At 64.0% G+C, this 112,713-nt stretch carries 99 protein-coding genes, 1 tRNA gene, 1 other RNA gene and 2 pseudogenes (2 of these 103 running past the window's edge); 51 read left to right on the top strand and 52 right to left on the bottom strand.

Annotated features, from left to right (window positions below; genetic code table 11):
• On the top strand, positions 1 to 669 hold the 3' portion of the coding sequence (locus tag XaFJ1_RS08580; protein WP_045756890.1) for a GNAT family N-acetyltransferase. It extends 399 nt beyond the left edge of the window; 669 of the gene's 1,068 nt are visible here — the last part of the coding sequence; its start codon lies beyond the left edge, outside the window; its stop codon occupies positions 667 to 669.
• 1 nt (position 670) lies between these two features.
• On the top strand, positions 671 to 1,558 hold the full coding sequence (locus tag XaFJ1_RS08575; RefSeq protein ID WP_012916274.1) for an arginase family protein: 888 nt from the start codon (positions 671 to 673) through the stop codon (positions 1,556 to 1,558).
• 104 nt (positions 1,559 to 1,662) lie between these two features.
• Here the strand turns inward: XaFJ1_RS08575 and XaFJ1_RS08570 are convergent, their stop codons facing one another.
• The 13 genes from XaFJ1_RS08570 to XaFJ1_RS08510 form a co-directional block, all read right to left on the bottom strand.
• Complete coding sequence (locus XaFJ1_RS08570; RefSeq protein ID WP_012916273.1) at positions 1,663 to 2,925, bottom strand: DegT/DnrJ/EryC1/StrS family aminotransferase; 1,263 nt, start codon at positions 2,923 to 2,925, stop codon at positions 1,663 to 1,665.
• Positions 2,915 to 3,313, bottom strand: a complete 399-nt coding sequence (locus XaFJ1_RS08565) for a DMT family transporter (protein ID WP_012916272.1) — start codon at positions 3,311 to 3,313, stop codon at positions 2,915 to 2,917. The genes XaFJ1_RS08570 and XaFJ1_RS08565 overlap by 11 nt, the downstream gene beginning before the upstream one ends.
• The gene (locus XaFJ1_RS08560) at positions 3,310 to 3,672 is read right to left on the bottom strand and encodes an EamA family transporter (protein WP_012916271.1); all 363 of its coding nucleotides are present in this window, start codon (positions 3,670 to 3,672) and stop codon (positions 3,310 to 3,312) included. Before XaFJ1_RS08560 ends, XaFJ1_RS08565 begins: the two co-directional genes overlap by 4 nt.
• Positions 3,672 to 4,502 (bottom strand): alpha/beta hydrolase, encoded by an 831-nt coding sequence (locus XaFJ1_RS08555; RefSeq protein WP_012916270.1) that lies wholly within the window; start codon positions 4,500 to 4,502, stop codon positions 3,672 to 3,674. Before XaFJ1_RS08555 ends, XaFJ1_RS08560 begins: the two co-directional genes overlap by 1 nt.
• A gap of 208 nt (positions 4,503 to 4,710) precedes the next feature.
• Entirely contained in the window at positions 4,711 to 5,619 is a 909-nt protein-coding gene (locus tag XaFJ1_RS08550) for an HlyD family secretion protein (protein ID WP_012916269.1), read from the bottom strand.
• Positions 5,616 to 6,380, bottom strand: a complete 765-nt coding sequence (locus tag XaFJ1_RS08545; RefSeq protein ID WP_045756889.1) for an ABC transporter ATP-binding protein — start codon at positions 6,378 to 6,380, stop codon at positions 5,616 to 5,618. The genes XaFJ1_RS08550 and XaFJ1_RS08545 overlap by 4 nt, the downstream gene beginning before the upstream one ends.
• Positions 6,377 to 7,510, bottom strand: coding sequence for an ABC transporter permease (locus tag XaFJ1_RS08540; protein ID WP_012916267.1), 1,134 nt, complete (start codon positions 7,508 to 7,510; stop codon positions 6,377 to 6,379). Before XaFJ1_RS08540 ends, XaFJ1_RS08545 begins: the two co-directional genes overlap by 4 nt.
• A complete protein-coding gene (locus XaFJ1_RS08535; protein WP_012916266.1) occupies positions 7,510 to 8,931 on the bottom strand; it encodes an efflux transporter outer membrane subunit in 1,422 nt (473 codons plus the stop codon). Before XaFJ1_RS08535 ends, XaFJ1_RS08540 begins: the two co-directional genes overlap by 1 nt.
• Positions 8,928 to 10,346, bottom strand: coding sequence for a sensor histidine kinase (locus XaFJ1_RS08530; RefSeq protein WP_012916265.1), 1,419 nt, complete (start codon positions 10,344 to 10,346; stop codon positions 8,928 to 8,930). The genes XaFJ1_RS08535 and XaFJ1_RS08530 overlap by 4 nt, the downstream gene beginning before the upstream one ends.
• Positions 10,343 to 11,047, bottom strand: coding sequence for a response regulator (locus XaFJ1_RS08525; RefSeq protein WP_012916264.1), 705 nt, complete (start codon positions 11,045 to 11,047; stop codon positions 10,343 to 10,345). Before XaFJ1_RS08525 ends, XaFJ1_RS08530 begins: the two co-directional genes overlap by 4 nt.
• Before the next feature lie 434 nt (positions 11,048 to 11,481).
• Positions 11,482 to 14,178 carry a methionine synthase gene (gene metH, locus XaFJ1_RS08520; RefSeq protein WP_012916263.1) on the bottom strand — a complete coding sequence of 899 codons (2,697 nt, stop codon included), beginning with the start codon at positions 14,176 to 14,178 and terminating at the stop codon, positions 11,482 to 11,484.
• Positions 14,179 to 14,288: 110 nt separating this feature from the next.
• On the bottom strand, positions 14,289 to 15,431 hold the full coding sequence (locus XaFJ1_RS08515) for a homocysteine S-methyltransferase family protein (RefSeq protein ID WP_012916262.1): 1,143 nt from the start codon (positions 15,429 to 15,431) through the stop codon (positions 14,289 to 14,291).
• Positions 15,428 to 16,426, bottom strand: coding sequence for an ArsR/SmtB family transcription factor (locus XaFJ1_RS08510; RefSeq protein WP_012916261.1), 999 nt, complete (start codon positions 16,424 to 16,426; stop codon positions 15,428 to 15,430). Before XaFJ1_RS08510 ends, XaFJ1_RS08515 begins: the two co-directional genes overlap by 4 nt.
• A 124-nt stretch (positions 16,427 to 16,550) precedes the next feature.
• Here XaFJ1_RS08510 and XaFJ1_RS08505 point away from each other — a divergent pair, with 124 nt between their 5' ends.
• Complete coding sequence (locus XaFJ1_RS08505) at positions 16,551 to 17,699, top strand: acyl-CoA dehydrogenase family protein (RefSeq protein ID WP_012916260.1); 1,149 nt, start codon at positions 16,551 to 16,553, stop codon at positions 17,697 to 17,699.
• 94 nt (positions 17,700 to 17,793) lie between these two features.
• Here the strand turns inward: XaFJ1_RS08505 and XaFJ1_RS08500 are convergent, their stop codons facing one another.
• Together XaFJ1_RS08500 and XaFJ1_RS08495 are read right to left on the bottom strand one after the other, a co-directional pair.
• Positions 17,794 to 20,967 (bottom strand): efflux RND transporter permease subunit, encoded by a 3,174-nt coding sequence (locus XaFJ1_RS08500; protein ID WP_012916259.1) that lies wholly within the window; start codon positions 20,965 to 20,967, stop codon positions 17,794 to 17,796.
• Between the two features lie 12 nt (positions 20,968 to 20,979).
• Entirely contained in the window at positions 20,980 to 22,227 is a 1,248-nt protein-coding gene (locus XaFJ1_RS08495; protein WP_012916258.1) for an efflux RND transporter periplasmic adaptor subunit, read from the bottom strand.
• 642 nt (positions 22,228 to 22,869) lie between these two features.
• Between XaFJ1_RS08495 and XaFJ1_RS08490 the strand changes: the two genes are divergently transcribed.
• The 3 genes from XaFJ1_RS08490 to XaFJ1_RS08480 all read left to right on the top strand — a co-directional run bounded on the left by XaFJ1_RS08490 (position 22,870) and on the right by XaFJ1_RS08480 (position 29,997).
• Positions 22,870 to 27,804 carry an NAD-glutamate dehydrogenase gene (locus XaFJ1_RS08490; RefSeq protein ID WP_012916257.1) on the top strand — a complete coding sequence of 1,645 codons (4,935 nt, stop codon included), beginning with the start codon at positions 22,870 to 22,872 and terminating at the stop codon, positions 27,802 to 27,804.
• A gap of 335 nt (positions 27,805 to 28,139) precedes the next feature.
• Positions 28,140 to 28,910: an NAD kinase gene (locus tag XaFJ1_RS08485; protein WP_152625151.1), complete on the top strand. Its 771-nt coding sequence runs from the start codon at positions 28,140 to 28,142 to the stop codon at positions 28,908 to 28,910.
• A gap of 121 nt (positions 28,911 to 29,031) precedes the next feature.
• Positions 29,032 to 29,997: a 5'-nucleotidase gene (locus XaFJ1_RS08480; protein ID WP_012916255.1), complete on the top strand. Its 966-nt coding sequence runs from the start codon at positions 29,032 to 29,034 to the stop codon at positions 29,995 to 29,997.
• A 92-nt stretch (positions 29,998 to 30,089) separates the two neighbouring features.
• Here the strand turns inward: XaFJ1_RS08480 and XaFJ1_RS08475 are convergent, their stop codons facing one another.
• The 8 genes from XaFJ1_RS08475 to can all read right to left on the bottom strand — a co-directional run bounded on the left by XaFJ1_RS08475 (position 30,090) and on the right by can (position 39,068).
• A complete protein-coding gene (locus XaFJ1_RS08475) occupies positions 30,090 to 30,626 on the bottom strand; it encodes a DUF2939 domain-containing protein (protein WP_012916254.1) in 537 nt (178 codons plus the stop codon).
• Positions 30,627 to 30,669: 43 nt separating this feature from the next.
• Positions 30,670 to 31,356: a DUF2461 domain-containing protein gene (locus tag XaFJ1_RS08470; protein ID WP_012916253.1), complete on the bottom strand. Its 687-nt coding sequence runs from the start codon at positions 31,354 to 31,356 to the stop codon at positions 30,670 to 30,672.
• Positions 31,353 to 32,792, bottom strand: a complete 1,440-nt coding sequence (gene sbcB / locus XaFJ1_RS08465; RefSeq protein ID WP_045756887.1) for an exodeoxyribonuclease I — start codon at positions 32,790 to 32,792, stop codon at positions 31,353 to 31,355. Before sbcB ends, XaFJ1_RS08470 begins: the two co-directional genes overlap by 4 nt.
• Before the next feature lie 171 nt (positions 32,793 to 32,963).
• On the bottom strand, positions 32,964 to 34,328 hold the full coding sequence (locus XaFJ1_RS08460) for an FAD-dependent oxidoreductase (RefSeq protein WP_012916251.1): 1,365 nt from the start codon (positions 34,326 to 34,328) through the stop codon (positions 32,964 to 32,966).
• Between the two features lie 49 nt (positions 34,329 to 34,377).
• A complete protein-coding gene (kynU, locus tag XaFJ1_RS08455; RefSeq protein WP_012916250.1) occupies positions 34,378 to 35,649 on the bottom strand; it encodes a kynureninase in 1,272 nt (423 codons plus the stop codon).
• 31 nt (positions 35,650 to 35,680) lie between these two features.
• Positions 35,681 to 37,816, bottom strand: a complete 2,136-nt coding sequence (locus tag XaFJ1_RS08450) for an FUSC family protein (protein WP_012916249.1) — start codon at positions 37,814 to 37,816, stop codon at positions 35,681 to 35,683.
• Between the two features lie 28 nt (positions 37,817 to 37,844).
• Positions 37,845 to 38,369 carry a 3-hydroxyanthranilate 3,4-dioxygenase gene (locus XaFJ1_RS08445; RefSeq protein WP_012916248.1) on the bottom strand — a complete coding sequence of 175 codons (525 nt, stop codon included), beginning with the start codon at positions 38,367 to 38,369 and terminating at the stop codon, positions 37,845 to 37,847.
• Between the two features lie 36 nt (positions 38,370 to 38,405).
• Entirely contained in the window at positions 38,406 to 39,068 is a 663-nt protein-coding gene (gene can / locus XaFJ1_RS08440) for a carbonate dehydratase (RefSeq protein ID WP_012916247.1), read from the bottom strand.
• A 228-nt stretch (positions 39,069 to 39,296) separates the two neighbouring features.
• On the opposite strand from can, the gene XaFJ1_RS08435 reads away from it, so the two are divergent.
• The 9 genes from XaFJ1_RS08435 (at position 39,297) to XaFJ1_RS08395 (ending at position 45,069) form a co-directional block, all read left to right on the top strand.
• A complete protein-coding gene (locus XaFJ1_RS08435) occupies positions 39,297 to 39,836 on the top strand; it encodes a glycoside hydrolase family 108 protein (protein ID WP_012916246.1) in 540 nt (179 codons plus the stop codon).
• A 109-nt stretch (positions 39,837 to 39,945) separates the two neighbouring features.
• Positions 39,946 to 40,524 carry a DUF2589 domain-containing protein gene (locus XaFJ1_RS08430; protein WP_012916245.1) on the top strand — a complete coding sequence of 193 codons (579 nt, stop codon included), beginning with the start codon at positions 39,946 to 39,948 and terminating at the stop codon, positions 40,522 to 40,524.
• Between the two features lie 12 nt (positions 40,525 to 40,536).
• Positions 40,537 to 41,172, top strand: a complete 636-nt coding sequence (locus XaFJ1_RS08425) for a DUF2589 domain-containing protein (protein WP_012916244.1) — start codon at positions 40,537 to 40,539, stop codon at positions 41,170 to 41,172.
• A 46-nt stretch (positions 41,173 to 41,218) separates the two neighbouring features.
• Complete coding sequence (locus XaFJ1_RS08420; protein WP_012916243.1) at positions 41,219 to 41,479, top strand: hypothetical protein; 261 nt, start codon at positions 41,219 to 41,221, stop codon at positions 41,477 to 41,479.
• Complete coding sequence (locus XaFJ1_RS08415) at positions 41,476 to 41,937, top strand: hypothetical protein (protein WP_012916242.1); 462 nt, start codon at positions 41,476 to 41,478, stop codon at positions 41,935 to 41,937. Before XaFJ1_RS08420 ends, XaFJ1_RS08415 begins: the two co-directional genes overlap by 4 nt.
• 4 nt (positions 41,938 to 41,941) lie before the next feature.
• The gene (locus tag XaFJ1_RS08410) at positions 41,942 to 42,124 is read left to right on the top strand and encodes a hypothetical protein (RefSeq protein WP_230596758.1); all 183 of its coding nucleotides are present in this window, start codon (positions 41,942 to 41,944) and stop codon (positions 42,122 to 42,124) included.
• 48 nt (positions 42,125 to 42,172) lie between these two features.
• Positions 42,173 to 42,946, top strand: coding sequence for a hypothetical protein (locus XaFJ1_RS08405; protein ID WP_012916240.1), 774 nt, complete (start codon positions 42,173 to 42,175; stop codon positions 42,944 to 42,946).
• A gap of 183 nt (positions 42,947 to 43,129) precedes the next feature.
• On the top strand, positions 43,130 to 44,032 hold the full coding sequence (locus XaFJ1_RS08400) for a hypothetical protein (protein ID WP_425509575.1): 903 nt from the start codon (positions 43,130 to 43,132) through the stop codon (positions 44,030 to 44,032).
• A 326-nt stretch (positions 44,033 to 44,358) separates the two neighbouring features.
• Complete coding sequence (locus tag XaFJ1_RS08395) at positions 44,359 to 45,069, top strand: response regulator (protein WP_012916238.1); 711 nt, start codon at positions 44,359 to 44,361, stop codon at positions 45,067 to 45,069.
• Positions 45,070 to 45,081: 12 nt separating this feature from the next.
• On the opposite strand, the gene XaFJ1_RS08390 is transcribed toward XaFJ1_RS08395, so the two are convergent.
• From XaFJ1_RS08390 to asnS, 4 genes are read right to left on the bottom strand one after another with little or no spacing between them, the layout of a single operon-like run.
• Positions 45,082 to 45,705, bottom strand: a complete 624-nt coding sequence (locus tag XaFJ1_RS08390; protein ID WP_012916237.1) for an FMN-binding negative transcriptional regulator — start codon at positions 45,703 to 45,705, stop codon at positions 45,082 to 45,084.
• Positions 45,706 to 45,714: 9 nt separating this feature from the next.
• Positions 45,715 to 46,029, bottom strand: a complete 315-nt coding sequence (locus tag XaFJ1_RS08385; protein WP_012916236.1) for a hypothetical protein — start codon at positions 46,027 to 46,029, stop codon at positions 45,715 to 45,717.
• Positions 46,026 to 46,331, bottom strand: a complete 306-nt coding sequence (locus XaFJ1_RS08380) for a hypothetical protein (protein WP_012916235.1) — start codon at positions 46,329 to 46,331, stop codon at positions 46,026 to 46,028. The genes XaFJ1_RS08385 and XaFJ1_RS08380 overlap by 4 nt, the downstream gene beginning before the upstream one ends.
• Positions 46,332 to 46,353: 22 nt before the next feature.
• Positions 46,354 to 47,754: an asparagine--tRNA ligase gene (gene asnS, locus XaFJ1_RS08375; RefSeq protein ID WP_012916234.1), complete on the bottom strand. Its 1,401-nt coding sequence runs from the start codon at positions 47,752 to 47,754 to the stop codon at positions 46,354 to 46,356.
• A 128-nt stretch (positions 47,755 to 47,882) separates the two neighbouring features.
• On the opposite strand from asnS, the gene XaFJ1_RS08370 reads away from it, so the two are divergent.
• Positions 47,883 to 48,227, top strand: coding sequence for a HesB/IscA family protein (locus XaFJ1_RS08370; RefSeq protein WP_045757290.1), 345 nt, complete (start codon positions 47,883 to 47,885; stop codon positions 48,225 to 48,227).
• 38 nt (positions 48,228 to 48,265) lie between these two features.
• Here the strand turns inward: XaFJ1_RS08370 and XaFJ1_RS08365 are convergent, their stop codons facing one another.
• A complete protein-coding gene (locus XaFJ1_RS08365) occupies positions 48,266 to 49,048 on the bottom strand; it encodes a 4'-phosphopantetheinyl transferase family protein (RefSeq protein ID WP_052689213.1) in 783 nt (260 codons plus the stop codon).
• Positions 49,049 to 49,398: 350 nt separating this feature from the next.
• Here XaFJ1_RS08365 and rpsF point away from each other — a divergent pair, with 350 nt between their 5' ends.
• The 5 genes from rpsF to zipA all read left to right on the top strand — a co-directional run bounded on the left by rpsF (position 49,399) and on the right by zipA (position 55,251).
• Positions 49,399 to 49,833 (top strand): 30S ribosomal protein S6, encoded by a 435-nt coding sequence (rpsF, locus tag XaFJ1_RS08360; RefSeq protein WP_012916231.1) that lies wholly within the window; start codon positions 49,399 to 49,401, stop codon positions 49,831 to 49,833.
• Positions 49,834 to 49,844: 11 nt separating this feature from the next.
• Positions 49,845 to 50,075, top strand: a complete 231-nt coding sequence (rpsR, locus tag XaFJ1_RS08355; protein WP_002804494.1) for a 30S ribosomal protein S18 — start codon at positions 49,845 to 49,847, stop codon at positions 50,073 to 50,075.
• A gap of 165 nt (positions 50,076 to 50,240) precedes the next feature.
• Entirely contained in the window at positions 50,241 to 50,690 is a 450-nt protein-coding gene (gene rplI / locus XaFJ1_RS08350; protein ID WP_012916230.1) for a 50S ribosomal protein L9, read from the top strand.
• Between the two features lie 277 nt (positions 50,691 to 50,967).
• Positions 50,968 to 54,471 (top strand): chromosome segregation protein SMC, encoded by a 3,504-nt coding sequence (gene smc, locus XaFJ1_RS08345; RefSeq protein WP_012916229.1) that lies wholly within the window; start codon positions 50,968 to 50,970, stop codon positions 54,469 to 54,471.
• 57 nt (positions 54,472 to 54,528) lie between these two features.
• Entirely contained in the window at positions 54,529 to 55,251 is a 723-nt protein-coding gene (gene zipA / locus XaFJ1_RS08340; protein ID WP_012916228.1) for a cell division protein ZipA, read from the top strand.
• Positions 55,252 to 55,387: 136 nt separating this feature from the next.
• Here zipA and XaFJ1_RS08335 read toward each other — a convergent pair whose 3' ends face one another.
• Positions 55,388 to 56,515 carry a pyridoxal phosphate-dependent aminotransferase gene (locus tag XaFJ1_RS08335; protein ID WP_045756886.1) on the bottom strand — a complete coding sequence of 376 codons (1,128 nt, stop codon included), beginning with the start codon at positions 56,513 to 56,515 and terminating at the stop codon, positions 55,388 to 55,390.
• Between the two features lie 372 nt (positions 56,516 to 56,887).
• Here XaFJ1_RS08335 and ligA point away from each other — a divergent pair, with 372 nt between their 5' ends.
• From ligA to gyrA, 5 genes are all read left to right on the top strand, one after another.
• Positions 56,888 to 59,404, top strand: coding sequence for an NAD-dependent DNA ligase LigA (gene ligA, locus XaFJ1_RS08330; RefSeq protein ID WP_012916226.1), 2,517 nt, complete (start codon positions 56,888 to 56,890; stop codon positions 59,402 to 59,404).
• Between the two features lie 38 nt (positions 59,405 to 59,442).
• Positions 59,443 to 60,390, top strand: a complete 948-nt coding sequence (gene epmA, locus XaFJ1_RS08325) for an EF-P lysine aminoacylase EpmA (RefSeq protein WP_155393739.1) — start codon at positions 59,443 to 59,445, stop codon at positions 60,388 to 60,390.
• A 138-nt stretch (positions 60,391 to 60,528) separates the two neighbouring features.
• Positions 60,529 to 61,242, top strand: coding sequence for a DUF3011 domain-containing protein (locus XaFJ1_RS08320; protein WP_012916224.1), 714 nt, complete (start codon positions 60,529 to 60,531; stop codon positions 61,240 to 61,242).
• Between the two features lie 57 nt (positions 61,243 to 61,299).
• Complete coding sequence (gene mtnA, locus XaFJ1_RS08315) at positions 61,300 to 62,364, top strand: S-methyl-5-thioribose-1-phosphate isomerase (protein WP_012916223.1); 1,065 nt, start codon at positions 61,300 to 61,302, stop codon at positions 62,362 to 62,364.
• Between the two features lie 208 nt (positions 62,365 to 62,572).
• Positions 62,573 to 65,380 (top strand): DNA gyrase subunit A, encoded by a 2,808-nt coding sequence (gene gyrA, locus XaFJ1_RS08310; protein WP_012916222.1) that lies wholly within the window; start codon positions 62,573 to 62,575, stop codon positions 65,378 to 65,380.
• A gap of 141 nt (positions 65,381 to 65,521) precedes the next feature.
• Here the strand turns inward: gyrA and XaFJ1_RS08305 are convergent, their stop codons facing one another.
• Positions 65,522 to 66,385: a tetratricopeptide repeat protein gene (locus XaFJ1_RS08305; RefSeq protein ID WP_012916221.1), complete on the bottom strand. Its 864-nt coding sequence runs from the start codon at positions 66,383 to 66,385 to the stop codon at positions 65,522 to 65,524.
• Positions 66,386 to 66,527: 142 nt separating this feature from the next.
• Here XaFJ1_RS08305 and XaFJ1_RS08300 point away from each other — a divergent pair, with 142 nt between their 5' ends.
• Positions 66,528 to 66,926: a hypothetical protein gene (locus tag XaFJ1_RS08300; RefSeq protein WP_230596753.1), complete on the top strand. Its 399-nt coding sequence runs from the start codon at positions 66,528 to 66,530 to the stop codon at positions 66,924 to 66,926.
• A gap of 78 nt (positions 66,927 to 67,004) precedes the next feature.
• Here the strand turns inward: XaFJ1_RS08300 and XaFJ1_RS08295 are convergent, their stop codons facing one another.
• The 7 genes from XaFJ1_RS08295 to hutI all read right to left on the bottom strand — a co-directional run bounded on the left by XaFJ1_RS08295 (position 67,005) and on the right by hutI (position 74,400).
• Complete coding sequence (locus tag XaFJ1_RS08295; protein ID WP_012916219.1) at positions 67,005 to 67,634, bottom strand: TetR/AcrR family transcriptional regulator; 630 nt, start codon at positions 67,632 to 67,634, stop codon at positions 67,005 to 67,007.
• Positions 67,634 to 67,891 (bottom strand): acyl-CoA-binding protein, encoded by a 258-nt coding sequence (locus XaFJ1_RS08290; protein ID WP_012916218.1) that lies wholly within the window; start codon positions 67,889 to 67,891, stop codon positions 67,634 to 67,636. Before XaFJ1_RS08290 ends, XaFJ1_RS08295 begins: the two co-directional genes overlap by 1 nt.
• A 124-nt stretch (positions 67,892 to 68,015) precedes the next feature.
• A complete protein-coding gene (locus XaFJ1_RS08285; RefSeq protein WP_045756883.1) occupies positions 68,016 to 68,807 on the bottom strand; it encodes a hypothetical protein in 792 nt (263 codons plus the stop codon).
• 155 nt (positions 68,808 to 68,962) lie between these two features.
• On the bottom strand, positions 68,963 to 70,630 hold the full coding sequence (gene hutU, locus XaFJ1_RS08280; protein ID WP_045756882.1) for a urocanate hydratase: 1,668 nt from the start codon (positions 70,628 to 70,630) through the stop codon (positions 68,963 to 68,965).
• Positions 70,631 to 70,695: 65 nt separating this feature from the next.
• Positions 70,696 to 71,574 carry an N-formylglutamate deformylase gene (hutG, locus tag XaFJ1_RS08275; protein ID WP_012916215.1) on the bottom strand — a complete coding sequence of 293 codons (879 nt, stop codon included), beginning with the start codon at positions 71,572 to 71,574 and terminating at the stop codon, positions 70,696 to 70,698.
• A gap of 82 nt (positions 71,575 to 71,656) precedes the next feature.
• Positions 71,657 to 73,201 carry a histidine ammonia-lyase gene (gene hutH / locus XaFJ1_RS08270; protein ID WP_012916214.1) on the bottom strand — a complete coding sequence of 515 codons (1,545 nt, stop codon included), beginning with the start codon at positions 73,199 to 73,201 and terminating at the stop codon, positions 71,657 to 71,659.
• Complete coding sequence (hutI, locus tag XaFJ1_RS08265) at positions 73,198 to 74,400, bottom strand: imidazolonepropionase (protein ID WP_012916213.1); 1,203 nt, start codon at positions 74,398 to 74,400, stop codon at positions 73,198 to 73,200. The genes hutH and hutI overlap by 4 nt, the downstream gene beginning before the upstream one ends.
• Before the next feature lie 87 nt (positions 74,401 to 74,487).
• Here hutI and XaFJ1_RS08260 point away from each other — a divergent pair, with 87 nt between their 5' ends.
• The 3 genes from XaFJ1_RS08260 to XaFJ1_RS08250 all read left to right on the top strand — a co-directional run bounded on the left by XaFJ1_RS08260 (position 74,488) and on the right by XaFJ1_RS08250 (position 78,766).
• Complete coding sequence (locus XaFJ1_RS08260) at positions 74,488 to 75,861, top strand: formimidoylglutamate deiminase (RefSeq protein WP_230598110.1); 1,374 nt, start codon at positions 74,488 to 74,490, stop codon at positions 75,859 to 75,861.
• Positions 75,862 to 75,910: 49 nt separating this feature from the next.
• Positions 75,911 to 76,642 carry a histidine utilization transcriptional repressor HutC gene (gene hutC / locus XaFJ1_RS08255; protein ID WP_045757288.1) on the top strand — a complete coding sequence of 244 codons (732 nt, stop codon included), beginning with the start codon at positions 75,911 to 75,913 and terminating at the stop codon, positions 76,640 to 76,642.
• A gap of 135 nt (positions 76,643 to 76,777) precedes the next feature.
• Positions 76,778 to 78,766 carry an SDR family oxidoreductase gene (locus tag XaFJ1_RS08250; protein WP_012916210.1) on the top strand — a complete coding sequence of 663 codons (1,989 nt, stop codon included), beginning with the start codon at positions 76,778 to 76,780 and terminating at the stop codon, positions 78,764 to 78,766.
• A 320-nt stretch (positions 78,767 to 79,086) separates the two neighbouring features.
• Here the strand turns inward: XaFJ1_RS08250 and XaFJ1_RS08245 are convergent, their stop codons facing one another.
• The 3 genes from XaFJ1_RS08245 to XaFJ1_RS08235 form a co-directional block, all read right to left on the bottom strand.
• A complete protein-coding gene (locus XaFJ1_RS08245; RefSeq protein WP_012916209.1) occupies positions 79,087 to 80,094 on the bottom strand; it encodes a restriction endonuclease in 1,008 nt (335 codons plus the stop codon).
• Positions 80,095 to 80,281: 187 nt separating this feature from the next.
• Positions 80,282 to 80,911, bottom strand: coding sequence for a phasin family protein (locus tag XaFJ1_RS08240; RefSeq protein ID WP_012916208.1), 630 nt, complete (start codon positions 80,909 to 80,911; stop codon positions 80,282 to 80,284).
• Positions 80,912 to 81,025: 114 nt separating this feature from the next.
• Positions 81,026 to 82,297, bottom strand: a complete 1,272-nt coding sequence (locus XaFJ1_RS08235; RefSeq protein ID WP_012916207.1) for a patatin-like phospholipase family protein — start codon at positions 82,295 to 82,297, stop codon at positions 81,026 to 81,028.
• 108 nt (positions 82,298 to 82,405) lie between these two features.
• On the opposite strand from XaFJ1_RS08235, the gene XaFJ1_RS08230 reads away from it, so the two are divergent.
• Complete coding sequence (locus XaFJ1_RS08230) at positions 82,406 to 83,104, top strand: DUF8198 family protein (RefSeq protein ID WP_230598071.1); 699 nt, start codon at positions 82,406 to 82,408, stop codon at positions 83,102 to 83,104.
• Between the two features lie 136 nt (positions 83,105 to 83,240).
• Here the strand turns inward: XaFJ1_RS08230 and XaFJ1_RS08225 are convergent, their stop codons facing one another.
• Positions 83,241 to 83,516 (bottom strand): polyhydroxyalkanoic acid system family protein, encoded by a 276-nt coding sequence (locus tag XaFJ1_RS08225; protein WP_012916205.1) that lies wholly within the window; start codon positions 83,514 to 83,516, stop codon positions 83,241 to 83,243.
• Between the two features lie 119 nt (positions 83,517 to 83,635).
• On the opposite strand from XaFJ1_RS08225, the gene XaFJ1_RS08220 reads away from it, so the two are divergent.
• The gene (locus XaFJ1_RS08220) at positions 83,636 to 84,433 is read left to right on the top strand and encodes an FHA domain-containing protein (protein WP_045756880.1); all 798 of its coding nucleotides are present in this window, start codon (positions 83,636 to 83,638) and stop codon (positions 84,431 to 84,433) included.
• Here the strand turns inward: XaFJ1_RS08220 and msrQ are convergent.
• Both msrQ and msrP read right to left on the bottom strand, forming a co-directional pair.
• On the bottom strand, positions 84,402 to 84,992 hold the full coding sequence (gene msrQ, locus XaFJ1_RS08215; protein WP_045757287.1) for a protein-methionine-sulfoxide reductase heme-binding subunit MsrQ: 591 nt from the start codon (positions 84,990 to 84,992) through the stop codon (positions 84,402 to 84,404). The genes XaFJ1_RS08220 and msrQ overlap by 32 nt on opposite strands.
• Before the next feature lie 118 nt (positions 84,993 to 85,110).
• Complete coding sequence (gene msrP / locus XaFJ1_RS08210; RefSeq protein ID WP_012916202.1) at positions 85,111 to 86,079, bottom strand: protein-methionine-sulfoxide reductase catalytic subunit MsrP; 969 nt, start codon at positions 86,077 to 86,079, stop codon at positions 85,111 to 85,113.
• A gap of 153 nt (positions 86,080 to 86,232) precedes the next feature.
• Here msrP and serC point away from each other — a divergent pair, with 153 nt between their 5' ends.
• The 3 genes from serC to aroA all read left to right on the top strand — a co-directional run bounded on the left by serC (position 86,233) and on the right by aroA (position 89,960).
• Positions 86,233 to 87,318: a 3-phosphoserine/phosphohydroxythreonine transaminase gene (gene serC, locus XaFJ1_RS08205; RefSeq protein ID WP_012916201.1), complete on the top strand. Its 1,086-nt coding sequence runs from the start codon at positions 86,233 to 86,235 to the stop codon at positions 87,316 to 87,318.
• A gap of 78 nt (positions 87,319 to 87,396) precedes the next feature.
• Positions 87,397 to 88,560 (top strand): prephenate dehydratase, encoded by a 1,164-nt coding sequence (gene pheA / locus XaFJ1_RS08200; RefSeq protein ID WP_012916200.1) that lies wholly within the window; start codon positions 87,397 to 87,399, stop codon positions 88,558 to 88,560.
• Positions 88,561 to 88,646: 86 nt separating this feature from the next.
• Positions 88,647 to 89,960 (top strand): 3-phosphoshikimate 1-carboxyvinyltransferase, encoded by a 1,314-nt coding sequence (aroA, locus tag XaFJ1_RS08195; RefSeq protein ID WP_012916199.1) that lies wholly within the window; start codon positions 88,647 to 88,649, stop codon positions 89,958 to 89,960.
• Between the two features lie 385 nt (positions 89,961 to 90,345).
• Here the strand turns inward: aroA and XaFJ1_RS08190 are convergent, their stop codons facing one another.
• Positions 90,346 to 91,005, bottom strand: coding sequence for an energy transducer TonB (locus XaFJ1_RS08190; protein ID WP_012916198.1), 660 nt, complete (start codon positions 91,003 to 91,005; stop codon positions 90,346 to 90,348).
• Positions 91,006 to 91,135: 130 nt separating this feature from the next.
• Between XaFJ1_RS08190 and serS the strand changes: the two genes are divergently transcribed.
• The 8 genes and pseudogenes from serS to XaFJ1_RS08150 all read left to right on the top strand — a co-directional run bounded on the left by serS (position 91,136) and on the right by XaFJ1_RS08150 (position 101,338).
• Positions 91,136 to 92,416, top strand: a complete 1,281-nt coding sequence (gene serS / locus XaFJ1_RS08185) for a serine--tRNA ligase (RefSeq protein WP_045757286.1) — start codon at positions 91,136 to 91,138, stop codon at positions 92,414 to 92,416.
• Positions 92,417 to 92,678: 262 nt separating this feature from the next.
• A complete protein-coding gene (locus XaFJ1_RS08180; RefSeq protein ID WP_012916196.1) occupies positions 92,679 to 93,614 on the top strand; it encodes a LysR family transcriptional regulator in 936 nt (311 codons plus the stop codon).
• A gap of 193 nt (positions 93,615 to 93,807) precedes the next feature.
• Positions 93,808 to 93,897: transfer RNA gene (locus XaFJ1_RS08175), tRNA-Ser, on the top strand.
• A gap of 295 nt (positions 93,898 to 94,192) precedes the next feature.
• Positions 94,193 to 94,486: pseudogene (locus XaFJ1_RS08170) on the top strand (IS5/IS1182 family transposase); the annotation flags it as partial.
• 124 nt (positions 94,487 to 94,610) lie between these two features.
• The gene (locus XaFJ1_RS08165; RefSeq protein WP_012916194.1) at positions 94,611 to 95,624 is read left to right on the top strand and encodes a hypothetical protein; all 1,014 of its coding nucleotides are present in this window, start codon (positions 94,611 to 94,613) and stop codon (positions 95,622 to 95,624) included.
• Positions 95,625 to 95,907: 283 nt separating this feature from the next.
• Positions 95,908 to 97,194 carry a nucleotide sugar dehydrogenase gene (locus tag XaFJ1_RS08160; RefSeq protein ID WP_012916193.1) on the top strand — a complete coding sequence of 429 codons (1,287 nt, stop codon included), beginning with the start codon at positions 95,908 to 95,910 and terminating at the stop codon, positions 97,192 to 97,194.
• Between the two features lie 130 nt (positions 97,195 to 97,324).
• Entirely contained in the window at positions 97,325 to 98,947 is a 1,623-nt protein-coding gene (locus XaFJ1_RS08155; RefSeq protein ID WP_012916192.1) for an FMN-binding glutamate synthase family protein, read from the top strand.
• A gap of 204 nt (positions 98,948 to 99,151) precedes the next feature.
• On the top strand, positions 99,152 to 101,338 hold the full coding sequence (locus XaFJ1_RS08150; RefSeq protein WP_012916191.1) for a diguanylate cyclase domain-containing protein: 2,187 nt from the start codon (positions 99,152 to 99,154) through the stop codon (positions 101,336 to 101,338).
• Positions 101,339 to 101,378: 40 nt separating this feature from the next.
• On the opposite strand, the gene XaFJ1_RS08145 is transcribed toward XaFJ1_RS08150, so the two are convergent.
• Positions 101,379 to 102,638: a TIGR03862 family flavoprotein gene (locus XaFJ1_RS08145; RefSeq protein ID WP_012916190.1), complete on the bottom strand. Its 1,260-nt coding sequence runs from the start codon at positions 102,636 to 102,638 to the stop codon at positions 101,379 to 101,381.
• Positions 102,639 to 102,651: 13 nt separating this feature from the next.
• Positions 102,652 to 103,095 carry an FKBP-type peptidyl-prolyl cis-trans isomerase gene (locus tag XaFJ1_RS08140; protein WP_045757285.1) on the bottom strand — a complete coding sequence of 148 codons (444 nt, stop codon included), beginning with the start codon at positions 103,093 to 103,095 and terminating at the stop codon, positions 102,652 to 102,654.
• A gap of 66 nt (positions 103,096 to 103,161) precedes the next feature.
• On the opposite strand from XaFJ1_RS08140, the gene XaFJ1_RS08135 reads away from it, so the two are divergent.
• Complete coding sequence (locus tag XaFJ1_RS08135; protein WP_012916188.1) at positions 103,162 to 103,527, top strand: DUF6164 family protein; 366 nt, start codon at positions 103,162 to 103,164, stop codon at positions 103,525 to 103,527.
• A gap of 29 nt (positions 103,528 to 103,556) precedes the next feature.
• Positions 103,557 to 104,291 carry a sulfurtransferase gene (locus XaFJ1_RS08130; protein ID WP_012916187.1) on the top strand — a complete coding sequence of 245 codons (735 nt, stop codon included), beginning with the start codon at positions 103,557 to 103,559 and terminating at the stop codon, positions 104,289 to 104,291.
• Between the two features lie 13 nt (positions 104,292 to 104,304).
• Here the strand turns inward: XaFJ1_RS08130 and XaFJ1_RS08125 are convergent, their stop codons facing one another.
• Entirely contained in the window at positions 104,305 to 105,111 is an 807-nt protein-coding gene (locus XaFJ1_RS08125) for an SDR family oxidoreductase (RefSeq protein ID WP_012916186.1), read from the bottom strand.
• Between the two features lie 490 nt (positions 105,112 to 105,601).
• Between XaFJ1_RS08125 and XaFJ1_RS08120 the strand changes: the two genes are divergently transcribed.
• On the top strand, positions 105,602 to 105,787 hold the full coding sequence (locus tag XaFJ1_RS08120) for a hypothetical protein (RefSeq protein WP_012916185.1): 186 nt from the start codon (positions 105,602 to 105,604) through the stop codon (positions 105,785 to 105,787).
• A 158-nt stretch (positions 105,788 to 105,945) separates the two neighbouring features.
• Here XaFJ1_RS08120 and XaFJ1_RS08115 read toward each other — a convergent pair whose 3' ends face one another.
• Both XaFJ1_RS08115 and XaFJ1_RS08110 read right to left on the bottom strand, forming a co-directional pair.
• The gene (locus XaFJ1_RS08115; protein WP_012916184.1) at positions 105,946 to 107,289 is read right to left on the bottom strand and encodes a hemolysin family protein; all 1,344 of its coding nucleotides are present in this window, start codon (positions 107,287 to 107,289) and stop codon (positions 105,946 to 105,948) included.
• Between the two features lie 229 nt (positions 107,290 to 107,518).
• Positions 107,519 to 107,635: pseudogene (locus tag XaFJ1_RS08110) on the bottom strand (IS3 family transposase); the annotation flags it as partial.
• A gap of 59 nt (positions 107,636 to 107,694) precedes the next feature.
• Between XaFJ1_RS08110 and ssrA the strand changes: the two are divergent.
• Positions 107,695 to 108,046: a transfer-messenger RNA gene (gene ssrA / locus XaFJ1_RS08105) on the top strand.
• 69 nt (positions 108,047 to 108,115) lie between these two features.
• On the opposite strand, the gene smpB is transcribed toward ssrA, so the two are convergent.
• On the bottom strand, positions 108,116 to 108,619 hold the full coding sequence (smpB, locus tag XaFJ1_RS08100) for an SsrA-binding protein SmpB (protein WP_012916183.1): 504 nt from the start codon (positions 108,617 to 108,619) through the stop codon (positions 108,116 to 108,118).
• A gap of 61 nt (positions 108,620 to 108,680) precedes the next feature.
• On the opposite strand from smpB, the gene XaFJ1_RS08095 reads away from it, so the two are divergent.
• On the top strand, positions 108,681 to 109,112 hold the full coding sequence (locus tag XaFJ1_RS08095) for a type II toxin-antitoxin system RatA family toxin (protein ID WP_012916182.1): 432 nt from the start codon (positions 108,681 to 108,683) through the stop codon (positions 109,110 to 109,112).
• A 5-nt stretch (positions 109,113 to 109,117) separates the two neighbouring features.
• A complete protein-coding gene (locus tag XaFJ1_RS08090) occupies positions 109,118 to 109,372 on the top strand; it encodes an RnfH family protein (protein WP_012916181.1) in 255 nt (84 codons plus the stop codon).
• Positions 109,373 to 109,405: 33 nt separating this feature from the next.
• Here the strand turns inward: XaFJ1_RS08090 and XaFJ1_RS08085 are convergent, their stop codons facing one another.
• A complete protein-coding gene (locus XaFJ1_RS08085; RefSeq protein ID WP_012916180.1) occupies positions 109,406 to 109,804 on the bottom strand; it encodes an outer membrane protein assembly factor BamE in 399 nt (132 codons plus the stop codon).
• Between the two features lie 102 nt (positions 109,805 to 109,906).
• Between XaFJ1_RS08085 and fur the strand changes: the two genes are divergently transcribed.
• A complete protein-coding gene (gene fur / locus XaFJ1_RS08080; protein ID WP_012916179.1) occupies positions 109,907 to 110,329 on the top strand; it encodes a ferric iron uptake transcriptional regulator in 423 nt (140 codons plus the stop codon).
• A 115-nt stretch (positions 110,330 to 110,444) separates the two neighbouring features.
• Here the strand turns inward: fur and recN are convergent, their stop codons facing one another.
• Positions 110,445 to 112,112: a DNA repair protein RecN gene (recN, locus tag XaFJ1_RS08075; RefSeq protein ID WP_012916178.1), complete on the bottom strand. Its 1,668-nt coding sequence runs from the start codon at positions 112,110 to 112,112 to the stop codon at positions 110,445 to 110,447.
• Positions 112,113 to 112,223: 111 nt separating this feature from the next.
• On the opposite strand from recN, the gene hrcA reads away from it, so the two are divergent.
• Positions 112,224 to 112,713, top strand: the 5' end (the start) of a protein-coding gene (hrcA, locus tag XaFJ1_RS08070; protein ID WP_012916177.1) for a heat-inducible transcriptional repressor HrcA. It continues 569 nt past the right edge of the window; the window shows 490 of its 1,059 coding nt (coding positions 1-490); its start codon is at positions 112,224 to 112,226; its stop codon lies beyond the right edge, outside the window.

Raw genomic sequence — 112,713 nt, 5'->3', positions numbered from 1 at the left:
GCCTGCCAGCGCAGTGGCTACTTACTGTTACGCGGACAGGCATTGGCCTGGGTTCCGATCGATTTTGCCTCGACCGACGAATATCTGGCGCGTCTGTCGCGTGCGCGCCGGCGCAACATCCGTCGCAAGTTGCGCTCTCGCGCCGATCTGCAGGTGGAGGTGCTGTCGACGGGTGCCGCCTTCGCCGACCCGGCGCTGCGTGCGCAGTGTTATGCGCTGTATCAGGAGGTGTACGCGCAGAGCGAGGTGCATTTCGACCTGCTTACCGCAGAGTTTTTTGATGCTTTACTGACCGATTCCGATTCCGGCGGTCTCATGTTCGTGTACCGGCACGATGGGCTCGTCATTGGCTGGAACCTGTGCTACGTGCACGATGGCCGTTTGCTTGACAAGTATATTGGTTTGCATTATCCGGCCTCACACGAACACAACCTGTACGCGCTGAGTTGGATGGAGAACCTCGACTACGCCTGCCGCCATGGGCTACGTGCCTACGTTGCTGGCTGGACCGATCCAGAGGTGAAGGCACAACTCGGTGCCAGTTTCACTTACACATGGCATGCCGTATACCTGCGCAACCCGCTGTTGCGCGCGTTGCTGCGGTTGCTGCGGCCGTTGTTCGAGGCCGACGATGTGGGGTTGTCCGTCGGCTTAGCGCAGGAGGAATGAAATGCACGTTCCAGTCGTCTTGGATCTGGATGGTTCGCAGGGCGTGGTGCCCGATGCGTTGCGACTGCCGTTACGCGATTGGTGTGATGGCCTGCGCTTTGCCTGTTCGCTGGCGCGATTGCGCCGTTTTGGCGCTGTGCTCGACGCCGCGTTGCCGATGCACCATGGCACCGTGTTGCTTGGTAGCGGCGATTTCCATCATCTGAGTCTGCCGCTGATCGCGCGGCTGGCACAGCGTACGTCGGTGCCTTTGCGGGTGGTGGTGTTCGACAATCACCCGGACAATATGCGCTTTCCGTTCGCGGTGCATTGCGGTTCGTGGGTGCGACGGATTGCCGCGTTGCCGCAGGTGGAGCGGATCGAAGTGGCCGGCATCACCTCTAGCGACGTCGGTCTTGCGCATGCCTGGGAGAATCACCTGCTGCCGCTGTATCGCGGCAAGTTGCGTTACTGGTGCACTGGCGTAGACGTGCGTTGGGCGCGACGGCTTGGTTTGGGGCAGGCGGTGCGCGGTTTTTCCAGTAGTGCCGAGATGATGGACGCTCTCCTCGAGCATCTGCGGGCGACGCCAATGTCGACCTATTTATCGCTGGACAAGGACGTACTGGATCCTCAGGAGGTGCGTACCAACTGGGACCAAGGCGAGCTGCGTGTGCCGCATTTGCTGGCTGCGATCCAGGTATTGCATGGGCACTTGTGCGGCAGTGACATCACCGGCGAGGTGTCGCTGGCGTATTACCCGCAGTGGTGGAAGCGCAGGCTGGCAGCGTTGGACGCACAACCATCGCTGTCGCCGGCTGATCTGTCGGCCTGGCAGGCACAGCAACATGCGTTGAACCAGCGCTTGTTGCAGGCGATAGCAGATGCTGGCGGCTCCTGGCTTGCGTAAAAATCAGCGCGTATGTGCGAGTGATCGTAGAAGATTCAGTTGGCAAGGAGAAAAACAGCATCGGGATGCCGGTCGGGCGCGTCTGCAGTGATGGACATCTGCTCTTAGCCGCAGGTGTCGATCACGTCGATGGACATGGTCTGCATGTCGGCTGTGGCGCGCGCCTGCATCGCGGTGGCGCAGGCGGCCTGAAGTGTGGCCACGATCGTTTCGAAGCCCGCATCATCCAACCATGGACTGTTGCTGATGCTAAGACAGCGCGCGGCGAAATCGTGGGCGTTGGGTATCGCGGTGCGCTCGACGAGCGTCTCCAGGTAGTCGTAGTCGGGTAGGGCATGTGCGAACGGCACCGTCACGCCCAGGCCGCGTGGCCACAGTGAGGCCAGCACGCGTTCGCGTGCGTTGGCATCGGGCAACAGGACCATCAGGATCGGCCAACTGCCCTGTGCGCCGGGGGAGTCGGCGATTACGTGCAGTCCCTGGATTGTGGCCAGTCGTGCACTGCGTTGCCGGCCTTGTTCGCGTATCTGGGCCATGAATGCTGGCCAGCGGGCGCTGGCGCGCACACCCACCGCTTCGCGCCATGCTCCGACGGCGTGCTGTGGAATCGTTGTTCCGAAGCGCTCGTTGGCTGCAGCCACGCGGTCGTCACGACGCAGTGCGCGACGCAGTGGCGCGCCATACACCCAGCGCAGCCAATAGGGTCGGTACAACGCAGCGTAACCGAGTAATTCGACGCTGCGCCTTAGCTCCCAGTTCCAGTCCCGCTGCCCAAGGCGTGCGGCGGTGTCGGCCAGCGCGCGGCGCAATGACGCATGCGGGGACATCAGCAGGCCGCCTTCGTAGAGGGTAAGGCCCTTGCCTGCGGCCAGGCTGCAGAAGCCGATGTCGCCGCCCATGCCAGCGGGAGTGCCGTCAGCATGGATGCCGCCAAGTGCCTGTGCGGCATCTTCGATCAGCATCGCGTTGCACGTCTCTGCGGCACGGCTGAGTGGCGCAAGGTCGATCAGGCGTCCGCCCAGATGGGTGGCGATGATTGCTAGGGTGTCGTTGCTGCAGCGCTGTGCCAGTTGTGCTGGGTCCAGCTCGAGAGAGTTGGGCAACAGATCGCAAAGTACCAGTTGTAGGCCGCAGTGCGCGACTGCCAGCGCCACCAGCGGGCAGGTGTAAGCGGAGACCACCACTTGCCGACGTCGACTGGCCGCCGCCAGCGTGCGCAGGGCGATGATCAGGGCTGCTGTTCCCGAGCATGTAAGCAGCGCGTCGGGCAGGCTCAGCGCGCTGGCCAGGCGTGTGTCGCTGCGGACCGGCCACAGGTCGTGCAAGCGCAGTGGCAATCCTGCGGTCGGTGGTACCTCAATGCGCATGGGCGGTGTCCGCACGCTCGCCCATCGCTAAGCACACGATACCGGCCACGATCAGGACCGCACCCAGTGCTTGCAGCATGCCAATATGTTCATCGAACCACCACGCCGACAGCAGCATCACGCTCACCACCTCCAGATGCGAGGCGGCGAAAGCTGGGCCGATTGGCGCGTGTTCGAGCAATTTCATCCAGGTGAAGAACGCGCCGATGTAGCCGGCTAGGGCGGCGTATAGCCATGGGCTGGCGATCAGGCGCAACAACCAGGCCAGCTCGGCCTGAGGCGGGAACGCATGGGCGCCGCCAAGTTTGAAGCCGATTTGCGCCAGCGTATCGAAACTCAGCAGCAGGGCGAAGCCCACCGCATAGCGATGCAGCGACGCCCGGCTCATGTTCCCAACCCGACCACGGCCACCCCGGCGCTGACCAGACAGATCCCGGCCACCTGCATGCGTCCCAGGCGCTCGCCGAACAGCCAGCGTCCGGCCAGCATGATCGCCACGATGTTGATCGAGCCGAGCAGGACGCCGCGACCCAACGGAACCAGCGACAGAAATGCGGTCCAGCAGAGGAATTCGAGCACGTAGCAGCCGACCCCAAGCCATAGCTGCGGTTGTCGCGCCATGTAACTCCAGCCCGCAACACCGCTGCCCTGCCGATTGCTAGCGACAGACTTGAACGCCAATTGTCCGGTCGTGTCCAGCGCCACGGTCGCGAGCCAGATGCCGACGACGGAGGGGTGCAGCGCCATCAGGCGGCCTGCCGCGGTGCGGCGGCCGCCAGTGCGGCGAAGAACTGTGCCAAGCGGGTACCGAGCGTGCGTCGTTCCCGATCCAGCGTGATCATGTGGTAGCTGTCGTGTAGCAGCAGCAACTCCGTCGGCCCGGAGACGTTGTCGATCACCAGTCGCGCGTTGCGTAGATGGGCGATGTCGTCATCGGTGGCGTGTGCGACCAGGCAAGGTGCCTTGACCTTGGCCAGATTGCGCCGCACCTGGCGCGAGAGCAGATGAAGTTCGGCCAGCGCATACCACGGATTGCCGGGCAGACCGGCGGCACTGCTATCGCCACCGAGCATGGCGCTGCTGACTTGGGCGCGAATACGTTCGTCGCGTAGGCCGTAAGGCGGTTCTTCCAAGAATATGCGGCGTTTGCCGATGCCCAGGCGTTTGAGCAGCGGCAATATGAACGCTAGCCGCGCGCGCTTGGGAATGTTCCAGCCGTCGTAGCGGAAGGTGGCGCCGAGCACGCCGACACCGTCCACCCACTGCGGTCGCTCGACCGCCAGCCGCAAGGCCAGCAGTGCACCCATCGATAGCCCCGCGACGAACAGGCTGTCCACCTGTGGACGCATGCGTGCGGCGGCCTGTTCGACGCTGGCGTACCAATCGCGCCAGCCGGTAGCGAGTAGATCGTCCTCGTCGCCGCAATGCCCGGCCAGCTGTACGCCGTGTACGCTGAAACCATGGCGTTGCAGGCTCTTGCCAAGCAGGCGCATTTCGCTTGGAGTCCCGGTCAGGCCGTGGATCAGCAGCACGCCGTGACGGCCGCCTTCGAAGTGAAATTCCGCAGATTGGGTCATTGCAATGGCGCGGCTGCGCAGTGTCGATAATCTGTGCAGGGTCGCCTCTGCGCGTTTCAGCAGCCTTTCAGCGGTGCTGGCTTGAGAACCAGTGATGCGCGTTGAGGTGGAAGGCGTTGGACATCGCGCCTACATCGTGGGGCCGCTGTGTTTGGGGTGCGAGTGTGGGGGCTGGCTGTGCCGACACCGCCATGCGCATCACCTGCGTTCAGTGCCGCTGTGCGGTGGCCGGATTGCGAAAGCGGACCAGAACACGCTGTCCCAGGCGCAGCGTTGAGGGGCGTGTGAACGCCAGTACGCAGGCCACGCTGCGGTCGTTGCCGGAGGGTGCCGTATCGTCGTGCAGTTGGGTGGAGCCGTAGGCCGGTGCCAGCCAGCGCACGACTGCTTCGCCGAGAATGGTCTGGCGACCGTCGTCGCTGATGACCTCTGCATTCATGCCGGGTGCGACGCTGCCTGCATAGCTTTCGTTTAATTCTGCACGTACCAGCCGCGGCGCGTCCGGTAGCAGGGTGAGCAGGGGGGTGTTGGCCTCGCTGCGTGCGCCGACTGCGGCCGAGAGTTGCAGTACGCGGCCGGCCACAGGCGCATACAGCTGATATTGCGCACGCTGTAATTCGGCTGCGCGCACTTGCGCATCGGCCAGCGCCGCGTCGCTGCGTGCGTTCTGCAACTCATCGTCCAGGCTCTGCACCGCGTCGCTGGCGTCGTCGGCGCTCTGTTCGTCGCCTGCGCCCAGGCGCGCGGCTTCTGCCAGTCGTCGCTGGCGTTGTTGGACATGTGCCAAGCGCTGTTGCAATTGGCGCAGATGTGTCGCAGCGGCCTGTGCGTGGGTACGGGCGATATCCAGTTCCACGGCGGCGGCGCGGTCGTCGGCGGCAACCAGCAGCGCTCCGCGCTGTACGGCATCGCCTTCGTGAACCGCCACTTCGCGCAACGGTGCGGTGACCGGCAGGCCGAGTTTCAGTACACCGCCTTCCACGTCGATGCGGCCGCGCGCGACCGCCAGATAGGTTGGTTGCGATGCCGATGCCGACGTAGTGGTTGGCGCACGGTCCGACGGCGCGCATGCGACCAGCAACAGACTCAGCAGGGGCGCGATGGCGAACGCTTTCATGGTGCGGGATTCCGAGAGGGCAGGGGCGAGTGGGCGTGGGTCATGCGGCGGTCGTCGAGGATGCGGCCGTCTTCCATCGACAGCACGCGGTCGGCATGGCGGATCAGGCGCGGATCGTGGCTCACGCACAGCACCATGGTGTTGTGGCGGCGGGCGATGCGGTGGAGCAGGTCGATCACGATCTGGCCATTGCCGGCATCCAGCGCGCTGGTTGGTTCGTCGGCGAACAGCAGTGCAGGATGCTTGGCCAGGGCGCGGGCGATCGCGACACGCTGCTTCTCGCCACCGGAGAGTTCTGCCGGACGCAGGTGCTGGCGGTGGGCGATGCCCACTTCGGCCAGTGCTTCCTCGGCGCGCGTGCGCACCTCGGTTGCGGCCATGCCCATGTACTGCAAGGGCAGTCGGACCTGATCCAGTGCGCATAACGCCGGAAACAGGTTGAAGCCCTGGAAGATGAAGCCGGTGTGGCGTAGGCGGAAGTGCTCCAGCGCGGTCGCACCGAGCCGGCCCAGGTCTTCGCCCAGTGCCAGTACCCGACCGGCATCGGCACGTTGCAGACCACTGAGGATTGACAGCAAGGTGCTCTTGCCGCAGCCGGATGGGCCGGAAATCAGGGTCAGTTCGCCCTGCCAGACCTGCAGTGCCACGTCGTGCAACACAGTCGTGCGCAGCTTGCCGGAGGTGAAACTCTTGCATAGCCCGCTGCCGCTCAGGGACGCGGTGCCTGGATGCAACTTGGCGGGGGCGAGGATCTGGCTCATCGCAGCAGCAGCGCGGGATCGGCACGGCGCAGTCCGCGCAGCGCGGCCAAGGCCGAAACGAAGGTCAGTAGGAGCACCGCACAGACACACAGGGCCCAGCCGCTGACATCGAACGTCACCGGCACGTCGTGCGCACGCCCCAGTGCCACCAGTGCCGCGCCCAGGATGCTGGCTCCGGCCAGGCCCAGTGCGCCAACCCAGGCGGCTTGCTCCAGCACCACCCAGCGCAGTGCGTGCATGCTGACTCCCAACGCATTGAGTGTGGCGTATTCGCGGGTGGCACCGAGGACGGTCCCGAGTAACGTCTGGCTGGTGACCGCCATGCCGACGAGGAGCACGATGCCGCCGATGAACAACACGCCGGAACCAGCGCCTGTATTGAACATCCAGAACAGAATGGTGCGTCGGGCGAAATCATTTGCGCTCCATGCTTGGATGCGCGCCGACGCGGAGCTGTCGCCGATGGTCTGCGCTACCGCTTGCGGATCGGCGTCGGGACGCAGGCGCGCCACGATGTAGGTCGGCCACTCTGGATGCGGGGCGTCGCGGTTGAGTTCGCGCGCGGTATCCAGCGAGGTCAGGATGTTGACTCCACCCAGCGTGCGCAGGCCGCGACCGACGCCAATCACCCGGACACGGTGGCCATTGATGCGCGCGCTGCTACCGATGCCGACGCCGAGTTTGTCCAGTTCGGAGCGGTCCACGATCACCGTGTCCGGCTCGCGCAGCGCCACGCGTTGCGCCGGACTGAGCAGGCGAGCGAACATCAGCCCGTCATCGCGGGTGTCGATGCCGGAGACGTAGATCGACACAGCGCCATTATCGGTGGGCCCGCGCCAGTCGCCGTCGAGCCACACGAATGGTTCGATCTGCGCCACCCGTGGGTCCAGATACAGCGCCATGGCCGCGTCCGGGTCGATCTGGCGGCCTTGGTCCACACTCTGTGTGCCCGGATAGCCCAGCCACAGGTCGGTTCTGGAGCCGGAGATGTAGACACTGGCGCTGCCGAAGATGCCGAGCACCAGCGCTGTCTGCAGCAGTAGCAACAGGCTGGCGAAGCCCACCGACACGACCACCGGCATGAAACGGCGCCATTCGTAACGCAGGGTTTGGCGGGCCAGCGCGACCATCAGTTCTTTTTACCTTTGCTGTCACTTGCGCTGACACTTGCCGCGATCGGTGTGTTCGAACTGCCCAGTGCCATGTGCAGGGCGACGTAGGCCAGGTCGCGCTGGCGCTGCGTTTCCGACAACGCTAACGCGGCCTGGTCACGCTCGCTCTGCTGCGCAGCTACGTCGAGATCGCTGACCAGGCCCAGCCGCCGCCTTTGCTGCATGGTGTCGGCGGCCTGCTGCTGGGCCTGCAATGCTTGCTGTTGGGTCTGGACGTTCTGTTGTTGCTGTTCTAGCGTGCTCAAGGCGTTCTGCGCTTCTGCTACTGCTTCAAGCACATTTTGCCGATAGGCTAGGGCGGCCGCCTCCAGCAGGTCGCCGCGTGCCTTTGCTTTGGCCTTACGCAGGCCCCAGTCGAACAGGGGAATGTCGATCACCGGGCCCAATGAGGCGATGCCGTGGGTGGACGTGCGTCGATAGCTCACCAGTTTGGTCGACCAGCGGATCGCCCCGCCCAGGCCAATGCTGGGGTAGCGGTCAGCCTTGGCGATGCCGAGTGTGCCTGCCGCGCTGAGCACTTCGGCTTCATGCGCGGCGATGTCGGGCCGTCGCCGCAGCAGGTCGGCCGGCACGCTGTCGATTGCGGCGATTTGCAACGATGGCGGAGCCGTGGTCGCGGTCGTGGCGCTCCATGCTGGATCTGGTGCGGAGCGTCCCAACAGCACCGCGAGTCGTTGCGCGGCTGCAGCCGCAGCGCGGCGCGGTTCTTCCACTGCGTTGCGCGCTTGCAGGGCGGTGGCCTGCGCCTGCGCCCCGGTGGCTGGAGCGGCCAATTGCAACCGGACCAGTGTCCCCTGCAGTGTCGCTTGCTGCTGGCGTGCGCTGGCGATGTCCTGCGACAGACGTTCGGCCTGTTGCGCATGGCGCAGATCGATCCAGTAGCGCACCACATCGGCAATGGTGGCGGCACGCACTTGTGCCAGATTGGCTTGCGCGCTCTGCAGATCGCCGCTGGCCACGAGGTGGTTTGCCTTGTCGCGGCCGAACAGGGGGAGTTCCCATTCGGCGTTGAACCCGGCGACCAGAAACGAGGCGCTCGCGTCAGGGTCGATCGGTTCTTCGGTACGGATGTGTAGTTGCGGGCGCAGGGGGGCGTCGACCACCGAATTCATGCGCCGTGCCGCACGCAATTTGGCCAGTGCCTGGGCCACGTCGAGGTCGTCGTGCAGCGCTTGTGCGACCAGTGCATCGAGTTGCGGGTCTTGGAAGTCCTGCCACCATGCGCTGCCTGCTGGACGCGGGTTGGCTGCTTCCGGTAGGTCGGACCAGTGCGCTGGCAGTGGCTGAGTCAGATCCGGTAAGGGGGTGCTGGCACAGCCGCTCAGTGCGATGGCAGCTAGCGCCAGGATGCTGTGCAAGAACGTGCGCTGCGAGCTCATGCCTGTAGTTCCGTGTTGGCTGGCAGATCTAGTTCGGCGCGTAAGCCGCCAAGTGCCGAGCGCGTATAGCGGATTTTCGCATGATGCCGCGCGCTGATGTTGGCGACGATCGCTAGGCCCAGCCCGGTCCCGCCTTCGGGTGCGTCGGGCGCGCGGAAGAAGCGCTCGCCCAGACGTGGCAGCAAGGCTTCGTCTACGCCCGTGCCCGCATCGTCCACAGCCAACAAGACGTGTTGTCCATCGCAGCGCAGGCTGACCGTCACCATGCTGTTGGCGGCATGTCTGAACGCATTGTCCAGCAGATTGTCGAGCAATTCGCGCAGCGCCCAGGTGTCTGCGGCCACCCAGGCGGCGTCGCTGTCTCCGGCGTCGTAGCCCAGGTCCACGTCGGCGTGCAGTGCATCGGGGATGCGTTCGGCCAGTGCTTGTGGCAGCCATTGCGCCAGGTCGAGTGGCAGCAGAGGCCGGATATTTTCGCGTGGGGTCAGCGTGCGTGTCAGCGCCAGCAACTGGGTGGAGGTGCGAGCGGCACGGTCAGTGAGTTGGCGGATGTGCTGCAGTGCTTGGGCGCTGTCTTGCGGGCTTTTGCTGGCCTGGGCGCGCTGTACGTGCATGCTCAGCCCTGCCAGCGGTGTGCGCAACTGGTGCGCCGCGTCGGCGACGAAGCGTTCCTGCAGCGCCATCAATTGTTTGATCCGTCCGAGCAGGCCATCGATGGCCTGTGTCAGCGGCAGCACCTCCAGCGGGATGTCCGGGCCGGAGATTGGGTTGAGGTCGCGCTGGCTGTCGTCGAGCCGCTGCACTGCCGGTCCCAGTAGACGCAGGCCAATTTTTACGCCATGCCAGACTAGGATGAACAGGGAGCAGGTGAGCAGGAGTTCGGTGGGGAGCATCAGTAACAGGATCTCGCGTGCGCGTCGTTGGCGGTCGTCCAAGGTTTCGGCCACAGAGATCGTCAGCCAGTCGTCTGCATTCCGGGTCGAGGGTAGCAACAGGCTGGCCGCTCGGACCGGCACGCCGTTGGTCATGTGCGTGCTGTACAGCATCACACGCCCCATCTCGACAGGACCGGCGTGCTCGGGAATGCGCTGTGCGCTGCTGCTGATTACACCATGGCGGCGGCTGCGCACCTCGAAGAAGATCCGGTCGCTGTTGCTGTATTCCAGAAGTTTACGTGTCTGCAGCGATAACGGCAGCTGCTCGCCAGTGTCGTTGATTGCCTTGGCCAAGCCTTGCGCTTCTTCTTTCAAGTCCATGTCGTGCACATGGTTGCTGTATTTGAGCATCGCTATATAGAAGATTGCCGACACCAGCAGCATCAACAGCAGTGTTGGAATCAGCAGGAACGCCAGCAAGCGTCGGCGTAGGCTGGGGTGGCGGTATGCCGGCTGTCGCGCGGCTGCGGTTGCGCTCACTGCGGGGGCGGCGCGTCAGTGGTGGATGCGGTAGCGTGCGATTCTTCCAGCATGTAACCTAGTCCACGGATGGTGCGGATGCCGACCCCAGTGCCGTGCAGTTTGCGGCGCAGGCGGTGCATGGAGATGTCCAGGCCATTGTCGGTGATTTCGTGCTGCCAATCGCACAGCGCTTCGGTCAACTGGCCACGGCTGACCACGCGCCCGCTGCGTAGCAGCAGGGTTTCCAGTAAGGCAAATTCGCGTGCGGTCAGGTCCAGCGGCTGATCCTGTAGCCAGACGCGGCGCCCGGCCAAGTTGATCCGCAATTGGCCCAAAACCAGTTCAGGGACGCCGCCGCTGCTGCTGCGACGTAGTAGTGCGCGGGTGCGGGCCAGAAATTCGGACAGTTCGAACGGCTTGATGAGATAGTCGTCGGCGCCTTGGTCGAGTGCGTGGATACGGTCCTCCACCGCATCGCGCGCGGTCACCACGAGAACCGGAATCTCGTCGCGGCGTTCGCGCAAACGTTGCAGTACTTGCAGCCCGTCCTGGCGCGGCAGGCCTAGATCCAGCACCAGAAGATGGTAGGACTCGGCGAGGAGCGCGTGATCGGCCGCGGTGCCATCGCTGACGTGGTCGACCACATGGCCGCATTCGACAAGCGAATCGCGCAGCGCGACGGCAATGGAAGTATCGTCTTCGGCGACCAGAATGCGCATACCGTTAAACGCTTGCAACGTGGATGTTGGGAAACCGTCGTAACCAGCGCTAACAGAACCGTTACGAGCGGGTGTTTTCATTTTGCGTGGATAACAATTGTGCTTGCGTTCCGCGCTGCTGTCACCTGCTAAGGTCCGCCACGCGTGCTTGCGTGTGTCAAAAAAACCTAAATCTGCACGCCCGTTTGGCTGACCGTCAGGCTCGATGGTCATTGGCACGAATTGCCATGAGATGCCGCCTGCAACGACACCGCGCGCTTTTGATATGCCTGGTACAGTGCAGGTACAGCTTCCCAGCGCCGGTTCATCTGGTTCTGCTATTGGGAGCAGCCGGTGCAGACTGTATCGATGCCATTGTTGTCGCCCCAGACTAACCGAATCGTTTGCGATGCGGGTCTCGCCAAAATCGCTTTGCTGGGTGTTGCTATCGGCTTTTATTCCGGATCGTAGTCCAGGTTCGAGGCCAACCAGCGTTCGGCCTGCGCCAGCGGCACGTTTCTGCGCCGGGCGTAGTCGGCGACCTGTTCCTTGCCCAGCCGTCCCACTACGAAATACTGGCTGTGCGGATGGCTGAAGTAGTAACCCGATACCGCCGCTGTTGGCAGCATCGCGAAACTTTCGGTGAGCGACATGCCGGCGTTGCGCTCAGCCTCGAGCACGGCGAACAAGGTTTGTTTTTCGCTGTGGTCGGGGCAGGCCGGGTAGCCGGGCGCAGGACGGATGCCACGGTAACGTTCGGAGATCAACGCGTCGTTGTCCAGCGTCTCGTCGTTGGCGTAGCCCCAAAATTCGGTGCGCACGCGCTGATGCAGGCGTTCGGCCAGCGCTTCGGCCAGGCGGTCGGCCAGTGCCTTGAGCAGGATCGCGTTGTAATCGTCGTGTGCGGCCTCGAAGCGGGCCACGTGCGGCTCGATGCCGAGCCCGGCGGTTACCGCGAACGCACCGATCCAGTCCTGTTTGCCGCTATCGCGCGGAGCGATGAAGTCGGCCAGGCAGAAGTCCGGGCGCTCGATGGGTTTGTCCACTTGCTGGCGCAGAAAATGCAGAGTAAATCGGGCGTCGGGAATGAGGACTTCCACATCGTCGCCGACCGACTGCGCCGGCCATAGCCCGAACACGGCTTTGGCGGTCAGCCATTTTTCCTCGACGATGCGCTGGAGCATGACGCGTGCGTCTTGGTATAGCTCGCTAGCCTGCTGGCCGACGATCTCGTCGGTGAGGATCGCCGGGAACTTGCCCGCCAGTTCCCAGGCTTGGAAGAATGGGGTCCAGTCGATCAGTTCGATCAGCTCGGGCAGTGGGTAGTCCTCGAACACATGCAGCCCAGGTTGCTGCGGTGCGGGGGGCGTGTAGGTGTCCCAGCCACCGTCGAAGCGTTGTGCGCGCGCATGTTGCAGCGTGACAAGGCGTTTGGCGTCGCCGCGGTTCTTGTGGCGTTGGCGGATTTCGGCGTAGTCGGCGTCGTTGGAGGCGATGAATGCGGCGCGCAGTTCGCGCGAAATCAGCGATTGGGCCACGCCGACCGCGCGCGAGGCGTCCTTCACCCACACGGTCGGTGCGGCATAGTGCGGGTCGATCTTCAATGCGGTGTGCGCGCGCGAGGTGGTGGCGCCGCCGATCAACAGCGGAATCGAGAACCCTTGCCGCTGCATCTCGCGAGCGACATGGGTCATTTCTTCCAGCGATGGCGTGATCAGCCCGGACAAGCCGATGATGTCGGCGTTTTCGGCGCGGGCGCGGTCGAGGATGGTCTGGGTCGGCACCATCACGCCAAGATCGACCACCTCGAAGTTGTTGCAGGCCAGGACCACGCCGACGATGTTCTTGCCGATGTCGTGCACGTCGCCCTTGACCGTGGCCATGATGATCTTGCCGTTGGACTTGGCGGTGTCGCCACTGCGCAGCTTTTCCGCTTCGATGTACGGCAGCAGGTAGGCGACGGCCTTCTTCATCACCCGTGCCGATTTCACTACCTGCGGCAGGAACATCTTGCCGGCGCCGAACAGGTCGCCGACGACGTTCATGCCGTTCATCAACGGCCCCTCGATCACGTCCAACGGCCGCGAGGACTGTTGCCGGGCTTCTTCGGTGTCGACTTCGATGAATTCGTCGATGCCGTGTACCAGCGAGTGACTCAGGCGTTCCCGCACGGTCTTCTCGCGCCATGCCAGTTTTTCTCGCGTGGCAAGTGCTGTCTCGCGTGTGCCGGTTTTCTTGTAACGTTCGGCGATCTCCAGCAGGCGCTCGGTGGCGTCGCGGCGGCGATTGAGGATCACGTCCTCCACTCGCTCGCGCAGTTCGGCGTCCAGGTCGTCGTAGATCGGCATGCCGCCGGCATTGACGATGCCCATGTCCATACCGGCGGAGATTGCGTGGTACAAAAACACGCAGTGGATGGCCTGACGCACGCTCTCGTTGCCGCGGAACGAGAACGAGACGTTGGAAACGCCGCCGGAGACGTGGCAGTGGGGCAGGGTGCGCTTGATGATGCGGGTCGCTTCGATGAAATCGACCGCGTAGTTATCGTGTTCCTCGATCCCGGTGGCGACGGCGAAGATGTTGGGGTCGAACACGATGTCTTCGGGCGGGAAGCCGACCTGCTCGGTCAGGATGCGATAGGCGCGGGTGCAGATCTCGACCTTGCGCGCACAGGTATCGGCCTGGCCGACCTCGTCAAACGCCATCACCACCGCCGCAGCACCGTAGCGCAGTACTTTGCGCGCCTGTTCGATGAACACCGCTTCGCCTTCCTTGAGCGAAATCGAGTTGACCACGCTCTTGCCCTGCAGGCACTTCAGTCCGGCCTCGATCACGCTCCACTTGGAAGAGTCGACCATGACTGGAATGCGTGCGATGTCCGGCTCGGACATAATCAGGTTGAGAAAGCGCACCATCGCTTTCTCCGAGTCGATCAGGCCCTCGTCCATGTTGACGTCGAGGATCTGCGCGCCGTTGGCGACCTGCTGGCGTGCCACCTCGACTGCCTCTTCGTAGCGTTCTTCCTTGATCAGCTTGCGGAACTGCGCGCTGCCGGTGACGTTGGTACGCTCACCGACGTTGACGAACAGCAGGTCCGGCGTCAGCAGCAGCGGTTCGAGACCGGACAGGCGGGTGATGCGAGCGGACGACATTGGATCAGCGTTCCAGGAGCGGGGAGGTGCACGAACGCATGTGCGCTGAGGCGCGCAGGCACCGCGCCATCGGCAAGGCGGTGGCGAAAGCCGCGCGCGGGGTGTGCATCTCAGGCGGCCTGTCGCTGCGCTGCTAGCGGCACGCGCGGACGTAGCCCGCGCACTGCCTCGGCGATCGCGCGGATGTGGGCCGGTGTGGTGCCGCAGCAGCCGCCGACCAGATTCAATAGCCCCGCTTCGGCGAACTCCTTCAGCGTGGCGGCCATTTCTTCTGGAGTCTCGTCGTATTCGCCGAAGGCGTTGGGCAGGCCGGCGTTGGGGTGAGTGCTAACGTAGCCGTCGGCGATCCGCGCCAGGGTTTCCACATGCGGGCGCAGATCCTTCGCGCCAAGCGCGCAGTTCAACCCGACCGACAGTGGCCGACCATGCGCGACCGAGGCATAGAACGCCTCGGCGGTCTGCCCGGATAGCGTGCGCCCAGAGGCGTCGGTGATGGTGCCGGAGATCATCACCGGCAGGCGTCCGCCGCGCGCGTCGAACACCTCTTCGATCGCGTACAGCGCGGCCTTGGCGTTGAGGGTGTCGAAGATGGTCTCGACCATCAGCGTGTCGGCGCCGCCGTCGATCAGGCCATCGATGGCCTCGCGGTAGGTGGCGCGCAGTTCGTCGAAGCTGGTGTTGCGGTAGCCGGGGTCGTTGACGTCGGGACTGATGGAGGCGGTGCGGCTGGTCGGGCCGAGTACGCCGATTACGAAGCGCGGTTTGTCCGGTCCGCCGGCGCGGGCCTGCTGCGCTTCGACCGCGTCGCAACAGTCGCGTGCGACCCGGGCGCCGGCTTTGTTGAGTTCGTAGACCAGGTGCTCCAGGTGGTAATCGGCCTGGCTGATCGCGGTGGCGTTGAAGGTATTGGTTTCGAGCAGGTCGGCGCCGGCTTCGAGATAGGCGCTGTGGATCTCGGCGATCACTTCCGGGCGTGTCAGTAGCAAGAGATCGTTATTACCTTTCAGGTCGTGACCATGCATCGCATGATCGCAGCCAGGGCCATGCACATGGGGGGGCTGCGCGCTGTCGTAGCCGGCGGCGAAACGGTCGCCGCGATAATCGGCTTCCTGCAAGCCATGGCGCTGGATCATGGTGCCCATCGCGCCATCGATGATGAGGATGCGCTCGGACAGCGCCTGCAGGAGCGCCTGGGCGCGCTGCGGATGCAGCCAGGGCTGGCCTGGGCTTTGGGGAGAAGTAACAGTGGTCATGCCGTGGTTCCAGCGCTGGCTTTGGATGATGTCTGGTTTTCCGGACGTGCGGTAGCCGCCGGTTCTCCGGGTTTGATTGCAATCAACGAAATCACCTCGAAATGCGGTGGTCGCTTTTCGCGGGTCACGGTTTCCAGGCTGGAGACTTCCAGGCCGGCCTTGTGGATGAACTTGCGCAACTCCTTGGCCGAGAAGCCAAGGTTGACGTGGCCGTAAGCCTGCACGGCAGCCTTGTGCTCGTGGTGGGCTAGGCTGCACAGCAGCAGGCGACCGCCTGGGCGCAACACGCGTGCCGATTCGCAGACAGCGTGCGCCGGTTTGGTGGCGTAGGTCAACGCGTGCATCATCACCACCAGGTCGAAGCCGGCATCGGCGAATGGTAGTGCATGCATGTCGCCCTCGCGGACCTCCACGTTGCTCAGCCGGCGCAAGCGTTCGCTGGCTGCGGCCACCACCCGCGCGCTGGTGTCGATGCACACGTAGCGACGCGCATGCGGGGCGACCAATTCGGCCAGTACGCCGTCGCCGGAGGCAATGTCGAGGACGTCGCCGGTCTCCAGCAGCGGCAGCGCGGTGCGCGCCAGCGCCTCCCAGGTGCGTCCGGGCGAATAGTGGCGCTCCATGTCGCCAGCGACCGAATCTGCCCAGTTCTGGTCGCTGGCGCGGTTGACCAATACTGCAGCCACCCGTTCGGCGTCCTGGCGCAGTAGTGGGTCGTCGCTGCCGGTGCTCAGCGCCAGCCACAGCGCGCGTTGCGCTGGGTCCAGCAGGCTTTCGTCGAAGCGATAATAGGCCGACACGCCAGCGCGGCGGTCGCGGACCAGCCCGGCCTCCTTGAGTTTGGCCAGATGGGTCGAGACGCGCGGTTGCGCCAGTCGGGTGATCGCCGAGAGTTCGGCCACGGTCAGTTCTTCATGCTCCAGCAGCGCCAACAGGCGTACCCGGGTCGCATCGGCGAACACTTTCAATCTGGTCGACCAGTCCTCCAGATCCATAAATATCTTCCTATCGCGATATAAAGATATTTTCGTCTGAGGGGTGGGTCGGGTCAAGTCGGGCACACGCTGGCGTATGGTGGATGGTTAAGATGTCGGTACCAACAAAACCGGGAGGCGCGAGATGGATTTCAAACTTAGCGATGAGCAATTGATGATCCAGGACGTGGCGCGGCGCATCGCCCAGGAACGGATCGCCCCCAGCGCCGAGCACCACGACCGTACTGGTGAGTTTCCACTGGAGAATATCCGCCTGCTGGGCGAGAACGGTTTGATGGGCATCGAGGTGCCGGAGCAGTACGGCGGCGCTGGCATGGACCCGATCGCCTATGTGCTGGCCATGATCGAGATCGCCGCCGGCGACGCCGCTCATTCCACCATCATGTCGGTCAACAATTCGCTGTTCTGCGGCGGCATTCTCAAGAATGGCGACGAGGCGCAGAAACAGAAGTACGTGCGTGCCATCGCGCAAGGGGAGCAGATCGGCGCCTTCGCGCTGACCGAGCCGCAATCCGGCTCCGATGCCACCGCGATGCGCTGCCGTGCGGTGCCTCGGGACGATGGCAGCTTCGTCATCAACGGCAAGAAGAGCTGGATCACCTCCGGTCCGGTCGCCAAGTACATCGTGCTATTTGCGATGAGCGAGCCGGAGCGGGGCGCGCGCGGCATCACCGCGTTCGTGATCGACACCGACAAGCCGGGGTTTCACCGTGGCAAGACCGAACCCAAGCTCGGCATCCGCGCTTCGGCGACCTGCGAGATCGAGTTTCAGGATTACCATGCGACGGCGGACGAGGTGCTGGGGACGCCGGGCGAGGGTTTCAAAATCGCGATGAGCGTGCTCGACGCAGGCCGTATCGGCATTGCCTCGCAGGCCATCGGGCTTGCGAGGGCGGCCTACCAGGCCACGTTGGGCTACGTGAAGGAGCGCAAGGCATTCGGCTCGCCGATCGGCGCATTCCAGATGACCCAGGCCAAGGTCGCCGACATGAAGTGCAAGCTGGACGCGGCGTTGCTGCTCACCCTGCGTGCGGCCTGGTTGAAGGGTCAGGGGCAGCAATTCACCACCGAAGCGTCGGTAGCGAAGCTGACCGCATCCGAGGCGGCGATGTGGATCACCCATCAGGCGGTGCAGATCCATGGCGGCATGGGTTACTCCAAGGAAATGCCGCTAGAGCGCTATTTCCGCGACGCCAAGATCACCGAAATCTACGAGGGAACATCGGAAATCCAGCGGTTGGTGATCGCCCGTAACGAGACGGGGTTGCGCTGAGCCGTAGTCGCTGACGTCCTGAGGCAAAGAAGCGGCCTTTCGTCCGCTTCTTTGCTCTCGCGCTGAGTATTTCCCGAATCCAGGCTCAACCGTCTCACCGATCCTGCTGATGCAGGTTCAAGCCTTGCTCCTGGCGGATGGCGTATTCCTGCGATGGCTCGTCCAACTTGTCGCCGAGCATGTGCCGCACCACCACGAAGAACAGCGGGATGAACAGCAAGCCGAGCGCGGTGGCGAACAGCATGCCGCCGATCACACCGGTGCCGATCGCGTGGCGTGCGTTGGCGCCAGCGCCACTGGAGATGGCCAATGGCAGCACGCCGAGGATGAACGCGAAGGAGGTCATCAGGATCGGACGGAAGCGCAGGTGTGCCGCTTCGGTTGCCGCCTCGCGCAAGGTCTTGCCCATCGCGCGTTGCTCGACGGCGAATTCCACGATCAAGATCGCATTCTTCGCGGCCAGGCCGATCACCGTGATCAGGCCGATTTTGAAATAGATGTCGTTGGGCAGGCCGCGCAGCAAAGAGAACGCGACTGTGCCGAGCACGCCGATCGGCACCACCAATAGCACCGAGACCGGAATCGACCAACTCTCGTACAGCGCTGCCAGGCATAGGAACACCACCACGATCGACAGCACCAGCAGCAGCGTGGCGGTATTGCCGGCGATGATCTCCTGGTAGGACATGCCGCTCCAGTCCAAGCCCAAGCCCTTCGGCAGATCGTTGTTGACGATGTCCTCCATCGCGCTCATCGCTTGGCCGGAGCTTCTGCCTGGAGCGGGGTTGCCGACGATTTCGACTGCCGAATAACCGTTGTAGCGGCTCAGCGATGGCGAGCCGTAGACCCAGTCCGACTTCACCACCGTACTCAACGGGATCATCTGCCGCAAACCGCTGTCGTCGGTGGCGGTGCTGCTGGGCACATAGAAGTTGCGTAGCGACTCCGGGCCGCTCCGAAACGGTGCGTCGGCCTGCATGTTGACGCGCTTGATACGGCCTTCGTAGAAGAAGTCGTTGGCGTAGACCGGCGCCAGCATCAACTGGATCGATTGGTAGATGTCGTTGATCGACAGCCCCATCGACTGCGCCTGCACGCGATCGACTTTCAGTTGCAGCTGCGGGGCGTTTTCCAGGCCGTTCGGGCGCACCCCGGTCAGGGTGTCCTGACGCTGCGCGGCCATGCCGAGGAGCATGTTGCGTGCCTGCAGCAGCGCCTCTTGGCCGGCGCCGCTACGGTCTTGCAGCCACATGTCGAAGCCGCCTAACTGGCCAAGCCCCTGCACCGTGGGCAGGTTGACCACGAAAATCTGCGCGTCCTTGATGCCGTAGAACATCCCGTTCAGTTGCTGGATCAGTTCGGTGGCGGTGATGTTGCGCTCCTCCCAGGGCTTGAGCCGGATGAAACCCATGCCCACGTTCTCGCCACGTCCCAGGAAGCTGAAGCCGGCCACCTGCAGCATCCCTTCGACCGCTTTCTGCTGCTGCAGTATGCCGCGCATTTGCGCGAACACCTGGTTGGTACGCGCTTTGGTCGCACCCGGCGGCAACTGCACGATTGCCAGGGCGAATCCCTGATCTTCTTCTGGCAGGAAGCTGCCCGGCATGCGCGTAAACAGGAAGCCGCACAGTACCACCAGCAGGGCGAACACTGCCATCCAGCGTGGTGTGTGCCGGATGCTGCCGCCGACCGCGCCGACATAGCGCCGCGATAGCTTGTCGTAGTATGTGTTGAAGGTGCGGTAGAACCAGTTCGGATTGTCGCTGTGGGTCGGCTTGAGGAAGGCCGCGCACAGCGCCGGGGTGAAGCTCAACGCCAGTAATGCCGAGAATCCCATCGACATCGCGATGGTGACCGCGAACTGTTTGTAGATCGCGCCGGCAGCGCCAGGCTGCATTGCCGAGGGGATGAACACCGCCGCCAGCACCACGGTGATCGCCACCACCGCGCCGGTGATTTGGCTCATCGCTTTGTGCGTGGCTGCCTTCGGCGCCAGGTGCTCCTCGGACATGATGCGTTCGACGTTCTCGATCACCACGATCGCATCGTCGACCACGATACCGATCGCCAGCACCATCGCGAACAGGGTCAACTGATTGATGGTGAAGCCGATCGCCCACATGCCGAGGAAGGTGCCCAGCAGCGCTACCGGGATCACCAGCGTGGGGATGAGGGTGGCGCGGAAGTTCTGCAGGAATACCAACATCACCAGGAATACCAGCACGATCGCCTCGGCCAGGGTCTTGACCACTTCCTCGATCGAGATCTTGACGAAGGTGGTGCTCTCGTAGGGCGTGAACCAGGTGACGCCCTGCGGGAAGCTCGGCTGCAATTCCTCCATTTTGGCCTTGACCGCCGCGGATACGTTCAGCGCATTGGCACCGGGCAATAGTTGGATGCCGAAGGCGCCGGTCGGCTTGCCGTTGTATTGGGTGTCGATGCCGAAGCTGGTCGGGCCGAACGCGACCCGGGCTACGTCCTTTAGCCTCACCACGGTGCCGTTGCCATCGGCGCGCAGGATGATGTTCTCGAACTCCTCGGGCGAGGTGAAGCGGCCCTCGGCGCTGACCGTGGCGGTGAACGACTGGCCCTGCGGCGCCGGATCCGAGCCGATCGAACCGGCGGCGAACTGCACGTTCTGCGCGCGGATCGCGTTGAGCACGTCGCTGGCGGACATGTGGTAACCCTGCAATTTCTCCGGGTTGAGCCAGATGTCCATGGCGTATTCGGCACCGAACTGCTGGGTGCTGCCGACGCCGGGCACGCGCGATATCTGTTCCAGGACGCGCGAGCCGACGATGTCGTTGAGCGCATCGCGGTCGATCGAGGGGTTGTCCGAACGCAGCGCGATCACGCTGAGGAAACCGGCGTTGGCCTTGGCCACTACCACGCCTTGGGCGGTCACCTCCGACGGCAGGCGCGGCGTCGCCAGCGAGACCTTGTTCTGCACCTGCACCTGCGCGATGTCCGGGTTGGTCCCGGTCTCGAAGGTGAGAGTGATGGTGGCGATGCCGCTGGATGACGAGGACGAATTGAAGTACAGCAGGTGGTCGATGCCGGTCAGTTGCTGTTCGATCACCTGGGTAACCGAGCGCTCGGTCGTGCTGGCGCTGGCGCCGGGATAGGTGGCGCTCACGGTCACCTGCGGCGGAGCGATCGACGGATAAGACTCCACGCCGAGGTTAAGGATGGCGATCACGCCGCTGAGCGAAATCAAGATCGCCACCACCCAGGCGAAGACCGGATGCTCGATGAAGAACTTAGGCATGGTGTGCGTCCGTTACGGCTGTTTCGGCTGGGCGGAAGCGGTCGCGGCGGCCGGCGTGTCGCCGTGCGCTGCGCCCTGCGGTTGGCCGGTGACCGCCTTGGCCGACGCTGGGCCCCCCTGCTGGGTTGGCGCATCCGGTGTCCACGGCTTGGCGATGGCTGCTGCGCCTTCCTTGACCTTGGGCAGGCCGCTGACCACGACCTGATCGCCAGCCTGCAGGCCGGCACCGACGATCCACCTGTCGCCCTGCTGGCCGACCAGACCGAGATCTTTGCGTAGCACCTTGCCATCCTTGCCCACTGCCATGGCGTAGGCGCCCTTGGTATCGCGCAGCACCGCGACCTGCGGGATCAGATAGACGTCCTTGCGCTGGCCGAGGTTGGCCGTGAAGCTGACGAAGGCGCCAGGCAACAGCACCCGCTCCGGGTTCGGCAACTGCGCACGCAGCGTCACCGAGCCGGTGCTGGGATCGACTGTGGCACCAGAGAAATCCAGAGTGCCTGGATGCGCGTAGCTGCTGCCGTCGCCAAGTTTGACCTGCACCGTGGACTGGTCCTCGGCGTTCAGGGTGACGTTGCCGGTGCTTTGTGCCTGACGTAACTGGGCAAGCTCGTCGGCGTTCATCGAGAAATTGACATACAGCGGATCGAGTTGGTCGATGGTGGTCAGCAAGGTGGCGCTGCCCTGGCCGACCAGCGCGCCCTCGGTGACTTGCTGCTTGCCGGCGCGGCCGGCAATGGGAGCGGTCACGGTGGCATAGCCTAGGTTGATGCGTGCGGTTTCCACGGCCGCGCGGGCCTGCTGAACCGCTGCCGAGGCACTGCGTTCGCTGGCTTCGGCGTTGTCCAGGTCGGACTTGGAGACGTAGGCTTTGGGCGCCAGGCTGCGGGCGCGAACGGCGGCGGCCTTGGCATTGGCGTAGGTGGCCTCGGCTGCGGCCAATTGCCCCTGTGCCGAGGCCAGCGCCGCATGCAGCGGCGCAGGATCGATCTGGAACAGCGGCTGGCCTTGCTTGACGTCGCTGCCTTCGGTGTAAAGGCGTTTTTCCAGCACGCCGGGGACCCGGGCGCGCACGTCGGCGCTGCGGAATGCGGTCAGCCGACCGACCAGTTCGCGTTGCAGCGGCACGGTCTGCGGCTGGGCCTGCAACACGCCCACTTCCGGCGGTGGCATGGCTTGCTGTTGTTCTTGTTTCTTGCACGATGCCAAGACCATCACGACGGCGCAGGCCAGGGCGAGAGAGCGCAATGGGGAGGTCATCGTGGTGGTACTCCGGTCAAGAGGTGAAGGCACAAGTCGCTATCTCCAGGCGATTCTGCAGGACGTACGGGGCTGTGCGTGTTTGCTGTGACGCAGCGCACAGAGGCGGCTGGAGTCACCGGCGCGCGCGGCGACCGCGTCCATGCTCGGGTATGCCTTGCCCGGCGCACAAGTTGCGCACGGCCTCGCAGATGCGGTGGTCGTGCGCTTGACCCAATGCGGCGTGGGGAAGCGAAAGAGAGGCTCATTATTTTGAACTATACCGTCCAGTTTATAATTTGAACAGCCATGACAGCCATGCGTCTCGGGTCATCCGGATGGACCTAGTCGCGGTCAATCATGGTGAGGATAGTGTGATGGGGTGATTGTGGCTGTTCTGTGCGGCGCTGGTGTCTGGCGAGACAGGCCGATCCGGTTTGCGATGAAGTACGTGAGTTACAGTCGGCACCGGTACAATTTTGGCCTTCCTATCGAGCATCGTTGCCGCTCTCCGCCATGAAGCCTAAAAACGTCGCTCCCCGCTCCAGCAAATCGTCGCTCGCCGCCCGTCAGCCTGCGCCCCCATCCGTTGCCAAACCAACAGCCAAGTCGACGGCCAAGTCTGCGGCGACCTCGCGCAAGCCTGTGCCGGTCGTCGAGGCCATGGCCAAACTGATCGATGCCGCACCGGTGGCAGCGGCTGGTTTCAGTTTGGCGCCGGTGTTCGCGGCGCTGCGCAAGCGTTACCCTGCCGCTCGCCAGGATCAGGCGCAGGCGTTTGCCGAGGCGTTCTACAAACGCATGCAGGAGGACGAATTTCCTCAGCATACCGCGCAGGAGTGGGCCGCGCTGGCCGTCTCGATGCTGGAATTCGCGCGCAAGCGCAAACCCGGAACGGCCAACGTGCGGGTGTTCAATCCCAATCCGAAGGAGGATGGTTGGGAGTCATCGCGCACCGTGCTGCAGATCGTCAACGACGACATGCCGTTTCTGGTCGATTCGGTGAGCATATTGCTCTCGGACCTGGGCATCGGCCTGCATGTCCTCGGCCATCCGGTGCTGCGCATGCAACGCGACAAGAACGGCGTGCTGGAAAGCATCGGCGAAGGCAAGCCGGAATCGTTGATGGTGCTGGAGATCGATCGCCAACCGCCGGAGGAGATGCCGCGCGTGCAGGCGACGATCCAGCGCATCCTCGGCGACGTGCGCACCATCGTGCGCGATTGGGGCGGCATGCGCGAGAAGATGTTGACCCTGGCCGACGACCTGACCACGCGGTGTCTTCCGGTGGACGACAAGGGCCGGCGCGAGGCGCAGGAGTTCCTGCGGTGGGCCGCCGCCGACCATTTCACCTTCTTCGGCTACCGCGAGTACCGGGTGGAAAAGCAGGGCGGCGAAAACGTACTGGCGCCGTTGCAGGACAGCGGCCTGGGCCTGTTGCGCGGCCAGGACAAATCGCCGGCGCGTCCAGTGCGCACGCTTGCCGCGCAGGGCCTCAGCGAGGCGGGCACCAAGGAGGCGTTGATCCTGACCAAGACCAACGCACGCTCGCGGGTACATCGCAGTGGCTACATGGACTACATCGGCGTGCTGGAGTTCGACGCCAAGGGACGCATCGTCGCCGAGCAGCGTTTCCTGGGCATGTTCACTTCCAGCGCCTACAACCGCCGCCCGTCGGAAATCCCGCTGGTGCGCGAGCGCTACGACTACGTGATGCGCAAGTCCGAACTGTCTCCGAGCAGCCACAGTGGCAAGGTCTTGCGCCACATTCTGGAGACGCTGCCGCGCGAGGAACTGTTCCAATCCAACGAAGAAGAATTGTACCGCACCGCGATGGGCATCCTCGGCCTGCAGGAGCGGGTGCGCAGCCGTTTGTTCCTGCGTCGCGACAAGTACGGTCGCTTCATTTCGGCGTTGGTGTACATCCCGCGCGAACGCTTCAATACCGACGTGCGTCTACGCATCGAGGCACTGCTGAAGGACGCGTTGCATGCCGAGCACGTCGACTCCAGCGTGGTGCTGGGCGAATCGCTGCTGGCGCAGTTGCACCTGATTGCGCGTCCCAAGCTGGGCGAGGCACTGGAATTCGATATCACCGAACTGCAGTCGCGCCTGGCGCACCTGTTGCGTAACTGGCACGACGACTTACGCGAGGCTTTGGTCGCCAGCTGCGGCGAGCGCGATGGTCTGCGTTTGGCGGCCGGTTATGGCCGCGCGTTGCCGGCCGGTTACATCGAGGAATCGACCGCGCAGATCGCCGCACACGATGTCGAACGCCTGGCCGCGCTGCGCGGTCCGGAAGACCTGCATCTGAGCTTGCAGGCGTTGTGCCGCGACCGCAGCGACAGCCTGCGTCTGAAACTCTATCGCCAGCACGAGGATCTGCCGCTATCGGACGTGTTGCCGATGCTGGAGAACCTGGGATTGCGGGTGATCTCCGAGCGTCCCTATCGGCTCACCGTGGATGGCACGTTGCTGTCCATTCAGGATTTCGAGGTCGCGCCACTGGCCGGCACGATCGACGTGGCCACTGCCGATGCGCCGCTGTGCGAGGCGTTCGTGCGGATATGGCGTGGCGAGGCCGAGAACGACGGCTTCAATCGCCTGATCGTTGGCGCCAGTCTGAGCTGGCGCCAAGTGGCGATCCTGCGCGGTTATTGCAAGTATCTGCTACAGACTGGCGTACCGTTCTCGCAGGTCTACGTCGAAGCGACCTGCAACGGCTACCCGCTGCTGGCGCGTTTGTTGGTGGAATTGTTCGAGGCACGCTTCGATCCGGCCACTGGCAGCCAGAGCAAGGCGCAGATCGCTGATGGTCAAGCGGCGCTGTCGGCGCAATTGCGGCGGTTGGCAGAGGGCGACGAGGTCGCGCTGAAAGCGCTACAGCCAGTGATCGACGCGCACAGCGGCAGCCGCGAGGCGCAATTGGAGGCAGTCGGTGCGGCGCTGTTGAAGTTGTTCGATCAGGTCGCCAGCCTGGACGAGGATCGCATCCTGCGCAGCTTCAAGGGCGTCATCGAAGCGACCCTGCGCACCAGCTATTACCAGCGCACCGCCGAGGGCGGGCTGGGACATTGCATCAGTTTCAAACTGGATTCGTCGATGGTGCCGGACCTGCCAAAACCGCGTCCGTACCGCGAAATCTTCGTCTACGGCCCGCGCGTGGAGGGCGTGCACCTGCGCTTCGGTGCGGTGGCGCGCGGCGGCCTGCGCTGGTCGGACCGGCGCGAGGATTTCCGCACCGAGGTGCTGGGCCTGGTCAAGGCGCAGATGGTCAAGAACACGGTGATCGTGCCGGTGGGTGCCAAAGGCGGCTTCTTCTGCAAGCGCCCGCCCGCTGGCGGCGAGCGCGATGCGGTGCTGGCCGAAGGCATCGCCTGCTACAAGCTGTTCATCCAGAGCCTGTTGGATATCACCGACAACATCGTGGGCGGCAAGATCGTGCCGCCGCCGCAGGTGGTGCGCCACGATCAGGACGATCCGTATTTGGTGGTCGCCGCGGACAAGGGCACCGCCACGTTTTCCGATATCGCCAACGGGCTGGCGTTGGGCCATGGTTTCTGGCTCGGCGATGCGTTTGCCTCCGGTGGTTCGGTCGGCTATGACCACAAGGGCATGGGCATCACCGCGCGCGGTGCCTGGGAGTCGGTTAAACGCCACTTCCGCGCGCTGGGGCGCGATTGCCAGAGCGAGGACTTCAGTTGTGTGGGGATCGGCGACATGTCTGGCGATGTGTTCGGCAACGGCATGCTCTTGTCGCGGCATCTGCGCCTGCTGGCCGCGTTCGATCATCGCCATATTTTCCTGGATCCGAACCCGGACACGGCGGTGGCGTTCGCCGAACGCGAGCGGCTGTTCAAACTGCCACGTTCGAGCTGGGCCGACTACGACGCCAAGCGGATCAGTGCCGGCGGCGGTGTCTATCCGCGCACACTCAAGTCGATCGAGATCAGTCCGCCGGTGCGCGCGGCGCTGGGTCTGGAGCCTGGGGTCAAGCAGCTTTCGCCCAACGACCTGATGCACGCCATCCTCAAGGCGCCGGTGGATCTGTTCTGGAATGGCGGCATCGGCACCTATGTCAAAGCCGCCAGCGAGACCCACAGCGATGTCGGCGATCGTGCCAACAACGGCCTGCGCGTCAACGGTGGCGAACTGCGCTGTCGGATCGTCGGCGAGGGCGGTAATCTGGGCCTGACCCAGCTCGGCCGTATCGAAGCGGCACAGGCCGGCGTGCTGCTCAACACCGACTTCATCGACAACTCGGCCGGTGTGGACACCTCCGACCACGAGGTCAACATCAAAATCCTGCTCAACGATGTGGTACAGGCGAAAAAGCTGACTGTGCAGGCGCGCAACACGTTGCTGGCCTCGATGACCGGGGAGGTCGCCGAACTGGTGTTGTGGGACAACATCCGCCAAAACCAGGCACTTAGCTTGATGGAGCGAATGAGCGTCAAGCGCTTGGGTTCCAAGCAGCATTTCATCCGTACCTTGGAAGTGCAGGGGCTGCTCGACCGGCAGATCGAATATTTGCCTTCGGATGCGGAGATTTCCGCGCGCAAGGCGCGCGGCCAGGGCCTGACCCGGCCGGAGTTGGCGGTGCTGCTGTCCTACTCCAAATTGGTCACCTTCCAGCAACTGCTGGAATCGGACATCCCCGAGGACCCTTACCTGTCCAAGGAGCTGCAACGTTACTTCCCACGGCCGCTGCAGAAAAAGTATGCCGATGCGATGGAGCGGCACCGCCTCAAGCGCGAGATCATCGCCACCGCGGTGACCAACACCACCATCAATCGCATGGGCGCCACCTTCCTGATGCGAATGCAGGAGGATACCGGTCGCAGCATCGCCGAGGTCGCCAAGGCCTATACCATCAGCCGCGAAACGCTGGATGCGCGCGCGTTGTGGACGCAGATTGATGCGCTCGATGGCAAGGTGCCCGAGTCGGTGCAGATCGACGCGCTGGAGGTGACCTGGACCTTGCAACGGGCGTTCGTGCGCTGGCTGCTGTTCCGTCCGGGCACGATGCCTGGCATCACCGCGGCAGTGGAGCGCTACCACGAGCCGTTCAACGCCATTCGTGCCGCTTCCGGCGTATTGCCGGAAACGCAGCGGCCGCTGTACGAGGCGCTGGTGCAACAGTGGCAGGACAAAGGCTTGCCGCCCGCGTTGGCGAAGCAGTTGTCCGAGCTACGTTTCCTGGAGCCGGCGTTCGACATCATCGAAATGGCGCGCACCCGCAAGCTCAAGCCGGTGGAGGTATCGAAGGTGCATTTCCGCCTCGGCGAGGCCCTGCAGTTGCCGTGGTTGTTCGAGCAGATCGACGCGTTGGAAGTCAATGGACGTTGGCATGCGGTGGCCCGCGGCGTGCTACGCGACGAACTGGCCAAGCAGCACAGCGCGCTAGCTGGCCAAGTGCTGGCGGTGCCGGGTGCTACCGCCGAGTTCAAGGTCCAGCAGTGGTTGCAGCGCGACGACAGCAGCCTGCGCTTCACCCTGGGCATGCTTCAGGAGTTGGCCGCACAGAAAAGCCTGGATTACCCGACCCTGTCGGTGGCGGTGCAGCGTCTGAGCCAACTGGCGGCGCATGGGGTGTAACCCGTGCTCAGGCCCGAGCGTGCGCGCCTGAGCCGACCGTTTGTGGTGTAGAAGGTCGGTGTCGTAGGAGCGTTCTGTCTATCTCTCGCGGCGTTGCTCCGTGCCGCGTGTCATGGAGCGCGGCTTTGCTCCAGGTGTAGCGCAATGATCCGGTCGAGGGGCGGATTGGCTGAGCCTACCTGCACGGCTGCTAGAAGTGGGTGGCTGCGGTGCTTCGGTACATCGTGGAGATGGAGGCTGCGTTCGCGGTACGACAATAATGCTTTAAAAATGGTCTTATGCGGCGACGCAGTGGTGCTTGGCCGGTTATGATCGTTGCAATGAATGCACCTTTACTGCCGCCTTCGCCCCGGATCTGTTTCCTCGCTAGCGCCACGCCCGAGGCGCAGCAAGCACACGCGCAGTTGGTTGCACGCTATGGCGACTGCGAGCCGGCCGTGGCCGATGTGTTGTGCGCGCTCGGCGGTGACGGATTCATGTTGCAGACCCTGCATCGCCACGGCGGGATGAGTAAGCCGGTATTCGGCATGAAGTTGGGCACGGTCGGTTTCCTGATGAATCACTTTCGTGCCGAGGACTTCGTTGCTCGTCTGTCTTTGGCCGAACCGGCCAAGCTGCGACCGCTGGAGATGCTGGCGCACACCGAGTCCGGCGCCACCACCGGCTCGCTGGCCTACAACGAGGTCTCGCTGCTGCGGCAAACCCGTCAGGCGGCGCACGTGAGCATCGATCTCAACGGCCAGACCAAGATCGATGAGCTGATCGGCGATGGCGTGATGGTCGCTACGCCTGCCGGTAGCACGGCCTACAACTCTTCGGCGCACGGGCCGATTCTGCCATTGGGCTCGCATACCCTGGCGTTGACGCCGATCGCTCCATATCGGCCGCGGCGCTGGCGTGGTGCGATCCTCAAGGCCGATACCGAAGTGCGCTTTCGGGTTCTCGATCCGTACAAACGCCCGGTCAGCGTCACCGCCGACTCGCACGAAACCCGCGACGTGGTCGAAGTGACCATCCGCGAATCGCGCGATCGTCTGGTCACGCTGTTGTTCGATCCGGAACACAATCTGGAGGAACGGATCCTGAGCGAGCAGTTCATGGTGTGAGTGCAAACGTGGAACTGCCGGCTCGCTCAAGCGCCGCAGTGCGTTCGGCGTCCATTGCATAGGCTCGGCTACACTGGTGCCGTTGGACGTTTCCGAGTCCCGGGTTTCGAGTTCCCATCCCATGCCTGACAATGCTCCCCGTCTGCTCACCGTCGCGGTTACCTCGCGTGCGCTGTTCGATTTGGAAGAAGGCCACGCCTTGTTCGAACGCGAGGGTGTGGAGGCTTACAGCGCCTATCAGCGCGAACGCGAGGACGATGTCCTCGTGCCCGGCGTGGCCTTCCCGGTGGTTCGCAAACTGTTGGCGCTGAACCAGGGCACGCCGCCGGAGACCCCGCCTGTGGAGGTGATCCTGCTCTCGCGCAATTCCGCCGATACCGGTCTGCGCATCTTCAATTCGATCCAGCATTATGGCTTGGACATCGTCCGCGCGACCTTCACCTCCGGCGAGGCGACCTGGCCCTATGTCAAACCGTTCGGTACCGACCTGTTCCTGTCGGCGAATCCGGAATCGGTGCGGCGTGCGCTCAGCCATGGGGTTGCTGCGGCGACCATCCTGCCCAAGCCTGCGGGCGAGTATGCGCATGAAGTCGCTGTAGCCGCTGGCGCGCTCAACACTGGACGCCTGTCCACGCAGTTGCGCATCGCCTTCGATGGCGATGCGGTGATCTTCGGCGACGAGGGCGAGCGCCTCGCGCGCGAGCAGGGTGTGGAGGCATTTGGTCGCTACGAGCGCGAAAACGCACGCGAGCCGCTGACCGGCGGGCCATTCCGCAACTTTCTATCGGCCTTGCAGGCCTTGCAATCGGCGTTTCCGGCCGGTGATGCCTCGCCGATCCGCACCGCACTGGTCACAGCGCGTTCGGCGCCAGCGCACGAACGTGTGATTCGCACCCTGCGCGAATGGGGCGTGCGCCTGGACGAAGCCTTGTTTCTCGGCGGCCGTCACAAGGGCCCGTTTTTGCAGGCGTTCGGCGCGGACATTTTCTTCGACGATTCGCAGCACAATATAGACAGCGCCGCGCGCGAACGGGTCGCCGCCGGCCATGTACCGCATGGGGTGGCCAACGACATCGCTGCGCGGTGAGCGCTGCGGCATACATGCCGGCGCGACATTGCGCTATTGCGCCGGTGGTTACGCGCGGATTTCCCGCGTCTGCGCCGCCATCAAGCTTGCGCCTACAATGGCAATAGGATGTTGCTGAGTTTCCAGTGCAGGCCATCGCGCGTGAACACGCACTGCACCGGGGTGCCATCGGCGGTGTGTACCGTGGCGACGAAGCGCGACGTCGACTCGAAGCGCTGTTCGGCCTGACGCAGCGGTTGTGGCGGACGCGGCGCGGCATAGGTGTCGCCGCCGACGGTGTCGCCGCTGGCGCGTTTCCATAGCGCATCGCCTTGCAGCAGTGCCCCGATGCCGGCAGGTGTGACCAGCGCATCCACGCTCATGCCACCGACGCTGCCGGCCAGCGACAGCAACGCGCCGCCGAACAGGTTCGCTTGCATGTCGGGTCCGGCGCGGCGCAATAGCGCATCGTCGAATTGTGCTTTCAGATTGACCCGCAGTGTAGGGAAGTCGACATACTCTTCCAGCGCGGCGGCATCGCGCTGGCGCAGCGCCTGTTCGATCCCGTGGATCGCCAGATACGGACCGGCGACGACGTAGCCGCCGAGCCCCAATAGCGCGAACAACAGCAACGCCAGCCACTTTTTCATCGCATGCCTCAGGGTGTACGGGTGGTGTGGTCGCGATGGGTTTTCAGAATTCCAGATCCAACGCTGCGCACAGGTAATCCACGAACGGCCCCAGCGTCCGCAGGTCGGTGACGATCTGGCTGCGTAGCTTGGGCCCGGTCATCGCCGCATCGTCGAGGTGGCGCCAGAACACCCAGTTTTTGTGTTTGAGATCGTCGATGAATGGGAATTCGGCAGGAAAGCCGCGCGGTGGTCGCACCAAGACTTCGCTTTCCTCCAGTTCGAAGCGCCGGCGCAGCGCCGGCGCGTGCGCTGCGGTCTTCCAACTGCCGGGATTGTCGAAGATGAACTGACGCACCTTGCGCTGTGTCTCCGGCTCTGGATGCCATAGCCCGGCGCCGACGAAGCTCTCGCCCGGTTCCAAGTGGATGTAGAACGATGGCGCCGGCACTTGCTTGCGTCGCGCGTGGAACAGGCGCGCACCTTGCCAGGTCTTGTACGGCGATTTGTCGTGGGAAAAGCGCGCGTCGCGGTGGATCCGCAACAGCGAGCCGCCCACGCCGCGTGGGTCGGCACGGAAATGTTCGCTGAGTTCGGCCAAGTCCGGCTGTAGGTCGACGATCAGGCGCAGGAACGGCTGACGCACGTGCGCTTCGTATTTGTGCCGGTTCGCGTTGAACCAGGTTTTCTCGTTGTGCCGGGCCAGGGCACGCAGGAATTTGAGGCTGGCGTCGCTGAAATAGCTGGTCATAGGGTGCGTTGCAGGTCTTGGCCCCAGGCGGCCAATTGGTCGAGCAGGGCTTGCTTGGTAGCATCCTCAGGGTGAGCTAGACGTAAATCGGCTAGTTGCGCGGCATATGTCTCGAAGGTCAACTCGGACAGGCCGTTGTCGACCTCAAGGCGCCGGCGTCGGTAATCGTCCCAGCGCGTCTGCTCGGCGATCGAGAGCGTTTGTGGCCAGTTGCGCGCGCGGTAGCGAAACAACAGTTCGGGCAGGCGTGGATCGCGGAAGCCATGTTCCAGAGGCGCCAACTGCATCGGTGCCGTCGCCCGCACCTGCGCCATCGCGCGCTTATCCGTATCGGCCAGGAAGCCATCGTAGAGGGAGGCATCCACGTCGGCGGGCATGGTTGCTCGCTCGCTGGCGAAGACGCGGCGCACCTTCTCCGCCAAGGTTGGGCCGGCTTCGCGCATGCGCGCGGCCTTGGCCAGCGCCTGCGCCGGGTCGATGCCAAGGCGCTCGAATTCGGCTTCGCGCAGATGCGCCCACGCGACCAGCGCAGGTGCCTTGTTCAGATGCACTTCCTTGAGCGCGATGCGCTGCTCGCCTTCGGGCAGGTCGGCTTGCGGGGTGTAGAGGCGGTCGGCGATTTCTTCCGGTGTGCAGCGCAACAGCGTATTGATGTCGCCTTCCAGGTCGAACACCACCACCCGGCTGTCGATACGCGGATGCCGCGTCAGCGGCAGCACCGGCGCGGCGCACAGCCGCGAGGCCGGGTAGCGCATCGACACGTGCAGGACCGGCTGCATCGCGGTCACGTCCAGCAGGCTGGCGCAGAAACGCTTGTCGCGCAGTTTCAGTGCGTACTCCCACAAGCGCGGTTGGCAGCGACGGAAATGCCGGGCCATGCCGATGGTGGCGTAGACGTCGGAGAGTGCCTCGTGCGCGTCGCCGTCGCGCACGCCATTGGCCAGCGCAAGTTGTTCCAGCTTGAACGAGGTGGCGCCATCTTCGCGCTGCGGCCAGACGATGCCATCCGGGCGCAGGGCGTGCATCAGTCGCAACATGTCCAGCAGGTCCCAGCGCGAATTGCCGCCGCGCCATTCGCGCTCGTAGGGATCGTGGAAGTTGCGGAACAGACCATGGCGAATGAACTCGTCGTCGAAGCGCAGCGAGTTGTAGCCCAGGGTACAGGTCTGCGGCTGCGCCATCTGCTCGGCGATGCGCGCGAAGGCATCGGCCTCGTTGATGCCTTCGCGCAGCGCCTGCTGCGGGGTGATACCAGTGATCAGGGTGGCGACCGGAGAGGGCAGCAGGTCGTCGGCTGGCTGGACAAAGAAACTGATCGGTTCCTCGATCTGATTCAGTGCCGCGTCGGTCCTTACCGCCGCGAACTGGGCGATGCGGGTGCGTCTTGGGTCGGCGCCGAAGGTCTCCAGGTCGTAGAACAGAAAGCTGTCGGGCATGGTTGCATCGTGGTGGTGTGGGCGAGGATGTGTCGGCAACCGAGCGAATCCGTGGACGTGCGGTTGTCAGTGCGATTCTGGCCGGCCTTGCTGCGATTCGTCGTGATGGACGTTGCCGGTCACGCAGGTCAAGGCTGTCAAGCCTATTGCGCCAGGGTAAGCCAGATCGTCTCAGCGTGCGCCCTCCAGCGGGGCCAGGCGCGCATGTACGGTGCGTTCCAGCCAGTTCCAATCGATTCGGGTCAAGTCACGGTGACCCTGCGTCGCCTGCACCAGGATGTCGCGTTGGATCTGGCTGCGTTCGAGTACCTGCGCATATCCGGTGCGCAGGAAAGTGACCATGCTGTAGTGTGGTACGAAGCGGGTCGGGTAGCGCGCTTGCAGAGCCTGTTCCAATTCGCGTTGCAGCAGGAAACCGGTATCGCCGACGCGGTCGCGCATTTCGATGTAGTTTTCCAGCGCCATCTGCTGGATGGCGCCGGCGTTGGGTTTGCGCTCGGCTTCGAACGCGGCGTAGGCGCGGCTCAAATCGGGTTCGCGTTGTAGCTGCGCAGCCAAGGCGACGCAGTCTTCGAAAGCGCAATTCATCCCCTGTCCGTGGAACGGCACCATCGCGTGCGCGGCATCGCCGAGCAACACGGCGCGTCCGCCCAAATGCCAGCGTTCCAGGCACAGCGTGCCGAGCAGGCCAGGTGGATGCTGTTCCCAGTGTTCGGCCAGTTGCGGCATCAGCGGTAGCACATCGGCGAAGTCGCGCGCGAACAGCGCCACGGCCTCCTTCCCGTTGCGAATACTGGCGAAGCTCGGCTCGCCCTTGTTGGGCAGAAACAAGGTGACGGTGAAGGTGCCTTCGTGATTGGGCAGGGCGATGCACATGTAATGGCCGCGCGGCCACACATGCAAAACGTTGGGCTCGATGCGGAAGCTGCCATCGGCGGCGGGGGGAATTTCCAGTTCTTTGTAGGAATGGTCGAGGAATTCGATGTGCTCGGCCATCGGCGCCTGACGTTGCATCGCCGCGCGCAGCGCCGAGCCAGCGCCATCGGCGCCGATCATGCTGTCGAAATGGATGTCGTGTGGCTGGTCGTTGCGGTCGTCGATAAAGCGCGCGTAGCCGGCGTCGAAATCCACCGTGTGCAGGCGGCGGTAAAAGTGGATGCGCGCGCCGGCTTGCTCGGCCAACTGCAGCAAGCTGATGTTGAGATCCTTGCGGTGCACCGACCAGATTACCTCGCTGTCGTCGCGCCCGTAGCGCTGCAATTGCGGCTGGCCATCGGCAAGGTGCACCATGCGCCCGCGCATCATGACGGCTTTAGCCATCACCGCGGTGTCGGCACCGGCTTGGCGCAGCGCATGCAGGCCGCGCTCGGCGAGGGCCATGTTGATCGAGCGACCACGCTCGTAATCGTGAATGCGCGGATCGCCACGGCGTTCGTACACGGTGACCTGCCAGCCCTGGCGTGAGAGCAGGATGGCGAGCAGGGAGCCGGCCAGGCCGGCGCCGATCAAGGTGATGTTGCGAGGAGAGTGATTCAATGCGGTGTCCGACAGGGACGCGGCGGTGTGCCGCGCATGAAGGTGCGGCTCAGAGGCCGGCCCAGGTTTCCACGGCTTCGATGAAGCGGTAGACATCGTGATACTGGTTATACAGCGGGACCGGGCTGATGCGGATGACGTCCGGTTCGCGCCAGTCGCCGAGGACGCCTACTGATTGCAAGTATTCGAGCAGCGAGCGGCCACGCGCGCGACCGCCGACCACGCGCAACGACAGTTGGCAGCCGCGCTGTGCCGGATCGGAGGGGGTGAGGATCTCCAATGTGTTGGCCAGCCTTGCGTGGATCAGCATCTCCAGGTAACCGGTGAGTTGTTGCGATTTGTGCCGCAATGCCGGCATGCCGGCCCGTTCGAACAATTCCAGCGAGGCCCGCAACGGTGCCATGCTCAGGATCGGCGGGTTACCGAGCTGCCAGCCGTCGGCGCCGGGCGCGGCGACGAAGTCGGGCTCCATTTGAAACCGACTGCGCTTGTCGTGGCCCCACCAGCCAGCGAAGCGCGGGGTGTCGCCATGCCCGTGCCGCTCATGCACGAAGGCGCCGGCGATCGCACCTGGGCCGGCGTTGAGATACTTGTAATGGCACCACACCGCAAAATCCGGGGCGATGTCGTGCAGATGCAGCGGGAGGTTGCCGATCGCGTGCGCCAGGTCGAAGCCGAGCGCCGCGCCTGCCTTGCGCGCCAACTGCGCTATTGCGGCCAGATCGAAGGCCTGGCCGGTGCGGTACTGCACGCCGGGCCACAGCACCAGCGCCAGACGCGGCGCGTGTTCGCCGATGGTGCGCGCGATCGCCTCCAGCGACACCGTGCCGTCGGTGCTGTCGGACTGCACTTCGATCAGGTCGGTGGCCGGATCGAAGCCATGGAAGCGGATCTGCGAGGCGACCGCGTGCCGGTCGGAGGGGAAGGCGCCTGCCTCGATCAAGATCGCTGGGCGCGCGCGGGTAGGGCGGTAGAAGCTGACCATCAGCAGATGCAGGTTCACCGTCAGCGTGTTCATCGCCACCACTTCGTGCGGCTGCGCACCGACCAGGCGAGCCAGTGGCGCGGCCAGCAATTCGTGGTAGCTCATCCACTGCGTCGCGCCGTTGAAGTGTCCTTCCACCGCCACGGCCGACCATGTGTCCAGCACCTCCTGCACTGCGGCGCGCGCGCCGCGCGGCTGCAAGCCAAGGGAGTTGCCGACGAAATAGGCCTGGTCGGCGCCTTGATGCTGTGGGAACAGGAATTCCTGCCGTAGCGCAAACAGCGGATCGGCGGCGTCGAGGGCCATGGCGTGCTGGCGGGACAGGGGCGCGTGCATCGGCGGTGGTTTCCGGAAACAGGACGAGAGTTTAGCGCTGGCGGAGCGCCGCTTTGTCGGTGCCGTTGGGCGCACTCGGCAAGAGCGTGCTGCGTAGCACGTGGGTCAGGGTGCCGATGCTGTCGGCGATACGGTCGCTGGCATCGGCCAGGGCCGATAGAACGCTGCCCTCGGCCCCCTCCTGTGCATGTGCTGCCAGCGCTTCGGCCAGGCGACGTTCGTCGGCACGCAGCGTCGCCTGCGCTGGCGGGGTGCCGTCGCGCAGGCTGTTCGCCAGTTGGGTCAAAGCAATGTGTGCCTGTTCGTGGAAGTGCTGCAACTCCGGCAGTGCCGGCGGCACCGGCGCTTCGCGCAGCACCGCCTCCAGCATCAGCGAGGCGCGGATCAGGCGGTTGCTGTTGGCCAGCACCGATTCGGCGAGAGTGAGTTCGCGCAGATTGCGCTTGCGCAGCGGTTCGCCGCGCAGCCGCTCGATCGATGCCTGGACATTGGTGCGCGCGGTGCGTGCGGCGGCGCGGGTTTCCGACAACGCTTGCAGGCGGCCTTCCAGCACTGCGACCAGATGATCGCGATAGGTCAGCAGCAACTGCGCCAGCGTGGCGCGCAGATGCTGGCGCTCCCAGGTCGGCCACAGTGCGTAGGCGACCAGCGCCAAGGTGCTGCCGAGCAGCGTCGCCTGGATGCGCTCGCCGATGGCCTCGCCTGGCGCCATTCCCTCGAACGACAACAGCAGCACCAACATGCCGGTCAGCGAGGCCACGCCGAGGCCGTAGTTGACCTGGGTGAGCAGACGGAAGCCGAGGCAAAAAATGGTGAGTAACAGCAGTCGCACCGCCGTCCCGTCCATCACGGCGTGGGTCAGGACGGTTGCCAGCAGCAGCCCGGCGAGGGTGCCGGCCACACGTAGTGCGCCGAAGCGCAGGGTGCCACCGAAATCCGGTTTGAGTACGATCGCGGTGGTCATCGGAATCCAGTAGCCGTGCGGGATCGCCTGCCAGCGCGCGAACAGCATCGCCAGCGCCAGGCAGACTCCGCAGCGCAACGCATGCCGGAACGCGACCGAGGACATGCGCAGGTTGGCGCGCAGTGTCTGTAGCGGCGCGCGTTGCCGAAGCGCCGCCGGCAGGCGTGCCTCGGCCAGTTCGGCTTGGATCTCGCCGCGGCTGCTGGCCCAGTGGCCGTTGCGGACCAGCGCGCGCAACTGCCCGCCCAGTCCTTGTGCGCGGGCCACGGCGATACGCAGCAGGCGGCGCTCGCGAGTGTCTTCGGTTTGCGCCTGCACTTGCGCCAACGTGTCTACCAGATCGTCAAAGCCGGTCATCGAGTCGGCGGCGGCCTTTGGATCGGCGGCGTTGTCCATGGCATAGGCCAGTTGGTCCAGCACGACTGCGCTGCGTTCGAGTACGCGCTCGATCGGCAGTCGTGCGGGGGAGTTCGTCTCCAGACGCCCGTGCAGGTCGCACAGGGTCAGTAGCTCTTGCCGCGTGCGTTCGCAGAGTTCGGCGATGATGCGCAAGGACTGCACGGCCAGCCCGCGCGAACGGTGCTGGCCGTGCAGCATCACCATTGCTTCCAGTACGGCCTCGGTCGCTGGCGCCACCGCGCTCGCATTAGGGCGTTGGCGCGCGATTCCCGCTATTTGCCGCATCAGGTCCGCCAAGGCGAAGCGCTCGGGGCGATACCGTTGCAGCGGCCATGCGGCGAGCGCCATCAGCATCTGCAACACGCCACCGGCGAAGATCAGTGCGGCCACGCCCAGGCTTTGCATCGGTGGCAGGTGTACGTCGGCGCTGACCACCAGCAGGATCATGCTGGTCAGCCCGGCCCGGGCCGCGACCGGACCCAGCGCCACCAACAGGCCGCCGCCCAGGCCCAGCACCAGTGCGGCCAGCGCTAGCGTCAGGGTCTGCGTGCCGATCAGCATGCCCAGCAGGGCCGCCACGCCCGCCGCCAGTGCCGCCATCAGCATGCGCTGCATCCGTGCCCGGTAGGGACCGGGTAGGTCGGAGAACATGGTATTCAGCGCACCGGTGGCTACGGCCAGGCCGATTTCGGCATGTCCGCTGGCCACGCCGAGTGCCAGCGGCGCCACCACCGCGACGGTATTGCGCAACGCGACCCGGATCGGGACGTCGCGCGGCTTCAGTGCGATCAGGCTGCGTAGCATCGCCGCCCTAGCCGTTGGCGCAGGAGGTTCACGGCGCGGCGGGAGGCGCCGGTAGCGGGTGCACGTGTCCGCAGCGTGCGCAGGTGCGCAGGGTTTCGGACGTGTAGAACCGTGCGAACACCGGTGGGAAATCGGTCTCGATATTTTGCAGCGGGAAGTATTCTTCGTACAGCAGGTGGTTGCATTGCTGGCAGAACCATAGCAGCCCATCCTGCTCGTGCGGCAGACGCCGACGTTCGATCACCAGGCCGACCGAGTCGGGCTGCCGCTGTGGCGAATGCGGCACTTTGGGCGGTAACAGGAAGGTTTCGCCGGGGCGGATCGGGATCTCGCGTACCGCGCCGTTTTCCTGGATCTTCAGCACCATCTCGCCTTCGAGCTGGTAGAACCACTCCGGACCTTCGTTGTAGTGAAAGTCCGAGCGTACATTCGGCCCGCCCACCACCATCACGATGAAGTCGCCTGCATGCATGCACTTGTTGCCGACTGGCGGCTTGAGCAGATGTCGGTGTTCGTCGATCCATGCATGTAGGTTCAGCGGAGCGGGCAGCATGCGGATGTTTCCTTGTGGCGAGGTTCGGCGAGCGGCTCAGCGCTCTTGATGGTCTTGGCTGATACGCGCTAGCGCGGCGGTGTAGCGCGGCTCCAGGTCTTCGATGCAATCCAGTTCCATGCCCAGGTCGTGGACGCGACCGTCGCGCAGGCTGTAGACCCAGCCATGCACAGTCAATTCCTGTCCACGTGCCCATGCATCGCCAACGATCGAGGTGCGGCTGACGTTGACCACCTGCTCGACGACGTTGAGTTCGCACAGGCGTGCGTGCTGCACGCCGAGGTCGCCGGCCTGTTGCAGGCAGTGCTCGTGTTTTTCGGCCACATCGGTGACGTGGCGGATCCAGTTGTCGACCAGGCCCAGGCGTGCCCTGGTCAGGGCAGCGTGTACGCCGCCGCAGCCGTAATGGCCGACGACCAGGATGTGTCGCACCTTCAATACATCGACCGCGAACTGGATGACCGACAGGCAATTGAGGTCGGTATGCACGACCACGTTGGCGATGTTGCGGTGGACGAACACATCGCCCGGCGCCATATCGATGATCTGATTCGCCGGCACACGCGAGTCGGAGCAGCCGATCCACAGGTATTGCGGTGTCTGTTGCTTGGACAGGCGGCTGAAGAACTCGGGGTCCTCAAGGTTGATGCGCTCGGACCAGTTACGGTTGTTTTGCAGTAGCTGGTCGATTTTGCTCATGGCTGGGCATTATCCCAGAACCGCGTCGCGAGCGTACGGGGGCGTCTGCCTTTCAATATGTCCAGACACACGCGGGCGTATGGAGGTGCCGTTCGTCGCCTGCGCCTCCGCCGCAGCGCGGCCTCAGCCTCAGCGCACCACCGGATCGGATATTTGCCGATCCCCTCGCGCGTGAACGCTCGCCAGACTTCCTCCACGCCCCGTCACGGCGCATTCCCGGAGGATCGCATGGCCGACTTCAACGTGTTTTTTCCCACCTTGCTCAGGTACGAGGGCGGCTTCGTCAACGATCCGCAGGATCCCGGCGGTGCCACCAACAAAGGCATCACGCTCGCCACGTTCCGCCTCTACGCCAAGAGCCTGTTGCAGGTGGAACCTGCGCTGGAGAATCTGCGTGCGCTCACCGATGCGCAGGCGGGGCGGATCTACAAGACTTGCTACTGGGACGCGGTGCATGGTGACGCGATCGCGCTGCAGCCGCTGGCCGACATCGTATTCGACTTCTATGTCAATGCAGGTAACAACGCCATCAAACTGCTACAGCGCGTCCTCAATGAACAGCAATCGGCGTTGCAACTCATCGATGACGGCAAGCTCGGCCCAGCCACGCTGAAGGCGGTAATAGCGGCCGATCAGCCTGATCTGTACATGCGCTACAAGCAGGGCCGCCGCGATTACTACCAGCGTCTGGTCGCGGCGAGACCGACGCTTGGCAAGTTCCTCAAGGGTTGGTTGGCCAGGGTGGAGGCATTTCCAGACCTGCGCTGAGCGCCCACCGCGCGTCTAGCGTCGCTCGTGTCTGCGCATATCCCGGCGCCGCGAGCGTTGCCGACCCGTTGTCGTCGCCGATGGCGGCCTTTTTTTCCCAGGAGCTAACATGGCTGGACCGACTGCATTGAACGACTTGATCGAAGCGCTGGCCGGCGCGGTGATCGAGGCGCAGGACCGCATCGCACAGCACCAGATGGCCAACCTCGGCGATTACTTCGACGAGTATCACCGGCCCAAGAGCGTCATCATCCGCCTCCCGTCTCAGCATCCGCAGGCCGCCGAGGGCGACGAGGATTATTACCGCGCACCGTTGCTGCCACTGGTCTCGACCAACGTGCTGCGGATCAAGGATGTGGAGATCAGTTTCGACGCGCAACTCGGCGATCTGGGCGGGCTGCAATCGGCCGATGGTTTCTTCGCGTCGGAGCCGGCCGCCCCGCGCGGCGCCTGGCAGGCCAAGCGCACCGCTACCCGCTCCAGTGTGCGCGTGGATACCTCCGCGAGCGCCAAGAGTCAACGCCAGAGTTCCGTCCACGTCGTGCTGCGCGTGGAGGGGACCGAACCCACTGACGGAGCGGCCAGATTGCTGAACCATCTGGCGCAGACGCAGGGCGTGTTCAAGACGGTCATGGCCGACAAGCCAGACGTCCCGGACACGGACGATGTCACCAATCCCACTACTTAAGGAGTCACTGCTATGCCTGACGAACTCGTCAATATGTCCAGCCAGTTCAAGGGTCTGCCGATGGGCGACCTGATCGGCGGTCCGCTGGATGCGGCCTGCGAAGCACAGGTCAAACTGGCTCGCGCCACCGCCGATTTCATCCGTGTCATCGGCTTCCTGCCGCCGCCTGCCGGCAGCACCGATCAGCAGGCGCAAGGCGACACTCGCACCGCCAGCTTCCGCTTCAAACGGCCAGTCGACGACCCGACCAACCCTGGCGGTATCGCCGAAGAAGAAGTGGAACTGGAGGTACCGCTGCTGGCCATCGTCAACGTGCCGAGCCTGAGCATTCAGACGGTGGACATCACCTTCGACATGGAAGTGAAGTCGTCATTCTCCGAGAAGTCTTCCACCGATGCCTCGGCGTCGCTGTCGGCGGACATGGAGTTCGGCTGGGGTCTGTTCAAGGCCAAGGTCAACATCCAGGGGTCGGTTGCCACGCACAAGGAGAACACGCGCAGCTCCGACAACTCGGCCAAATACCACGTGTCGGTGCATGCCGAGGACAAGGGCATGCCTGAAGGCCTGGCGCGGGTGATGGACATCCTGCAAAGCTCGGTGGCGCCGCGCAAGGTCGGCGCGCCAGTATCAGTGCCAGCCACCCCCTAAGGCCATAGCGGTCTGTTGAACCATCTCGTCGGGGAACTCGTCAACGATGTTCGACCTTACTCAAGTCAAGTTCGTCAAACGGGTTGTGGTCGGTAGCGACAACCCGACGCAGATGCAAACGCCCGAACAGATCGAAGCCGCGCGCGCTTTGCTCAATCGCTGCCTGAGCGATTCGCCGAAAGGGGCGATCATCGGCACGGAAAAGAATTTCGCCGTGCTCCAGCTCGGCGAGCATCAGGTGGTGATGCAGTGGCTGTGCTATCACGTGGGCTTTCCACGCAAGCCTGGCTGGATGAAGGGCGAATGATGCGCAAGTTGCGCTGTGAGTTCGATCTGTTGCTGCATGGTTTGTCGGCGGCGTTTTTGGATGCCCAGTGCCGTTGCCGCGCCCGTCATGCGCAAACGCTACGGGCATTTTTCGCTAGCGAGGATGTGTTGCAGGTCGCGTCGGCCGACACTGGAGCACCGTCGCTGCAGATCCCACTATGGAAATTGCGCCTCTGGCAGATGCCGCAGATCGGTCAACTTGCGTTGTCGTTCGATGTGGAATTGGATGTGCTGGAGATTCCCGACGAGGCACCGCGCTTGCTGCTACATGTGCTTCCCCGGCGGCGATGGCGGCCCGGCCATCGCCTGCAGGTTCTGTTTCATGGGACACAAGCGCCGGTCGGCGAGGTGCTGTTCGAGGGACAACGCGTCAAATTGTGGAATATATCCGCCGATTCCGACTCGCATGATCGCTCGGCGGAGTCAGAACATGCGTAAACACGTGTTCATTTTGTCGCGCAGGGACACCGACCAATGGTGCCGAACATTGCAAATCGACGTGTTGTCGCTGGCGCGCGTGCAGCGCAAGCGCCGATTCCGACGTCGGATTGGATTGTTGTTTGTTGCGATTTTGGCGATGACGGCACTGCTGGCACTGGTCTTTGCACGTGACCTGTCGTGGTGAATTGCCATTGTGATGCACAGGTTTTTTCACCTAAATAAGGAGCGTCGCATGCACATCCGTTCTTATGATTTTCCGCGTTTTTTCCTCTGGCTGTCGCTGTGGTTAGTGCTGCCGTTGGTCGTCGCGGCCTCGCCGCCACCGCCGGCCCCCATGCTCGCAATAACCGCTAATGCACTGCCCGCCGGGCAATGGCGTGGCAGCCTTGCGCTCGATGCACACCGCCTGGTTGCCGTCGGCCTGGCGCAACAGGGAGGGAAGCCAGTGTTGAATTTCGGTTCGCCGCTGAATTGTGCGTTGCAGGTGCAGTCGCGCGAGGGCGATAGTTTCGCTCTGGAGTCGATCAACGGCGGTGCGTATTGCGACAAACTGATGGGCAAACGCTTGACCGCGCAGCGCAGTGGCGATGATCTGCGGCTGTCCATCGATGGACAAGCGCTGCCGGTGGTTCTGCATACCGCACCGGGCCAGCCCAGTCCGTTGCAGGGACGGTGGCATGGCTTGCTAAGGGCAGAAAACGGTCGCGATCCGGTGCAGGTGCAGATGACGGTGAATGCGATACCGCAGGCGCCCGGTGTGCCGATGGTCGTGCTGCGTTACAGCGAGCCGCGGCTGTGCATGCTGCAGGCACGCTACGCCGGAAGTCGCGAGGGTCACTGGCTCTATTCCCTTGATCCAAGCGATGCCGGCTACTGCCGACGTTTGAGCGACGGCACGCTTGAACTGCGCACAGCGCCGGACGGGCAGGTTTTACTGCAACTCTACGCTCGTGCAGGAGCGCCGGTGGAAATGGGCAAGCTGGAGCGTGCCTCCAGCGCAGACTGATTCGCTCGGTACGCCACCGCCCCGGGTTTTTGTCCAGCGTTTCTGTCCAGGAGTCTTGCAATGCGCGTGTGGATCAAGAAATTGGCCGACGCGCTGCGGCGTTGGCTAGCCGGTGTCGGGATTGCCCCTGCGCGTGTGCCGCCTCCGGGCATTCTGCCGCAACTGCGGGTGGAGTGCGAAGCGATGGCGCGCTATGTGCTGGAGCATGGCATGGCTGTGCCAGCCGAATTGATCGCACGCCTGTCGATCCTGCTGGAGAGCGCAGTGCCCTGTATCGATGCCAGTGAGCACTATGCGCACGAACTGGCGCTGACGCACCGACGCCTCGCGCAGATCATCCGTCCGGCGACGCCGCAGGCGGTGTTTCTACTCGATACCGAGCGCCGTCGCCGGCATTGGGCGAGTCTGCTCGGTCCGTTGCCGCTGGTGCGCGCGTTGACCGTTACGTCGCTATTTTTTCTGTTCGCGCTGGTCGCCTCGGCGCTGTCCAGCAAGGTGAGCGCGAATAACGTGCGCCTTGGTTTTTTGGAATCCTCCGGCAGCGTTTTGTTGTGGAATGCCTTGTTCCTGTTGTTCTGCGCTGGTCTGGGCGCGTCGTTCTCCTCGTTGTTTCAGGTGCATCGTTACGTCGCCAATGCCACCTACGACCCCAAATACGATGCATCCTATGGCGCACGCATGATCCTGGGCCTGATCGCCGGCTTGATCCTGGTTGAAGTACTGCCCAGGGATCTTTTCGAGAGCGGTAGCATGCGCACTTTCGGCAAGCCCACCCTGGCGATGCTGGGCGGCTTCTCCGCAACGGCGGTGTATCGACTGCTGCAACGCCTGGTCGATTCGATGGAAACGTTGGTGCGCGGCGATGCGTCGGCACAGGCACAGGCCACATTGGAATTGCAGCGCGTCAACGGCGATACCGAACGCATGCGCTGGCAGGGAGAGTTGGCCTCGCAGTTGATGGCCATGCAGCAGTCGATCGATGCGGGCATGCCGCCTGCGGCGATCCAGCAACGGCTTGCCGATTTCGCCCGCTGCATGCTGCAGAGCGAAGGCGCACGCGTTCCGCTCCCGCCTGCATCCGAATGAGTGCACGCAATGCCGGGGTTTATGACGCAAATGTCTGCGTGCCGATTGCCGGCGATGCGCGCGCTTTTTATCTCAGGTTTCGTATAGTCCATCGGTGATGGAGGGAGTCTACGCAGCGAGACGAATGCGCTGATTCGCACCAATTCAGTCGTCCTTGCCATTCATATCAGTTTGAAGCCGATGGCCGCCATTGCTCTGCGTGACAAGCTGGTGGCGCCACGCAGGCGTGGATGACACTGTCGCATCGGTTGAAATAGTGGCGCATGGGACGCGGGTTTTCACGCGGTCGCGAGCGTTTGGGGATCCATTGCGAAGACAGGTAAAGAATGAAAACACGTATCGTGATTGCCGCCGAACGCAGTATCGTGTTGGAGGGCATAGCAGCCCTGCTGAAAAACACCCCGGACATCGATGTGGTCGGTCATGCCGTCGACGGCCTGGAGTGCGTGCAACTGGTGACCAAACGGCATCCTGACATCGTGCTGATGGACGTGATGCTGCCGGGTTTGAATGGGATCGAGGCCACGCGCCGGCTGTTGCAACGCAGCCCGCACAGTAAGGCAATCTGCATCGCCGCCTCCGACACGGCGGCCAACGTGCGTGCGGTCATCGATGCCGGGGCCAAAGGTTACCTGGCGCGTAACAGCACCTTTCGCGAATTACTGCGTGCCATTCAACAAGTCAGCAAGGATCAGTTGTACATCAGCCCGGCCCTGTCGCAATCTTTGGTCAGCGAATACCGCTGTCCGCCCGGCGATGCCGCCTCGGCCTATACCTTGTTGACCTCGCGCGAGCGCGAGGTCGTGCAATTGCTGTCCGAGGGTTTGTCGACAAAGGACATCGCTGCGCGGCTGCATATAAGCGTCAAGACCATCGGGACTCACCGCGAGCACATCATGCTCAAGCTGGGCATGCAGAGCATCGCGCAATTGACCCGCTATGCTATTCGCGAGGGATTGTCGCCGCTGGACGGTGGCCGTGCCAGCGCTCGCCGCGTTGAGGCCGATCAGTACGAACCGGCCAGCCGATGTGGTTGACCTGAGTGGTGCTCAGTCCGGTGGCAACCGTTGACGCATCAGCGCCACCACTGCCTGCGCACTCGGATCGGCTTGTGCCTGTAACGCGTCATGTACGGCCTGCTGGTTCGCGATGGCATGGTTCTGGCTGAGCTTGAGCTTCAACTCCACCCGCTCGACCTCGAAGCGGAAGCCGACGATGCTACGTAACATGCGTCGGTGCGCCTCGTTGTGGGGCTCGTAGCGCCAGTCGCTGCCCAGGGCATGCGACTGGCGTTCGCTCAGTCGCGCGACCACATCGGCCAACAGCGCTTCATCGTCGCTGCTTTGCAGATGGCCATGCAAGTGTGCGGTGGCGTAGTTCCATGTCGTCACACGTTTCATCGTCTCTTTGTCCGGATACCAGCCAGGCGAGACATAGGCATGCGGACCATGCACGATCAGCAGTGCCGGCCCGCGATGCCACGCCTGCGGATTGACGCTTGCCCAGTGTCCTTCGATTACGATGCGAGCGCCGTCGCGTCGGTACAGCGCCGGCAAGGGCGTGGCGCAGTGCAGTCCGTCGGCGATGGTGACCAGGGTGATGAAGGGGGCACGCGCGATCAGTTGGTCGAGCGCGCGCAGATCGGTCTCGGCGAATGCGGGTGGGATGTGCATCGTTGGCGTTTAGACCCGTGCGCCCAAGCTCTGGGTCATGCGCCCGCGCAGGCTGGCATCGTCCTTTGCCTGCGGCGGCAATATCTCTTCCAGGGAGAAGCCGCGTGCTCGGGCGTCGTCCTCGTCCAGGCCGTTGAAGGCGACGAACTCGGCATCGAACAGCGCGGCGCGTGCGCTGTCTTCGCTGTCGTAACTGAGGGTATTGCCGTCGCTGTCCAGCACCTCGGCGGTGCCAGCCGCGCGCGCGCGCAGGCGGGCCCACACCAGCAGGCGGCCAAGGCTTGCCAGGTACCACTGATCGTGGGCGGAGTTGTCTGAGGTCATTGGGTCACCATGGAGAGCAGCCAGAGCAGGATGGCCATGCCCAGGCCGAAAAAAATGGTCAGCAGCGATAGCCACGCCGGCGTCGCTAACCCGGAGAGCGCGCGGTCGCCGAGCGGACGATAGCGCCGGGTCAGCAGCCAGCCCAGCGCGATTGGTTTGAGAAAGGCGCCCTGGCCGAACGCCGCCACCAGCGGTGGATGGCGGTCGCGGATATGCACCAGGGTCAACGGCCAGAAGATCAGGAACGCGCTGGCCCCGGCGATCGCCACGCCGACGAAACACAGCGCGAAGAACAGGATCATGGTGCGTACTCTTCCACTGGCTTCAGAATTCGGCGCTACCCGGAGCGCGCGGGTAGGGAATGGCGTCGCGGATGTTGCTCAGGCCGCACACATAGACCACCAGGCGCTCGAAGCCCAGGCCGAAGCCGGCATGCGGCACCGTGCCGTAGCGGCGGAAGTCGCGGTACCAGCCGTAATGCTGCGGGTCCAGGCCAAATTGCAGCATGCGCCTATCCAGCACATCCAGGCGCTCTTCGCGCTGGCTGCCGCCGATGATTTCGCCGATGCCCGGGGCCAGCACGTCCATCGCCGCCACGGTCTTGCCGTCGTCGTTCAGGCGCATGTAGAAGGCTTTGATGTGCTCGGGATAGTTGGTCACTACCACCGGCCGGCCGACGTGTTGCTCGGTCAGCCAGCGCTCGTGCTCGGTCTGCAGGTCCAGGCCCCATTCCACCGGGAACTCGAACGTCTGCCCGGACCGTTGCAGCAGGCCGATCGCATCGGTGTATTCGATGCGCTCGAAGGGTGAATTGACGAAGCTCTCCAGCTTGCTGATGGCGGTCTTGTCCACGCGTTCGGCAAGGAACGCCAGGTCGTCGCCACGCTCTTCCAGCACTGCGCGGAACAGGGATTTGAGGAAGTCCTCGGCGACCCGCGCGTCTTCGGCCAGATCGGCAAAGGCGATCTCCGGCTCGATCATCCAGAACTCGGCCAGATGGCGGGTGGTGTGGCTGTTCTCCGCGCGGAAGGTCGGGCCGAAGGTATAGACCTTGCTCAACGCTAGGCAGTAGGCCTCGACGTTGAGCTGGCCGGAGACGGTCAGAAAAGTTTCCTTGCCGAAGAAGTCGCGACTGAAATCCACCTGCCCCTTGCCGTCGCGTGGCAGGTTGGTCAGGTCCAGCGTGGAGACACGGAACATTTGTCCGGCGCCTTCGGCGTCGGAGGTGGTGATGATCGGAGTGCTGATCCAGTGGTAGCCGTTCTGGTGGAAATAACGGTGCACCGCTTGCGCCAGGCAGTTACGGATGCGGGTCACCGCGCCGAACAGGTTGGTGCGCGGACGCAGGTGCGCCACATCACGCAGGAATTCGAGCGAATGCGCTTTGGGTTGGATCGGGTAGGTCTCCGGGTCCTCGACCCAGCCCAGTACCTCGATGCTCTCGGCCTGGATCTCGAAGCTTTGGCCCTGGCCTTGCGAGGCGACCAGGTGCCCGCGCGCGATTACCGCGCAGCCGGCGGTCAAGCGCTTCACTTCCGGTTCGTAGTTGGGCAGCGCGGCCGGCGCCACCACCTGGATCGGCGCGAAGCAGGAACCGTCGCTGACATTGACGAAGGACAGCCCCGCCTTGGAGTCGCGCCGGGTACGGACCCAGCCGCGGACGGTCACTTCGCCGCCGACCGGGATCTTCCCGGCCAGCGCATGTTCAACGCTCACCACCGTCATGACTTGAATCCTCGCCGCAGTGGCTCGATATGGAATGAACAAGTGTAATGGCTGGAGCGTAGCGCTTGCGAGGCGTTGCGGGCATCGGTCGTATAATGTCGTATCGCAAGTCGTTGGAGTCGTTCGTCATGGCCATCCGCCTCACCCCCGCCGCGTTTGCACGCGTGCAGCGTTTCCTCGACCAGACTCCCGGTGCGCTGGGTCTACGTTTCGGGGTGGTACGCACAGGCTGTTCCGGTTGGGGCCATGTCACCGATCTGGCGCACGAAGCGCACGCGGACGATGCGGTGTTCGAGCAGGACGGAGTGCGTATTTATGTCGATGCCGCCAGTCTGCAGTTGGTCGATGGCACCGAAATCGACTTCGCCAAGCAGGGCCTGGGCGAGACCTTCGTGTTCCGCAATCCCAATGCCACCGCCGAGTGCGGATGCGGGGAGAGCTTCACCACCGACGCGGCGCACGCCACGTCTTGAGTGCCGCTGCCGTTGGCGGGTTCCGACTGTTCGCGTGCTCACCAGGCGTAGTGGGTGAGCACCAGGTCCGGTGGCAGGCGCGCGAAGCCGACCTCGCACACTTGCCCTGCCACGAACTGCGCGCAGAGTGTCTCGGTCAGGCGTAGATACAGGTATTGCCGTCCCAGGTCGATGCCGCACAGGCGTGCCGCGCTGAAGTCGAAGTGGCGTCCGACCGCGCTGTAGGCGGCTTTGAACAGGCTTTCCTTGGCCGAAAATAGTGCGGTCAGCAGCAGGTCGTGCGGCCACCGCGCGTCTGCCGCCTTTGCCAGACGAGCGGCTTCGTCGGCATCAATTGCGATGCTCAGCAGCGCCGCGCGCGCCGCGGGTGTGATTGGTCGTTCCAGATCGATGCCCACGCCGTGGCAGGTGCCGGTCGCCATGGCGATGGCGGCCGCGTAGTCCTCGCAATGGGAAATGCTGCCCAGGCTGCCGGCAGGCCAGCAGGGCGCGCGCGTCGCGCCGATCGCAATGTCTGCCTGCGCTTGCGCAGGTCCCAGCACCTCTTGCAGCGCCAGCCGCGCGGCCAGACGGCCGAACAGGAACTCGGCCTGACGCTTGCGCACGCTGCGCGCGATGCTGTCCGGGCGGGCGATTGCCATTGCCGCGAAAGCCCCCGCGTCGAATTGCGCGGTATCGAACGCCAGCAGGTAAAGCGCCGTGCCGTCGTCGAGCAGATGGCGGTGGGCACTGCGCGCGGCTGCCTGCAGTTCCGCTGGTAACGACAACCGTAATGGCTGGCCTGCGCTCAAGCCGCCGACGCTCGGCAACCCTGGGTTCATCGCTTGCGGCTGCCGGAGTCTCCGCGTCCGTTGCATCGGCACGGCATTGTGCATTGCGTTGCGCTGAGGGCTGTGGGCGCGAATGTCGACGATAACATTGCGCTAGTGTCGCAGAATCGCGCCTGCCCGCCGCATTCGGTCCTTTGGTCGATGCTTGGGGTCGGAGAGGGGCGCAATGGCGATGGACGACGCGGGGCAGAGCGGGCGTCCTGGGTGCGTGAGCTTGTCATTGGCCAAGGGCGCTGCCATACTTGTTGGCTTCCTGCGCCTATTCGGGCGGGAACCCTTGCTCCACCGCCACCTGCGGGGGGCTGACTGGCCCTTGGGCCACATCCGAAAGGTACAACCACATGAGTCGTCATTACGAAATCGTGTTCCTGGTCCATCCGGACCAGAGCGAGCAGGTCCCCGCCATGATCGAGCGCTACAAGTCGCTGGTCGAGAACGGCGGCGGTACCATTCACCGCCTGGAAGACTGGGGTCGTCGGCAGTTGGCCTATCCGATCCAGAATCTGGTGAAGGCGCACTACGTCATGCTCAACATCGAAGTGGATCAGGCCGTGCTGAGCGAGCTGGTCGAGAGCTTCCGCTTCAACGACGCCGTGCTGCGTCACCTGGCGATCAAGCGCGATGGCGCCGACACCGAGCAGTCGCTGATCATGAAGAGCAAGGACGAGAAGGGCGACAAGCCCGACCGTGGTGAGCGTCGTCGTCGCGACGACGACGATGGCGATGTGTCCGCCGCCGCCAACGAAGCCGACGGCGACGCCGTCGAAGCCGCCTAAGGAGCAGGTCCATGTCCAAGTTCTTCCGTCGTCGCAAGTTCTGCAAATTCACCGCCGAGGGCGTCAAAGAGATCGATTACAAGGATCTCAACACTCTGCGCCAGTACCTCACCGAGAACGGCAAGATCGTGCCGAGCCGCGTGACCGGCACCAAGTCCAAGTACCAGCGTCAGTTGGCCACGGCGGTCAAGCGTGCACGTTTCCTGGCGCTGATCCCGTACACGGACAACCACGACGTTTGATCCGAGTCGTTCGGAACCGTGCGCATTACCGTGTGCGGTGACCGAAGCAACCGCCGGGTGTCGGTCGGGTACATGTCCGACTCCGCGCAATCCAATCCCGTCCTATTCGGACAGCACGCGTTGCGGTGGCCCCATGCCGCCGCTAACGAATAACGGAGTAACGCCATGCAATTGATTCTTCTACAAAAAGTCACCAACTTGGGCGGCCTCGGCGACAAGGTCGACGTCAAGCCGGGTTACGGCCGCAACTACCTGGTGCCGCAGGGCAAGGCAGTGCCGGCCACCGCAGCCAACATCGCCGAATTCGAAGCCAAGCGTGCCGAGTACGAAGCCAAGGCCAAGGCCATCCACAACGACGCCCAAGCCCGTGCCGCCAAGCTGGAAGGCGCCAGCGTCACGGTCAAGGCCAATGCTTCCACCGAAGGCAAGTTGTACGGCTCGGTCGGTCCGCGCGATATCGCCGAGGCCTTCACCACTGCCGGCATGGCGCTGGAGAAGGGCGAAGTCGTGCTGGGCGAAGGCGCGTTCCGCAACATCGGCGAATACGAGGTGCTGGTGCGCCTGCACGCCGACGTGGAAACCACGGTCAAGGTCGTGGTCGAAGCGGAAGCTTGATCGCCGCATTCGTTTTCACCGACACGGGCACCGCAAGGTGCCTGTGTCGTTTCTGGATCCCCATGTGCGGTGGTGTCCAATGCAGGCGAAGGTCGGCGCCTTTCCGATGCCGCTGGCCCCGCCGTGCGCAGGGGCCGCTATACTCAGTGGCCCGCGTCTGTCTCCAGCCCGTCGATGCAAGCGCATCAATCGGTTGGACGTAGGACTTCACCTGGATTTTCATTAGCGGCAGCGCGTGTCGGGATGCCGGCAGCGCTTGCCATGGATTCCCCGCCTCATGCGCCTGTCGACCATCAAGCTGTCCGGCTTCAAGTCCTTCGTCGATCCGACCACGCTGCACCTGCCGACCAATATGACCGGCATCGTCGGTCCGAACGGCTGCGGCAAGTCGAACATCATCGACGCGGTGCGCTGGGTGATGGGCGAAAGTTCGGCCAGCCGGCTGCGCGGCGATTCGCTGACCGACGTGATTTTTTCCGGCTCCTCGGCCCGCAAACCGGTGTCGCAGGCCACGGTCGAGTTGATCTTCGATAATTCCGATCGCACCATCGCTGGCGAGTACGCCGCGTTCAACGAAATCTCGGTCAAGCGTCAGGTCAGCCGCGACGGCAGCAGCAGTTACTCGCTCAATGGCACCAAGTGCCGCCGCCGCGATATCACCGATCTGTTCCTGGGCACCGGCCTGGGGCCGCGCAGCTACTCGATCATCGAACAGGGCATGATCAGCCAGATCATCGAGGCGCGCCCGGAAGACTTGCGCGTGTACTTGGAAGAAGCCGCCGGCATCTCCAAATACAAGGAGCGGCGCAAGGAAACCGAGACTCGCATCCGCCACACCCGCGAGAACCTCGAGCGCCTGAGCGACCTGCGCGAGGAGATCGGCAAGCAACTCGAACATCTCAAGCGCCAGGCGCGTCAGGCCGAGCAATACCAGGCGTTGCAGGAAGAGCGACGGATCAAGGATGCGCAGTGGAAAGCACTGGAATACCGCGGTCTGGACGGCCGGCTGCAAGGTTTGCGCGAGGCGCTGGATCAGGAAGAAACCCGGCTGCAGCAACTGATCGCCGAGCAACGCGATGCCGAAGCGCGCATCGAGACCGGGCGCGTGCGCCGCGAAGAAGCCGCCGAAGCGCTCAGCACCGCGCAAGCCGAGGTATACAAGGTCGGCAGTACGCTGGCCCGTATCGAACAGCAGATCCAACATCAACGCGATTTGTCGCAACGCCTGCACAAAGCGCGCGACGAGGCGCAATTGGCCCTATCCGAACTCGCTCAGCACATAGGCAGCGATGAAGCCAAGCTGGCGTTGCTGCGCGAATCGGTGGATGTTGCCGGCCCACAGTTGGAGCAGTTGCAGGAAGACAACACGTACAAGCAGGACGCCCTGCGCGATGCCGAAGCGCGCCTGGCCGACTGGCAGCAGCGTTGGGAATTGCACCAACGGCATACCGCCGAGGCCTCGCGTGCTGGCGAGGTGGAGCGCACCCGTGTCGATTATCTGGACCGGCAGTCGCTGGAGGCCGAGCGCCGCCGCGAAGCCTTGATGGCCGAACGCGCCGGGTTGGACCTGGATGCGCTGGCGGAGGCTTTCGAGCAACTGCAATTACAGCACGAGACCCAGCGTGCCGCCCTGGATGGTCTGAATGAGCAGGTCGAGGCGCGCAAGCAAGCGGTGGCGGCGTTGCAGGAGCAGCAGCGCACCGCCCAGACGGAACTGGCCGAGGTGCGCAAGCAGGCGCAGGCCGCGCGCGGCCGCTTGTCGTCGCTGGAAACCTTGCAGCAGGCCGCGTTGGGTCAGGAGCAGGGCGCCGCGCTGGCGTGGCTACAGGCGCGCGGGCTGGATTCGGCGGCGCGCGTGGGCGAACGGCTCAGCGTCGAAAGCGGTTGGGAGAACGCGGTCGAGGGCGCGCTCGGGCAGTTGATCGAGGGTGTGCTGGTGGAGGCGCCGGAGACCTTGGTCGATGCGTTGAGCGAACTCGGCGAAGGCCGCATCGCCTTGGTCAGCGATGACGCAAGCGCCGCGCAATTTGCCCCCACCTCCTTGGCATCCAAGGTGCAGGGACCACGGGCGATCCGCCGGCTGCTGGCGCGTCTGCACGCGGCGGAGGACCTGGTCGCCGCGCGCGCGCTGTTGCCGCAGCTCAGCGAAGGCGATGCGATCGTCACCCGCGATGGCGCGCGTCTGGGGCAGGGCTGGTTGCGTGTGTCGCGCTCCGGCGCGGCCAAGCAGGGCGCGCTGCTGCGCGAACGCGAGATCCAGACCTTGCGCGGCCAGATCGACGCGTTGCAGGAGCGCGAAGCCGAATTGGAGCGGCGTCTGGCGGATATGCGCGATCAGTTGCTGGCTGGCGAGCAGCAGCGCGAGGATGCGCAGCGCCAGTTGTACCTGGCCCATCGCAGCGTCTCCGAGCTGGCCGGGCAATTGCAGAGCCAGCAAGGCAAGGTCGATGCCGCGCGCACCCGCATCGAACGGATCGAGATCGAAATTGCACAGTTGCTGGAAACCTTGGACAGCAGCGGCACGCAGGCGCGCCAGGCACGTTCCAAGCTGGAGGACGCGGTCACCAGCATGGGCGACCTGGAGTCGCTCCGGCAGGCGCTGGAAAGCGAGCGCCGCCAGCTTACCGAAGCGCGCGATCTGGCTCGCGACGCCGCTCGCCGGGTACGCGAGGCCTCGCACGCGCTGGCGCTGACGTTGGAATCGCAGCGTACCCAGATCGCGGCGCTCAGCCAAGCGCTGGAGCGCATGGGCAACCAGCGTGGGCAATTGGATACGCGCCTGGGCGAACTCAGCACACAACTCAACGAAGGCGATTCGCCGGTGCAGGCGCTGCAAGTCGAACACCAGGCCGCCCTGAGCGAGCGCGTGCGCACCGACCGCATGCTGGGCGAGGCGCGCGCGCAGTTGGATGGGATCGACAACGAACTGCGTGGGCTGGAGCAGACCCGCCAACAGCGCGACGAACACGCCTTGGCGCAGCGCGAGCGCATCGCCCAGCGTCGGCTCGATCAGCAAGCACTGGTGCTCAATGCTGAACAACTTTCGGCGGCGGTGGTCAAGGCCGGCTTCGTGCTCGAGGACATCATCAATGGCCTGCCCGAACACGCCGATCCGAGCGAATGGGACCAGGCGGTGCAGCAGATCGATGCGCGCATGCGCCGGCTGGAACCGGTCAACCTGGCGGCGATCAGCGAATACGGCGAGGCCGCGCAGCGCGCCGAGTATCTGCAAGCGCAGGATGTGGATCTGAATACTGCGCTGGAAACGCTTGAAGAGGCGATCCGAAAGATCGACCGCGAGACCCGTGGCCGCTTCAAGGACACCTTCGACCGGGTCAATTCCGGCGTGCAGGCGCTGTATCCCCGCCTGTTCGGCGGCGGCCATGCCTATCTGGAACTCACCGGCGAAGACCTGCTCGACACTGGCGTGTCGATCATGGCGCGGCCGCCGGGCAAGCGGGTGTCCAGCATCTCGCTGTTGTCCGGCGGCGAGAAGGCGATGACTGCCGTGGCGTTGGTGTTCGCGATCTTTCAGCTCAATCCCGCGCCGTTCTGCCTGCTCGACGAGGTCGACGCGCCACTGGACGAGGCCAACGTCGGCCGCCTGGCGGCGATGGTCAAGGAAATGAGCGAAAAAGTGCAGTTCCTGTTCGTCAGCCACAATAAGGCGACGATGGAAGCGGCGCACCAGCTCAGCGGTGTCACCATGCGCGAACCGGGCGTCAGCCGTCTGGTCAGCGTGGACCTGGAAGAGGCCGCGCGTTTGGCGGGCGCGGCCTGACGTGACATGCTAAAGCAACTTTATATTTCTGTGCACCCTTGCCGGAGTACCACCTGAATGTCCGACATGGCAATGCTACGCATCGGCATCCTCGCCGCAGGTTTGCTGTTGATTGCCGCGATCTTTGTATTCGGTCGACCGAAGAAACCGAGCCAGGGCCGGCGCGTGGAGGCGACCGATCCAGCCAATTCGCGGCGCGAGCCCTCCCTCGGCGACACCGCGCTGTCCGATGTCGATCCTGGCCTGGATGGCCAGGCGCACCAGCCCGAATTGGGCCTGCCCGCTGTCGAGTCGCTGGGGACTGAACTCGGCAAACGACCGAGCCAGGATTTCGACAAGATCGTTTCGCTCTACGTCGCCGCGCGCGCCGGCCAGATGCTGCGCGGCGAGGACATCGTGGTCGCCGCCGAGAAGACCGGGCTGGTGTTCGGGCATATGAACGTGTTCCACCGTCTGGTCGAAGGCCATCCCGAGCGCGGTCCCATCTTCAGCATGGCCAGCATCATGAAGCCGGGCAGTTTCGACATGGCCCACATCCGCGAGATGGAGACCCCGGCGATTGCCTTCTTCCTGACTTTGCCGGCTCCGCTGACCGCGCTCGATGCCTGGGAGAAGATGCTGCCGACCGTGCAGCGCATGGGCGAACTGCTCGACGGCGTTGTCCTGGACGATAGCCGCAATGCGCTGGGCCGTCAGCGTATCGCCCACATTCGCGACGATCTGCGCGCCTACGATCGCCAGCACCAAGCGCCGCCGCTGACCAAGACGCCGCGCTGGTAGGCGCCGCGCGGCGTTTGGCCTCTTGCTCTTCGACAGACGTGCGTGGCACTGTCGTGTTTGATGCCGAAACGGCAACGACCGTGACCTTCGACCGATCCGCCATTGCGGCCGACCCTGTCTCCCTGCCTTGTCGGGTTTACTTGCTTGCCTGCATGAACGCCTCGCGGAAGCGCAGCATCTCCGCCTCGGTGCCGACGGTCACGCGCACCCGCCTCGGCCAGCTGGGCCAGATGCGCCCCACGATCACCTCCTGCTTGGCCATCGCCACCGCGAAGGTCTTGCCGTCGTGTTTGACGTCGACCATGAAACAGTTGGCCTGCGACGGTAAACAGGCGTAGCCCTTGTTTTGTAGCCAGACGATGGTGGCGTCGCGGATACGCGCGTTTTCGGCGCGCCGCATCGGCACCAGTTGCCGATCGCCCAGGCAGGCGATGCCGGCCGCCGCCGCCGTGATCGCCACCGGGTTGTGGCCGAAGCCGGCGAGCTTACCAAGCAGCCCTGGCGAAGCGGCCGCCAGGCCCAGGCGCAGGCCCGCCATGCCATAGAGCTTGGAAAAGGTCCGTAGCACCAGCAGGTCCTGGCGCTGGTCGATCAGGTCGATCACCGACGGCTGCTCGCTGTAGTGGATATAGGCTTCGTCGACCAGCAGCACGCTGGAAGCGGGCTTGTTGCGCAGCAGCCATTCGATGTCGGCACGCGGGGTGATCGAACCGGTTGGATTGTTCGGATTGCACAGATAGATCAGTCCTGCGTTCGGATCGGCGCTGGCCATGGCCTTGACGTCGTGCGCGCCGTCGGCGCGCAGTGGCACCCGCCGCACCGGCGCGCCTTGCGCGGCGGCGACATTGGTCACCTCTTCGAAGGTCGGATCCGGCATTACCACGCTAGCGTGCACCGAGGTGAACGCGCGTGCGGCGCGCGCCAGTGCTTCGCTGGATCCGGGATAGACTGCCACGTGGTCGCTGGGCAACTGTTCTTGGTCAGCGAATGCGGCGATCAGTCTGTTGGGTAACTCCAGCAGGTAGCGGCCGGCGCGCGGCAGAATTGTCCTTACAGCCTCCAGTGCGGCAGGCGCGGGGCCGAGGGGACATTCGTTGAGGTTCAGATACACCGTCCCGGTGGCCGGCATCACGCCAGGCATTGCCTCTGCGCCAGCGGCCTTGCGCCGAGCCGCCTCGGTCGCATGGGTCAGACCCACGGCACCGAGCGTCAGACCCGAGGTGGCGAGAGATAAAAACGAGCGACGCGACACCGGTAAGGACACGGGATGCTCCAGAGGATGGACTGGGTGACGCTAGCTTCCCATTCATCTTGGGGCATGTCGAGACGCCGTCATGGCGCAAAATCCGCATGGATCTCTGCCACGCCGCTGCGACACATGTCATCGAGAGCGGGCTGGCTGTGATTGAAGTGAGCTTCGACAGATGTGCCAGCGCGGGCAGACATGAAACAGTCGCATACCCGGATTGCCGCTCGTGTCGTGCGTTGTGCTCCGCAGTGACAGCATGACGTTGACCAAGCGCGGTATCGGGTTTTTCCGACTCATGAATGGCTGGTTCCGGCTTGCCCAACGTTCCGCCTTGCTCATGTCCCCGCTACTATCGCCCCTTTCTTCGTTACCCTGTTCCGGCCACGCATGATCGCCAAGTTCACTCCTCAGCAACGCGTCGTCGAACTGCGCAGTCAGCTGGAGGATGCCAATCACCGCTACTACGTCCTTGCCGATCCGGCCATTCCCGATGCCGAGTACGACGCGCTGATGCGCGAGCTGGAGGCGCTGGAGTCCGCGCATCCTGCGTTGGCGCGCGAAGATTCGCCGACCCGCAGCGTCGGTGCGCGACCGGACAGCGGCTTCCCTGAAGTGCGCCACGCGATTCCGATGCTGTCGCTGGCCAATGCGTTCGAAACTCCCAGTGTGGCCGAGGATGCTGACGACCGCATCCGTTTTGCCGAAGTCGCCGACTTTGAGCGCCGCATCGAGCGCGAACTGGAATTGGCCGCACCGGTTTTTTCGGTCGAACCGAAGCTGGACGGTCTGGCGATCAGCCTGCGCTACGAGGATGGCGTGTTCGTGCAGGGCGCCACCCGCGGCGACGGTAGCACCGGCGAGGACGTCACCGCGAACCTGCGTCAGGTGCGCTCGGTCCCGCTGAGGTTGCGCGAGCTCGGCATGCCGATGCCGGCGGTGCTGGAAGTGCGCGGGGAAATCTACATGCCGCGCGCCGCGTTCGCTGCGTGGAACGCGCGCGCGCTGGAGCGCAACGAAAAATTGCTGGCCAACCCGCGCAACGGCGCCGCTGGTTCGTTGCGCCAACTCGATCCAGCGGTGACCCGGCGCCGACCGCTGGCGTTCTTCGCCTATTCGGTGGGCGAAGTGCGTGGTCTGGAACTGCCCGAAACCCATTCGCAGACCTTGCAGTTACTACGCCGTTATGGGTTCCCGGTGGCGCCGGAGGCCGATACCGCGACCGGCTTCGATGGCCTGATTGCCTATTTTCGCCGCATCGGTGCGCGGCGCGATGCCTTGCCCTACGACATCGACGGAGTGGTTTACAAACTCGACGACTACGACCAGCAAACGGCGATGGGCTTCGTCGCGCGCGCGCCGCGCTGGGCGCTGGCGCACAAGTTCCCGGCGCAAGAGCAATCCACTGTGCTGCGTGCGATCGAGGTGCAGATCGGTCGCACGGGCGCCGCCACCCCGGTCGCACGCCTGGAGCCGGTGCAGGTCGCCGGGGTCATCGTCACCAATGCGACCTTGCACAATGCCGACCAGATCGCGCGGCTGGACGTGCGCGTCGGCGACACCGTGATCGTGCGCCGCGCCGGCGATGTGATTCCCGAAGTGGTGCGGGTGATCGAAGCGCGTCGCCCGCCTGGCACGCTCCCGTGGACCATGCCGGCGGTGTGTCCGGTGTGCGGTTCCGAGCTGGTCAAGGAAGACGATGCGGTGACCTGGCGTTGCAGCGGTGGCTTGGCGTGCGCGGCGCAGCGCAAGGAAGCGGTACGTCATTTCGCCTCGCGTCGTGCACTGGACATTGAAGGCCTGGGCGAGCGCCAAGCCGACGCCTTGGTCGAATTCGGCTTCGTGCAATCGCTGGCCGACCTGTACGCGTTGCGGGTGGAAGATTTGGTGCGGATGAAGGCAGCGCTGGATGCTGCCAGTAGCGCTGATCTGCTGCAGGCAGTGGAGGAGAGCAAGGGCGCCCTGGTGCTCGATGCCGCCGGTTACGCCGCGTTGGCGCAGCAGGTGCCGGGATGGCGGCATGCCGATTTCCTGCGTAGGCATTTGGCGGTGGATTTGGGTGGCAAGTTGGCGACGAAGTGGGCGGAGAATTTGCTCGCCGGCATCGATGCCAGTCGTGCCACTACGTTGTCGCGTTTTCTGTTCGCGCTAGGCATCCCGCACTTGGGCGAAACCACGGCCAAGGCGCTGGCTCACTGGTTGGGATCGCTGGCATTCGTGCGCAGCACCCCGGCGGTGCTGCTGCAAGCGCTGCCGGACATCGGCGGCGAGGTTGCGCGTGCGATCGCCACGTTCTTCGAACAGCCCGGCAACGCCGCTGTGGTCGATGCTTTGATCGCAGCCGGAATCGGCTTTGCCGACGAAAGCTGTCCGCCCGCAGCACTGCGCGAACGCCTGGATCTGGCGCATCTGCTCAGCACACTGCCGGTGGACAAGCTTGGCGGCAAGAGTGCGCAGCGTTTGGCGGCCACGTATGGCACGCTGGATGCACTGCTTCGCGCCAACGAAAGCGGCTGGACCGGCGCGGGACTGTCGGCGGCGGGCGCGGCCAATCTGGTCGCCTATCTGGCCGATCCTGCGCAGCGGCAAGGGTTGCTGGATGCGGAGGCCGCGATGCAGCGCTTGCTCGACGCCGCGCCGCAACAACCCACACGCCACGGCGGTCCGCTGGACGGGCAGACCGCCGTGCTCACCGGCAGCCTGACGCAACTCACCCGCGATGCGGCAAAAGCGCGGCTGGAAGCCTTGGGGGCCAAGGTCGCCGGCAGTGTGTCGAAGAAGACCAGCTTCGTCGTCGCCGGCAGCGAGGCCGGTTCCAAGTTGGACAAGGCGCAGGAACTGGGCGTGGTGGTCTGGGACGAGAGGCAGCTGCTGACGTTCCTGGCCGAACACGAGGGGCAGGGGTGAGTTCGCCCGCGCCTTCTGCCGCCCTCGCGCAGACGCACGTGGACCTGGCCGCGCTGCGTCTGCGCGCGGCGCTCAATGCCTGCATTCGCCGCTTCTTTGCCGCTCGCGACGTGCTTGAGTTGGAGACGCCGATTCTTTCGGCGGCCGGCAATACCGAGCCGAACATCGAGAGTTTCCAGACCCGCTTCAGTGGCCATGTGGATGCTGGTCCAGCACTGCGCTGGTTGCGCACTTCGCCCGAGTATCCGCTGAAGCGGCTGTTGGCCGCCGGCGTCGGCGATTGCTACGAACTGGGCCGGGTATTTCGCAATGGCGAGGCTGGCGGTCGCCACAATCCCGAATTCACCATGCTGGAGTGGTACAGGGTCGGCTGGAACCATCTGCGACTGGTCGAGGAAACCGTGGCGCTGGTGCGCGAGGCGCTGGCCCTGGTCGCGCGCAGTGCGTCGTTGCAGGTGCTCAGCTATCGCCGACTGTTTCTGGAAACGCTGGGCCTGGATCCGTTCGTCGCGCCGCTGGAGGCACTGCAGCAGCCGTTGTGCGAGATCCGGATCGATGCCGATGGCCTGGGGCGTGACGACTGGCTGGACTTGTTGATGACCCATCGGTTGCAACCGGGATTCCCGGCCGATCGCATCACCGTGGTTTACGATTGGCCGGCCAGCCAGTGCGCGTTGGCGCGCGTACGCGATGACGCTCCGCCGGTCGCCGAGCGTTTCGAGCTCTACCTGGGCGGCTACGAACTGGCCAACGGCTATCACGAACTCACTGATGCCAGCGAGCAGCGCCGGCGCTTCCTGCGCGATCACGCGGTGCGCCACGCGCGCGGCATGCCGCTGCCTCCACTGGACGAGCGGTTGTTGCAGGCATTGCCGGGCTTGCCCGACTGTGCCGGTGTTGCGGTTGGCGTGGACCGGTTGTTGATGGCGATGTGCGGCACGACGCAGATCGGTGCGGTACTTGCTTACGATTTCGCACATGCCTGAACCGATGCTCATGGGTAATGCCGAGATGTTATTGCGTTGTGCATGCGGATGATGGTTTGATCGGGCCGCGTATGCGCTAGCATGCACACCATGTGGTCTCCGATGTTTCAGGACCTAGGCAGAGGGGCGCAGCCAAGTATGAAATGGTCTCACGGGCTCGCTGGCGGCTGTTGGTTGGGATTGCTGGTGAGCATGTCGTCAGTGGAGGCGCAGCAGAACGCGCCTGTCGATGCCTATGCTGCGGCCGTGGTGCGCTGCGAATCGCACGACATGCTCTGGACGCATTGCCCGATGCCCACTGCACAGGGAGTGCAATTAGTGCGGCAACTTTCCGACAACGATTGCATTCGCGGCAGCGAGTGGGGAGTGGATGTCACCGGCGTGTGGGTGACGCAGGGGTGTCGTGCCGAATTTCTCTCCATTCCGTCCGAACAACCGCACCACAGCGTCATGCGTCGTCTGCTGCATTGCGAGTCCAGTGGTCGGGTCGAGAGTTGTCCGGTGATGCTGCATGGGGCGCCGGTACGGCTGATGCGGCAACTCTCCGCGATGCCTTGCCAGAGAGAACGCAGTTGGGGCGTAGGTCGCAATGAAATCTGGGTTGCCCGTGGTTGCCGGGGCGAATTCGAGATCGGCGCTCGCGATGGCTCCGGTTTCCCTCCCGGTGCGCGCGTGGTGCTGTGCGAATCCAAAGGTCATGCGCACAGGCGTTGTGGAGTCAGCGTTGAGGATTCAGTGCAGTTGCTGCGCCAGCTTTCCGGTTCGGCCTGCGTGCAGGACGACAGTTGGGGGTGGGACCGCGATGGCATCTGGGTCGACAAGGGGTGTCGTGCGGAGTTCAGTGTCAACTGAACCTTGCCCGCGCGTGCATCCTCCAAGCGGCCATGGCCAGACGGTTACAATGATGCGATGAACCGCTCTCTCGCCATCGATTACGCACGCTACGACCATATTCGCCCGATTTTGTGGACGGACGATGCACTGGAACTGCTGGATCAGCGCAAATTGCCGTTCGTCGTGGAGCACGTGCGCTGCACCGACAGCGATCAGGTTGCCGAGGCGATCCATGCGTTGGCGGTGCGTGGTGCACCGGCGATCGGTATTGCTGCCGGCTGGGGGGCGGTGTTGGCTGCGCGCGCGGTGCACGCCGAGACCGGCGCCGAGGCGCTGCTTGCGCTTGAACCTGCGTTGCAACGGCTCAATGCCGCGCGTCCGACGGCGGTGAACCTGGCCTGGGCGCTCGCACGCATGCGCAAGGCGCTGGGCGGTACTGGTGGCGATTGGCGCGCCGTGCTTGCGCGCGAAGCGCAGGCCATCGCTGAAGAAGACCTGGCTGCCAATCGGAAGATGGGCGCGCTCGGTGCCGGGCTGATCGCGTCCGGCAGCGGGGTGTTGACCCATTGCAATACCGGCTCGCTGGCGACCGCCGGCTTCGGCACCGCCTTGGGCGTCATCCGCGCCGGCGTCGCCCAGCAGCGTATCGCCAAGGTATTCGCCGGCGAGACCCGGCCGTGGCTGCAGGGCGCGCGCTTGACCGTGTGGGAGTTGCAGCAGGATGGGATCGAGGCAACCCTGATCGCCGATTCTGCCGCCTCGCACCTGATGAAGACCGGGGCCGTGCAATGGGTGATCGTCGGCGCTGACCGCATCTGCGCCAATGGCGATACCGCCAACAAGATCGGCACCTATCAGCTCGCGATCGTCGCGCGCCATCATGGCGTCAAGTTTATGGTGGTGGCTCCATCGTCGACGGTGGACATGGACGCCGCCGACGGCACACAGATCGATATCGAGCAGCGCGACCCGAGCGAGTTGTTCGGCGTCGGCGGCGTGCGTACCGTGGCCGATGGCATCGCCGCCTGGAACCCCGTGTTCGACGTGACCCCGGCGGCCTTGATCGATGCCATCGTCACCGAACGCGGAGTGATCGAACGCCCGGACCAGGCACGTATGCGCGCGGCCTTCGGCGGCTGAATCCGGCAGGGGTCCCCCTTCCAGAGGTGTCGGTAAAAGTGCGCAAGTGCTTGTTCATGCCGATAAAACCGGGCATCCGTACGCCTGGTGTGATAGAATTCGGCGGTTAGATCGGCCGGCGGCGTGTCCTCGGCGTTCGGCACCGGTAGCTCTGCTTGCCGCAGGCCGAAGGCTATGGTCGATCCGCCACCAGACTTACGGAACCAGAATGGCAGAATCGGCCAAGGAAATCATCCAGGTCAACCTGGAAGACGAGATGCGCAAGAGCTACCTCGATTACGCCATGAGCGTGATCGTGGGGCGTGCCTTACCTGATGCGCGCGATGGCCTCAAGCCGGTGCATCGCCGCGTGTTGTTCGCGATGAACGAGCTGGGCGCGCACAGCAACAAGCCCTATTACAAGTCGGCGCGTATCGTCGGCGACGTCATCGGTAAGTACCACCCGCACGGCGACCAGTCGGTGTACGACACCCTGGTGCGCATGGCGCAGCCGTTCTCGCTGCGCTACATGCTGGTAGACGGGCAGGGTAACTTCGGTTCGGTCGATGGCGATTCCGCTGCGGCGATGCGTTACACCGAAGCGCGGATGTCGCGGCTCACTCACGAGTTGATCGCCGATATCGACAAGGAAACCGTCGATTTCCAGCCCAACTACGACGAGAAGGAGCAGGAACCGTCGGTCATGCCGACGCGGTTTCCGAATCTGTTGGTCAACGGTTCGGCGGGTATCGCCGTGGGCATGGCCACCAATATTCCGCCGCATAATCTGACCGAGTCGATCAACGCCTGCATCGCGCTGATCGACAACCCGCAGATCGACGTCGATGGGTTGATGGAATACATCCCCGGCCCGGATTTCCCCACTGCCGGCATCGTCAATGGCACCGCCGGCATCATTGCCGGCTACCGCACCGGTCGTGGCCGCGTGCGCATGCGCGCCAGGGCCGAGATCGAAATCCAGGACAATGGCCGCGAGGCGATTGTCGTCACCGAAATCCCGTACCAAGTCAACAAGGCGCGTTTGATCGAGAAGATCGCCGAACTGGTCAAGGAAAAGAAGCTGGAGGGCATCAGCGAATTGCGCGATGAGTCCGATAAGGACGGCATGCGCATCTACATCGAAGTCAAGCGCGGCGAAGCCGCCGACGTGGTGTTGAATAACCTATACCAGCAGACCCAGATGGAGTCGGTGTTCGGCATCAACATGGTGGCGCTGGTCGATGGCCGTCCGCAGTTGCTCAATCTCAAGCAGATGCTGGAGGCGTTCGTCCGCCACCGTCGCGAGGTGGTCACTCGCCGCACCATCTTCGAACTGCGCAAGGCGCGCGCGCGCGCGCACATCCTCGAGGGCTTGACCGTTGCGCTGGCCAACATCGACGAGATGATCGAGCTGATCAAGACCTCGGCGAACCCCACAGAAGCGCGCGAACGCATGCTGGCAAAGACCTGGCAACCGGGTCTGGTCGGTGCCTTGCTGAGCGCGGCCGGGGCGGAGGCATCGCGCCCGGACGATCTGCCCAGCGGGGTCGGCCTGGGCGCTGGTGGCTATCAGCTGACCGAAGTGCAGGCCACGCAGATCCTGGAAATGCGTCTGCACCGCCTCACCGGCCTGGAGCAGGAGCGGCTTACCGAAGAGTACAAGCAGTTGCTGGAGGCGATTTCCGGACTGATCCGGATCCTGGAGAACCCCGACGTGTTGTTGGAGGTGATCCGTGAGGAGCTGGTCAGCATTCGCGAAGAATACGGCGATGCGCGCCGCACCGAGATCCGCCATAGCGAAGAGGATCTGGATATTCTCGATCTGATTGCGCCGGAAGACGTAGTGGTCACGCTGTCGCATGCCGGTTACGCCAAGCGCCAGCCTGTCAGCGCCTACCGCGCACAGCGTCGCGGTGGACGCGGCCGTAGCGCGGCGGCGACCAAGGAAGAGGATTTCATCGATCATCTGTGGCTGGTCAACACCCACGACACGTTGTTGACCTTCACCAGTAGCGGCAAGGTTTTCTGGCTGCCGGTGTATCAGTTGCCAGAGGCCGGCCCTAATGCGCGGGGCCGCCCGGTCATTAACTGGATTCCGCTGGAGCAGGGCGAGCGGGTGCAGGCGGTCCTGCCGGTGCGCGAGTACGCCGACGGTCACTACGTGTTCTTCGCCACCCGTAAGGGGATGGTCAAGAAGACTCCACTGAGCGAGTTTGCTTATCAACTCAAGCGCGGCAAGGTTGCGATCAACCTGGACGAGGGCGATGCCTTGGTTGACGTGGCGCTGACCGATGGCGAGCGCGATGTGCTGCTGTTCGCCTCCAATGGTAAGACCGTGCGTTTCTCAGAGCGGCCCAAGGACGAGGAGGTAGACGAGGTGGCGGTCGATGAGGCTGCGGCAGACGACGCCTTGGCTGCCGACGACGAGGCTGCTGGCGAGGATGGCGACGAGACGCGCGGCGCGCGGCGCAAGAGCCGCGGCGGGGTTAAGCCCACTGGCCGCAGCAGCCGCGGCGTGCGTGGGATTCGCCTGGCCAAGAGCGAGTATGTGGTCAGTCTGATCGTGGCCGAGCCGGCCGAAGGCCAGGATGAGGATGCCGACGATGCCGACCTGGCGCAGGAAGCGGAAGCCGATGCACAGACGCGCACGGCCGACGATGCAGACGCCTATATCCTCACCGCGACCGAGAACGGCTATGGCAAGCGCACGCCGCTTGGCGAGTATCCGCGCAAGGGCCGTGGCACCCAGGGCGTGATCGGTATCCAGACCAGCGAGCGCAACGGCAAGTTGGTCGGCGCGGTTCTGCTGAGCGTCAAGGACGAGGTGTTGCTGATCTCCGATGGTGGCACCCTGGTGCGCACCCGGGCCTCGGAGATTTCGCGTGTCGGTCGCAATACCCAGGGGGTGACCCTGATTCGCCTGTCCAAGGGCGAAAAGCTGCAGGCCGTGGAGCGCCTGGACGGTTCGCTGGTCGAAGAGGAGCCGCTGTCGGGCGAAGACGGCGTTACCGACGTCGCCAGCACCGCGTCGCCCTAGGGCTGATCCCGCGTCCATGGGACGTTAGGGGGAAGGACACGACGCGCCGGCGCACTGCCGGCGCCGTCATGTTGGGCGGATGACGGCTGAGAGCCGGCAGGTAAGGGATCCGGTATCGCCAGCGTGCGCGTTGGCGCGCGATTATTCCAATTGGTTGCGCGCGAACGCCGCGTCCAACGCTTCCATCGCGTCGCGCGGCGTGAGCGTGGCGGCTTTTTCGAATGCCTCCGCGGCCTCGTCCTCGCGTTTGTCGCCGTGCAACAGCAACAGCACGTTGGCATGTTCGATATGCGCGATCGGCGCATCCGGGGTCAGTTTCAGCGCTTGCCGAATATGCTGCTCCGCGCTCGCGGCCTTGGCGCCATAGGTGAGCCCACCGATCATCGCGCCGACCTTGCCGATGATCTCGGCGTGGTACAGGCTCAGCGCCATGTGCGCCTCGGCATGCCGGGGCTCCAGTTCCAGCGCGGTTTCCAGAGATTTGCGGACTTTGCCTGCGATACCTTGTTTAATGGCCTTGGCGATGCTCAGCTCCTGGCTGTAGCGGCCCAGCGCAAAGGCATGGCGATAGTGGCTGTTGGCCTCCTCCGGCAGTGCGACGATGGCCGCCTCGGCCAGGGTGGCGGCCTGTTGCAGACGTTGCAGTTTGTCCTTGTCGTCGGCGACCAGATAGCTGGCATGGATGCCCAAGGCCTTTACCGACACCGAGGCGCCCAGCACGCCCAGCACGCCCAGCGCCTGCCCGGCCGTGTAGGCACGTTCGAACTGGCCGTTGTGGAAAGCGCGCCACGCATCGATCAGCGCTGCCGACAATGTCTGCGCATCGTGGCCTTTACCCGCCTTGCCGGCAACATCGAGCAGCGCCTGCGCACGCGCCCGATCGGGGTAGGGTTCGCGGTCGCCGGCATGCAGCTTGGGCCAGGCTTTTTTCAACGCTTCGCCGGGATACGTATAGGCCTTGGTGTCGTGCGGAAATGAAGCCCATGCGCTTTGGGATGTGACCATGTGTGGCTTTCCTGTGATCTGTGCCGAGCATGGCGTCGTTATCGTCGGCTGGCAAGCGATAGTGTGTTTACTCAAGCCACTCTCGCCAGCATGCACTTCACGGTGCCGTGTCGGCATCGGGAGACCTGCGATGGCGATGAAGATGAAGAAACGTTCCGCTATTCCCGAGCCGGGCCTGCCGACCCGGCGATCTCTATGGTTGGCCGGTTTGGGCCTGGTGTCGCTGACTCATCGGCGCGCGCTGGCAGCGGCTAGCGGTGCAGTCGATGGCGCGACCAGCCTGAAAGCGCGTATCGCGCAGTGGACTGATGGTGCCGAACACAGCGTACGCGAGGGCGCGGCCGCGCTGCGCGGTCAGGTGCAGCCGTTGAGTGCCGAAGTCGAAGCGCGCTTGCAGCCGGTGCTGGTCAAGCTGGGACTGCAAGCGACACCGCGTGCCATGTCGCGCAAGCGAGCGGTAGCGACCAAGCCGACCGCCAGGAAAAGGGCGATGAAGACAGTCGCCGCGCCGCAGAGAACTCTTAAGGCAAGAAGGGCTTGAGGAGGGCGGCGCGCAGGCCTATAGCGGGCACACGCGTGGTCGCAGGCATGCAATTGCACTGTTGCGCAGACGCCGCGCTCAGTCCACCAGATAGGCGTGCGTCATTGCGGTCAGATGCGCGCGTTCGGCCTCGCGCAGGAATGGGCTGATCAGCCGCATCACCTGCGCGATGCCATGGCGAATCGCCAGTTGTTCGTTCTTTTCGCCGCGCGCGGCGGCGTAGTTGAGCCAGAAGGTTGCCACCACCAGCACGTTGGTGGCGATGCAGCGTCGTTCTTGTGTCGTGGCGTGCATTGCACCGGCCTGCGCCAGTCCTTGCAATACAGCCTGTGTGCTGTCGTCGGCACGGTGCAGGATGCGCGCGAAGCGTAGGCGCAAGCGTCGGCTGCGGCTAATGATTTCGATCAAGTCGCGGTAAAGGAAACGGTAATCCCAAATGCATTCGAACACCAGATGCAACTGCAGCCAGAAGTCTTCCAGGCCCGGTAACCGTGTGCCCGGCAGTGTCATTGCTGCGTCCATGCGCTCCTCGTAGCGCGTGAACAGGTGTTCGATGATGTCGTCTTTGTTGCGGAAGTGGTAATAAAGATTGCCAGGGCTGATTTCCAGCTCGTCGGCGATATGGTTGGTGGTGACGTGAGGCTCGCCCTGCGCGTTGAACATCGCCAGAGCGGTATCGAGGATGCGGCGTCGGGTGTCGCGCGCCATCAGGCCAGCAGCTTCTTCACCAGGTCCACGTATTTCTTTTGCGCTTCGGCCTGGGGCATACCCTTGAGTTTGGCCCGGGCCTCGTATTTGGCAGTGCCAACGAAATCGAAGAAACCGGGTTTTTTGCCGCTCACATCGCCCTCCGCACCTTGTTTATACAGCGCGTACAGCCGTAGCAGGGTGTCGTTGTCTGGGCGCTCCTCGCGCTGTGTGATGTCATGGGCGGCCTTTTCGAACGCCGCCTTGATGTCTGCCATTGATGTCGCTCCGTGCTGACCGGCAGGCATCACAGCACGGGTGAACGGTAGGGTCAACGCAAACCATGGAATCGACGGCGTCCTCCGCTTGTTTCTGTGCGCTTATGCACCGCAGCCGTGTGTGTTACATGACCGGCAGTGCATCGGCGCGCATGAGTTCGGCATCGGGCTCCTGCGCGGTCTGTGCCTGCCGCGCCAGCGACGCCTTGGCTGCGATGGAGCGGATCGCATCGGTCACTTCGGCCAGTGGAACCTGGTTGCTCAGGCGTTGGAAGGTATCGCGGCTGTTGTAGCCGGATTCGTCGCGCAGATAGTGTTCGTACATTTCCAGCAGTTCGATGCAGGCTGCGGTCAGCGTCTCCATGTTGTTCCTCGCCAGAGCGTGGCCGACCTGATCAAGGTTGTGCAGACAATCGGAGAGCCAGTGTAGGTCGTAGCGTGCGTTGGTCGGTTCCGGTCCTGTGTTGCCACGGCTGTAGGCGCTGTAACGGCGAATGCTACGGGCCACGCGGGCCACGTGCGCCAATAGGGTGCCGAGCTCGTCGGCGATGTCGATCTGGGCCAGCGTGATGCTGGATTTTGGTGTGTACGTTTTGGAATGAGACTGGGATTGCGACGGCGAAGGTGACGCGGTGGCAGCCGGTTCCTGCTCCGTTTCGGGAGCTGCCTCCGATTCCATCGTAGTAACTGCTTGAATAAGTTCGTATTCGTGGCGTAGGGTTTCCAGTTCCTGCATCTGAATTGCTGCCTGCGCCTTCAGTTGCGTCAAGGCCGCCTGATAGCGTGCAATGGTCTCCTGGGCTCTGGCATCGCGCCGAAACGCTTGCCCGAGTCGCTGGAACAGGCCGTGCGCGAACGCGGTCGCCACGGCAGCCCATAGCGCCACGGCAGGAGTCAGATAGACCAGGATGCCCATACAGGCTCCTTGAGATGTTGCAGATCTTTTCGGCACGCTGGCGGCGATCTTGAGCGGCCGATATGCGAGCAGGGAAGCCTATTCCATTTTCCGGCGAGGCAATGGATCCGGGTCCTGGCGCGTCACGCATGCAAGTACGGGAGCGTGCAGGGCGGTCAGCGCAGGATGCCTGGCAAATCCAACTGTTTGTCTTTCGCGCAGTCGATCGCGATGGCGTAGCCGGCATCGGCGTGTCGCATCACGCCGGTGGCCGGGTCGTTCCACAGCACGCGGGCGATGCGCTTGGCGGCGGCCTCGCTGCCGTCGCAGACGATGACCATGCCGGCATGCTGCGAAAAGCCCATGCCGACGCCGCCGCCATGGTGCAGCGAGACCCAGGTGGCGCCGCTGGCGGTGTTGAGCAAGGCGTTGAGCAACGGCCAGTCGGACACGGCGTCGGAGCCGTCGGCCATGGATTCGGTCTCGCGGTTCGGCGAGGCGACGCTGCCGCTGTCCAAGTGATCGCGGCCGATCACCACCGGTGCTTTCAGTTCGCCGTTGGCGACCATCGCGTTGAACGCCAGACCGAGCCGGTCGCGCTCGCCCAGGCCGACCCAGCAAATGCGCGCCGGCAGGCCCTGGAACCGGATCTTCTCGGCGGCCATGTCCAGCCAGCGGTGCAGGTGCGGGTCGTCGGGGATCAGTTCCTTGACCTTGGCGTCGGTCTTTGCGATGTCTTCGGGGTCGCCGCTCAGTGCGGCCCAGCGGAACGGGCCGATGCCACGGCAAAACAGCGGGCGGATATAGGCGGGAACGAAACCGGGAAAGTCGAAAGCGTTGGCCACGCCTTCTTCCAGCGCCATCTGCCGCAGGTTGTTGCCGTAGTCCACGGTCGGCACGCCCAGCGTGTGGAAGCCGAGCATGGCGCGGACATGGTTGGCCATCGAGGCGCGTGCGGCCCGTTCCACCTCCTTGGGCGCGGACACGCGTTGCGCGTCCCACTGTTCGACCGTCCAGCCCTGCGGCAGATAGCCGTTGACCGGGTCGTGCGCCGAGGTTTGGTCGGTCAGCAGGTCCGGCTTCACTCCGCGCTGGAGCAGTTCCGTCAGGACATCGGCGACATTGCCGAGCAGGCCGATCGAGCGCGGCTGTTTCGTCTTGCAGGATGCGTCGATCAGGCGCAGGGCGTCGTCGAGATTGTCGGTCCAGGTGTCGAGATAGCCGGTACGCAGGCGCATGTCGATGCTGCTCTTGCGGCATTCCACCGCCAGGCAGGCGGCGCCGGCCATCACTGCCGCCAGCGGTTGCGCGCCGCCCATGCCGCCGAGTCCGCCTGTGAACAGCCACTTGCCGGCAAGGCTGCCATTGTAGTGTTGGCGCCCCATTTCCACGAAGGTTTCGTAGGTGCCCTGCACGATGCCCTGGGCGCCGATGTAGATCCAGCTGCCGGCGGTCATCTGCCCGTACATCGCCAGGCCTTTTTTGTCGAGCGCGTTGAAGTGGTCCCAATTGGCCCAGCGCGGGACCAAATTGGAGTTGGCAATCAACACCCGCGGTGCGTCGGGGTGGGTGCGGAACACCCCGACCGGCTTGCCCGATTGCACCAGCAGCGTTTGATCGTCGTCCAGGCGTTTGAGTGTCTCCACGATCGCGTCGAAGCTTTCCCAATCGCGCGCGGCACGGCCGATGCCACCGTAGACGACCAGTTCCTGCGGGCGCTCGGCCACGTCCGGGTGCAGGTTGTTCATCAGCATGCGCAGTGGCGCTTCGGTCAACCAGCTTTTGGCGGTGAGGGTGCTGCCGGTGGGCGCATGGATGGTGCGGGTGGCGTCGAAACGGGACATGTTGGATTCCTCTGGCGAATGCGCGAACGCGGAAAAGCACGGAAACGGGAACGCGTGTTGGCGGGCTAGTGGTCGCAACCGAACGACACCGGTCCGGACGATTTGGGCTGCGCCTTGGCGAAGTCCAGGCAGGCTTGCAGCACCTGCTGCAGGACCGCACGCAGCGCGGCGGCATGCGCGGGTTGCCAGGGCGAGGGCCATGTGGTGGGCGAGATCGTCTCCGGTTCGTGCATGTAGCCGCGGCAGGCCAGCTCCATCTGGATCGCGTGCACGCCTTGCGCGGGCGCGGCGTGATGGCGGGTACTCCAGCCGCCCTTGAAGCGGCCGTTGCGCACATGGCTGAAACCGCTGTTGGCGCATACGTGCTCGACTGCGTCGGTCAGCGCGGGCGCGCAACTGCCGTCGAGCGCGCCGTCCGGGCCGGCGCTGCCGATGTTGAACTGCGGCAGTTCGCCGTCGAACAGGTGCGGAATACGCGAGCGGATCGAATGTGCGTCGTACACCACGATCGCCTGATGTCGCGCACGCAGACGCGCGATCTCGGTGTCGAGCGCCGCGTGATATGGCGCGAACCAGCGCGCGCGCCGTTCGGCGATCTCGTCCGCATCCGGTTCGGTGCCGGGTCGATACAGCGGCTGTGCGTCGAAGGTGGTCAGCGGGCACAGTCCGGTGGTGTTCTGCCCGGGATACAACGATGTTCCGGCCGGATCGCGGTTGACGTCGATGACCGAGCGCGAGATCGCGGTGCGCACCGTGGTAGCGCCCAGCGCGCTGGCGAATTCGTACAGAAGATGCACCCACCAATCGGCATCGCGCTGCGCCAGCCATGGCGAGACGAAGCGGCCTGCCATCAGGGCTGGCAATTCGGTGCCGGTGTGCGGAAAGCTGACGATCAGCGGCGCATCGCTGCGGTGCACACTCAGCCAGTCGGGTCTGGATGTCATCGGGGCCTCGGGGGTTGATCCGGGAGCGGTTTTCGCTGCGATGGGGGTTGTCGTTCCGACTGAAAAAATCGCGTCCGCACGGTCAGATGGCAAAGCTGACGTCTGGCAGCCGCATGCTGACGGCTTCGGCCAGTGCGCCCTCGCGTACCAGCGCGGTGGCGGTGCACATGTCCGGATGGAAGTAGCGGTCGTCCTGCAGCGCCGGTACGCGTGCGCGCAGCAGCGCACGCGCTGCTTCCAGCGCGGCGCTGGAGGTTAGCGGCGTGTGGAAATCGCAACCTTGCACGGCGGCGAGCAACTCGATGCCGACCACGTTGGCCGCGTTCTCGGCCATTGGCACCAGGCGCCTTGCACCATGTGCTGCCATCGACACGTGGTCTTCCTGGTTGGCCGAGGTCGGGATCGAATCGACGCTGGCCGGGTAGGCGCGTTGCTTGTTTTCTGAAACCAGCGCCGCGGCGGTGACCTGTGGGATCATGAAGCCGGAATTGAGGCCGGGCTTCGGAGTCAGAAACGCCGGCAGTCCGGACAGCGCCGGATCCACCAGCATGGCGACGCGGCGCTCGCTGATCGCGCCGATTTCGCACACTGCCAGTGCCAGCATGTCGGCGGCGAAGGCGACCGGCTCGGCATGGAAGTTGCCACCTGACAGTGCCTCGCCAGTATCGCTGAACACCAGCGGGTTGTCGGATACCCCATTGGCTTCGGTCGCCAGGGTGATGGCGGCCTGGCGCATCACGTCCAGCGCGGCGCCCATCACCTGCGGCTGGCAGCGCAGACAGTACGGATCCTGCACGCGCACATCGTTGTCGCGGTGCGAATCGCGAATCGCCGAGTCGCGCATCAGCTCGCGCAGCGCGGCGGCGGTGGCGATCTGTCCGGGCTGGCCGCGCAGCGCATGGATGCGTGGGTCGAATGGGGTGTCCGAGCCTTTCGCCGCCTCGGTGGAGAGTGCGCCAGTGACGAGTGCGGCCTGGAACACCCGCTCGATCTCGAACAGCCCGGCCAGCGCATAAGCGGTGGAGTATTGGGTGCCATTGAGCAGCGCCAGGCCTTCCTTCGCGCCAAGCGACAGCGGTTGCAGCCCGGCCTGGGCCAGCGCCTGCGCAGCCGGCAAACGCGCGCCAGCGACGAAGGCTTCACCGACACCGAGCATCACCGTGGCCAGGTGCGCCAGCGGTGCCAGGTCGCCGGAGGCGCCGACCGAGCCTTGGCACGGCACCACCGGGATCACTTCGTGGCGCAGCAGCGCCTCCAGCAGTGCCAGCGTCGGCGCACGCACGCCGGAGGCGCCTTGCGCCAGGCTTGCCAGTTTCAGCGCCATCATCAACCGCACCACCGGCACCGGCATCGGCGCACCGACTCCCGCCGCGTGCGAGAGCACGATATTGCGTTGCAGTACGTCCAGGTCGTTGCGTTCGATGCGCACGCTGGCCAGCTTGCCGAAGCCGGTGTTGATGCCATACACCGGTGCGCCACGAGCGACGATGGCTTCCACCGTCTGTGCGCTGCGCGACACCGCATCGGCGCAGGCCGGATCCAGGCGCAAGCCGGCACCGCGATACACGGCCCGCCACTGCGCCAGGCTCACCGCACCGGGGCGCAGTAGGATCTCGTTGTCACTCATTGTCCTCTCCAAATACGCGCATGCAGCGGGTTGAAGCCCATGCGATAGACCAACTCAGCCGGTTCTTCGATGTCCCAGATCGTCAGATCGCAACTCAGCCCGGCGCGCAGGCGACCGATCTGGTCCTGGCGTCCGAGCGCGCGCGCCGCCTCACGGGTGAAGCCGGCGATGCATTCGGCCACGGTCAGGCGGAACAGCGTCGCGGCCAGATTCATCGCCAGCAATGGGCTGGTCAGCGGCGAGGTGCCGGGATTGCAGTCGGTGGCCAGCGCACGCGGTACGCCGGCCGCACGCAGCGCGGCGATGGGCGGCAGTTGCGTGTCGCGGGTGAAGTAGAACGCGCCTGGCAACAGCACCGCGACGGTGCCGCTGGCGGCCATCGCGGCGATACCCGCAGCGTCCAGGTATTCGAGGTGATCGGCCGAGCGCGCGCCGTAGCGCGCAGCCAAGGCCGCGCCGCCCTGATTGGAGAGTTGCTCGGCATGGATCTTCAGCGGCAGCCCATGATTTTGCGCGGCCTGGAACACCTGTTCGGTTTGCGCTGGAGTGAATGCCAGATGCTCGCAGAAAACGTCCACCGCCTCGGCCAAGCCTTGTGCGGCGACTGCCGGGATCATCCGTTCGCAGATTTCGTCGATGTAGGTCTGCGCCTGGCCGTCGGGCGGCACCGCATGCGCGCCGAGGAACGTCGGCGACACCGCCACCGCGCGTAGTTCGCCCAGGCGCCGCGCCACGCGCAGCAGGCGCAGTTCGTCCTCCAGGGTCAGGCCGTAGCCGGACTTGATCTCCACCGTGGTCACGCCCTCGGCCAGCAGGGCGTCCAGTCGCGGCAGACTGGCGGCGAGCAGAGTGTTCTCGTCGGCGGCACGCGTGGCGCGCACGGTGGAGAGGATGCCGCCGCCAGCGCGGGCGATGTCGGCATAGCTGGCGCCGCGCAGGCGCTGCTCGAACTCGCCGGCGCGGTTGCCGGCGTAGACCAGATGCGTGTGGCAGTCGATCAGGCCGGGGCCGATCCAGCGTCCACCGCAGTCGATGCTACGTTGCGCGGCCAGCGGAGCCGGCAATTTCGCCGCAGCTCCCGCGTAGACGATACGACCGTCGCGGCAGGCGAGCACGCCGTCATGGACCAGGCCCAACCCGCCGTCTTCGGCGTCCAGCGTCATCAGGTGCGCATTGTGCCAAAGCGTGTCGCAGTGCATGGTCGCGGGCAGGCTCGTCGGCTATTTTGTATATACAATATTGCGGTCGATAAAGGGTGTCCAGTGCAGACCCAGGCGCAGCAAGCGGTGGACGGAAACGAGACGGCGAGCGGGTTCTGGTGCGCGCACGCGTTGTTGCCGCAGGGATGGGCGCGGGATGTGCGGATTGCCGTTCGCGGCGGGCGGATCGCCGCGTTGGAGATCGGCGTGGCGGCGGTGTCCGGCGATCGGTGCATGGCAATCGCGCTGCCTGGACTCGGCAATCTGCACAGTCACGCTTTTCAACGCGGCATGGCTGGCCTCACCGAGATCGGCGGGCGCAGCGGCGATAGTTTCTGGAGCTGGCGCGAGTTGATGTACCGCTTTGTGCAGCGGCTTGATCCGGACAGCATGCAGGCCATTGCCGAGCAGGCTTATGTGGAGATGCTCGAAGCCGGCTTCACCCGTGTCGGCGAATTCCACTATCTGCACCATGGGCCCGATGGTCGGCCCTACACCGACCGCGCCGAGATGGCGCAGCGCTTGGTCGCGGCGGCGCAGACCAGCGGCATCGGCCTGACCTTGCTGCCGGTGTTCTATGCGCATGCCGATTTCGGCGGCGTTGCACCGCACCCGGCACAGCAGCGCTTGCTGCACGATATCGACGGGTATGCCGATTTGCTCGACGGCAGTCGCCACGCCTTACGCGGACTGGACGATGCGGTGCTGGGGATCGCCCCGCACAGCTTGCGTGCGGTCACTCCGGAGCAACTGGCGGCGTTGCTGCCGCTGTGCGATGGCCCGGTGCATCTGCACATCGCCGAGCAGACCCGCGAGGTGGAGGCTTGCCTGGCCTGGAGCGGGCAGCGGCCCGTGCAGTGGCTGCTCGCGCATGCGTCGGTGGATGCGCGCTGGTGTCTGGTCCACGCCACCCATGTCGATGCCGACGAGGTGCGGGGCATCGCCGCCAGCGGTGCGGTGGTCGGCCTGTGCCCGATCACTGAGGCAAATCTCGGCGACGGGCTGTTCCCGCTGCTGGACTTCCTTGATGCCGGTGGCCGTTTCGGTGTCGGTTCCGACTCCAACGTGTTGATCGATGTCGCTGAAGAACTGCGCCTGCTCGAATACGGCCAGCGTCTGACGTTGCGCGGTCGCAACGTCCTCACCCGCGCCTACGGGCTCTCCAGCGGCCGTTTTCTGTTCCAGTGCGCGGCGCGGGGTGCGGCGCAGGCGCTGGGGGTCGAGCAGGGGCTGCGCGTCGGCGCGTCGGCCGATCTGGTCGAGCTGGATGCCGCGCATCCGGCGCTGCAGGCACGCGCAGACGATGCCTGGCTGGACAGTTGGATTTTCGCAGCACGTGGCGGTGCGGTTCGTTCGGTCTGGCGGCACGGCCGCCAATGGGTTCAGGATGGCCATCACCTGCAACGCGAAGCGGTCGCCGCGCGCTATGCGCATGCGCTCGACAGGCTGCTGAATGCATGAGCATGCGTACCTGCACCCGCAGTGCTCGCTGCGAATGCCGGGGTTGCCGATGAACTCGGACCGTCCCGCGATCCCGCTCAACCAACGTATCCGCCGCGAGATCGAAGCGCGTATCCGTAGCGGCGCGTGGCCTCCGGGCCACCGGATTCCGTTCGAGCACGAATTGATGGCGCAATACGGTTGCTCGCGGATGACGGTCAACAAGGTGCTGGCGCTGCTGGCCGATGCCGGCATGATCGAGCGCCGACGGCGTGCTGGCTCGTTCGTGGCACGCCCGCATCCGCACATGGAGCAGGCCGCGTTGGAAATCCCGGACATCCCGGTCGAGGTCGCCGCGCGTGGTCATGCCTACCGTTTCGTGTTGCTCGAACGCCAGCAGCGCGCTGCACATTCGGCACGACCACACGAGCAGGACGTCGCCACGGGAGGGACTTTGCTGGCCTTGCATTGCCTGCATTTCGCCGATGGCCGCCCATTCGCATTGGAAGAACGGGTGATCAACCCGGTGGCGGTACCGGAAGCCTTGCAGATGGATTTCGCGATCACCGCGCCGGGCAGTTGGCTGTTGCAACACGTGTCCTGGACGCGCGCAGAACACCGCATCAGTGCAGTTGGCGTCGACGCCGCGCAGGCAGCGTGGTTGCAAGTGGCGGCTGGCACGGCCTGCCTGTCGATTGATCGCCGCACCTGGCGCGGCGAGCTGCCGGTGACCTTCGTGCGCCAGGTGTTCCTCGGCGACACGTACGATCTGGTCGCGCGGTTCTCGCCTGGTGGGCGTTGAGGCGCTGCCGATGCTGCTGTGTCATGGGCGTCAGCACCATACTCCAGCGTGCGTTTGTCCTGCTCGCCACTCTCTGGCAAGTTAGCACCGAGGGCGGGCGAAGGGCCGTGGCCACGGAACGAGGGATAGCTGGGCATGACGTATTTCGTGACAGGTGCTACCGGCTTCATCGGCCGCTATTTGGTGACCAATTTGCTGCGGCGCAAAGGCATCGTGCATGTCCTGTTGCGCAAGGAGTCGCAGCGCAAGTTCGATGCGTTGGTGCGCGAACAGGGCTGGGATGCCAAGCGCCTGGTGGTGCTGCACGGCGACGTAGGTAGCGCGTCTTGCGGACTGGATGCGGCGCAGTGCAAGGCGCTCAATGGCAAGGTCAAGCACTTCTTCCACTTGGCCGCGCTGTACGATCTCACCGCCAAGGCCCAGGCGCAACGCCTGGCCAATCTCGACGGCACACGCAATGCGCTGGAACTGGCTGCGCAGATCGGCGCTGGCGTGTTCCACCACACCAGTTCGATCGCGGTGGCCGGGCTGTACCCGGGTGTTTTCCGTGAGGACATGTTCGAAGAAGCCGAGGGACTGGAGGATCCATATCTACGTACCAAGCACGACGCCGAGGCGCTGGTGCGCGCCGAGACGCGGATCAAGTGGCGTATCTATCGCCCGGCGATGGTGGTCGGCGATTCGCGCAGCGGCGCCATGGACAAGATCGACGGCCCGTATTACTTCTTCCCGCTGATTAAGAAGCTGCGTCAGCTATTGCCGCCGTGGGCGCCGATGCTGGGCATCGAAGGGGGGCGGATCAATCTGGTGCCGGTGGATTTCGTCGCCGATGCGATGGACCACATCGCGCATAAACCCAAACTCGATGGTCGCACCTTCCACCTGACCGATCCGGAACCGCGGCGCATGGGCGAGTTGCTCAACATCTTTTGCCGCGCTGGCCATGCACCGGAAATGACCTTGCGGGTGGATGCGCGGATGTTTGCATTCGTACCTGCCAACATTCGCGAGGCGATCGGTGGCCTGCCGCCAATCCAGCGCTTCACCGGCATGCTGTTGCGGGATTTTCGCATCCCACGCGAGGTGCTGAAGTTCATCACCTATCCGACCCGCTTCGATAGCCGCGAGACCGAGCGCGCACTCAAGGACAGCGGTATTGCGCTGCCACGCCTGGAAGACTACGCCTGGCGTCTGTGGGACTACTGGGAACGGCAACTGGACCCGGACCTATTCGTCGACCGCTCGCTCAAGGGCAAGGTGCGCGGCAAGGTTGTACTGATCACCGGCGGCTCTTCGGGCATCGGCCTGGCCACCGCACAGCGTGTTGCCGAGGCCGGCGCCATCACCCTGATCGTTGCGCGCGGCGAACAGGAACTGCATGCCGCACGCGATGCGATGAACGCCAAGGGCGGCAAGGTGTTCGCCTATACCGCCGACCTGTCGGATCTGGACGAGTGCGATCAGTTGCTCAAGACCGTGCTCCAAGCGCATGGCCGTGTCGATGTGTTGATCAACAACGCTGGTCGCTCGATCCGCCGCTCGATCGAACTCAGCTACGACCGCTTCCACGATTTCGAACGGACCATGCAATTGAACTACTTCGGCAGTCTGCGCTTGATCATGGGCGTGCTGCCGGGCATGACGACGCGGCGCAAGGGGCACATCATCAACGTCAGCTCGATCGGCGTGTTGGCCAATTCGCCGCGCTTCTCCGCGTATGTCGCCTCCAAGGCGGCGCTGGACGCCTGGAGCCGCTGTGCGCAGGGCGAACTGTCGAGCAAGGGCATCAGCTTCACCACGGTCAACATGCCGTTGGTGAAAACACCGATGATCGCTCCGACCAAGATGTACGACAACGTGCCGACGTTGAGCGTCGAGGAGGCCGCCGACCTGATGGTCAAGGCGATCATCGAGCGCCCCAGTCGCGTGGCGACGCGTCTGGGCATCTTTGCCGCGCTGGTCAACGCGTTGGCGCCAAAGGCCTATGAGGTGGTGATGAATACCGCCTTCGAATTGTTCCCGGATTCGGCCGCCGCCAAGGGCGACCGCAAGGCACTGCGCGAAGCCAAGCCGAGCCAGGAGCAGATCGCATTCGCCGCGCTGATGCGCGGGGTGCATTGGTGAGGAGAGGTCTGTTTCTGGACGAGGGCCTCGGGATTGGCAAGCGCTGTCTATCGGCTTGCCGCGATGACACGCGTTTTGACCTTGCCGATGCGCTAGCGATGCGATGCATAACGGAGGGACGCTGCTGGCAACGCCCCTCTTGATGGATTCCGTTTTCGCGTTTGGCTCTGAGCTCAGTTAACGAAACGACGGCGTCGCTGCCAGATGGGCGCACGGGCGCTGACAGTGCTCGGAATCCTCATACGCCACTGCACACGGCGGCTCCTGCGTGCTGTCCGCGCTCGCTGGACAGCGACTGGCGATGTTTTGTTAGCCAGCTCTTAAAATGTTTGACACTGCCGCCAGCGTACCGGTTCAGCGTGGCCTGGGCGCGGGTTGAGTTGGATGCGAACGCTCCGCAGCGAGGAATAGCGCTCCACCTCGTTGCAGATGCGCGGCCACACTTGGGCGTCTTCGCCGTTGCGGTCGATCACCAGCGTGATCGGTGTCTGCCAGATGCCACGAATCACCCCTGGGGTTCGTGCCAGGGCTTTGGAGATCGAATGACGTTGGCTCTGCTCGCTCGCCGGGTCCGGTGGCGACACATCTGCACGACTTTCAGCATGTCCATCCACGACGTGGCCGGTAATAGGCTGGGCTGAGTCGGCGCCGACCGTTGCCGCGCTGTGGGCGGCCACAGGTGTCTGTGCAATCGCCACTAGAGCCGTGCTTGTTGCGGGCTCGGCCGCGCCGACGTGTTGTAGCAGGCCGCCGATGCCAAGTAAAAGTCCGAGGGTGAGCGCGGCCAGAGCCGCGATGCTGATATGCCGTTGTGCGCGTCGGCGGCTGGCGCCGACGACCCCGTCTTCCAGTTCGCTTGGCAGATATGGTTTGAGCATCGGCCAGATGCGGCGACCATCGAGGATCTCTACCGCCTGTTTCTCGGCGGCGGCGATGCCGTCGCGTTCCACCTTGCCTTCGGTGATCAGGATGCTACCCCGAGCGCCCATCAGCCGTGCCGTCGTACCTAATTCGTTGACTGCGCTTGAGCCGATCCGGTATGCGCGGCCGTGTTTGCACGACAGTAGCCAGCGCTCGCCGCCGCGCACCATCACGAAATCGCTTTTTGGTTCCAGTGATGCGTCTTCTTCCACGATCGGGTCGTGGAGGTCGCGTTGCTCGCGCATCGCGCGCCGCACCATGCGGGAAAAATCGCGCCAGTGCAGGCCCACCAGGGCATTCAGCCCGGCCGTGGTCTCGTTTTCGCGACGCCTGACCACCCAGAGGTAAAGGCTGGTGGCGAGCCATACCGTCACTGCCAATACGATTGCCACAATCCAGGAGGACATGCTTACACTCGTGTATACAATTCGAGACACGAGTGTATCGTTAGCGCGTCAAGGTCCCGGCAAGGCCGCATCAGGAAGGCGGCGGATTAGTAAAGGCCCGCTTAATACTGAAACCGCCAGGGGCGTTGAGCGAACGGTCTTCTGCCGGACCGGCGCTGCCGCTGCGACGGCAGTCAGGGCAACGCCGTCATTCCTTAGGTGTCCCGGTACGTTGGCGGCTGGCGAGCTTGGTGGATGCCGCCTTGGTCGCTGCGGACTTCGCCGGCCCTCGCGCTGGTGTCGCAGGTTTGCCCGCACCGGTGCGGGGTGTCGATGTTTTGGATGTCCGTTTCGCCGCCGTGGGGGTTTTGCCAGCCGGTTGCGCGCTCCGGCCCCTACCGCCAAGATGGCGCAGTTCGGCATTCAACGTGTCCACGCGCTCAATTAGGGCGCCGAGGTCTTCCCGGCTAGGGACTTCCAGCCGGCGCAGCGCGCGCTGTACCCGGTCTTCGAACACTTTCTCCAGCCGGTCCCAGGTATCGGCTGCACGCTCGCGGGCCTGACCGACCCGGTTTTCGACTGCATCGCGTACCGCATCGACGCTACCGCCGGCCAGCTTGCGGGTGTTCTCTTCCAGGCTCAGCCCCTCCTTGACCAGGGTTTCGAACAGCTTGCCGCCTTCAGCCTGGGCACGGCCGAAGGCGCCCACGCCAGCGAGCCAGACTTGTTGTGCCGATTCGCCCAGGCGCTTGGACAGTTTCTCGGCCTGTGTCTGCAGGCTGTCGTCGGCGACAGTGGAACTGCGCCGCTTACGTGCGGATTTCTTCAAAGTGGCCATGACGATACGTTTCCTTCGGCAGATGGGTGGCTGAGTTGGAGACTTAAACTTACGACGTTGACTAGAGTAATCACACAACCCTGTCGCTGCAGTAGCGCGTGGCCGACGGTGGGGCTAATTGTTGTCCGGCGGTCTCTGCCGGGCGCGGCGGTTGGCGCGGTGCTGTGCGACCACCTGATCCACATCGTCGAGCGCACGTCGCAGCCGCGCGGTGGTTTCGGTCATGCGTCGCGGCTGCACGTCAACGCCATCGAGGAAGGTGCGGTGGCGGTCGTTGAGGATCGCATGGCGCAGCGCGATGCCGTGCGCGGCCAGCATCGGCTCCAGCGTCTGCGCGTTGCGACGCAAATCGGACAGTGTGTTGCGGTAGGCAAGTTGGCACACCCGGTGGCGTGCGGAATAGCTGAACAAATTGGTGAAGAACAGTTCGCTGTTGTCGGCATTGGGCTCGAACACCATCTGGTCGATCTGCGGATATTGCCGTGCGTATTTCTCCAGCCCGACCTGCATGCGCGACTGCAGCAGCGTGCGGAAGGTCTGCGACAGCACCGCTGGCAGACCGCCGGCAAGTAGCCGCGCGCGGTCGATGTGGCCGTTGCGGCGCGGTGCGTGGGTGGCGTCGTAGGGCACCAGCGGATTGATCCCGATCATCAGGTCGATGCCGCGTTCCAGCAGGGTGGAGGCGTGCATCGTGCGCCGCAGCGCACCGTCCACGTAGTGGTGCCCGTCGATTTCCACCGGCGGATACAGCCCGGGCAGCGCGGCACTGGCCTGCACCGCGAGCGAGATCGGCACCTGATCCAGTCCGCGCTCGCCGAAGCGCACGGTACGGCCGCTGTCCAGGTCCACCGCGACCACGAACAGATCCGTGTCCAGCGCGCGGAAGTCGTTACTGCGGCCACGGCGGCTGAACACGTCCTGCAGGAAGCGCTCCACGCCGGCGTTGTCGAACAGCCCACTGGGGACCAGACCGCCGAAGCGGCTGATCAGATCCGACCAGCGTGTCTTGCGCGGCTCGGTCAGCAGATCGTGCCACCAGCCATAGGCCAGCCGCGGCAGGGTGGCGGCACGGCGCAGGTATTCGTAGACGTTGGGACGGAGGAAGTCCTCGGGCCGGAAATGCGCATCGTCGCTGTTGCCGGTGACGAAGATCCGGCAAATCTCGGCGCTGCTCACCCGGTTGGCCAGGCCAGCGGTCAGGAACGCGCCGGAACTGACCCCCACGTAGCAATCCAGGCGGGTCAGGTCCAGCCCGTCCAGTGCCTCGTCCAGCGCCCGCAACGCCCCCAGGCCGTACATGCCGCCGATCGGACCACCGCCGGCGATGGCAAGACCGATGCGGCCGTTGGAACGGGGGCGTGGCGAGGCGCTGTGGAGGGAAAGCATGCGCGGTCCGCGAGGGGCAGTGGTGTGAGTGTAGCCGAGCGCGGTGATGATTGCGGTCGTGCGGGACTACGACCATCATCGGCGGTCATGGCACGCAGCACTCTCGTCTTGGAACGACTCGCTCGCCGTTTGGCCTGGCACCAGGCGCTGCACGATCCGGCACGCGAGCCGCGTAACGCGCTGCCCTGGTTGCAAGAACTGCGGCGCTGGCAGTCGCAGCGGCTGGAGCGCAGTTTCGCGCACTTTTTGCAAGATCCGCAGCGGCGTCCTGCGGCGATGTTCTTTCTCACCGACGTCTATGGCGACCGCGATTTCAGCCGTCGCGATGCCGATATCGTCAAGGTACTGCCAATGATGCAGCGGCTGATGCCCGCTGCGTTGCTGGGCACGGTCGTCGATGCCATCGAGCTGGGCGCGTTGACTCACGCCCTTGATCTGCGCATGGCTGTCGTGCTGCAAGCACTGGCGCCGAAGGAGCAGCGCCTGGAGACGGACCTCTATGCCCAGGCTTACCGGCGGTCGGGCTTGCCGCGTTTACGTCAGCGCCAGATCGAGCTGATCGCCGACGTCGGTCTTGGTCTGGCCTCGGCGGTACGGACCCCGGGCGTACGCATGCTGCTGCGCTTCGCCCGCGGTCCTGCCAAGGCGGCAGGATTGTCGGAGCTACAGGGATTCCTGGAGCGTGGTTTCGATGCGTTCTCCAGGCTAGGCGATGCGAAGGGCTTTATCAGTTATATCGAAACTGCCGAATGCGCCGCGTCGCGGCGGCTGTTCGCCTGTCACCCACAGCCGTTCGCGTTCGACTGACGCTGCTGCACAAGCCTGTCGTCCAAGTCCGCCATCCACTTAGCTCTCAACCAGAGCGCTGGCCCCAGCGTAGTGGGATGTGGGAGCGAGGTCGCTGTCGCCCGCTTACCCAGAGTCGAAGCGCCGATTGCGGCGCTCAGCTGAGTTTTTCGGAGAGAACCCGCTGGATCTCGCTTTCCACCGTGCCCTTCATTGCCGATAGCAGGAAGCCCAGTTCGGCCGTCACATGCACCTGTTTGGGTAACAGTTCGATGCGCCCGTCCACCCCGGAGCGTGAAAACAGCAGCGCATCGCCCTCCCAACGCGATTCCAGATCGAAGCGTTCGGCCAGTTTTTTGGCGGCGGCGTCGATCGCCTTGCGCGCTTGCGCGGGGGTCTTGCCATGGTCGTGACGGATGTCGATGCTGGACATGCTGGCTCCTGCGCGGGTGAACAACCCGCATGAACGATCCTGCATTGTGCGGATGTACGCCGCATTGTCCAGGTGTCACGCGCTTCTGCGCACGCCTTCAACCTGCTAGGCTGCGCGCCGTGCCCGATCTGCAAGTCCATTTCAGCAACCGTCAACAACCCGACTGGCCCCTGCGCGCGGGCATACATTGCATCGTGCGACTGGCTTCCGGTGAGGTGAGACTGGTCGAGGACAGCGAGGGAGCGCGGCTGCTTGCGCAGTTTCGCCTGGATCAACGCGGTTTGTGGTTGCAGGTCGCTGACGGCAGTCGCGGCATCCACGTGAACGGACGACGGGTGCGGCGCATGGCGCTGCTGCGCGCTGGCGACGCGGTCTACGCCGACGGCGTGGAAATGGTGCTGCAGGGAGCCTGTCAATCGCTGCAACGCCCGCCCGATCCCCGCGATACCGCGGACGAAGATCCTTGTCTTGTCCTGCGAGGCCTCGGCGGCCAGCATCACGGCCGCAGTTTCACCCTTGACCGGGTGCGCCATGTCGGCCGCCTGCGCGAGTGCGACATCCGCATCGACGACCCCGCCTTCGCCGAGCGCCATGCACGTCTGGAGCGACATGGCGAGCGAGTGCTGTTGCGCAGCCTCGGCGACGCGCAGACCCAGGTCAATGGCATCGTGGTGCGCAACTGTTGGCTGCAATCGGGCGATCAAGTGGTGTTCGACGCACAACACCGCTTCGTATTGGAAATGCCGCAGGCAAGCGGCGGCGAGCCGCAGATGCGCGATCCGGCGCGTGCGGCGCAGACACCGACGCACACCGCGATGGCGCGTCCAGCAACTGTGCGCCGGTGGCCGTGGCTGTTGCTCAGCGCGCTGCTATTGGCCGCCGCGCTCAGCGGATTGCTGTGGTTCGGCGCGCGCTGAGCGCACGCCAGCCACGCCAGCCCAGCAGCGAGGCCAGGATCGCTGCGTACAGCAATGGTTCGCGGATATCCGATTTCACCAGCCACCAAAAATGCAGCACTGCCAGCACGCCGATCGCGTAGATGGCCTTGTGCAACTTGCCCCAGTTGCGCTTGAGCCGGCGCATCCAGCCCTGGGTGGAGGTGATCGCCAGCGGGATCAGCAGCAGCCAGGCGAGGAAGCCGACCGTGATGTAGGGACGCTTGACGATCTCCTCGAAGATTTGTGCCCAGTAACCGCGCAAATCCAATCCCAGATAAGCGACCACATGTACGCAGGCGTAGAAGAACGCGTACAGCCCGAGCATGCGCCGGAAGCGCAGCAGCACCGCTTGCCCGGTCAGTTGCCGCAGTGGCGTGATGGCCAGGGTCAGCAGCAACAGCCGCAACGCCCAGATGCCGGTGCGGTGCTCGACCGCGGCCACCGGATCGGCCCCGAGTGCATCGTTGCCGGTCTGCCATACCTGCCAGAACTGCCAACCCAGCCAAGCTATCGGCAGCATCGTCAGTCCATGCACCATCGTTTTGGCGGCAATCAGGCTGCCCGATGCCCGACGGCTCACGCAGCCATCTCGCAGTGCATTGCCATTGCGTCCGTCGTTTTCGAGCCCCCAATCAGCTCTCCAGAGTCGCGCACGCTCAGTACCATTTCTTCAGATCCATCCCAGCATAAAGTGCCGCGACCTGATCGGCGTAGCCGTTGAATGGGCGGGTTGGGATGCGTTCGGCGAACAGTTTGCTGGCTTTGCCGGCGATGCGACGTTCGGTTTTCTGGCTCCAGCGCGGGTGGTCCACGGCGGGATTGACGTTGGAGAAGAAACCGTATTCGGAAGGTTGCAGCTCATGCCATGCGGTCTCCGGCATGCGTTCGACAAAGCGGATCTCGACGATCGACTTGATGCTCTTGAAGCCGTATTTCCATGGCACCACCAGGCGTAGCGGCGCACCGTTCTGCTGTGGCAATGGTTTGCCATACAGGCCGGTGGCGAGCAGGGTCAGCGGGTGCATCGCCTCGTCGATACGCAGGCCTTCCTTGTACGGCCAGTCGATCGAGCGGTAGCGGATGCCCGGCATTTGCTGTGGATCGGCCAGTGTGGTGAAGGCGACGTACTTGGCCTTGGAGGTCGGCGCGAAGCGCTTGAGTACTTCGCCCAACGGCACGCCCAGCCATGGAATCACCATCGACCAGCCTTCGACGCAGCGCAGGCGGTAGATGCGCTCCTCCGGCGTACTGCCCTTGAGCAGGTCGTTCAGCGCCAGGGTGCCGGGTTTGTCGCATTCGCCGGAAACCTTGACCGACCAGGGCGAGGTGCGAAGGGTCTTGGCCGCTTTCGACGGATCGGTCTTGTCGGTGCCGAACTCGTAGAAGTTGTTGTAGCTGGTCACGTCCTCGTAGCGGGTGAGTTCTTCATTGGTACGGAAGCCGCTGCGGGCTTGTTCCACGGTCACGACGGTTTTCGGTGGTGCTGGTGGCTCGGCGGCGGCGCAGCCGACCAGGCCCGACATCGGCCCCAGCGCTAACACTTGCAGTAGGCGACGCCGGTCGCGGTAGACCGCCTCGTCGGTGATCTCGCGGCTGGGAATCTTGAGGGCATCGCGCAAGGACATGGCGGACTCCTGGCTGGAGGCGAGTGAGTGATGACAGGGGCTTCAGCACAGATTACGCGTCTGCCAGGCCAATGGATGCATCTGCAACCTAAATTGCCGGGCCGCAAGCTGTTGCACTGCGGCATACTAGAGGGCCTTTCGGATAGGTGCCCCATGACCCGCGCGTTCAATTTCAGTGCCGGCCCCGCTGCCTTGCCGGAATCGGTCCTGCGTCAGGCGCAGGCGGAGATGTTGGAGTGGAATGGCGTGGGGGCTTCCCTCGTCGAGCTGAGTCATCGCGGCCCCGAATTTATGGAAGTGGCGGCGCAGGCCGAGGCTGATCTACGGCAGTTGCTCGGCATTTCCGACGATTACGCCGTGCTGTTCCTGTCCGGTGGGGCCACCACCCAGCAGGCGCTGCTAGCATTGAACTTCGCCGCGCCGGGGCAGACCGTGGACTACGTGGTCACCGGGCACTGGAGCAAGACGGCGATCAAACAGGTCACGCCTTACGTCAAGGTCCATGTGGCTGCCAGCAGCGAGGCCGATGATTTCCGCGATATTCCTGCGCGTACCGGCTGGCAGCTCAGCGCCGATGCCGCTTATGTCCACATCACCGCCAACGAAACCATTCATGGCGTGGAATTCCGCGAGACGCCGGACGTCGGGGCGGTGCCGCTGTTCGCCGATTTCAGTTCCAGCATCGCCTCCGAGCCGATCGACGTCTCCAACTACGCGCTGCTGTATGCCGGTGCGCAGAAAAATCTTGGCCCGGTGGGTGTGGCGGTGGTGATCGTCCGTCGCGATCTGTTGCAGCGCGCAGGGCAGCCGCGAGCGGACATCTTCGACTACCGCTCGCATGTGGCGCGCGACTCGATGCTCAACACGCCGCCGACCTGGAACTGGTATCTGGCCGGGCTGGTATTCAAGTGGATGTTGGCCGAGGGCGGGGTGGAGGAATTCGCGCGCCGCAACCGCGCCAAGTCGGGGCTGGTGTACGCGGCAATCGACGCCTCCGGCGGCTTCTACCGCAACCAAGTGGTGCCTGCGGCGCGTTCGCGGATGAATATCCCGTTCTTCCTGCCCGACGAAACCCTCACCGCGCGTTTTGTCGCCGAGTCCAAGGCGGCCGGGCTCCTGGCGTTGAAGGGGCATAAGGCGGTCGGTGGCATTCGCGCCTCGCTGTACAACGCGATGCCATTTGCCGGAGCGCAGGCATTGGTCGATTTCATGCGCGATTTCCAGCAACGCAACGGCTGAGTCGTCACTGTAGAAGCGGCTTCAGCCGCGACCGGATGGCCTTGTCGGTACATCCGGAATATCAAGGAACCATGAGCCATGGCCGCAAAGCCGAAAAAATCCCCCTCCGCTGGTGCCAAAGCGGGCAAGCCCACCTCCGGCAGCGTCGCCAAATCCGCCGCTTCACCCGCGCTGGCCGACGTGCGTGCCAAGATCGACGAGATCGACCGTACCATCCAGGCTTTGATCGCCGAGCGTGCGCAGTTTGCCCGCCAGGTCGGCCTGGCCAAGGGCAAGCTTGCTGCGGCGGTGGACTACTACCGTCCGGAGCGCGAGGCGCAAGTGCTGCGGATGGTGGTGGACCGTAACCAGGGCCCGCTCAGCGACGAAGTGCTGGTGCACGTGTTCCGCGAGATCATGTCGGCGTGTCTGGCGCAGCAGGAGCCGCTCAAGGTCGGCTATCTCGGCCCTGAAGGCACCTTCAGCCAGCAGGCGGTGCTCAAGCACTTCGGCCGCTCGGCGGTGGGCATGCCGATGGCGTCGATCGAGGAAGTGTTCCAGGAAGTGGAGAACGGCAATGCCGATTTCGGCGTGGTGCCGGTGGAAAATTCCGGGCAGGGCACCATCCAGGTCACCCTGGACATGTTCATCACTTCCAAGCTGAAGATTTGTGGCGAGACCGAGTTGCGCGTGCATCAGTTCCTCCTGTCGCGCAGTGGGCGGCTGGATGCGATCGAGCGCATCTACGCGCATCCGCAGGCGTTCGCGCAGACCGCCGGCTGGTTGCGCGCGCACTTGCCGAAGGTCGAGAAGATCCCTGTGTCCAGCAATGCCGAGGGCGCGCGCCGCGCGCGCAATGCCGACGATGCGGCCGCGATTGGCGGAGAGAGCGCGGCGCAGGTGTACGCGCTTAAGAAGGTCGTCACCAAGTCGATCGAGGACGATGCCGACAACACCACGCGTTTCCTGGTGATCGGGCGCAAGATTTTTCCGCCGTCCGGGCATGATCGCACGTCGGTGCTGGTGTTCATTCACGACAAGCCTGGCGCCCTGTTCGATGTGCTCAGCCCATTCGCGCGGCATGGCATCAGCATGAATCGGATCGAGTCGCGTCCATCGCATCAGGGGAAGTGGGAGTACGGATTCTTCATCGACTTGGCCGGGCACGTGGAGGACGAGGCGATGAAGCAGGCGTTGGCCGAATTGAAGGCGCACTCGGCGCAGATCAAGGTGTTGGGGGCGTATCCGGTGTCAGTGCCTTGATCGTGTTGCCGATGCCAAGAGTGCGTTGTCGAGAATCATGGCAGCGTGGCGGGGCCCTTCGGGGCTTGGTGTGACTTTCAGGAACGATGATGAGCAACGAGCAAGGCTGGATCGCAACCAAAGGAACTGCACTGCAGGGTACGCTGACGGTGCCGGGCGATAAATCGGTATCGCACCGGGCGGTGATGTTCGCGGCGCTGGCCGATGGTGTGTCGCGGATCGATGGGTTCCTCGAAGGCGAGGATACACGCTCGACTGCGGCGATCTTCGCCAAGCTTGGGGTGCGGATCGAAACGCCGTCGCCATCGCAGCGCCTTGTACATGGCGTTGGCGTCGATGGGCTGCGGGCGCCACAGGGCGAATTGGATTGCGGCAATGCTGGCACCGGCATGCGTCTGCTCGCCGGCCTGCTCGCGGCGCAGCCGTTTAACAGCGTGCTGGTCGGCGATGCGTCGTTGTCCAAGCGGCCGATGCGTCGGGTGACCGAGCCGCTGGCGTTGATGGGGGCGCGGATCGACACCGCGGCCAATGGCGTGCCGCCGCTGCGCATCCATGGTGGTCAGGCATTGCGTGCGATCGATTTCGTCTCGCCGGTGGCCAGCGCGCAGGTCAAGTCCGCCGTGCTGCTGGCTGGGTTGTATGCAGAGGGTGTCACCTTCGTGCAGGAGCCGCATCCCACCCGCGACTACACCGAGCGCATGTTGTCCGCGTTCGGGGTAGAGATCGCGTTCGCACCGGGGCAGGCGCGCTTGCGCGGCGGTCAGCGCCTGCGTGCCACCGATATCGCGGTGCCGGCGGATTTCTCTTCTGCCGCGTTCTTTATTGTTGCGGCCAGCATCATCCCCGGCTCGGACATCACTTTGAAGGCAGTCGGACTCAATCCGCGTCGCACGGGTCTGCTCGCGGCGCTACGGCTGATGGGCGCCGACATCGTCGAGCACAACCACAGCGAGCATGGCGGCGAGCCGGTGGCCGATCTGCGCGTGCGTTATGCCCTGCTGCGTGGTGCCAAGATCCCGGAAACGGTGGTGCCGGACATGATCGACGAATTCCCTGCGTTGTTTATCGCCGCCGCTGCGGCGCAGGGGCGGACCGTGGTCAGCGGTGCTGCCGAATTGCGAGTGAAGGAGTCGGATCGGTTGGCGGCGATGGCCACCGGTCTGCGCACGCTCGGCATTGTTGTCGATGAGACGCCGGACGGTGCCACCATCCACGGCGGTACGTTGGGCGCGGGCACGATCGAAAGTCACGGCGATCACCGCATCGCGATGGCCTTCGCCATCGCCGGGCAGTTGGCACAGGGTGAAGTGAGAATCGAAGAGGTCGCCAATGTGGCGACGTCATTCCCGGGGTTCGACGCATTGGCGCGTCATGCGGGGTTCGCTTTGCGCGAAGCCTGATGGCGCAGTGGGAGCACTGCGCGCCCAGCGCGCACTCGTGGGTATCAGCCTGGGCGCTTCTGCGGCGGCGGCGGGTCGTTGGCCGGTGTCGCCGATGACGTGTGTGGGCTGCTGATACCAGCCTCTTGATCGAACCCTAGCCACCACCCGCAAGCCCCCAATGCCAGGACGATCACGATCATCCATGCCCACGGAGAACCTTGGTCTGCACCTACCTCTGGCGCACGGTCGTGTCGCCAGTCATTCGGATGCGGTGTTGTCTTGTAGTGACTCGACATGACGGCACTCCTGCACCGTGAGAGGACGCCTGTAGTGTTGTCCAAGATCCTCGCGCGCTGTGTCACTTGCATGTGAACACGGTCGCTGTGTCAGGGCTTGGATTCAGCTACGGTCCCGGCTTGAAATCGATCGGGATATCGATGCTGGCTGGCACCGGCCGTCCGTTCTGTTGCGCGGGACGGAACCGCCAGCGGCGCACGCTTTCCATCGCCGCGCGGTCCAGATCGCGCGAGCCGCTGCGTTTGATCAGCGTCACGCCAGTGGGCATCCCGCTGTTGTCCACGTCGACGTGGACCAACACCGTGCCGGCCTCGCCACGACGCAACGCCTCCGCCGGATAGCGTGGTGGCGGCATTTGACCTTCGATCGGTACCGGCCGGTCGCTTGTCGCCGATGCCCTGGCGACAGGGGAGTGGACGCTAGCTTCGGCGCCGGTTGTCCCCGCGCTCGACGTGCGCACAGGTGGTGGAGTGGGGGCGGTTTCGACCAGCTTCGGCGTCTCCTGCGGCGGTGACGGTTTGGCCTGCGGCATCTCGCTGGCGCCGTTGCTGGCGGGTAGCGGTTCAGGTAGAGGTTTGATCGGTGCCGTCTCCTGCGCTACTTGTGCTGTCTGCGCTTGGTGGAAATCCTCGTCTTTGCGTCCGAACAGCCAGACCACCGAGAACAACAGCAGACCGGTGGCGAAGGCGCTGCCTGTGATCGCGAGCAGGCGCCACGGTAGATGCAACACGCGGTCGGAGTTGGAGGACGGGGAGGAGGCGGGCATGGGATTCACCGTGGGTAGCGCATCGATTCTGGCATGGGGGTGGTGAATCCCGCCCTGCGTTGCCAGGCGTCGGCAAAGCCACGCCAGACAGGCGATAATGGCGTATTCATTGCCACTGCCCGCCGCGTCCATGCTCGATCCCGCTTTGCTTCGCCAACAGCCCGCCGTCCTTGCCGAGCAGCTGCGCAGCCGTCGTGGCTATGTCTTGGATGTGCTCGCACTGGACGCTCTGGAGGCCGACCGTAAGCGCATCCAGGTGCGGACTCAGGAATTGCAGAGCCTGCGCAACAGCCGTTCCAAGGCGATTGGCCAAGCCAAGGCAAAGGGTGAGGATGTGGCTGCGTTGATGGCCGAGGTGGCTGGATTCGGTGACGAGCTGAAGGCGTCGGAGCAGCGTCTGGACGAGATCCGCGCCCAGTTGGAAACGCTGGCGCTGGAGATTCCCAATCTGCCGCAGGCCGACGTGCCGACCGGCAAGGACGAGGTCGACAACGTCGAAGTGCAGCGTTGGGGGACGCCACGCACGTTCGATTTCCCGGTCAAGGATCATGTCGAGCTGGGGATGCAACACGGTTGGCTGGACGGCGAATCCGCCGCCAAGCTGTCGGGCGCGCGTTTCACCGTGCTGCGGGGTCCGATTGCGCGGCTGCATCGCGCCTTGGCACAGTTCATGCTCGATCTGCACACCGGTCCGCATGCGTATCAAGAAACCAACGTACCGGTGATCGTCAACGCCGACAGCCTCTACGGCACCGGCCAATTGCCCAAGTTCGAGGAAGACATGTTCGCCACTGCGCTGGGCGAACAAAAGCGCTACCTGATTTCCACTTCCGAGATCTCGCTGACCAATCTGGTCCGCGACGAGATCGTCGAAGCCGAGCGGCTGCCGTTGCGCATGACCGCGCATTCGTTGTGCTTCCGCTCCGAAGCCGGTAGCGGTGGCCGCGATACCCGCGGCATGATTCGCCAACATCAGTTTGAGAAGGTGGAATTGGTGAGCGTGTGCCGACCCGAAGAGAGCGCGGCCGAACACGAACGCATGACCCGTTGCGCCGAAGTGGTGCTGGAGACGCTCGGACTGCCGTACCGCAAGATGCTGCTGTGTAGCGGCGACATGGGGTTTTCGGCGAGCAAAACCTACGACCTGGAAGTCTGGCTGCCCTCGCAGCAGACCTTTCGCGAGATTTCTTCCTGCTCCAATTGCGGCGATTTCCAGGCACGGCGCATGCAGGCGCGTTGGCGCAATCCCGCCACCGGCAAGCCCGAGCTGCTGCACACGCTCAACGGCTCCGGTACCGCCGTTGGCCGCGCGATGATCGCGGTGATGGAGAACTATCAGAACGCCGATGGCTCGATCAGCGTGCCCCAGGCGCTGCAGTCCTATATGGGGGGTGTCGAACGTATCGGTTGAGAGTGGCTAACAAACGATGGCTTTGCTGCCGGACACGCCGCGGGCGGTGTCCGGAATCCTTATGTCCCTGAGCAAGGCGTTTCCTGCGCGCTGTCCGCGCCCGCTGGACATGGCCGCCGCTCTTAGAGGGCGGGATGGGGGGCCGGGGCGCATGATGATAGGGTATCGTGGCGAATGCGGTCGCTTTATACGGCCTATGTCGTTGTAAGATGAGAGCCGATCGGATCCGATTGTCCCCATCGTTCTGAATATCGAAAAGAACATGCACGACCTCAACGACCTGTACTACTTCGCGATGGTGGTCGATCACGGTGGCTTTGCCGCTGCCGAGCGTGCGCTGGGGATTCCCAAGTCGCGCTTGAGCCGCCGCATCAGTCAGCTGGAAAGCGACCTGGGCGTGCGTCTGCTGCAACGTTCCACGCGCCGCTTCGCCGTCACCGACCTGGGAATGAACGTGCACCGCCACGCGCAGATGATGCTGGCCGAAGCCCAGGCCGCGCGCGAAGTGGTGGACCGGCTGAGCGTCGAGCCGCGTGGCCTGGTCCGGGTCAGCGTGCCGGTATCGTTGGCGCAGATGCAATTGCCTAAATTGTTGCCCATGTTCCTTGATCGATATCCCAAGGTGCGGTTGCAGTTGAACATCAGCAACCGTCGCGTGGACATAATCAACGAAGGCTACGACGTCGCCTTGCGCGTGCGCTCGCGCCTGGACGACGATGGCAGTCTGGTGATGCGCAGCTTCGGCCAGGTGCAGGAACTGCTGGTGGCCAGCCCCAAATACCTCGACCGCGCTGGCCGCCCCAAGGAGCCGGAAGAGTTGGCTTCGCACGTGACCCTGAGCATTAGCGAGGACGAGGTGCGCCAACACTGGGAACTGCATGGCCCTGCGGGCGAAGTACGACGTGTTGATTTGCAGCCGCGCGTGGCAGGGTTCGATTTCCCGCTGCTGCAATCGATGGTCAAGGACGGCTTCGGTGTCACCTTGCTGCCCGAGACGGTCTGTGCGGAGGCGGTGCGCAACGGCGAACTGGAAGTGGTATTGCCGAAATGGTCCTTGCCGCAGGGTATCTGCCATGCGGTGTTCGCTTCGCGCCGTGGCCTGTTGCCGGCGGTGCGGGTGTTCATCGACTTCCTTGCCGAACACCTGCCAGGGCAGCTCGAAGCCTCGCGTCTGCACTGTGGCAGTGACAGTCGATAGCGGACCAGCTGTCGGTCGAGGTGGGCGAGCAAAACACGCGCTGGCGTGCGAAAATGCACCCTAGTGTTGGCAGGCAGCAGCATGTGCGATGTCTGCCTTGGCGCAGCGAGAAGTCATGTGCACGTCGATAGGGTCGACATGGCGTGCGCATATGCCGCAGAATTTTTCCGGCGGTATGCAGTAGTTCCAAATCGGAGAGATGGCCGAGCGGTTTAAGGCACCGGTCTTGAAAACCGGCGAAGGGTCAAACCTTCCGTGGGTTCGAATCCCACTCTCTCCGCCATATTCTATATGAACGAGTGAATTGTATTGATTTGGGTGCGAAAATTGATGTCTGAGGCGGGACACAAATCCCGATGCGTATCCTTAATGACCTCGTTCGATCCTCCTCCGATCACTGGTTCTTCCGCCAAAGCGTTCTCATCGATCTGCAAACCGTCTTGGAACCGAAGGCCATCAAGCTAACCCTCCACACGAAAGAACGGCTTAGTGAGCTGCTACGAGCGCTGATGTAGTACACCGATGCAGAAGCCCGCGTGGCAATCACGGATCGGAGTTATTGAGGACGCGAGGTGTAGGGTGGCCAGATGCTGCACCTAGGCAAGTTCAAGTCGCTGATGCGACTGCAATGGCACTGGATCAAGCGGAGGCAGGCGGTGGAAGCGGTGATCGGGCATTTGAAGCAGGAACATAGGCTGAGCCGCTACTGGTTCAAGGGCGCTCAGAGCGATGCACTGAAAGCCATCGGCGCCGCGGTCGGTTACAGCCTATGCCAGCTGATGCGTTGGATCGCTTTTTTGCGTACCTGGATTCGTGCCATCGTGCTGGCGCCGATGATCGCCAAGTCAACGCTATATTCAATTGGGATTTGATGGAAGCGATTTTTCAAGGCAGACGAAATGGAAGCTTACACTGCGCGTCGGATGTGACCGGCGCCCGATGTCGGTTAACAGGAAAGACATAGGACTGGGACATCACCGGGGGGACGTTAGCGCGATGGAGAACAAGCTGCCATTCCGTGATGAACTCGCGAGCAAGTTTCGAGCGGAGACCGAAACGATTTCCGCATGTTTGCTTGTTTTTTGTGAGATTACCCATTCCAAGGCCATCCAACATATGGATAGTGCTCTCTTGCGATGGTTGGATTTCCGGCTTCGGTTTGTGGATCCGAAGCCTCGTCCACTTGTGTATTCGAAAAGTTTCCCCAGGCGCTTGTACGGTGAAGTCGGACGAGCACTTGCCGTATTTGAACAGTACAGCTTGGCTGGCGAAGACCTCAATCCCTTTCAGGGAAAGGGATTGACCAAGCACCACGACACCAGCGGGATCAAATCGCAAAACAGAACAGACCTCTTGTGGGCAGACTGGGGCATCCATCACTTCCACTTGGTACCGCGTTCCGGGAAGATGGATTCCTACTATGCAGATCGTTCTGAGCACCTGCTATTTGCCGTCGTTTTCGACAACGTGATCGCGTGCCTGGATATCAAGTCCCATGAAGCGATGGAAAATCGGGCTTTGCTCGAGGCGTTCGTGCGCAGTTGGCCCGATGAGGCGGAACGCTTCCGTCTTAAAGGGGCGTTCCCGCAGCACACCGCGCAGTTCTCGGAAGCAGATATCAAAAAACTTCGACACGCAGGTATCGCATCTACCGTTACCGTGGATGATGCGATCTATATGCCCGGTGGCATCACCTGCGCATCAACGCCAACAAGGGTCACATTGGCTTACTGGCAGACAGCCAGAGGAGCGGACGCTATAGCGCATATTGCGATCAACGAAGTCATCCGTGACCGCGGGGCGTGGCAGGAAGCCGATTTGCCGCACCTCAGCTTGGCGTTGACGCCGCGGGGGATCGGAATTTGCGATGATCGAAGCAACAAGTGTTGGCAATTGCCAAGGGCCAAAGGGGAGTGGGCTGATCATCCCGTGGGGCGCTGGCATGATTTGATGCTTCCGGAATGGATTGAGGGGAAGGTGGCTGAGGCCGTCGCGAAAACTAGAGTCTGACTTGGATGGCCGTGATCGCCTTCGCGAGCTCGCTCACCGCTTCCATCCTCTCCGCCAGTTTTTGGGGAAGGTGCCTCCACCCATCCTGTATAACTTTGGGCTACTCTGCCTGCGTTGATGGGAAATCGCCAATGTACGGGTGTGCAGCCGCGCATGCGTGCCGTCACGCATGGCTTGGTGCGCGTCACGGTCGGGCTTACCATGGGCATCCTCTGCGGACTGCGGAAGCTCGCGCCCCCCGCGCCAGCGGCACGCTGCCGCAGATGCCCAACAAAGGAACGGCATGCCTGTCGAAACTCTGTTCGATCCGTCCCCGCGTATTGCCGTCATCGGCCTCGGATATGTTGGCCTGCCGCTGGCGGTGGCGTTCGGTGCGCGCTACGACACCCTTGGCTACGACATCGATGCACAACGGGTGGCACAACTGCGTGCTGGGTACGATCAGACCTTGGAGATGCAGCCGGAGGAGTTGCGCGCTGGCGTACAGGTGCACTACAGCGACGATGTGGCCGCGTTGCGTGACCGCACGGTCTACATCGTCACCGTGCCGACCCCGATCGATGCGCAGGAGCAGCCGGACTTGCAGCCGCTGCGTCAGGCCAGCCAATTGTTGGCTGGCGTACTCAAGCGCGGCGATCTGGTGATCTACGAATCTACGGTGTACCCGGGTACTACCGAGGAAGTGTGCGTGCCGCTGCTGGAGCAGGGCTCGGGCTTGCGCTGCAACGTCGACTTTCATTGCGGCTACAGCCCGGAGCGGGTCAGTCCCGGCGATCGCCAGCGGCGCCTCACCGATATACGCAAGATCACTTCCGGCTCCAATCCCACCGCTGCCGCAGCAGTCGATGCGCTGTACGCGGAGATCATCACGGCCGGCACTTGGCGTGCGCCTTCGATCCGTGTAGCCGAGGCGGCCAAGGTGGTGGAAAACATCCAGCGCGACGTCAATATCGCCCTGGTCAACGAATTGGCGTTGATCTTCGATCGGCTGGACATTGATACCCACGATGTGTTGGAGGCAGCGGGTACCAAGTGGAACTTCCTGCCGTTCCGACCTGGTCTGGTTGGCGGCCATTGCATTGGCGTGGACCCGTATTACTTGCTGCACAAGTCCGAAAGCGTCGGCTATCACCCGGATCTGATCCATACCGCGCGCAAGGTCAATAACCGGGTCGGCGCGCATGTCGCCGCGCGGGTGCAGGCGTTGCTGGCCGGCAAGGGCGTGCCGATGGTGGCGGCCCATGTACTTGTGCTCGGTGTCACCTTCAAGGAAAACTGCCCGGACTTGCGCAATAGTCGAGCGCTGGAATTGGTCCAGACGTTGGCTGCCACCGGTGCCCGAGTGGACGCTTGCGACCCTTGGGCCGATCCGCAGGCTGCGCGTGCGCATGGCGTCGACCTGCTGCCCGCGCCGGTCCCTGGTCGTTACGATGCGGTGGTGCTGGCGGTGGCGCACGATGCTTACCGCGGCTTCGCTGCCACGCAGATTCGTGCGCTCGGTAACTCGGATCTAGTGGTCTACGACGTCAAATCGGTGTGGCCGCGCGAGGTGGTGGACGACCGGCTGTAGCCGCGTCGCCCTTGTCCGAATGGTTGGCTGGCGCTGTACGCGGGCGGAGCGGGGCAGTCGCGCTCCGACGTCATTGCCCGCCGTCAGCGCCTACACTCGCCGCTGGCTTTCGACTCCCGCAAGGAACGTCATGCACCGTTACCTAGCCTATCTCGCCAGTTGTCTGTTGCTGGCGTTGTCCATCGCGTTGTGCGCGATCTGGCCACTGTGGGGTTTGGGTGTGGTTGCATTCGCCGTGCTGTCCGTACTCGGGACGGTGGATCTGTTGCAGACGCCCAGTACGTTGCGCCGCAACTACCCGATCCTGGCGCATTTCCGCTATGGACTGGAATCGGTCGGTCCGGAGATACGTCAATACTTCCTGCAGAGCGATATCGAAGAGGTGCCGTTCTCGCGTCAACAGCGCGCCTTGGTCTATGAGCGTGCCAAAAACGTCATGGATGTTGTGCCGTTCGGGACTCAGCGTAGCGCTTATGCGGCCGATTACGAATGGATCAACCATTCCTTGGCCACCAGCGAAATTGCCGATCATGACTTCCGCCTCACCGTGGGTGCCGATTGCGCGCAGCCATACTCGGCCAGCGTATTCAATATTTCGGCGATGAGTTTCGGTGCGCTGTCGGCCAACGCCATCCGCGCACTCAACGGCGGTGCGCGCCAAGGCGGCTTCTATCACGACACCGGTGAAGGCTCGATTTCGCCCTATCACCGCGAAGGTGGTGGCGACTTGGTGTGGGAAATCGGCTCCGGCTATTTCGGTTGCCGCGATGCAAACGGGCATTTCGACGAACCGCGTTTCGTCGCCAGTGCCACCTTGGCGCAGGTCAAGATGATCGAGATCAAGCTCTCGCAGGGGGCCAAGCCGGGTCATGGCGGTGTGCTGCCGGCGGCCAAGGTCAGCGCCGAGATCGCGGCCGCGCGCGGGGTGGCGCTGGGTCGGGATTGCGTATCGCCCTCCCGCCATACGGCGTTCTCCACGCCGTTGGAGCTGCTGCAGTTCGTCGCCCGGCTGCGTACGCTGTCTGGCGGCAAGCCGACCGGGTTCAAGTTGGCGATCGGCCATCCCTGGGAGTGGTTCGCCATCGCCAAGGCGATGCAGGAGAGCGGGATGTACCCGGACTTCATCGTCGTCGACGGTGCCGAGGGCGGCACCGGTGCGGCACCGGCGGAGTTCATCGACCATGTCGGCGTACCCATGCAGGAGGCGCTGCTGTTAGTGCACAACACGTTGGTCGGGCTGGACATCCGCGAGCGGGTCAAGCTCGGCGCGGCTGGCAAGATCACCAGTGCCTTCGACATCGCGCGGACCCTGGCGCTGGGCGCGGACTGGTGCAATGCCGCGCGCGGCTTCATGTTCGCGTTGGGCTGCATTCAGTCATTGAGCTGCCATAACGACCGTTGCCCGACTGGCGTCGCCACCCAGGACCGCCGCCGCTGGCAGCATTTGGATCCGACCGACAAGGCCAACCGGGTCGCGCACTATCACGCCAATACGCTCAAGGCATTGGCCGAGCTGCTTTGTGCCGCTGGCCTGCAACACCCGGCGCAGCTTGGGCCTGAACACATTCTGCGCCGGGTTTCGCATGTGGAGATCCGCTCGCTGGCGTCCCTCTATTCTTATCTGGAGCCGGGCGAACTGTTGCGGACGCTCCCTGACCATGCGGTGTTCCGCGATTACTGGGAAGATGCGCGCAGCGATTCGTTTCAGCCGCCGACGCGGATTCGTCGTCTAAGCGAGAGTAAATCGCGCTGAGCGCCCGGAGCCTTCAGTCCCAGCCAGTCCCTGCCGATATCAGGGATGCCAGAGTGCGCCGATGACGGGGCCAGGTGACGGCGGTAGGGGGCGGATCCGCAGTTTGCGTGGGGTCCGGCTGGTGCCGACGGCCCTGTCAGGCTCATTCTCCCTTGACGCCATGGCCGGCTATTGTGATGGTTATATTTAAATTGCATGCACCGCATGAGCCAGACCCAGCCTCCTTCCTTCATCCCTCTGCCATTGCCGGAGTGGGAGCCGCAACGATTGCGTGCGTTGGCCGAACTGGAAATGTTGGATACGCCGTCGGAGCCCGTCTTCGATGACCTGATTTGGCTTGCCAGTCAACTGTGCGAAGTACCGATCGCGATTGTGTCGCTGATCGACGAGCGGCGCCAATGGTTCAAGGCGAGCTGTGGGCTGGACGTGATCGAGACCCCGCGCGAACTGGCGTTCTGCGCCTATGCGCTGCTGTCGCCGCACTTGATGGAAGTCCCCGATGCACTGTTGGACCCGCGCTTTGCCCAAAATGCGTTGGTGTTGGGCGCGCCGCACATCCGCTTCTATGCCGGCATGCCCTTGCTGGGCAGTGGCGGCTATATCTACGGTACCTTGTGCGTGATCGACACCCGGCCACGGCAGTTGAGCGAACGTCAGCGCGAAGGACTGCAGCGCTTAGCCAAGCAGGTCACCGCGCAACTGGAGACGCGCCGCGATGGCCGCATCGCCCAGACCCAGGCGCAGACACTGTCGTTGCTGCTGGAGACCATGCCCGATGCCGTGGTGTCGTGTACGGCCGACGGCACCCTGGGCCAGTTCAACCGCGTTGCGCGGCAATGGCATAGCGCCGATCCCCGCGCGCTGCCGCCGGCGCAATGGCCGGAGCACTTCAATTTGTTCGATGCCGCCGGCGAACGCCTGCTTGAGATGGAGCAGGTGCCGCTGGTGCGTGCCTGGCATGGAGAATCGATACGCGACGTGGAGATGGTGATCGCCGCCAAGGGGCAACAGCAGCGGAGCGTGCTGTGCAATGCCGAACGTCTGTACGCCGCCGACGGAGACATCCTTGGCGCGGTGTGCGTGATGCGCGATGTCACCGCTGAACGCGAGGCCACGCGTGCGGCGCTGCTTGCTGGACAGCGCTTCTCCGGTGCGTTTTCGGCCGCCGCCCATGGGATGGCGCTGGTATCGCTGGAAGGGCGCTGGCTGGAAGTCAACGATGCCTTGTGCGCGATGTTCGGTTACAGTCGCGCGCAGTTGCTGGACATGGATTTCAGACGTATCACGCATCCGGAGGATATTGCCAGGGACGCGGCGTTGCTGGAGGAGTTGGTTGCTGGCGAGCGTAACGATTACCACTTGGACAAGCGCTACCTTTGTCGTGATGGCAGCACCTTGTGGGCACATCTTGCAGTATCGCTGGTGCGCGACGAATACCAGCGTCCGGTGCATTTCGTCTCGCAAATCCAGGATGTCACGGAGAGGCAGCTGGCCGAACAGCGTTTGCGCCACAGCGAATCGCAGCTACGCACGATCGCCGATAATGCGCCGGCATTGATTGCCTACGTCGATCGCGATCTGCGCTTCCAGTTCGTCAACAAGCCCTATGCCGATTGGTTCGCGCTGCTGCCGGCACAGATCGTCGGCCGTCATCTGCACGAGGTACTGGATGCGGTGCAGTTCGAATTGCTTGCCACGCACGTGTCACCGGCGTTGGATGGGCAGCCGGCACAGTTCGACGCCGAGCTCAACAATGCGGCTGGCGAGGCGCGGATCATGCATTTCAGCTTAGTGCCGGACGATGCATTGGCGCCGCAACGTGCCGGTTTCCACATGATGGTCAGCGATATTACCGGACAGACCCGGTCGGCGCGGATGATGGAAGCGCGTGCGCTGCACGACGAGCTGACCGGGCTGCCCAACCGTATGGCCTGGAATCAGGCTCTGCGCCAACTGCTCAATCAGTCTGGGCGTCGCAGCGATGCCCACGCTGCGTTGATGTTCCTGGATATGAACGATTTCAAGGGTATCAACGATCGTTACGGCCACCATGTCGGTGACGCGGTGCTGGTGCATTTCGCCCGCCTGCTCAAGACGTGCCTGCGCGAGAAAGACTTCATTGCGCGGCTTGGCGGTGACGAATTCGTGGTCCTGTTGGACATTCTCGACGACCCGCACCGCGAGGCGACCGCTGCGGCGGAGCGGGTGCTGGCGGTCGCCGCCGAGGGCTGTCTGGTCGAAGGCCAGCGTCTGCCGTTGCAGCCGAGCATCGGCATCGCTCTGCAGACTGGCGCCGTCTTTGACCCGACACTACTCACGCAGCGTGCGGACGAGGCAATGTATGCGGCCAAGCGCGACCCCAACCGTCGCGTGCAGATCGCGACGCTCTGAGCGTCGCGCTGGCGCATCCCGGTACCGGGCGCTACCGTGTTCAGCCAGTGTGGCGTTGCAGCCAGGCGATGGCGCCGCGACCGGCGCGTACTCCGCTGGCGAAGCAGGCGGTTAGCAGGTAGCCCCCGGTTGGGGCTTCCCAGTCGAGCATTTCGCCCGCGCAGAAGGTGCCTGGGAGGGTGTACAGCATCAGTTGTGGGTCCAGCGCTTCCAGGCGCACGCCGCCGGCGCTGCTGATCGCCTCGGCCAGCGGCCGCGGCCGCAACAGGGTCAGCGGCAGGCGCTTGAGTGTGGCGGCGGCCTGGGCCGGATCCTGACCAGCCTGTTTGCCCAGCACTTCGAACAGCAGAGCGGTCTTGACCCCATCGATTCCCGCCTGCCTGCGCAGGTGTTCGCCGAAGCTGCGTCCACCGCGCGGCTTGCCCAGTTCGGCCTGTAGACGTTGCAGTGTGCGGCCTGGCGCCAGGTCCAGCCACACTGTTGTCGGGCCGTAGGTGGCGATTGCCTCGCGCAGGTGCGCCGACAGCGCGTAGATCAGGCTGCCTTCGATGCCGGAGTCGCTGACTACGCATTCGCCTTGTAGCGACTGCGCACGGCCATCGGTGTCGTGCCAGTGTGCGATCACCGGCTTCAGCGGGCTGCCGGCATAGCGTCCGCGGAAATGCGTACTCCAGGCCACCTCGAAGCCACAGTTGGACGGTCGCAGTGGTGCCAGCTCCACCCCACGGGCACGTAGTGTGTCCTGCCAGGCGCCATCGGAACCGAGCTGCGGCCAGCTGCCGCCGCCCAGCGCCAACACGCAGGCATCGGCTTGGGCCAGGTATTCGCCAGCGGCGCTGGAAAAGCGCAGTGCACCATCCGCGTGCCAGCCCAGCCAGTGGTGTTGTACGTGGAAGCGTACCCCCGCGTCCTTCAGTCGGCGCACCCATCCGCGCAGCAGCGGTGCTGCTTTGCGGTCCAGGGGGAACACTCGCCCGGAACTGCCGACATAGGTCTCCACGCCCTGCGCTTGCGCCCAGGCACGCAGCGCCTGCGCATCGAAATCGGCCAGCCAGTCGCCGACTGCGGTGGCGCGCTCGCGGTAGCGCGAGACGAAGTCTGCGAACGGATCGGAATGCGTGAGGTTGAGTCCGCCCTTGCCAGCGATCAGGAACTTGCGCCCGACCGAGCCCTTGGCTTCGTACAGATCGACCTCGGCGCCGGCCGCGCACGCGGTTTCGGCGGCGATCAGCCCGGCCGGGCCGCCACCGACGATGGCGATGCGGCCGTGCACGCGGGCGACGAGCTTATCGGTGGACATCCTTGCGACTGGCTCAACGTGGCGTGACGTCGAGCAGTTCGACCTCGAACACCAGCGAGGCCCCAGGCGGGATCACGCCACCCGCGCCGTTGTCGCCATAGCCGTACTCCGGTGGCAGCAGTAATCGGCGCTTACCGCCCACGCGCATCCCGGCCACGCCTTCGTCCCAGCCACGGATCACCTGGTCACCGCCGAGCAGGAAGGAAAAGGGTTGGCCATGGTCGGCGGAGGCGTCGAATTTCACGCCTTGCTTGTCCTTGGCGTTTTCGTCGTACAGCCAGCCGGTGTAATGCACGGTCACGCGATTGCCGGGGTGTGCCTCGGCACCGTTGCCGACGCGCTCGTCGAGTGCCTGGAAGCTGGCGATCCGGCCGCCAGGCGGCGGGCCTGGCGGGGTGCAGCCGCCCAATAGCCAGGCTGGCAACGACAGGCTCAACAACAGCAGGACACGGCGCATGGGCAACATCGACGGTGGACAGGGCGTGCAAGGGTAGCGCATCGCCGCAGCGGCTATCATCGGCGCATGGCCAAACGATTGCTCAACCTGCGCGACGTACCCGAGGACGAGCGCACCGAGGTGTGTGCGTTGCTCGATGCCGCCTGCATCGACTATTACCAAACCCGAGCCGGCACGTTTGGCATCTCTGCTGGCGGCATCTGGCTGCGCGAGGATGCCGAGCAAGCGCGTGCCAAAGCGCTATTGGCCGAATACCAGACACAGCGCGGCGCGCGTGCTCGCGCCGAGCGCGCGGCGGCGTTGCGCGATGGCAGCGCCGAGACGTTCGTCAGTTTGCTGCGGCGGCGTCCACTGTTCGTGCTGGGCATCTTGCTGGGAATGCTGCTGGTTGCTTCGCTGGTGCTGTTGCCGTTCGTGCTGCTGCGCGGCTAGAGGCGCAGGTGCGAGGCTAAGATACGCAGATGATCGCCAATACCGCTGCCTATCACTTCGTCGCTATCGCCGATCCGGATGCGTTTGCCACGCAATTGCACGCATCGGCTGAACGGGTCGGATTGCGCGGCACCATTCTGGTGGCGGGCGAGGGCATCAATTTATTCCTGGCTGGGGCGACGCTGGCCATCGACACCTTTTACGCGCAGTTGCGCGCCGATCCGCGCTTTGCCGATTTACGGGTCAAGACCAGTGTCAGTGTGCAGCAACCGTTCGCACGGCTGAAAGCCAAGGTTAAACCGGAAATCATCAGTTTCCGTCGCGACGCCGCCTCGCCACTGGATGGCGCGCGCGCGCCGACGGTGGCGCCGGTCACGTTGCAGCGTTGGCTGCGCCAGGGTCACGACGACACCGGTCGGCGCGTGGTGCTCTTGGACACGCGTAATGCGCAGGAAGTGGAGCACGGCACCTTTGCCGGCGCGCTGACCTTGCCGATCGTCAAGTTCACCGAGCTGCCCGAGGCGCTGGCACCGTATCGCACGGCCCTGGCCGACGCGACCGTGGTCAGCTTCTGCACCGGCGGGATTCGCTGCGAGAAGGCGGTACTTTGGATGCGCGCCGATGGCATGGAGAATGTACTGCAACTGGATGGCGGCATTCTCGGTTACTTCGAGGAAGTGGGGGGAGAGGGGTACGACGGTCGCTGTTTCGTCTTCGACGATCGCGTGGCGCTGGATCCGCACCTGCAGCCATTGGTGCCGTAGATACCTGTTGCGTTCAGGCGTACTGCATCTTCCGGGTCATGCCGCCGTCCACCACGATGTCCTGACCGGTGACGAAGCCTGCCTGTTCCGAGAGTAGATACACCGCCAGTGCGCCGATGTCCTGCGGCGTGCCCACGCGGCCGGCAGGGTGTTGGGTGTGATCCTGCCGCGACAGTATTGGCTTACGTCGCGTGCTCGGCTTGCGCCATGCGTCGGTGGCGATCCAGCCTGGGCTGATGCAGTTGACCCGCACCGCAGGTCCAGCACTGATTGCCAGCGCATGGGTGAAGGCTACCAGCCCGCCCTTGGCTGCGGCGTAGGCTTCGCTGTCCGCTTCCGACTGATGGGCGCGGGTAGAGGCAATGTTGACGATCGCCGCGCCGCTACGGCTGGCCTTCAGGGCCGGCAGCGCGTGTTTGCAGCACAGGAACGCGCCGCCCAGGTTCGTGGCCAGGCGCCGGTGCCACTCGCGCAACGATAGGCGTTCCAGCGGCCCTGTGTATGGATCGGCGATACCAGCATTGTTGACAAGGCCGTCGATGTGTCCGAATCGCGCCAGCGCGGTGTCGATGAAACGGCGCACGCTCGCCTCGGCGGTCACATCCAGGCGTCGGAATAGCACGCGGTCGTTTGCACCCAATTCGGTCAGACAGGCACGCCCGGCTTCGGTATCGAGATCGCCGAGCGCGACATAGCCGCCGGCATCCAGCACCGCATGCGCCACACCGCGGCCGATACCTTGTGCACCGCCGCTGATCAGGACCACACGATCGCGCAACGGCGGCAGGGAAACGCTAGAGGGCGGCGGGAGAAGGGGCATGGTGGCACTCGGGCAGGTGGGGACACAGCGTGGCGGTGATGCCGTGTGGCCGGCGTCGCCGTGACGTCTGATGACCGATAGCGATGCCAGCGTACATCCGTGTTCGGCTTGTTGTCGCTGTAATGCAGCGCGCATTGGGTAATTTGTCGGTAATCGGCGTTGACTCGCTATTGCCGTGACGAGTGGTTGTTGATTGCCAACAGCTACGACGACATCGCACCGTTATGCTCGTTTTAGCTCGTCGCCGATATAGGGAGCGAGGGCGCCGTTGCAGCCTGAATTCGTTAGGTGTTTGCGCAAGTGCCTGCGGAGGAAGCGAGTGCCGGCCCGGCTGTAGGGTCTGTTGTGTCGATGTGTATCACAGGATCGAAGCCTCTTCACGGAGAGTTGATTTTGTCGGGTGTGTCATCTGCCTGCACCGTGTTTCACTACGGTTACCGGTCGCAGTGATGCGGCTTCGGTCAACGAAGTTCTAATAGGTGATGACGACATGAGCGAACAACATCCTGCGCCTTCTGTGCACGATTGTGGACTGGAAGCTGCCTTGCAGCAGATGTCGATCTATCTGGAGCGTTTGCGCAGTCATGTTTCAGATGACCGTGGCATGAACACCACCACGCCGCGCGTGAGTCACGTGTTCGTCAGCGAATCGGACCTACGTCTTCTGCAGGGGTGAGGCGGACGGTGTCGGTGTTGCAGCGTGGCATTAACTAACGCTGCGTTGCGTCCATACTTTGTTCATCTCCAGCTCTGAGGCAGAGGCCTGTGCCAGGCAAGTGCTATCGCACAGCTACCCTCGATACAGCGGCCTTTGCCGTCGTTCGCGACGGCCATTCACCCTGTGATGTCATCGCTGTTATCGTCCCGCAGCTTGTGCAATAGCAGCTTGTCCACGCGTGCGCCGTCCAGGTCCACGATCTCGATCCGCCAGCCGGCCCAGTCGAAGAACTCGCCGGTATGCGGGATGCGTCCGAAGTAGTAGATGCACAAGCCGGCCAGGGTGTTGTAGTCGCTTTCCTCGGCGCTGGGTAACTCCGCGCCGCCCAGCAATTCACGCAGATCCTCGATTGCCAGCGAACCGTCGATCAGCAGCGAGCCATCGCTACGTGTCACCACCAATGCATCCTCGTCGGCGTTGTCCACCGATTGCAGGCGTCCAACCACGGCGCCCATCAGGTCGCTGACCGTGACCAGTCCCTGGATCTCGCCGTACTCGTCCACCACCAGCGCCATCGACTGCTGTTCCTCGCGGAAAATCTCCAGCAGCTTCATCGCATGAGTGGATTCGGACACGAACAGCGTGTCGCGCAGGCTTTGGAACAACTGCTCGCCGCCGCTCCCCATGCGCGTCACCAGCGATTTCACTTCCAGCACGCCAGCGATGTCCTGATCGTTGCCGCGGTACACGGGGTAGCGCGAGAATGCATGTTCGTGCATCACCTGTAGGTTGCGTTGCGGCTCGGCGTTGGCATCCAGCCAGGCGATGCGATTGCGTGGGGTCATCAGGCTGTCGGCGGTGCGGTCGCCCAGGCGCATGACCCGGTTCATCATGTTGCGCTCGTGCGCGTCGATCACGCCGGCCTCGTGGCTCTCGGCGACCAGTATGCGAATTTCTTCTTCGGTCACCGATGCCGATTCTTCCTTGCCCAGACCGAGCAGGCGCAGCACCAGTCGGGTCGAGCGCGACAGCAGCCAAACGCCTGGGGCGGCGATCCGCGCCAGCCAACCCATCGGGATCGCGACGATGCTGGCGATGGTTTCCGAACGGGTCAGCGCCACGCGTTTTGGTACCAGTTCGCCGAAGATCAATGTCAGGAAGGTGATCAGTACGATCGCCAGGGTTTTGCCGATCATTGCCGAATACGGCTGCGGGTGGCCGATCAGGGTGAAGTTCGCGGCTAGCGCCGGGAACAGCACCTGCAGCCGCGTGGCGATCGCCGTGCCGATGGCTTCGCCGCCGAATACGCCGGTGAGGATGCCGATGGCGGTGATGCCGATCTGCACCGTGGAGAGGAAGTGTTCGGGATTCTCGGCCAGCGCCAGTGCCTTGGCCGCGCGGGAGCTGGACTGCGCCATCTGCTTCAGCCGGCTCTTGCGCGAGGTCATCAGCGACATCTCCGACATCGCGAAGAAGCCGTTCAGCAGCACCAGAGCGGCCACGATCAACAGTTCAAGCATGCGCGCGCTCCCTGGCGGCAAGGGAAGCGGGGACAGGTGCGCCAGGGTGGCGCAGGGGAGGGGAATGAGTGGCGTCGTCCATAGCATGCACCCGGCGAAGGGTGCTGCGACATGGTAACAAACCATCGCGACAGCTGTGTCCACTTGGAGGCCCCGCCTGCTGGATTGCGATGCTCGGCGAGTGTAGGCAATGAATTGCCCAGTGATACGCCCAGGGTTCCGTAGACACTCATGACCCTCGTTGCGCGTAGCGCCGCTCGAACTCTACAGGCGACAGGTCGCCATTTGAACCATGGCGGCGTTTTGGGTTGTAGAACATCTCCATATAGTCGAACACCTCGGCGCGTCTTGTGACCGCCCTCGCCAATCCTTACACTATCGTAGTCAGCGTTTGACGTTGTCCCCGGGGGTGCACTGGTTTCGACGGGGGTTGCAAAATCGCTTGGCGCATGCCGAGGGGGCAGCTTTCCTCGTAAATCCAGCCGCAAACTTATAGTTGCCAACGACGACAACTACGCTCTGGCCGCTTAAGGCCTAGCCCCGAAATCGCTTGTGTCCGTGCTCGCGACGTAGGGTCATTATCACGGAATCGTCGGTGGTGGCTGCCTGTCAGCCACTGGCTAAATCAAGCAGGCTGGTCCCGGGATGCGCTTCGCACATCGTGCTGTTCCGGGGCGAGATGCAACGATGAGCTAAGCATGTAGTGCCGGGGATGGAGTGCCTTCGGACGGCGGTTCGATTCCGCCCACCTCCACCATTCACCCAGAACCCAACTGTTCTCCGTTGGGTTTTTTTCTGCCCGCAAGGCGATGCCCGGGTCCAGGCATCACGCGTTCTTGTTGTGCCGGCGCATGATCCGCTGTTTGTCGCGGGCCCAGTCGCGGTCTTTGGCTGCGTTGCGCTTGTCGTGGTCCTGTTTACCCTTGGCGAGTGCGATCTCCAGCTTGATCTTGTTCTTGCTCCAATACATCGCCGTGGGGACCAGGGTGTAGCCGTCGCGTTCGACGCGACCGATCAGCTTGTCGATCTCGTTCCGGTGCAATAGCAGTTTGCGCGTGCGTCGGTCGTCGGCGACCACATGGGTGGAGGCCTGGATCAACGGCGTGATCTGCGCGCCGAACAGGAACAGTTCACCTTGACGGACGAAAGCGTAGCTCTCGCCGATGTTGGCGCGGCCAGCGCGGATCGACTTGACCTCCCAGCCCTGTAGGGCCAGCCCGGCTTCGTAGCGATCCTCCAGATGGTACTCGTGGCGCGCGCGCTTGTTCAGGGCGATGGTCTTGTTGGCCGTCGGGCCGTTTGCTTTATCCTTGCCAGGTTTCTTGCTCATCTTGCTATTGTCTCCGATTCGGGGCTTCCCGAATCGTCTTGGTCTGATTTCCTCGTATCGAATGCCTATCATCCGCCGCAGCGCTCTGGTCGAACACCCCGCAACGCGCATGTTCGATCTGGTCAACGACGTCGCCGCTTATCCGCGCCGGTTTGCCTGGTGCGATGCGGCCCACATCCTGGAGCAGAGCGACCAGTCCCTGGTGGCGCGGCTGGATCTGGGCTTGGGATCGTTCCGTACATGGTTCACCACCGAGAATCGGTTGCAGCGTCCCCAACGCATCGAGATGCTGCTGCGTGACGGCCCATTCAAACGGATGCAAGGCCAGTGGGAGTTTCAGGGGTTCAACGAGCGCGCCAGCAAGGTCAGTTTGATGCTGGACTTCGAGCCTGCCTCGCGGTTGTTGGGGCCGGCGCTGGCGCTGGGTTTCCAGAGCCTGGCCGATCGCATGGTCAACGACTTCGTTCGTGTCGCCGACCAGGAACGGGAGTAGCTTGCTTGCAGATCGAGGTAGTGCTGGCTTGGCCGGAGCGATTCGTGTCGCGGACGCTGCAGCTGCGCGATGGTGCGACGGTCGCCGATGCGCTGGCGTCGGCTGCGTTGGCCGAAGCGACGCCGGGCATGCCCTGTGCGATCTACGGTGAGATCGCCGCGCCGAACCGGTTGTTGCAGGACGGTGATCGGGTGGAACTGCTCAGGCCGCTGTTGGTCGATCCGAAGGATGCCCGTCGGCGGCGTGCCAAGCCGGGTTGAAACCTTGTTATGTTGCCAATAGCGGCGATGGGCTTACTCGCCGCGGCGTTGCTTCTTCTTGTCCTTGGCCAGATTGCGACCGAATTGGTGCACGCTGTTCTTTGACAGTTCGGCATCCTGGTCGGGGAAGTAGTCGCCTTCCCAGCGGGTGACCTGATCGTTCTCGAAGAACACCACAAAATTCTTGATCTGGGTCCGCCCCAGCCGATCCAGTCGCTCGGTTGAGGTGTAGTCCCAGCGTTGGGCATGGAACGGATCCGGGATCGAGGGACTGCCCAGCAATGCACTGACCTGCTCTTTGCTCTGTCCGACCTTGAGCTGCTCGACGGCCGACTGCTTGATCAGATTGCCCTGGTAGATGGGCTGCTTGTAGATGATGCCGCAGCCAGCGGTGGACAAGGCAATAGCGGCGACCAGCAGAAGAGTGCGCATCGGGGACAGGACTGAGGGAAATCGTGTCGATGATACACTTACAGCGACCGCCGCGACCCATCCAAGGCCGTTGGCGATAAACCAGCTATGAACGGAGACACCATGGAATCCCACGATCTGCGCAAAGTCGGCTTGAAGGTCACGCATCCCCGGATGCGCATCCTCGAGCTGCTGGAGCAGAAGTCGGCGCGTCACCACATGACGGCGGAAGAAATCTATCGTCAGTTGCTAGACCATGGCGACGAAATCGGCTTGGCCACGGTGTACCGGGTGCTGACCCAGTTCGAGGCGGCGGGGCTTGTGCTCAAGCATAACTTCGAAGGTGGCCAGGCGGTTTACGAACTGGACCGCGGTGTCCACCACGACCACATGGTGGATGTGGATACCGGCAAGATCATTGAGTTCGAGAGCGCGGAAATCGAGGAGTTGCAGCGGAAGATTGCTGCCGAGCACGGCTATGAACTGGAAGAGCACTCGCTGGTGCTGTACGTGCGCAGCAAGCGCTTGGGCGGCAAGAGGGGCTGAGTGCGTAGTGTGACAGCCAGTGGGGCGGCATGCCTCACTGGGCGTAGAGCGACGAAGAGGTTGGCCTGCCGTGCCGCGATGCGTCTACGCCGTGACGCGGTGTGTCCCGTGTACGTTAGCCGACGCTGAGCAGTAGCCGCTTGGCTGCCGCGCGCGCTTCCTTGCTGACTTCGACACCCCCGAGCATCCGTGCCAGTTCTTCTTCGCGCTGGCGCGGTTCGAGCAGTTCCACCGCGCTCTGGGTCATGCCCTCGACCGGTGCCTTGCTGACCCGGTAATGGGCATGGCCCTGCGCCGCGACCTGCGGCAGATGCGTCACGCACAGGACCTGACGCTGCTCGCCAAGCGCGCGCAACTTCTTGCCGACGATATCGGCGACTGCGCCACCGATGCCCGAGTCCACTTCGTCGAAGACCATGGTCGGGACCGCGTCCAGACCCAGTGCGGCGACCTCGATCGCCAGCGAGATGCGCGAGAGTTCGCCGCCGGAAGCGACTTTGCGCAAAGCCCGAGGTGGCTGTCCGGCATTGGCGGCGACCAGGAATTCGATCCGTTCGGCCCCGGTCGGATCGGGCCGTTCGTTCTCGTGCGGTTCGAGCTGGATCAGGAAATGCCCCCCGCCCATGCCGAGTTCGCCGATCAGTGCGGTGGTGTCGCGCGACAGCGCTTGCGCGCCAAGTGCGCGGGTGACGGTCAACGCGGTCGCGGCTTCGCGCCAGGCCTGCGCGGCTTGCGCGATCTCCGCGTCGAGCCGGTCCATGCGCTCGCCGGTGCCGCGCAGGCTCTCCACTTCGGCGAGCAGTGCGTCGCGATGTGCGCTCAGCGCCTCCATGCCGATTCGGTGTTTGCGAGCCAGGTCGTGTAGGCGCCCGAGCTTGCGTTCCATGTCCTCGAATTGCGCGGGGTCGGCATCGAGGTCGTCGCGCGTCCGTTCGAGCAATGCCAGCGCTTCTTCTAGTTGGATGCTGGCACTGTCGATCAGTGCCTGGACCTCGCTCAGGCGCGGGTCGTATTCGCCGACCTTGCCCAGTGCATGGCGGGTTTGCTGCAGCAGTTCCAGTGCCGCCGGTGTGTCGTCCCCGTTGAGCCGTTGCGCCGCGCTCTCGCATGCCGCGATCAGCGCGGCGGCATGGGCCTGGCGACGGTGGTTAGCGTCCAGCGTCGCGATCGCCGCGGGGTCCAGATCCTCGCGCTGCAGTTCGCTCAATTGGTGCTGCAGGAAGCCGATGCGGTCGGAGACGTCGCCCTGTGCCAGCAGGGTCTCGCGCTCGGTCAGCAGTGCTTGCCAGCGCATGGCGGTGCTGCGCACCATGGTGCGCTCGGTCTCGTTGCGGGCGTAGGCGTCGAGCAGACCGAGCTGGCTGCTGCGCGAAAGCAGCGCCTGGTGTTCGTGCTGGCCGTGGATCTCCACCAGGTGACCGGCCAGTTCGGCCAGTTGCGTCAATGTCACCGGACGTCCGTTGATCCAGGCGCGGGAACCACCGTCAGCACGGATCACCCGGCGCAGCTGGCAGTGCGCGTCGTCGTCCAGTTCGTTCTCGCGCAGCCAGGTGCGCGCCGGGGCGGTGGCGGGGAGGCTGAATTCGGCCGACAGTTCGGCGCGCTCGGCGCCGTGGCGGACCACGCCGCTGTCGGCGCGCAACCCGGACAGGAAACCGAGCGCATCCACCATCAGCGACTTGCCGGCCCCGGTTTCACCGGACACCACGGTCATGCCGGGGCCCAATTCCAGTTCGGTGCCGCGGACGACGGCGAAATCCTTGATCGAAAGGTGTTTGAGCATGGGGTCTATATCCAGGGCCGCGCAACGCTAGCATGCGCGGGTAGGTAGGCCAATGACTTGCCAAGCGGCCAGGCAACCATTATCTAGTGTCTAGTCTCACGGGTTGATTCCATGCCTGCCTCGCCGTTGCAGTCCGCCCTCGATCCGCGTGCCCGGCAATTGCTGCGCACCTTGATCTCGCGTTACATCCGTGACGGCGAGCCGGTCGGTTCGCAGACGTTGGCCCGCCATGCCGGGCTGGACGTGAGCCCGGCGACGATCCGCAACATCCTGGCCGACCTCGAAGACGCCGGCCTGCTCAGCTCGCCGCACACGTCGGCCGGGCGCGTGCCCACTGCCACCGGTTATCGGGTATTCGTCGACAGTCTGGTGCAGATGCGCCCGCCTGCCGAGGACGAAGTGGCGCGGCTGCGCGCGGAGATGGCCAATGCCGCCGGTACCCAAGCGCTGCTCGGTAGCGCCTCGGAGTTGCTGTCGGCGATGACCCATTTCGTCGGCGTGGTCAGTGCGCCCAAGCGCGAGCAGTTCGCGTTCCGGCACATCGACTTCGTGCCCCTGGATGCGCGGCGCGTGCTGGCGATCCTGGTGTTCGCCGACAATG

Origin of the sequence: Xanthomonas albilineans, assembly GCF_009931595.1 — a bacterium.
Lineage (GTDB): Bacteria > Pseudomonadota > Gammaproteobacteria > Xanthomonadales > Xanthomonadaceae > Xanthomonas_A > Xanthomonas_A albilineans.
Note: the sequence above shows the minus strand (reverse complement) of the source record. Positions and strands in the feature narration are given on the sequence as shown.

What these genes read in the sequence shown, in the direction of transcription:
- XaFJ1_RS08295 (WP_012916219.1), bottom strand. Translation starts at nt 67,634, where the DNA reads ATGGCGCGCGACACCCGACGCCGCATCCTCGATACCGCTCTGGCGATG.
- XaFJ1_RS08560 (WP_012916271.1), bottom strand. Translation starts at nt 3,672, where the DNA reads ATGGCGCTGCACCCCTCCGTCGTCGGCATCTGGCTCGCGACCGTGGCG.
- XaFJ1_RS08130 (WP_012916187.1), top strand. Translation starts at nt 103,557, where the DNA reads ATGATCGCCAATACCGCTGCCTATCACTTCGTCGCTATCGCCGATCCG.
- XaFJ1_RS08390 (WP_012916237.1), bottom strand. Translation starts at nt 45,705, where the DNA reads ATGCACATCCCACCCGCATTCGCCGAGACCGATCTGCGCGCGCTCGAC.
- XaFJ1_RS08450 (WP_012916249.1), bottom strand. Translation starts at nt 37,816, where the DNA reads ATGCTACGCAGCCTGATCGCACTGAAGCCGCGCGACGTCCCGATCCGG.
- recN (WP_012916178.1), bottom strand. Translation starts at nt 112,112, where the DNA reads ATGCTCAAACACCTTTCGATCAAGGATTTCGCCGTCGTCCGCGGCACC.
- fur (WP_012916179.1), top strand. Translation starts at nt 109,907, where the DNA reads ATGGAATCCCACGATCTGCGCAAAGTCGGCTTGAAGGTCACGCATCCC.
- XaFJ1_RS08115 (WP_012916184.1), bottom strand. Translation starts at nt 107,289, where the DNA reads ATGCTTGAACTGTTGATCGTGGCCGCTCTGGTGCTGCTGAACGGCTTC.
- XaFJ1_RS08475 (WP_012916254.1), bottom strand. Translation starts at nt 30,626, where the DNA reads ATGAAAAAGTGGCTGGCGTTGCTGTTGTTCGCGCTATTGGGGCTCGGC.
- XaFJ1_RS08140 (WP_045757285.1), bottom strand. Translation starts at nt 103,095, where the DNA reads ATGCGCCGTGTCCTGCTGTTGTTGAGCCTGTCGTTGCCAGCCTGGCTA.
- XaFJ1_RS08550 (WP_012916269.1), bottom strand. Translation starts at nt 5,619, where the DNA reads ATGAAAGCGTTCGCCATCGCGCCCCTGCTGAGTCTGTTGCTGGTCGCA.
- msrQ (WP_045757287.1), bottom strand. Translation starts at nt 84,992, where the DNA reads ATGGTGCATGGACTGACGATGCTGCCGATAGCTTGGCTGGGTTGGCAG.
- XaFJ1_RS08445 (WP_012916248.1), bottom strand. Translation starts at nt 38,369, where the DNA reads ATGCTGCCCGCTCCGCTGAACCTACATGCATGGATCGACGAACACCGA.
- XaFJ1_RS08500 (WP_012916259.1), bottom strand. Translation starts at nt 20,967, where the DNA reads ATGCCTAAGTTCTTCATCGAGCATCCGGTCTTCGCCTGGGTGGTGGCG.
- XaFJ1_RS08285 (WP_045756883.1), bottom strand. Translation starts at nt 68,807, where the DNA reads ATGGGCATCCTGGTCTATCTGACTCCTGCCGTGGCGCTATGGGCTGCC.
- rpsF (WP_012916231.1), top strand. Translation starts at nt 49,399, where the DNA reads ATGAGTCGTCATTACGAAATCGTGTTCCTGGTCCATCCGGACCAGAGC.
- asnS (WP_012916234.1), bottom strand. Translation starts at nt 47,754, where the DNA reads ATGACGGTGGTGAGCGTTGAACATGCGCTGGCCGGGAAGATCCCGGTC.
- XaFJ1_RS08430 (WP_012916245.1), top strand. Translation starts at nt 39,946, where the DNA reads ATGGCTGGACCGACTGCATTGAACGACTTGATCGAAGCGCTGGCCGGC.
- XaFJ1_RS08160 (WP_012916193.1), top strand. Translation starts at nt 95,908, where the DNA reads ATGCCTGTCGAAACTCTGTTCGATCCGTCCCCGCGTATTGCCGTCATC.
- metH (WP_012916263.1), bottom strand. Translation starts at nt 14,178, where the DNA reads ATGTCGTCCGCTCGCATCACCCGCCTGTCCGGTCTCGAACCGCTGCTG.
- XaFJ1_RS08505 (WP_012916260.1), top strand. Translation starts at nt 16,551, where the DNA reads ATGGATTTCAAACTTAGCGATGAGCAATTGATGATCCAGGACGTGGCG.
- XaFJ1_RS08245 (WP_012916209.1), bottom strand. Translation starts at nt 80,094, where the DNA reads ATGTCCTCCTGGATTGTGGCAATCGTATTGGCAGTGACGGTATGGCTC.
- mtnA (WP_012916223.1), top strand. Translation starts at nt 61,300, where the DNA reads ATGAACCGCTCTCTCGCCATCGATTACGCACGCTACGACCATATTCGC.
- can (WP_012916247.1), bottom strand. Translation starts at nt 39,068, where the DNA reads ATGAGCAAAATCGACCAGCTACTGCAAAACAACCGTAACTGGTCCGAG.
- serC (WP_012916201.1), top strand. Translation starts at nt 86,233, where the DNA reads ATGACCCGCGCGTTCAATTTCAGTGCCGGCCCCGCTGCCTTGCCGGAA.
- XaFJ1_RS08225 (WP_012916205.1), bottom strand. Translation starts at nt 83,516, where the DNA reads ATGTCCAGCATCGACATCCGTCACGACCATGGCAAGACCCCCGCGCAA.
- XaFJ1_RS08470 (WP_012916253.1), bottom strand. Translation starts at nt 31,356, where the DNA reads ATGACCAGCTATTTCAGCGACGCCAGCCTCAAATTCCTGCGTGCCCTG.
- XaFJ1_RS08165 (WP_012916194.1), top strand. Translation starts at nt 94,611, where the DNA reads ATGGAGAACAAGCTGCCATTCCGTGATGAACTCGCGAGCAAGTTTCGA.
- XaFJ1_RS08495 (WP_012916258.1), bottom strand. Translation starts at nt 22,227, where the DNA reads ATGACCTCCCCATTGCGCTCTCTCGCCCTGGCCTGCGCCGTCGTGATG.
- XaFJ1_RS08510 (WP_012916261.1), bottom strand. Translation starts at nt 16,426, where the DNA reads ATGGATCTGGAGGACTGGTCGACCAGATTGAAAGTGTTCGCCGATGCG.
- XaFJ1_RS08395 (WP_012916238.1), top strand. Translation starts at nt 44,359, where the DNA reads ATGAAAACACGTATCGTGATTGCCGCCGAACGCAGTATCGTGTTGGAG.
- XaFJ1_RS08180 (WP_012916196.1), top strand. Translation starts at nt 92,679, where the DNA reads ATGCACGACCTCAACGACCTGTACTACTTCGCGATGGTGGTCGATCAC.
- XaFJ1_RS08235 (WP_012916207.1), bottom strand. Translation starts at nt 82,297, where the DNA reads ATGCTTTCCCTCCACAGCGCCTCGCCACGCCCCCGTTCCAACGGCCGC.
- gyrA (WP_012916222.1), top strand. Translation starts at nt 62,573, where the DNA reads ATGGCAGAATCGGCCAAGGAAATCATCCAGGTCAACCTGGAAGACGAG.
- XaFJ1_RS08525 (WP_012916264.1), bottom strand. Translation starts at nt 11,047, where the DNA reads ATGCGCATTCTGGTCGCCGAAGACGATACTTCCATTGCCGTCGCGCTG.
- kynU (WP_012916250.1), bottom strand. Translation starts at nt 35,649, where the DNA reads ATGCACGCGCCCCTGTCCCGCCAGCACGCCATGGCCCTCGACGCCGCC.
- serS (WP_045757286.1), top strand. Translation starts at nt 91,136, where the DNA reads ATGCTCGATCCCGCTTTGCTTCGCCAACAGCCCGCCGTCCTTGCCGAG.
- XaFJ1_RS08555 (WP_012916270.1), bottom strand. Translation starts at nt 4,502, where the DNA reads ATGACCCAATCTGCGGAATTTCACTTCGAAGGCGGCCGTCACGGCGTG.
- XaFJ1_RS08535 (WP_012916266.1), bottom strand. Translation starts at nt 8,931, where the DNA reads ATGAGCTCGCAGCGCACGTTCTTGCACAGCATCCTGGCGCTAGCTGCC.
- XaFJ1_RS08575 (WP_012916274.1), top strand. Translation starts at nt 671, where the DNA reads ATGCACGTTCCAGTCGTCTTGGATCTGGATGGTTCGCAGGGCGTGGTG.
- XaFJ1_RS08385 (WP_012916236.1), bottom strand. Translation starts at nt 46,029, where the DNA reads ATGACCTCAGACAACTCCGCCCACGATCAGTGGTACCTGGCAAGCCTT.
- XaFJ1_RS08480 (WP_012916255.1), top strand. Translation starts at nt 29,032, where the DNA reads ATGCCTGACAATGCTCCCCGTCTGCTCACCGTCGCGGTTACCTCGCGT.
- sbcB (WP_045756887.1), bottom strand. Translation starts at nt 32,792, where the DNA reads ATGCCCGACAGCTTTCTGTTCTACGACCTGGAGACCTTCGGCGCCGAC.
- XaFJ1_RS08565 (WP_012916272.1), bottom strand. Translation starts at nt 3,313, where the DNA reads ATGAGCCGGGCGTCGCTGCATCGCTATGCGGTGGGCTTCGCCCTGCTG.
- XaFJ1_RS08300 (WP_230596753.1), top strand. Translation starts at nt 66,528, where the DNA reads ATGAAGAAACGTTCCGCTATTCCCGAGCCGGGCCTGCCGACCCGGCGA.
- XaFJ1_RS08405 (WP_012916240.1), top strand. Translation starts at nt 42,173, where the DNA reads ATGCACATCCGTTCTTATGATTTTCCGCGTTTTTTCCTCTGGCTGTCG.
- XaFJ1_RS08145 (WP_012916190.1), bottom strand. Translation starts at nt 102,638, where the DNA reads ATGTCCACCGATAAGCTCGTCGCCCGCGTGCACGGCCGCATCGCCATC.
- XaFJ1_RS08570 (WP_012916273.1), bottom strand. Translation starts at nt 2,925, where the DNA reads ATGCGCATTGAGGTACCACCGACCGCAGGATTGCCACTGCGCTTGCAC.
- hutU (WP_045756882.1), bottom strand. Translation starts at nt 70,630, where the DNA reads ATGTCCCGTTTCGACGCCACCCGCACCATCCATGCGCCCACCGGCAGC.
- XaFJ1_RS08425 (WP_012916244.1), top strand. Translation starts at nt 40,537, where the DNA reads ATGCCTGACGAACTCGTCAATATGTCCAGCCAGTTCAAGGGTCTGCCG.
- XaFJ1_RS08085 (WP_012916180.1), bottom strand. Translation starts at nt 109,804, where the DNA reads ATGCGCACTCTTCTGCTGGTCGCCGCTATTGCCTTGTCCACCGCTGGC.
- XaFJ1_RS08515 (WP_012916262.1), bottom strand. Translation starts at nt 15,431, where the DNA reads ATGACCACTGTTACTTCTCCCCAAAGCCCAGGCCAGCCCTGGCTGCAT.
- XaFJ1_RS08250 (WP_012916210.1), top strand. Translation starts at nt 76,778, where the DNA reads ATGACGTATTTCGTGACAGGTGCTACCGGCTTCATCGGCCGCTATTTG.
- XaFJ1_RS08240 (WP_012916208.1), bottom strand. Translation starts at nt 80,911, where the DNA reads ATGGCCACTTTGAAGAAATCCGCACGTAAGCGGCGCAGTTCCACTGTC.
- XaFJ1_RS08155 (WP_012916192.1), top strand. Translation starts at nt 97,325, where the DNA reads ATGCACCGTTACCTAGCCTATCTCGCCAGTTGTCTGTTGCTGGCGTTG.
- XaFJ1_RS08365 (WP_052689213.1), bottom strand. Translation starts at nt 49,048, where the DNA reads ATGAACCCAGGGTTGCCGAGCGTCGGCGGCTTGAGCGCAGGCCAGCCA.
- hutI (WP_012916213.1), bottom strand. Translation starts at nt 74,400, where the DNA reads ATGCACTGCGACACGCTTTGGCACAATGCGCACCTGATGACGCTGGAC.
- ligA (WP_012916226.1), top strand. Translation starts at nt 56,888, where the DNA reads ATGATCGCCAAGTTCACTCCTCAGCAACGCGTCGTCGAACTGCGCAGT.
- msrP (WP_012916202.1), bottom strand. Translation starts at nt 86,079, where the DNA reads ATGTCCTTGCGCGATGCCCTCAAGATTCCCAGCCGCGAGATCACCGAC.
- XaFJ1_RS08490 (WP_012916257.1), top strand. Translation starts at nt 22,870, where the DNA reads ATGGCCAAACTGATCGATGCCGCACCGGTGGCAGCGGCTGGTTTCAGT.
- pheA (WP_012916200.1), top strand. Translation starts at nt 87,397, where the DNA reads ATGGCCGCAAAGCCGAAAAAATCCCCCTCCGCTGGTGCCAAAGCGGGC.
- smpB (WP_012916183.1), bottom strand. Translation starts at nt 108,619, where the DNA reads ATGAGCAAGAAACCTGGCAAGGATAAAGCAAACGGCCCGACGGCCAAC.
- XaFJ1_RS08435 (WP_012916246.1), top strand. Translation starts at nt 39,297, where the DNA reads ATGGCCGACTTCAACGTGTTTTTTCCCACCTTGCTCAGGTACGAGGGC.
- XaFJ1_RS08125 (WP_012916186.1), bottom strand. Translation starts at nt 105,111, where the DNA reads ATGCCCCTTCTCCCGCCGCCCTCTAGCGTTTCCCTGCCGCCGTTGCGC.
- XaFJ1_RS08120 (WP_012916185.1), top strand. Translation starts at nt 105,602, where the DNA reads ATGAGCGAACAACATCCTGCGCCTTCTGTGCACGATTGTGGACTGGAA.
- XaFJ1_RS08415 (WP_012916242.1), top strand. Translation starts at nt 41,476, where the DNA reads ATGATGCGCAAGTTGCGCTGTGAGTTCGATCTGTTGCTGCATGGTTTG.
- XaFJ1_RS08320 (WP_012916224.1), top strand. Translation starts at nt 60,529, where the DNA reads ATGAAATGGTCTCACGGGCTCGCTGGCGGCTGTTGGTTGGGATTGCTG.
- XaFJ1_RS08380 (WP_012916235.1), bottom strand. Translation starts at nt 46,331, where the DNA reads ATGATCCTGTTCTTCGCGCTGTGTTTCGTCGGCGTGGCGATCGCCGGG.
- XaFJ1_RS08305 (WP_012916221.1), bottom strand. Translation starts at nt 66,385, where the DNA reads ATGGTCACATCCCAAAGCGCATGGGCTTCATTTCCGCACGACACCAAG.
- XaFJ1_RS08540 (WP_012916267.1), bottom strand. Translation starts at nt 7,510, where the DNA reads ATGGTCGCGCTGGCCCGCCAAACCCTGCGTTACGAATGGCGCCGTTTC.
- XaFJ1_RS08370 (WP_045757290.1), top strand. Translation starts at nt 47,883, where the DNA reads ATGGCCATCCGCCTCACCCCCGCCGCGTTTGCACGCGTGCAGCGTTTC.
- XaFJ1_RS08095 (WP_012916182.1), top strand. Translation starts at nt 108,681, where the DNA reads ATGCCTATCATCCGCCGCAGCGCTCTGGTCGAACACCCCGCAACGCGC.
- hutH (WP_012916214.1), bottom strand. Translation starts at nt 73,201, where the DNA reads ATGAGTGACAACGAGATCCTACTGCGCCCCGGTGCGGTGAGCCTGGCG.
- hutG (WP_012916215.1), bottom strand. Translation starts at nt 71,574, where the DNA reads ATGACATCCAGACCCGACTGGCTGAGTGTGCACCGCAGCGATGCGCCG.
- XaFJ1_RS08420 (WP_012916243.1), top strand. Translation starts at nt 41,219, where the DNA reads ATGTTCGACCTTACTCAAGTCAAGTTCGTCAAACGGGTTGTGGTCGGT.
- XaFJ1_RS08150 (WP_012916191.1), top strand. Translation starts at nt 99,152, where the DNA reads ATGAGCCAGACCCAGCCTCCTTCCTTCATCCCTCTGCCATTGCCGGAG.
- XaFJ1_RS08290 (WP_012916218.1), bottom strand. Translation starts at nt 67,891, where the DNA reads ATGGCAGACATCAAGGCGGCGTTCGAAAAGGCCGCCCATGACATCACA.
- XaFJ1_RS08135 (WP_012916188.1), top strand. Translation starts at nt 103,162, where the DNA reads ATGGCCAAACGATTGCTCAACCTGCGCGACGTACCCGAGGACGAGCGC.
- smc (WP_012916229.1), top strand. Translation starts at nt 50,968, where the DNA reads ATGCGCCTGTCGACCATCAAGCTGTCCGGCTTCAAGTCCTTCGTCGAT.
- zipA (WP_012916228.1), top strand. Translation starts at nt 54,529, where the DNA reads ATGTCCGACATGGCAATGCTACGCATCGGCATCCTCGCCGCAGGTTTG.
- XaFJ1_RS08400 (WP_425509575.1), top strand. Translation starts at nt 43,130, where the DNA reads ATGGCGCGCTATGTGCTGGAGCATGGCATGGCTGTGCCAGCCGAATTG.
- hutC (WP_045757288.1), top strand. Translation starts at nt 75,911, where the DNA reads ATGAACTCGGACCGTCCCGCGATCCCGCTCAACCAACGTATCCGCCGC.
- rpsR (WP_002804494.1), top strand. Translation starts at nt 49,845, where the DNA reads ATGTCCAAGTTCTTCCGTCGTCGCAAGTTCTGCAAATTCACCGCCGAG.
- XaFJ1_RS08190 (WP_012916198.1), bottom strand. Translation starts at nt 91,005, where the DNA reads ATGCCCGCCTCCTCCCCGTCCTCCAACTCCGACCGCGTGTTGCATCTA.
- aroA (WP_012916199.1), top strand. Translation starts at nt 88,647, where the DNA reads ATGATGAGCAACGAGCAAGGCTGGATCGCAACCAAAGGAACTGCACTG.
- rplI (WP_012916230.1), top strand. Translation starts at nt 50,241, where the DNA reads ATGCAATTGATTCTTCTACAAAAAGTCACCAACTTGGGCGGCCTCGGC.
- XaFJ1_RS08545 (WP_045756889.1), bottom strand. Translation starts at nt 6,380, where the DNA reads ATGAGCCAGATCCTCGCCCCCGCCAAGTTGCATCCAGGCACCGCGTCC.